General features: G+C 43.1%; 112 protein-coding genes, 1 tRNA gene, 1 pseudogene and 2 other annotated features (2 of these 116 running past the window's edge). Of the genes and pseudogenes, 29 read left to right on the forward strand and 85 right to left on the reverse strand.

From position 1 onward, the window contains the following. Positions 1-30, reverse strand: partial view of a dipeptidase PepV gene (gene pepV / locus IGJ74_RS12630; RefSeq protein WP_008378990.1) — the 5' portion only. 1395 nt of this gene lie to the left of the window's left edge; the window shows 30 of its 1425 coding nt (coding positions 1-30); it begins with the start codon at positions 28-30; its stop codon lies off the left edge, out of view. A gap of 159 nt (positions 31-189) precedes the next feature. Here pepV and IGJ74_RS12635 point away from each other — a divergent pair, with 159 nt between their 5' ends. Then, positions 190-1026: an NAD(P)H-hydrate dehydratase gene (locus IGJ74_RS12635; RefSeq protein ID WP_008378992.1), complete on the forward strand. Its 837-nt coding sequence runs from the start codon at positions 190-192 to the stop codon at positions 1024-1026. Between the two features lie 74 nt (positions 1027-1100). Here the strand turns inward: IGJ74_RS12635 and IGJ74_RS12640 are convergent, their stop codons facing one another. From IGJ74_RS12640 to IGJ74_RS12680, 9 genes are all read right to left on the reverse strand, one after another. After that, entirely contained in the window at positions 1101-3155 is a 2055-nt protein-coding gene (locus IGJ74_RS12640; protein ID WP_087664959.1) for a beta-galactosidase, read from the reverse strand. After that, positions 3152-5389 (reverse strand): alpha-galactosidase, encoded by a 2238-nt coding sequence (locus IGJ74_RS12645; protein WP_087664960.1) that lies wholly within the window; start codon positions 5387-5389, stop codon positions 3152-3154. Before IGJ74_RS12645 ends, IGJ74_RS12640 begins: the two co-directional genes overlap by 4 nt. Before the next feature lie 8 nt (positions 5390-5397). After that, positions 5398-5865 (reverse strand): hypothetical protein, encoded by a 468-nt coding sequence (locus IGJ74_RS12650; RefSeq protein ID WP_087664961.1) that lies wholly within the window; start codon positions 5863-5865, stop codon positions 5398-5400. A gap of 53 nt (positions 5866-5918) precedes the next feature. Beyond that, entirely contained in the window at positions 5919-7253 is a 1335-nt protein-coding gene (locus IGJ74_RS12655; RefSeq protein ID WP_008379001.1) for a PTS sugar transporter subunit IIC, read from the reverse strand. 100 nt (positions 7254-7353) lie between these two features. Next, on the reverse strand, positions 7354-8388 hold the full coding sequence (locus IGJ74_RS12660) for a LacI family DNA-binding transcriptional regulator (RefSeq protein ID WP_087664962.1): 1035 nt from the start codon (positions 8386-8388) through the stop codon (positions 7354-7356). A 140-nt stretch (positions 8389-8528) separates the two neighbouring features. Continuing rightward, positions 8529-9131: a DUF624 domain-containing protein gene (locus IGJ74_RS12665; protein WP_086316398.1), complete on the reverse strand. Its 603-nt coding sequence runs from the start codon at positions 9129-9131 to the stop codon at positions 8529-8531. After that, a complete protein-coding gene (locus IGJ74_RS12670) occupies positions 9128-9988 on the reverse strand; it encodes a carbohydrate ABC transporter permease (RefSeq protein WP_005225484.1) in 861 nt (286 codons plus the stop codon). The genes IGJ74_RS12665 and IGJ74_RS12670 overlap by 4 nt, the downstream gene beginning before the upstream one ends. Then, a complete protein-coding gene (locus IGJ74_RS12675; protein WP_008379008.1) occupies positions 9988-10899 on the reverse strand; it encodes a carbohydrate ABC transporter permease in 912 nt (303 codons plus the stop codon). Before IGJ74_RS12675 ends, IGJ74_RS12670 begins: the two co-directional genes overlap by 1 nt. A 132-nt stretch (positions 10900-11031) precedes the next feature. Further along, positions 11032-12348, reverse strand: coding sequence for an ABC transporter substrate-binding protein (locus IGJ74_RS12680; RefSeq protein ID WP_008379010.1), 1317 nt, complete (start codon positions 12346-12348; stop codon positions 11032-11034). Positions 12349-12590: 242 nt separating this feature from the next. On the opposite strand from IGJ74_RS12680, the gene IGJ74_RS12685 reads away from it, so the two are divergent. Then, positions 12591-13094: an isochorismatase family cysteine hydrolase gene (locus IGJ74_RS12685; RefSeq protein ID WP_086297248.1), complete on the forward strand. Its 504-nt coding sequence runs from the start codon at positions 12591-12593 to the stop codon at positions 13092-13094. Positions 13095-13164: 70 nt separating this feature from the next. Here the strand turns inward: IGJ74_RS12685 and IGJ74_RS12690 are convergent, their stop codons facing one another. Then, entirely contained in the window at positions 13165-13449 is a 285-nt protein-coding gene (locus tag IGJ74_RS12690) for a hypothetical protein (RefSeq protein ID WP_005234711.1), read from the reverse strand. Between the two features lie 288 nt (positions 13450-13737). Between IGJ74_RS12690 and IGJ74_RS12695 the strand changes: the two genes are divergently transcribed. From IGJ74_RS12695 to IGJ74_RS12710, 4 genes are all read left to right on the forward strand, one after another. Beyond that, positions 13738-14871, forward strand: coding sequence for an alcohol dehydrogenase catalytic domain-containing protein (locus tag IGJ74_RS12695; protein ID WP_086299276.1), 1134 nt, complete (start codon positions 13738-13740; stop codon positions 14869-14871). A 19-nt stretch (positions 14872-14890) separates the two neighbouring features. Next, a complete protein-coding gene (locus IGJ74_RS12700) occupies positions 14891-15235 on the forward strand; it encodes a YrhK family protein (protein WP_008379018.1) in 345 nt (114 codons plus the stop codon). A gap of 28 nt (positions 15236-15263) precedes the next feature. After that, positions 15264-15479, forward strand: coding sequence for a DUF378 domain-containing protein (locus IGJ74_RS12705; RefSeq protein WP_008379021.1), 216 nt, complete (start codon positions 15264-15266; stop codon positions 15477-15479). 181 nt (positions 15480-15660) lie between these two features. Beyond that, positions 15661-16503, forward strand: coding sequence for a hypothetical protein (locus IGJ74_RS12710; protein WP_087664964.1), 843 nt, complete (start codon positions 15661-15663; stop codon positions 16501-16503). 51 nt (positions 16504-16554) lie between these two features. Here IGJ74_RS12710 and IGJ74_RS12715 read toward each other — a convergent pair whose 3' ends face one another. The 10 genes from IGJ74_RS12715 to IGJ74_RS12760 form a co-directional block, all read right to left on the reverse strand. Next, positions 16555-17418, reverse strand: a complete 864-nt coding sequence (locus tag IGJ74_RS12715; RefSeq protein WP_087664965.1) for a formylglycine-generating enzyme family protein — start codon at positions 17416-17418, stop codon at positions 16555-16557. A gap of 15 nt (positions 17419-17433) precedes the next feature. Beyond that, entirely contained in the window at positions 17434-18210 is a 777-nt protein-coding gene (locus IGJ74_RS12720; RefSeq protein ID WP_008379028.1) for a sulfite exporter TauE/SafE family protein, read from the reverse strand. After that, the gene (locus IGJ74_RS12725; RefSeq protein ID WP_087664967.1) at positions 18207-19319 is read right to left on the reverse strand and encodes a radical SAM/SPASM domain-containing protein; all 1113 of its coding nucleotides are present in this window, start codon (positions 19317-19319) and stop codon (positions 18207-18209) included. Before IGJ74_RS12725 ends, IGJ74_RS12720 begins: the two co-directional genes overlap by 4 nt. A 29-nt stretch (positions 19320-19348) precedes the next feature. Then, positions 19349-20836, reverse strand: coding sequence for a sulfatase-like hydrolase/transferase (locus IGJ74_RS12730; protein ID WP_086332578.1), 1488 nt, complete (start codon positions 20834-20836; stop codon positions 19349-19351). A gap of 13 nt (positions 20837-20849) precedes the next feature. Then, complete coding sequence (locus IGJ74_RS12735) at positions 20850-22784, reverse strand: beta-glucoside-specific PTS transporter subunit IIABC (protein ID WP_218193425.1); 1935 nt, start codon at positions 22782-22784, stop codon at positions 20850-20852. Positions 22785-22895: 111 nt separating this feature from the next. After that, the gene (locus IGJ74_RS12740) at positions 22896-23717 is read right to left on the reverse strand and encodes a PRD domain-containing protein (RefSeq protein WP_010747748.1); all 822 of its coding nucleotides are present in this window, start codon (positions 23715-23717) and stop codon (positions 22896-22898) included. 215 nt (positions 23718-23932) lie between these two features. Then, positions 23933-25246 (reverse strand): DUF438 domain-containing protein, encoded by a 1314-nt coding sequence (locus tag IGJ74_RS12745; protein WP_087664969.1) that lies wholly within the window; start codon positions 25244-25246, stop codon positions 23933-23935. Then, positions 25243-25476 carry a DUF1858 domain-containing protein gene (locus IGJ74_RS12750; protein ID WP_008379040.1) on the reverse strand — a complete coding sequence of 78 codons (234 nt, stop codon included), beginning with the start codon at positions 25474-25476 and terminating at the stop codon, positions 25243-25245. The genes IGJ74_RS12745 and IGJ74_RS12750 overlap by 4 nt, the downstream gene beginning before the upstream one ends. A gap of 113 nt (positions 25477-25589) precedes the next feature. Then, positions 25590-26324, reverse strand: coding sequence for an ABC transporter permease (locus IGJ74_RS12755; RefSeq protein ID WP_087664970.1), 735 nt, complete (start codon positions 26322-26324; stop codon positions 25590-25592). Further along, positions 26321-27040 (reverse strand): ABC transporter ATP-binding protein, encoded by a 720-nt coding sequence (locus tag IGJ74_RS12760; protein ID WP_228100732.1) that lies wholly within the window; start codon positions 27038-27040, stop codon positions 26321-26323. Before IGJ74_RS12760 ends, IGJ74_RS12755 begins: the two co-directional genes overlap by 4 nt. A 96-nt stretch (positions 27041-27136) precedes the next feature. Here IGJ74_RS12760 and IGJ74_RS12765 point away from each other — a divergent pair, with 96 nt between their 5' ends. The 3 genes from IGJ74_RS12765 to IGJ74_RS12775 are packed head-to-tail and all read left to right on the forward strand — an operon-like array spanning position 27137 to position 29318. Further along, positions 27137-27889 carry a polysaccharide deacetylase family protein gene (locus tag IGJ74_RS12765; RefSeq protein ID WP_218193384.1) on the forward strand — a complete coding sequence of 251 codons (753 nt, stop codon included), beginning with the start codon at positions 27137-27139 and terminating at the stop codon, positions 27887-27889. Further along, positions 27886-28863, forward strand: coding sequence for a MetQ/NlpA family ABC transporter substrate-binding protein (locus IGJ74_RS12770; RefSeq protein ID WP_218193383.1), 978 nt, complete (start codon positions 27886-27888; stop codon positions 28861-28863). Before IGJ74_RS12765 ends, IGJ74_RS12770 begins: the two co-directional genes overlap by 4 nt. 50 nt (positions 28864-28913) lie before the next feature. Next, on the forward strand, positions 28914-29318 hold the full coding sequence (locus IGJ74_RS12775) for an arsenic metallochaperone ArsD family protein (RefSeq protein ID WP_087665086.1): 405 nt from the start codon (positions 28914-28916) through the stop codon (positions 29316-29318). A gap of 21 nt (positions 29319-29339) precedes the next feature. Here the strand turns inward: IGJ74_RS12775 and IGJ74_RS12780 are convergent, their stop codons facing one another. Continuing rightward, entirely contained in the window at positions 29340-29999 is a 660-nt protein-coding gene (locus IGJ74_RS12780; protein WP_008379053.1) for a YczE/YyaS/YitT family protein, read from the reverse strand. 92 nt (positions 30000-30091) lie between these two features. Between IGJ74_RS12780 and IGJ74_RS12785 the strand changes: the two genes are divergently transcribed. Beyond that, positions 30092-30763, forward strand: coding sequence for a cyclic nucleotide-binding domain-containing protein (locus tag IGJ74_RS12785; RefSeq protein WP_008379055.1), 672 nt, complete (start codon positions 30092-30094; stop codon positions 30761-30763). Positions 30764-30884: 121 nt separating this feature from the next. Here the strand turns inward: IGJ74_RS12785 and IGJ74_RS12790 are convergent, their stop codons facing one another. The 3 genes from IGJ74_RS12790 to IGJ74_RS12800 all read right to left on the reverse strand — a co-directional run bounded on the left by IGJ74_RS12790 (position 30885) and on the right by IGJ74_RS12800 (position 34889). Further along, positions 30885-32327, reverse strand: a complete 1443-nt coding sequence (locus IGJ74_RS12790) for a glycoside hydrolase family 32 protein (protein ID WP_061054416.1) — start codon at positions 32325-32327, stop codon at positions 30885-30887. 43 nt (positions 32328-32370) lie between these two features. Continuing rightward, on the reverse strand, positions 32371-33747 hold the full coding sequence (locus IGJ74_RS12795; RefSeq protein ID WP_005234670.1) for a PTS transporter subunit EIIC: 1377 nt from the start codon (positions 33745-33747) through the stop codon (positions 32371-32373). Between the two features lie 146 nt (positions 33748-33893). Next, positions 33894-34889, reverse strand: coding sequence for a LacI family DNA-binding transcriptional regulator (locus IGJ74_RS12800; protein WP_087664973.1), 996 nt, complete (start codon positions 34887-34889; stop codon positions 33894-33896). A gap of 363 nt (positions 34890-35252) precedes the next feature. Between IGJ74_RS12800 and mazE the strand changes: the two genes are divergently transcribed. After that, entirely contained in the window at positions 35253-35483 is a 231-nt protein-coding gene (gene mazE / locus IGJ74_RS12805) for a type II toxin-antitoxin system PemI/MazE family antitoxin (protein ID WP_087664974.1), read from the forward strand. Positions 35484-35715: 232 nt separating this feature from the next. On the opposite strand, the gene IGJ74_RS12810 is transcribed toward mazE, so the two are convergent. From IGJ74_RS12810 to IGJ74_RS12925, 24 genes and pseudogenes are all read right to left on the reverse strand, one after another. After that, a complete protein-coding gene (locus tag IGJ74_RS12810; RefSeq protein WP_016621395.1) occupies positions 35716-37026 on the reverse strand; it encodes an NCS2 family permease in 1311 nt (436 codons plus the stop codon). A gap of 161 nt (positions 37027-37187) precedes the next feature. Beyond that, positions 37188-37787 (reverse strand): NUDIX hydrolase N-terminal domain-containing protein, encoded by a 600-nt coding sequence (locus IGJ74_RS12815; RefSeq protein WP_086316410.1) that lies wholly within the window; start codon positions 37785-37787, stop codon positions 37188-37190. A 206-nt stretch (positions 37788-37993) separates the two neighbouring features. After that, positions 37994-38614, reverse strand: a complete 621-nt coding sequence (locus tag IGJ74_RS12820; protein ID WP_016613624.1) for a zeta toxin family protein — start codon at positions 38612-38614, stop codon at positions 37994-37996. After that, complete coding sequence (locus IGJ74_RS12825; protein WP_005234664.1) at positions 38615-39481, reverse strand: class II fructose-bisphosphate aldolase; 867 nt, start codon at positions 39479-39481, stop codon at positions 38615-38617. 22 nt (positions 39482-39503) lie between these two features. After that, complete coding sequence (locus IGJ74_RS12830) at positions 39504-39896, reverse strand: hypothetical protein (RefSeq protein ID WP_005225457.1); 393 nt, start codon at positions 39894-39896, stop codon at positions 39504-39506. 18 nt (positions 39897-39914) lie between these two features. Then, on the reverse strand, positions 39915-41204 hold the full coding sequence (locus tag IGJ74_RS12835; protein ID WP_008379073.1) for a PTS sugar transporter subunit IIC: 1290 nt from the start codon (positions 41202-41204) through the stop codon (positions 39915-39917). A gap of 31 nt (positions 41205-41235) precedes the next feature. Continuing rightward, on the reverse strand, positions 41236-41538 hold the full coding sequence (locus tag IGJ74_RS12840; RefSeq protein WP_087664975.1) for a PTS sugar transporter subunit IIB: 303 nt from the start codon (positions 41536-41538) through the stop codon (positions 41236-41238). Positions 41539-41562: 24 nt separating this feature from the next. Beyond that, complete coding sequence (locus IGJ74_RS12845; RefSeq protein WP_087664976.1) at positions 41563-43632, reverse strand: BglG family transcription antiterminator; 2070 nt, start codon at positions 43630-43632, stop codon at positions 41563-41565. A 235-nt stretch (positions 43633-43867) separates the two neighbouring features. Further along, entirely contained in the window at positions 43868-44917 is a 1050-nt protein-coding gene (locus tag IGJ74_RS12850; RefSeq protein ID WP_087664977.1) for an FUSC family protein, read from the reverse strand. Positions 44918-45564: 647 nt separating this feature from the next. Then, positions 45565-46269: a deoxynucleoside kinase gene (locus tag IGJ74_RS12855; RefSeq protein WP_082741596.1), complete on the reverse strand. Its 705-nt coding sequence runs from the start codon at positions 46267-46269 to the stop codon at positions 45565-45567. A 16-nt stretch (positions 46270-46285) separates the two neighbouring features. Then, positions 46286-46726, reverse strand: coding sequence for a nucleoside 2-deoxyribosyltransferase (locus IGJ74_RS12860; RefSeq protein WP_016621407.1), 441 nt, complete (start codon positions 46724-46726; stop codon positions 46286-46288). Next, on the reverse strand, positions 46723-47301 hold the full coding sequence (locus tag IGJ74_RS12865) for an LOG family protein (RefSeq protein ID WP_087664978.1): 579 nt from the start codon (positions 47299-47301) through the stop codon (positions 46723-46725). Before IGJ74_RS12865 ends, IGJ74_RS12860 begins: the two co-directional genes overlap by 4 nt. Positions 47302-47624: 323 nt before the next feature. Next, positions 47625-48032 carry a helix-turn-helix domain-containing protein gene (locus tag IGJ74_RS12870; RefSeq protein WP_008379091.1) on the reverse strand — a complete coding sequence of 136 codons (408 nt, stop codon included), beginning with the start codon at positions 48030-48032 and terminating at the stop codon, positions 47625-47627. Between the two features lie 246 nt (positions 48033-48278). Continuing rightward, positions 48279-49502 (reverse strand): amidohydrolase family protein, encoded by a 1224-nt coding sequence (locus IGJ74_RS12875; RefSeq protein WP_005234642.1) that lies wholly within the window; start codon positions 49500-49502, stop codon positions 48279-48281. A 16-nt stretch (positions 49503-49518) separates the two neighbouring features. After that, entirely contained in the window at positions 49519-50880 is a 1362-nt protein-coding gene (locus IGJ74_RS12880) for a hypothetical protein (protein ID WP_005225442.1), read from the reverse strand. A 348-nt stretch (positions 50881-51228) separates the two neighbouring features. Further along, a complete protein-coding gene (gene msrA / locus IGJ74_RS12885) occupies positions 51229-52152 on the reverse strand; it encodes a peptide-methionine (S)-S-oxide reductase MsrA (RefSeq protein WP_087664979.1) in 924 nt (307 codons plus the stop codon). Positions 52153-52427: 275 nt separating this feature from the next. Continuing rightward, complete coding sequence (locus IGJ74_RS12890; protein WP_087664980.1) at positions 52428-52778, reverse strand: type II toxin-antitoxin system PemK/MazF family toxin; 351 nt, start codon at positions 52776-52778, stop codon at positions 52428-52430. Further along, positions 52772-53035, reverse strand: coding sequence for an AbrB/MazE/SpoVT family DNA-binding domain-containing protein (locus tag IGJ74_RS12895; RefSeq protein ID WP_087664981.1), 264 nt, complete (start codon positions 53033-53035; stop codon positions 52772-52774). Before IGJ74_RS12895 ends, IGJ74_RS12890 begins: the two co-directional genes overlap by 7 nt. Before the next feature lie 457 nt (positions 53036-53492). Next, positions 53493-53879, reverse strand: coding sequence for a hypothetical protein (locus tag IGJ74_RS12900; protein ID WP_087664983.1), 387 nt, complete (start codon positions 53877-53879; stop codon positions 53493-53495). 3 nt (positions 53880-53882) lie between these two features. Next, positions 53883-54047, reverse strand: a complete 165-nt coding sequence (locus tag IGJ74_RS12905) for a hypothetical protein (protein WP_176374317.1) — start codon at positions 54045-54047, stop codon at positions 53883-53885. A gap of 364 nt (positions 54048-54411) precedes the next feature. Beyond that, a pseudogene (locus IGJ74_RS12910) lies at positions 54412-55263 on the reverse strand (helix-turn-helix domain-containing protein). Positions 55264-55522: 259 nt separating this feature from the next. Beyond that, complete coding sequence (locus IGJ74_RS12915; RefSeq protein ID WP_218193631.1) at positions 55523-55729, reverse strand: DUF3955 domain-containing protein; 207 nt, start codon at positions 55727-55729, stop codon at positions 55523-55525. A gap of 87 nt (positions 55730-55816) precedes the next feature. Next, the gene (locus tag IGJ74_RS12920) at positions 55817-56668 is read right to left on the reverse strand and encodes a helix-turn-helix domain-containing protein (RefSeq protein WP_194188425.1); all 852 of its coding nucleotides are present in this window, start codon (positions 56666-56668) and stop codon (positions 55817-55819) included. A 249-nt stretch (positions 56669-56917) separates the two neighbouring features. Beyond that, complete coding sequence (locus IGJ74_RS12925; protein ID WP_194188426.1) at positions 56918-57535, reverse strand: CPBP family intramembrane glutamic endopeptidase; 618 nt, start codon at positions 57533-57535, stop codon at positions 56918-56920. Positions 57536-57922: 387 nt separating this feature from the next. On the opposite strand from IGJ74_RS12925, the gene IGJ74_RS12930 reads away from it, so the two are divergent. After that, on the forward strand, positions 57923-58504 hold the full coding sequence (locus tag IGJ74_RS12930) for a hypothetical protein (protein WP_207463048.1): 582 nt from the start codon (positions 57923-57925) through the stop codon (positions 58502-58504). A gap of 259 nt (positions 58505-58763) precedes the next feature. Here IGJ74_RS12930 and IGJ74_RS12935 read toward each other — a convergent pair whose 3' ends face one another. Continuing rightward, positions 58764-59108 carry a DUF7006 family protein gene (locus IGJ74_RS12935; protein WP_005234616.1) on the reverse strand — a complete coding sequence of 115 codons (345 nt, stop codon included), beginning with the start codon at positions 59106-59108 and terminating at the stop codon, positions 58764-58766. Positions 59109-59773: 665 nt separating this feature from the next. Here IGJ74_RS12935 and IGJ74_RS12940 point away from each other — a divergent pair. Further along, positions 59774-61756: a hypothetical protein gene (locus IGJ74_RS12940; RefSeq protein WP_430608487.1), complete on the forward strand. Its 1983-nt coding sequence runs from the start codon at positions 59774-59776 to the stop codon at positions 61754-61756. A gap of 490 nt (positions 61757-62246) precedes the next feature. On the opposite strand, the gene map is transcribed toward IGJ74_RS12940, so the two are convergent. The 3 genes from map to rlmH all read right to left on the reverse strand — a co-directional run bounded on the left by map (position 62247) and on the right by rlmH (position 64357). Continuing rightward, complete coding sequence (gene map, locus IGJ74_RS12945) at positions 62247-63032, reverse strand: type I methionyl aminopeptidase (RefSeq protein ID WP_087664984.1); 786 nt, start codon at positions 63030-63032, stop codon at positions 62247-62249. A gap of 42 nt (positions 63033-63074) precedes the next feature. After that, positions 63075-63812, reverse strand: coding sequence for a tRNA pseudouridine(38-40) synthase TruA (gene truA / locus IGJ74_RS12950; protein ID WP_005225435.1), 738 nt, complete (start codon positions 63810-63812; stop codon positions 63075-63077). Positions 63813-63877: 65 nt separating this feature from the next. Then, positions 63878-64357, reverse strand: coding sequence for a 23S rRNA (pseudouridine(1915)-N(3))-methyltransferase RlmH (rlmH, locus tag IGJ74_RS12955; protein ID WP_087664985.1), 480 nt, complete (start codon positions 64355-64357; stop codon positions 63878-63880). Positions 64358-64730: 373 nt separating this feature from the next. On the opposite strand from rlmH, the gene IGJ74_RS12960 reads away from it, so the two are divergent. After that, on the forward strand, positions 64731-66035 hold the full coding sequence (locus IGJ74_RS12960; protein WP_008379110.1) for a S1C family serine protease: 1305 nt from the start codon (positions 64731-64733) through the stop codon (positions 66033-66035). Between the two features lie 67 nt (positions 66036-66102). On the opposite strand, the gene ytpR is transcribed toward IGJ74_RS12960, so the two are convergent. From ytpR to pepA, 4 genes are all read right to left on the reverse strand, one after another. Next, positions 66103-66717 carry a YtpR family tRNA-binding protein gene (ytpR, locus tag IGJ74_RS12965; RefSeq protein ID WP_087664986.1) on the reverse strand — a complete coding sequence of 205 codons (615 nt, stop codon included), beginning with the start codon at positions 66715-66717 and terminating at the stop codon, positions 66103-66105. Positions 66718-66989: 272 nt separating this feature from the next. Continuing rightward, positions 66990-67451, reverse strand: coding sequence for a universal stress protein (locus IGJ74_RS12970; protein WP_086373191.1), 462 nt, complete (start codon positions 67449-67451; stop codon positions 66990-66992). Positions 67452-67463: 12 nt separating this feature from the next. Further along, entirely contained in the window at positions 67464-67784 is a 321-nt protein-coding gene (locus IGJ74_RS12975; protein ID WP_016613643.1) for a thioredoxin family protein, read from the reverse strand. A 134-nt stretch (positions 67785-67918) separates the two neighbouring features. Further along, positions 67919-68995, reverse strand: coding sequence for a glutamyl aminopeptidase (gene pepA, locus IGJ74_RS12980; RefSeq protein WP_087665087.1), 1077 nt, complete (start codon positions 68993-68995; stop codon positions 67919-67921). A gap of 292 nt (positions 68996-69287) precedes the next feature. On the opposite strand from pepA, the gene IGJ74_RS12985 reads away from it, so the two are divergent. Then, positions 69288-69632 (forward strand): peptidase, encoded by a 345-nt coding sequence (locus tag IGJ74_RS12985; protein ID WP_005234590.1) that lies wholly within the window; start codon positions 69288-69290, stop codon positions 69630-69632. 60 nt (positions 69633-69692) lie between these two features. On the opposite strand, the gene IGJ74_RS12990 is transcribed toward IGJ74_RS12985, so the two are convergent. The 3 genes from IGJ74_RS12990 to IGJ74_RS13000 all read right to left on the reverse strand — a co-directional run bounded on the left by IGJ74_RS12990 (position 69693) and on the right by IGJ74_RS13000 (position 71637). Further along, positions 69693-70727, reverse strand: coding sequence for a hypothetical protein (locus IGJ74_RS12990; RefSeq protein WP_087664988.1), 1035 nt, complete (start codon positions 70725-70727; stop codon positions 69693-69695). A 77-nt stretch (positions 70728-70804) separates the two neighbouring features. Continuing rightward, positions 70805-71206, reverse strand: a complete 402-nt coding sequence (locus IGJ74_RS12995; protein WP_005225423.1) for an Ohr family peroxiredoxin — start codon at positions 71204-71206, stop codon at positions 70805-70807. 182 nt (positions 71207-71388) lie between these two features. Beyond that, positions 71389-71637 carry a GlsB/YeaQ/YmgE family stress response membrane protein gene (locus IGJ74_RS13000; RefSeq protein WP_005225422.1) on the reverse strand — a complete coding sequence of 83 codons (249 nt, stop codon included), beginning with the start codon at positions 71635-71637 and terminating at the stop codon, positions 71389-71391. A gap of 425 nt (positions 71638-72062) precedes the next feature. On the opposite strand from IGJ74_RS13000, the gene IGJ74_RS13005 reads away from it, so the two are divergent. Together IGJ74_RS13005 and IGJ74_RS13010 are read left to right on the forward strand one after the other, a co-directional pair. Continuing rightward, on the forward strand, positions 72063-72284 hold the full coding sequence (locus IGJ74_RS13005) for a hypothetical protein (protein WP_225869361.1): 222 nt from the start codon (positions 72063-72065) through the stop codon (positions 72282-72284). 13 nt (positions 72285-72297) lie between these two features. Beyond that, positions 72298-72486, forward strand: a complete 189-nt coding sequence (locus IGJ74_RS13010) for a hypothetical protein (protein ID WP_061054430.1) — start codon at positions 72298-72300, stop codon at positions 72484-72486. 71 nt (positions 72487-72557) lie between these two features. Here the strand turns inward: IGJ74_RS13010 and IGJ74_RS13015 are convergent, their stop codons facing one another. Then, a complete protein-coding gene (locus IGJ74_RS13015) occupies positions 72558-73499 on the reverse strand; it encodes a magnesium transporter CorA family protein (protein WP_016621424.1) in 942 nt (313 codons plus the stop codon). Positions 73500-73685: 186 nt separating this feature from the next. On the opposite strand from IGJ74_RS13015, the gene IGJ74_RS13020 reads away from it, so the two are divergent. Continuing rightward, positions 73686-74513 (forward strand): manganese catalase family protein, encoded by an 828-nt coding sequence (locus IGJ74_RS13020; protein ID WP_034872349.1) that lies wholly within the window; start codon positions 73686-73688, stop codon positions 74511-74513. Positions 74514-74641: 128 nt separating this feature from the next. Beyond that, positions 74642-75481, forward strand: coding sequence for an aldo/keto reductase (locus IGJ74_RS13025; RefSeq protein ID WP_016621425.1), 840 nt, complete (start codon positions 74642-74644; stop codon positions 75479-75481). Between the two features lie 50 nt (positions 75482-75531). Here the strand turns inward: IGJ74_RS13025 and IGJ74_RS13030 are convergent, their stop codons facing one another. The 4 genes from IGJ74_RS13030 to IGJ74_RS13045 all read right to left on the reverse strand — a co-directional run bounded on the left by IGJ74_RS13030 (position 75532) and on the right by IGJ74_RS13045 (position 81806). Then, positions 75532-78621: an alpha-mannosidase gene (locus IGJ74_RS13030; RefSeq protein WP_218193350.1), complete on the reverse strand. Its 3090-nt coding sequence runs from the start codon at positions 78619-78621 to the stop codon at positions 75532-75534. Next, entirely contained in the window at positions 78618-79448 is an 831-nt protein-coding gene (locus IGJ74_RS13035) for a carbohydrate ABC transporter permease (RefSeq protein WP_218193351.1), read from the reverse strand. Before IGJ74_RS13035 ends, IGJ74_RS13030 begins: the two co-directional genes overlap by 4 nt. Positions 79449-79457: 9 nt before the next feature. Continuing rightward, entirely contained in the window at positions 79458-80351 is an 894-nt protein-coding gene (locus IGJ74_RS13040; protein ID WP_008379138.1) for a carbohydrate ABC transporter permease, read from the reverse strand. Positions 80352-80435: 84 nt separating this feature from the next. Next, the gene (locus IGJ74_RS13045) at positions 80436-81806 is read right to left on the reverse strand and encodes an extracellular solute-binding protein (protein WP_218193352.1); all 1371 of its coding nucleotides are present in this window, start codon (positions 81804-81806) and stop codon (positions 80436-80438) included. A 220-nt stretch (positions 81807-82026) separates the two neighbouring features. Here IGJ74_RS13045 and IGJ74_RS13050 point away from each other — a divergent pair, with 220 nt between their 5' ends. Then, positions 82027-84168: a helix-turn-helix transcriptional regulator gene (locus IGJ74_RS13050; protein WP_074534941.1), complete on the forward strand. Its 2142-nt coding sequence runs from the start codon at positions 82027-82029 to the stop codon at positions 84166-84168. A gap of 150 nt (positions 84169-84318) precedes the next feature. On the opposite strand, the gene IGJ74_RS13055 is transcribed toward IGJ74_RS13050, so the two are convergent. The 5 genes from IGJ74_RS13055 to IGJ74_RS13075 are packed head-to-tail and all read right to left on the reverse strand — an operon-like array spanning position 84319 to position 88669. After that, positions 84319-85056, reverse strand: coding sequence for an SIS domain-containing protein (locus IGJ74_RS13055; protein ID WP_005234557.1), 738 nt, complete (start codon positions 85054-85056; stop codon positions 84319-84321). Continuing rightward, the gene (locus tag IGJ74_RS13060) at positions 85057-86307 is read right to left on the reverse strand and encodes a PTS ascorbate transporter subunit IIC (protein WP_218193353.1); all 1251 of its coding nucleotides are present in this window, start codon (positions 86305-86307) and stop codon (positions 85057-85059) included. A 2-nt stretch (positions 86308-86309) separates the two neighbouring features. Further along, entirely contained in the window at positions 86310-86591 is a 282-nt protein-coding gene (locus IGJ74_RS13065) for a PTS sugar transporter subunit IIB (RefSeq protein WP_005225413.1), read from the reverse strand. A gap of 12 nt (positions 86592-86603) precedes the next feature. Further along, entirely contained in the window at positions 86604-87032 is a 429-nt protein-coding gene (locus IGJ74_RS13070) for a PTS sugar transporter subunit IIA (RefSeq protein WP_005234553.1), read from the reverse strand. Next, a complete protein-coding gene (locus IGJ74_RS13075; RefSeq protein ID WP_218193354.1) occupies positions 87029-88669 on the reverse strand; it encodes a PRD domain-containing protein in 1641 nt (546 codons plus the stop codon). The genes IGJ74_RS13070 and IGJ74_RS13075 overlap by 4 nt, the downstream gene beginning before the upstream one ends. A gap of 201 nt (positions 88670-88870) precedes the next feature. Here IGJ74_RS13075 and ypfJ point away from each other — a divergent pair, with 201 nt between their 5' ends. Further along, entirely contained in the window at positions 88871-89761 is an 891-nt protein-coding gene (ypfJ, locus tag IGJ74_RS13080) for a KPN_02809 family neutral zinc metallopeptidase (protein WP_016613658.1), read from the forward strand. Between the two features lie 284 nt (positions 89762-90045). On the opposite strand, the gene IGJ74_RS13085 is transcribed toward ypfJ, so the two are convergent. The 6 genes from IGJ74_RS13085 to IGJ74_RS13110 all read right to left on the reverse strand — a co-directional run bounded on the left by IGJ74_RS13085 (position 90046) and on the right by IGJ74_RS13110 (position 96143). Next, positions 90046-90861, reverse strand: a complete 816-nt coding sequence (locus IGJ74_RS13085; RefSeq protein WP_086297638.1) for an ABC transporter permease subunit — start codon at positions 90859-90861, stop codon at positions 90046-90048. After that, positions 90858-91742, reverse strand: a complete 885-nt coding sequence (locus tag IGJ74_RS13090) for an ABC transporter ATP-binding protein (protein ID WP_016613660.1) — start codon at positions 91740-91742, stop codon at positions 90858-90860. Before IGJ74_RS13090 ends, IGJ74_RS13085 begins: the two co-directional genes overlap by 4 nt. Before the next feature lie 445 nt (positions 91743-92187). Continuing rightward, positions 92188-93018 carry an energy-coupling factor transporter transmembrane component T family protein gene (locus IGJ74_RS13095; RefSeq protein WP_005234547.1) on the reverse strand — a complete coding sequence of 277 codons (831 nt, stop codon included), beginning with the start codon at positions 93016-93018 and terminating at the stop codon, positions 92188-92190. Then, positions 93008-94717, reverse strand: a complete 1710-nt coding sequence (locus IGJ74_RS13100) for an ABC transporter ATP-binding protein (protein ID WP_218193355.1) — start codon at positions 94715-94717, stop codon at positions 93008-93010. The genes IGJ74_RS13095 and IGJ74_RS13100 overlap by 11 nt, the downstream gene beginning before the upstream one ends. A 26-nt stretch (positions 94718-94743) precedes the next feature. After that, complete coding sequence (locus tag IGJ74_RS13105) at positions 94744-95298, reverse strand: ECF-type riboflavin transporter substrate-binding protein (protein WP_008379155.1); 555 nt, start codon at positions 95296-95298, stop codon at positions 94744-94746. Beyond that, positions 95295-96143: an SAM hydrolase/SAM-dependent halogenase family protein gene (locus IGJ74_RS13110; RefSeq protein WP_218193356.1), complete on the reverse strand. Its 849-nt coding sequence runs from the start codon at positions 96141-96143 to the stop codon at positions 95295-95297. Before IGJ74_RS13110 ends, IGJ74_RS13105 begins: the two co-directional genes overlap by 4 nt. 92 nt (positions 96144-96235) lie before the next feature. Beyond that, positions 96236-96475, reverse strand: a binding site (T-box leader). Between the two features lie 631 nt (positions 96476-97106). On the opposite strand from IGJ74_RS13110, the gene IGJ74_RS13115 reads away from it, so the two are divergent. Then, positions 97107-97188: transfer RNA gene (locus IGJ74_RS13115), tRNA-Leu, on the forward strand. A gap of 93 nt (positions 97189-97281) precedes the next feature. On the opposite strand, the gene IGJ74_RS13120 is transcribed toward IGJ74_RS13115, so the two are convergent. Continuing rightward, positions 97282-98934, reverse strand: coding sequence for a peptide ABC transporter substrate-binding protein (locus IGJ74_RS13120; RefSeq protein WP_218193357.1), 1653 nt, complete (start codon positions 98932-98934; stop codon positions 97282-97284). 562 nt (positions 98935-99496) lie between these two features. On the opposite strand from IGJ74_RS13120, the gene IGJ74_RS13125 reads away from it, so the two are divergent. Then, positions 99497-99949, forward strand: coding sequence for a DIP1984 family protein (locus tag IGJ74_RS13125; RefSeq protein ID WP_005234539.1), 453 nt, complete (start codon positions 99497-99499; stop codon positions 99947-99949). Between the two features lie 234 nt (positions 99950-100183). Here IGJ74_RS13125 and IGJ74_RS13130 read toward each other — a convergent pair whose 3' ends face one another. The 4 genes from IGJ74_RS13130 to IGJ74_RS13145 form a co-directional block, all read right to left on the reverse strand. Then, the gene (locus IGJ74_RS13130; RefSeq protein WP_086373197.1) at positions 100184-100900 is read right to left on the reverse strand and encodes an NADPH-dependent F420 reductase; all 717 of its coding nucleotides are present in this window, start codon (positions 100898-100900) and stop codon (positions 100184-100186) included. Further along, positions 100893-101954 (reverse strand): LLM class flavin-dependent oxidoreductase, encoded by a 1062-nt coding sequence (locus tag IGJ74_RS13135; protein ID WP_034878423.1) that lies wholly within the window; start codon positions 101952-101954, stop codon positions 100893-100895. The genes IGJ74_RS13130 and IGJ74_RS13135 overlap by 8 nt, the downstream gene beginning before the upstream one ends. A 153-nt stretch (positions 101955-102107) precedes the next feature. Further along, the gene (locus IGJ74_RS13140) at positions 102108-102470 is read right to left on the reverse strand and encodes a TIGR02328 family protein (RefSeq protein ID WP_218193358.1); all 363 of its coding nucleotides are present in this window, start codon (positions 102468-102470) and stop codon (positions 102108-102110) included. A gap of 14 nt (positions 102471-102484) precedes the next feature. Then, entirely contained in the window at positions 102485-103453 is a 969-nt protein-coding gene (locus IGJ74_RS13145; RefSeq protein ID WP_218193359.1) for an NADP-dependent oxidoreductase, read from the reverse strand. Between the two features lie 267 nt (positions 103454-103720). Here IGJ74_RS13145 and IGJ74_RS13150 point away from each other — a divergent pair, with 267 nt between their 5' ends. Together IGJ74_RS13150 and IGJ74_RS13155 are read left to right on the forward strand one after the other, a co-directional pair. Continuing rightward, on the forward strand, positions 103721-104800 hold the full coding sequence (locus IGJ74_RS13150) for an ABC transporter substrate-binding protein (protein ID WP_218193360.1): 1080 nt from the start codon (positions 103721-103723) through the stop codon (positions 104798-104800). Further along, entirely contained in the window at positions 104801-106405 is a 1605-nt protein-coding gene (locus tag IGJ74_RS13155; RefSeq protein ID WP_218193361.1) for an amidohydrolase, read from the forward strand. A gap of 117 nt (positions 106406-106522) precedes the next feature. Here IGJ74_RS13155 and IGJ74_RS13160 read toward each other — a convergent pair whose 3' ends face one another. The 3 genes from IGJ74_RS13160 to IGJ74_RS13170 are packed head-to-tail and all read right to left on the reverse strand — an operon-like array spanning position 106523 to position 110700. Further along, a complete protein-coding gene (locus tag IGJ74_RS13160) occupies positions 106523-107953 on the reverse strand; it encodes a family 1 glycosylhydrolase (RefSeq protein ID WP_218193362.1) in 1431 nt (476 codons plus the stop codon). A gap of 28 nt (positions 107954-107981) precedes the next feature. Further along, on the reverse strand, positions 107982-109853 hold the full coding sequence (locus IGJ74_RS13165) for a beta-glucoside-specific PTS transporter subunit IIABC (RefSeq protein ID WP_430608494.1): 1872 nt from the start codon (positions 109851-109853) through the stop codon (positions 107982-107984). Next, positions 109843-110700, reverse strand: a complete 858-nt coding sequence (locus IGJ74_RS13170; protein ID WP_218193364.1) for a PRD domain-containing protein — start codon at positions 110698-110700, stop codon at positions 109843-109845. The genes IGJ74_RS13165 and IGJ74_RS13170 overlap by 11 nt, the downstream gene beginning before the upstream one ends. A gap of 717 nt (positions 110701-111417) precedes the next feature. Between IGJ74_RS13170 and IGJ74_RS13175 the strand changes: the two genes are divergently transcribed. Then, positions 111418-111564 carry a hypothetical protein gene (locus tag IGJ74_RS13175; protein ID WP_005234527.1) on the forward strand — a complete coding sequence of 49 codons (147 nt, stop codon included), beginning with the start codon at positions 111418-111420 and terminating at the stop codon, positions 111562-111564. A gap of 219 nt (positions 111565-111783) precedes the next feature. Then, a complete protein-coding gene (locus IGJ74_RS13180) occupies positions 111784-112368 on the forward strand; it encodes an SOS response-associated peptidase (RefSeq protein WP_005234526.1) in 585 nt (194 codons plus the stop codon). A gap of 82 nt (positions 112369-112450) precedes the next feature. On the opposite strand, the gene IGJ74_RS13185 is transcribed toward IGJ74_RS13180, so the two are convergent. After that, positions 112451-113056 (reverse strand): short chain dehydrogenase, encoded by a 606-nt coding sequence (locus tag IGJ74_RS13185; RefSeq protein WP_016613677.1) that lies wholly within the window; start codon positions 113054-113056, stop codon positions 112451-112453. Between the two features lie 201 nt (positions 113057-113257). Then, positions 113258-113489: a binding site (T-box leader), on the forward strand. A gap of 49 nt (positions 113490-113538) precedes the next feature. On the opposite strand from IGJ74_RS13185, the gene IGJ74_RS13190 reads away from it, so the two are divergent. Further along, a complete protein-coding gene (locus IGJ74_RS13190) occupies positions 113539-114378 on the forward strand; it encodes a MetQ/NlpA family ABC transporter substrate-binding protein (RefSeq protein WP_218193365.1) in 840 nt (279 codons plus the stop codon). 138 nt (positions 114379-114516) lie between these two features. Further along, positions 114517-115343: the 5' portion of a LysR family transcriptional regulator gene (locus tag IGJ74_RS13195; protein WP_005234515.1), read on the forward strand. It continues 85 nt past the right edge of the window; the window shows 827 of its 912 coding nt (coding positions 1-827); the start codon lies at positions 114517-114519; the stop codon falls past the right edge of the window.

Raw genomic sequence — 115343 nt, forward strand, 5'->3', positions numbered from 1 at the left:
TTCGACCTCTTTTTTCCAATCGATTGTCATAGTGTTCCCTCCATTTCTGTTCTCGCTATTTATGATAACACTCTTAAACCAAAAAAGGAAAAAAAATTGCGCCTTTTTCCATGGGTCTTTTCTATGAAATTTCTAGGAAACAGGTATAATAAATATAACTCGATTTTGATTAACGAAAGGAGTCATTGCATGGAGCAACTTGATTCTGCGATTTTATCCAAAGTGATCCAACAGCGCCCGACAAAAAGCCACAAAGGTACCTTTGGCCGGGCCGTTTTAGTAGGGGGCAACCGCCAATTCGGTGGGGCGATCTTAATGGCGGCGCAAGCCTGTGTATATGGGGGAACTGGTTTGACCACTGTGATCTCCGATGGCGTCAACCGAACCGCCCTGCACGCCCGCTTGCCTGAAGCGATGTTTGTCGATTGGCAGCAAACAGAACTGATCGATACGGTCACCGAATCGGCGGACGTCCTACTGATTGGTCCCGGATTAGGAGAAGGAAAAAGCAATTTTGATCTGCTGCAGCGGATCGTTTCTGCCCAAAAAGAACACCAATGGTTGGTGATCGATGGTTCGGCGATCAATTTGGCTGCCAAATATCCGCTGATCATCCCCTTTCCTGAACAAGTCGTCTTCACGCCGCATCAGATGGAATGGCAACGGCTCAGCGGACTGGCAATTGCCGACCAGACCGAAGAAAACAATCAGCAAGCCCAACAAAAACTCGGAAGTCTGGTGGTCTTAAAAAGCCATCGCACGCAAATTTACGGTAGCAGCATCGCCCAAAATCCCCTAGGAACACCCGCAATGGCGACCGGCGGCATGGGGGATACGCTGGCAGGCATGATCACCAGCTTTTTGGCACAGTTTGAAAAAACAGAGGAAACGATCCAAGCGGCTGTCTATCTCCATAGCCTGATTGGCGAAGACTTGGCAAAAGAGCACTATGTCGTGTTGCCGACACAAATCAGTGCCGCATTGCCTCAATGGATGAAAAAGCACCAAGCATCTGATCCCGAATGATTTCTTATAAACCATTCACCAAAAAAACGTCCCTTTCTGCATTTGTCGAAAGGGACGTTTTTTCCAATGGTCAGTTAATTGTTAAAATAAACCACTCGCACTTCATACGGCGCCAAGGTTGCTGTTGGAGGAACTGCTTGATTGGTCTCTAAATCAACGACTTCTTTGATCAAGTGTAGTGTCTGCTCTTTCTCAGAAAAATTCATGATGAAAAAGTACGTTCGTTCTGGACTGATCCTGCCTTGGATCGAGACTGCAGGATTGGCATGCGCGATCCTTTCCTCTGCCAAGGACAGCTCACGGACCAAAGAGGCATAAAACTGTTCGAAAAAGTCATAGTTGGTGCGAGCCGCCAGATAGTAGGCGGTGCCTGCACCAAAGGTATGTTTGGTGATCGCAGGTGTTCCTTGGTAAAAATCCGCTTGATACACCCCTAGTACCTCCGCTGTTTCGGCTTCGATGATTGCAGAATAGTCCCGTGTTTCAAAGGGCTGTCCTTGAAAAACCACTTGATTGTGTTCAGTGTCAAAAAGAGTTTCCAGCTCCAGCACGTTGATGCCTAATAACCCTCGCAACGGCTGTGGCAAGCCCCCCATATACAACAGGTCGGTTTCATTGACCATGCCGCTAAAGTAACTGGAAATCAAGGTACCACCAGCTTCCGTGTACTGGCAAAGTTTTGCCATCGTCTCCGATGACATCAAGTAAAGCATCGGAGCGATCACCAACCGATAGTCAGAAAAATCTTGCTCTGGCGTCAAAATATCGACAGCGATGTCTTGTTCCCAGAAATAACGATAATGCTCCTGCAACGTTTGCGGATACCGTCTGGTTGGTCGACCAAACCCGCCGCCTCGCTTCAATGCCCAGTTGCTTTCCCAGTCAAAAAGGATCGCCACTGCTTTTTTTCTTGTGGTTCCTTGAATCTCTTTGATTTTTTCCAAGCGCTTGCCGTAAGCCGCAACTTCTTTGAAGACCCGATTCTCCGTGGAATCATCATGTCCCACGACTGCCCCATGGAATTTTTCTGAATTGCCGCGGGATTGGCGCCATTGAAAATACAAGGTACTATCTGAGCCGTGAGCGATCTGCTGCATGGCACTCAACTGATGGACACCAGGCTTTTTCGCTTTATTAAAGGAATGCCAGTTAACAAAACTCGGCGTGCATTCCATCACTAAAAAGGGCTGTTTCTTCAAAGACCAGTACTGGTCATGCACATAGGCAGATTTCATTGCTGTCGCTGCCAAAGATTCAAAGTTGTTGTTCCAATCAGGGTAACTATCCCAGCTAACGATGTCCACATGACGAGCAAACTTGCTGTAGTCAATGCCTTCTAAAGGAATAAAATCTTGGGTAGCATGTCCTTCCGCCATAAAATTCGTCGTCACAGGAATGTCCGGTGTCAGTTGGCGAATCGGCGTACATTCATGCAAATAAAAATCGATCGTCCTATCTGTAACAAATCGTTTCCAATCAAGATCCATGCCATGCACTTTGTGTTCTCCTAGAGGCGAAGGCGGTAAAACCTGCGACCAATCGGAGTACGTACCACTCCAAAAAGAAGTCCACCAGGCATGATTCAACGTGGCTAAATCACCATATTTCTTTTGCAGCCAACTGCGCCAGTTTTCTTGACAATAGGAACAAAAGCATTCACCAGAGTACTCATTGGAGATATGCCACATGGCTAATGCCGGATGCTTGCCGTAACGTTTTGCCAACTGCTGATTGATTTGCGTTACCTTTTCCCGATAGATCGGTGAAGAGTAACAGTGATTGTGGCGAAACCCATGGGTATGTTTTTGCCCTTGGGCGTTGGTCCGATTGACTTCGGGATACTTTTGGCTCAACCATTGCGGACGTCCACCGCTAGGAGTGGCCAAAATGACTTTGCCGCCGATGCCATGGATCTGATCAAACATACGATCCAACCAGTCAAACTGATAAACGCCTTCTTGCGGCTCTAAGGCACTCCAAGCAAACACCCCTAATGTGACGGTGTTGACATGGGCTTGCTGCATATAAGCAAGATCCTTTTGCAAGATTTCTGGATAAGCCAGCCATTGATCGGGGTTGTAATCCCCGCCATGCATAAACTGCTGATCAAAAAATTGATTGCTCATCATTCTGCTCCTTTTTTGGCATGTAAATGGTATACAAATGATTGAAAATCGCCAGTGACTTGCGCCGTTCCATGGTTGACGGCATTAAACTGATAGGGTTTACGCAACCCTAATTGTCTTAACAGCTGACCAGAGACGGGTTCGCCATTGACCTGGTACACCTGTTGGCCATCGAGAAAGGCTGCGGGCAAAAAGTCTTCCGCCGTCGGATTGGCTTGTGCCAACACGCGAAAGAAAGCAACCAATGCTTCTTCGTTTTGCGGATCATACACCGCCCAAGTTTTTTCATTGCCATGGTCCAACTGCTGCAGCTGGTAAAAAGTGCCAAAGGTCAGCAATTGCCGCTGCTTTTTATAAAAAACGATTTGGGATTTGATTGCCTGCTTTTCAGCGTCAGACAAGTGAAAGAGATCGAGTTCATACCCCAATGGCCCGAACATTGCGACGGTTTGCCGAAAGGCTAAAGAAGTTGTCCTGCCGACTTGGTGGTTTGGTGCCGCCGACACGTGATTGCTGAAGGAGGACAACGGATACCCTAACAACGTTCCGCTTTGGATGGCTAAACGTTCCACTGCATCACTATCATCACTAGGCCAAATCTGCGGACTGTAAAACAAGATCCCCAAATCGTATCTGCCCCCGCCGCCAGCACAGCCTTCGATCAAAAGGGTCGGAAACGCCGCTAAGATTTTTTCATATAAGCGATAAAGGCCTAAAATATAACGATGATAAAACTCCGTCTGAGAAATTCCCTGTTCCGCTAAGTAAGGAGAGTAAGCTTCCGTGATATTGCGGTTCATATCCCATTTGATGTAATCCAGCTTGGTTTCAAGGATCACTTTTTGCATCGCTTCGAAAATTGCCTCGACCACTGCTGGATTGGCAAAATCCAACACGTATTGTCCGCGCCCCACAGAGATCCGCTCATAAGGATGCTTGACTACCCACTCAGGATGCTCTTGGTACAACTGACTATCTGGCGAAACCATTTCTGGTTCAAACCAAATCCCCAGTTGCAGCTGCATGGCATGAATTTTCTCAGCAAAAGACCCGATTCCTTTTGGAAATTTGGCAGGGTCCGCCACCCAATCGCCTAATGAACTGCGGTCGTTATTGCGTTTTCCAAACCAACCATCATCCAGCACAAAGCACTCCATCCCTAACGCCTTGCTTTCTTGGGCTAAGGTCAACAGCTTCTCTTCATTAAAATCAAAATAAGTCGCTTCCCAGTTATTAAAGACGATCGGCCGCTGCCGCTTTTGCCAATAAGGGGCAATCACATGCTTTTCGATAAATTGGGCGGATTCTTGACTCAAACCATTCAGGCCAGCAGCGGTGAAGGTGAAGAGACATTCCGGCGCTTCAAAGGTTTCTCCTTGTGAAAGCTGCCAGCTGAAATGTTCAGGATGTATCCCCAACATCAATCGAACGTTGTCCCATTCATCCATTTCTGCTTGCGCCAAAAAGTTACCAGAATAAATCAGGTTGGCACCGTAGACGTGACCAGTGTCATTGGTGGCTTGCTGTTCTTTTAAGGCAACAAAAGGATTGTGCTGATGACCAGACGCTCCTTTTAACGAGCCGACACTGATCGTCCCTTGGGTCAAAGGAACCGTCTTGATATGTCGTTCTTTCAGCCATGCGCCTGAAAGATGCAGCAGTTCAAAATCACGATTTTTCAGCTCCAAGACACCACTCAAAAAGCGCTGGATGGTTCTAGGCTTGCTCCCCGTATTGGTCAGTGTTTGCTGCCGCGTGATGGTACCTGATCCTTTGAAGATCGTATAGGTGATCGCCAGTTCCAGCTGCCGCTCTTGATCTACCAATTCAAAGACGATGCTTTGGCTTTCATCGGCAGCCGCGAAGCTGGCTGGTTGCGCCAGCTTTCGTTCTTTGCCCTCAAAACAGTGAAAAGCCACAAGTTTAAAATCAACATAAAGTGGGGTTTCTTCCTCAAAAACCGACACTACCCCTTCTCGAAAATCAGAAGTCCCATACGTTGGCAATTCTTGAAAACGGTCTGCCAAGGTAAAAAGATTGTCTGCTTCAAAAAATTTGACGGTTCCTGCCGATTTATTCTCTTTTTTCTCAAGGTACGCTTGATCAAACGGCGCCAGTGTGCCTAGAGATGGCCCAAAATAGACATGACCCAGTTGCTGATTTGGTAACACATTTATGATATAACTGATTTTTTCATTGTATAAGTGAAAGAGTTGTTCGTTCTTTATTTCTATCATTGCTATCCTCAATTTTCCCCATTTTTTTCATTTGTCCCTGCTCGTTGACAAGCTGCTTCAAGATAACGCAAGCGTTTTTTGACACCACGATTGAAAAAGAATTTGTAAAACAGCGCCGCCAGCATAAAACTGTAGGTTGTTTTCTGCTGCTCAAAACGGCTTTGTTCCGAATACGTGACTTGCAGCTTCCCTTTTCGTCCTGGAGCAAAACTGTACCGTTGATCGATCGCTCCTTCTTCATGGGTCGTACAAAGCCACAGCGCATCCGCGGCAATTTTTTTGACCGTCATAACGGCTGGTACCATCCGCGGAGCGGTTTTGGTTTGAATCATCGTTTCAATACGGCAACCTTCCCCGAACGGTTCTTGGGCTTGTTTGGCTAGAAAGAATTTCTCTTGTTCCGCCAATAACACACGGGAAAAGTCCGTAGGTGTGGTATTCATTTGATAACTGCAAGACAATGTATCGGTTCTCATCACAAATTCCTTTCTAAAGGATGCGCTTATTGCATTCCTTTACGTTTCTGGGCTTATCTTTCTTCTACCCTTTGATTGATCGTCTCAGATGCCGCTTGTTCATTTAATGCCGCTTCTGCTTTTTCTTCTTTCAAGTACCCGCGATCCATTACGATCAAGAATGGCACCCAAATCAAGGTCATTACGGCAACCGTCACTAACTGTAAGATTGCGCCGGCAACAGAACCCGTGCCTAACCAACCAGATAAGAAAACAGGGGTCGTCCAAACCACCGTTGCTCCAATTGGTCGTGGCACCAAGCCTGCGGCGATCGCAAAGTAAGAGATCGTCGTACTGGCTAATGGCGCTAAGATCCATGGGACAAAAGCGATCGGGTTCAAGACGATCGGTAAACCAAAGGTCATCGGTTCAGATACGTTGAAAACAGATGGAGCGATCACCGTCTTCATTAATTTTTTCATCCGAATCGAACGAGCGATAAAGAAGGCCATTGTAATCGAGATCCCCAGCTGCATTCCTTGATTGACGAACACGCCCATAAACGTAGTGTTAATGATATGGGGCAATTGTTCAGCCCCTGCTTTGTAAGCTTCATAGTTTTCAATCGCTAACGCATTCATGATTGGATCGATCACCGCATTGACCACTAGTGTCCCGTGAATCCCAAACCACCAGAAGAATTGGGTGAACAAGACGGCGATCAGTACTGCTGGCAACGTACCGCCTAAGCCCATCAATGGTTTTTGCAAAATCTCATAAACGAAATCAACGGCATTGCCCCATGAAGTAAAGGTGAACAAGTAGCGGATCAAATTGAAAAGGAACAACGGTGCCGCACCAGGAATGATGGCGACAAATGATTCTGCGATCATTGGCGGAACCGAATCTGGCATTTTGATCGTCAGCCCAGCCGCACTGATTTTGCAATAGATCTGCGTAGCGATAATGGCCGTGATGATTCCAACAAACATTCCCTCAGCCCCTAATTTCGACAAGGGGATCACTGTACCTAACTCTTCGGATGAGCCAAAAGGCAGCAGCATCAAAAACGAAGACAGTGAGATGGCACCCGCAAATAATTTGGCTTGTCCATACTTGCCAGCCAACTGATAGCCGATCCCAAAAACAACGAAAATAGCGGTGATACTCATGGTTGCATTTCCGATAGGACCAAAAAAGTCGTTTAGAAACGTGATGAATCCCTCTGGAAGTTTTTCCGAGAGTCCGAAAGTAGCAGGCAGATTTTGAATAATAATCATAATTGACGCAAACATTGTCGCAGGAAAAGCGACCATAAACCCATCACGCAGACTTAACAAGTATTTGTTGTTGGCAATGATCTGAGCAAAAGGCACCATCTTTTCGGCTAATTTATCAATAAACTTCATTTCGTTTTCTCCTTTATTTTTAACTGTAAACGTTTACTACAATCAGTATAGTTGTTTAGTTAATGTTTACACAATCCCTAAAATAAAAAAAGATCAGACGTCACTGATCTTTTTCGGCAATCGATTCTCTAATGATCAATTCACTGCCACAAACGACGCGAACCGGCATCGTCCGCACCCCAAGGATTTTATTTTTCGCTAATTCGACACTCATCTGCCCCATCTCTTCAGCTTTCATCTTGACGGAAGACAGTGCGGGCGTCATAAATTGCGCCATTTCGATATCATCAAAACTAACGACTGACACATCTTTAGGAATCGATAGCCCCGCTTCAGTGAGTGCCTTGTAAACCCCGACAGCCATAGGATCGCTGGCAACGACGATCGCTGTGGGGCGAGGATTCATTTGCGCGATCTGCTGACCAAAATGCAAACCAGTCTCTGGTGACCATTTCCCCTGCAGCACGGTTGTGAACTTTTCCAATTTATTGAGCAGCATCCATTGGCGGTAGTTTTCTGCTCGAATCTCTTGTTCATCGTAAACGACTTCGCCAGAAATCGTCACTCGGCTGGCAACACCACCCACAAAGGCGATATGCTCATGACCCTTCTCTTTTAACATCGTGAGGATCTGGTGGGTCTTTTGGGCAAAATCGGTTTGGATGCAATCGTAGCTGGGTGCTTCACTATAATTATCCACCAGGATAATATTGGCATTTTGCTGACTGATCTCTGCCAAAGCATCGCTGGTCATCTCTCCAATAATAATGACTGCGCCATACTTCGCCAATTGCGCCAAATCTTTTTGAGGCTCCCGCATGGAAAAGGCCCGAATCGTTTTTAAGCGCCACTTCGCCGCTTCTTTTTCGATCCCATTGCGGATCATCATAAAGTACGGATCGTTTCTTTCCGACTCTCGATCGTGGCGGGTAATGATGGCAATCGTGTTTTGGTCGCCGACTTCACGGGAATGGGGTTGATTTTTTTCTTTTGAATAGTTCATTTGGTTGGCGATCTCAATGACTCGTTGCCGCGTGTGTTCATTGATACTGAAGGTTTCATCATTGTTAAGGATTCTAGAAACACTTGCTACCGACACCCCGGCTAATTTCGCGATATCTCTCATACTTGCCATAGCTGCACCTCATCTGTTTACTGTTTACTAAATTCACCTTCAGCATAGGCATAATTTTCGACCCTGTCAACCTTCTTTTCACAAAAAAACGGAACTCCCTAGCTTTTCACTAAAGAAGTTCCGGGATACCCGTTTGTTTTCTATTTGAACGCTTTGTCACAGAGCACGACATTGACCAAATACAAGGTGCTGATTCCTAAGACCAATAAGTAGACAGGACCAAACAGCAAAAAGGTCAAGACAAGTGTCACTGTTACTAAAAGATGCGCCAGTACTCTTTTTGGTGAACGCGCAAACTGATAAAAACTATAAAACAATGAGATGGGCTGCTGCGGATAGGTGTGAAGCAGCCTCGTTTGATAAAGTAAGACCAAGCAAAACAAGCCAAAGGTGAGCGCTAACGCGTAACTAGCGATCTGAAACAGCGGGTGCTGCAGACGGCGAAAGACAAAACTGTCCACTAAAAGCAGCAGAAAGAATAGACTGAGCAAACGATCTTGCCCTTTTCTCGTTGCCCACTGTTGATGAAACACCTGCTGAAAACGAGCTTTGCTACTTGCTTCCAAGCCATCGTTCCGCAGTTCCACCAAAGTCCCGATCAATGCTCGACTAGCAGTGGTACTGGTAATCAAAGGCAAGGAATACAACAGCCACATGCCTTGTAAAACCAGCAAATGCGGGAGCCAATTGATGCCAGTCAGCAGCCCTTGGTTCAAGCGTTGCGGCGTGACTTTTGTTCTCATCCTTTGGAACCTCCCGTCAGATCCATTCCTTCAATAAAGTAGCGTTGTGCGAGGAAGAACAGCAAGATCGTCGGCAATAACACAAGCGTTGCTCCTGCCATCAAGTAGTTCCACTGGGTCGTTGATTGGTTTTGGAAGACTTGCAAGCCAATCTGCAGCGTGTACTTTTCTTGGTTTTGAATATACAGTAACGGCCCTAAGAAATCATTCCACGCCCCATTGAAGGAGTTGATGGCGATGGTGATCAGTGCGGGTTTCGTCAATGGGATCATTAGATGGCTCCAAATATAAAGATGATTGGCGCCATCGATCTTAGCGGCTTCGATCAATTCATTGTTGACGGACAAGTAAAACTGCCGCATCAAGAAAATGTTAAAGGCGTTGCCGAAAAACGCTGGAACGATCAGCGGCAGATAGGTGCCGACCCAGCCGATTTTGGAAAACAAAACATACTGCGGGATCATCGTCACAAAGCCAGGAATCATCATGGTAGACAAGACGAGGGCAAAGATCAGATTTTTTCCTGGAAAGGCCAATTTTGCAAACCCATAAGCAATGAAGGAATTTGATAAGACATTCCCGAAGACCACTAAGACAGTAATGAATAACGTATTTTTTGCATACTGCCAAAAAGGAAAGGCGTTGATGGTCTCCAAATAATTGCCAAGATTGATTTCTTCTGGGAAAAAGGTCGGCGGGTAACGCACGATCTCCTCCATCGGTTTCAATGACGTAAAGACCATCCACAGCAACGGAATCAGCAGCACGATCCCGATGATCGACATCACCACATAGCTGATGATTTTCTTGACTCGCTGTTGGCTTGATTTGCTTCGCGTTTTTGTCGTCATTTCCATTAGCTGCCACCTCCGGTATAGTGAACCCAGCGTGGTGCCAGCTTGAGATTGATAAAGGTCAAGACTAGGACGATCAAGAACAAGATCATCGACATTGCCATCGCATAACCCATATCAAAGGCAACAAATGCTTTGTTCCACATATGCAAATTATAGAATAGCAACGAATTCGCCGGACCGCCGGTACCATTTTTGGTCATCACGTATGCTTCTTGGAAAATTTGAAAAGAACCGATCGTTGAAGTAATCACATCATAGAAGATGATCGGCGTGATCAAAGGAATCGTAATATTTTTGAATTTCGCCCAAACCCCCGCTCCATCGATCTCAGCCGATTCGTACAGCGTCGGCGAAATATTTTGCAAGGTAGCTAGATACAAGAGCATCGCGCCCCCTGAACTCCAAATCTTCATCAAAATCAACGCTGGTTTCGTCCATTCTGGATCAAACAGCCATGCCGGACCTTTGATATTGAACCAGCTCAAGAAGGTATTGATCAATCCTGCGGAAGGAGATAATAATTGCATCCATAAGACGTAGACGGCAACCCCTGAAAGGATCGCTGGTAAGTAAAAGGTCGTTCGGAAAAAACTGATTCCGCGGATTTTTTGATTCAGTAAAGTGGCTAGAAAAACACTGAATAACGTGGTTAAGGGAACATTGAAGAGTACAAAATACGCCGTGTTATAAAGAGATTTCCAAAACAGGGTATCTTGCGTGAACATGCGGGTAAAGTTCTTAAAGCCGATAAAATTCATTTTTGAAGTCAGATTGTAATCGGTAAAGCTTCCTACGAAGGAAAACAGCATGGGCCCTAACATAAAGATCACGAACCCAAGCAAAAATGGTGCTACGAAGAAGTAGCCCCAAAGAGCTTCTTGCCGTTTACTTTTTGAACGCTTCTTTGGCATTCCTTCCACTCCATTCTATTTTTACTCATTGTTTATTCAAGAAAACACGTCCGCTTCGCAAAGCAGAAAGCAAAGCCCAGTCCGCTAACCGACTGGACTTTCCTTCTTTTTTAAAAACGCTCGTTTTGAAATTTATTTGTTTTGCTCAACGAGATCTTCGACCGCTTTTTGCGCATCTGCCAACCCTTCAGCCGGTGTTTTGCTGCCCAGCATGATTTGGTCGATCTGTTCATTGACAAGACTGCTGAAATCAGGAGCTGTCAATGGTACAGGTGTGATCACCGTATTGGCAAAGTTTTCATCTGCCATTTGGTAGATCATTTGGCCGTTTTCATCTAGATTGTCGTTGTTGACCAAGTTTTCGTTGGCTGTTCGATTCGCCATGATATCAAAGCTTTTCTCACCAAATTTCTCTTGAACTTCTGGTGTCGACAAGTATTTGATAAACTCATAGGACGCTTCAGGATCTTTGGCTCCGTATGGCACTTCTAAGACGAACCCGCCACCCCATGACCAGTGACCAGAACCACTTTCTTTTTCAGGAATTTGAATGACCCCAAATTCAAAGTCATCCGGTGCATTTTCCGCTAAACTTGAGTAGTAGTTGATGTTTTGCGCACGCATCGCCACTAATCCAGAAATGAATGGATCGGCAACACCTGAACCAAATTCAGCTTCTAACCGATTGATGGTATCTTGACCATAATACTCTTGCCAGTCTAAGATCCATTCCAACGCTTCCACTTTGTTGTCTGTATCGATTTTGACGTTCTCATCCTTGTCAAACCAGCTGACGCCATCGTCGGCATTCAAGGCCCACACATCGGCGCCTAAATTCCACAATGGGTAAAAACCGATCCGCTCAAAGTCATCACCGTTTTTGACATCTAATTTACGAGCAACTGTTTCTAACTCCTCCCACGTTTGGGGCAGTTGCTCTTCACTGATACCTGCCTCTTTAAAGAGTGTCTTGTTGTAGAAAATCACTTGCGTATCTGTATTGAAAGGAACAGCATACGCATCCCCTTCATACTCCACCGTATCCCATAATTGCGGATAAAATTCATCAGAAAAGCCTTCTTCGATATACTCGCTTAAATTTGTTGCTTGCTGCGCTTCTGCCCGCTGAGCAACAGAATTAATATCTTGTACAATAACATCAGGCGGATTACCAGCAGTGATCGACGACAGTGATTTTGTCCAAATATCGCCCCAAGGCTGGTAGCTGTATTTGACCTCGATTTTATCTTGTGACGCATTAAAATCATCAATAATTTCTTCAATTACTTCTTGTCTTGCACCAGACCCCCAGAAGGACCAAAAATCCAACGTCGTTTTGCCATCTGCTGACTCATTCCCCGAGGAATCAGCGGTTTCGCTATTGCCACATCCTGCCGCCAGTACACCAACTGAAAAAAGCAAAGTCCCCATATAAAATAACTTTCTCATTTAACCTAACCTACTTTCATTTATTTTTAATGTACTATTTAAAAGCTATCACTACTTCTTCTTTTCAGCAAACAAAAAGCATCGTTATTCGAATAAAAAAATAACATTTTTACCGTTTCACGATAAGAAGAGCGTTTTCTTTGAAAATTTAAAAAAAGTGGGGCATCATAGAAATAGCACCTATTTTTCAACCTCTCGTTAGATCATTTGAAAAACGATGTTTATAGAAAGGGAGTAACCACATGCTAGTCATTGTCGATATGCAAAACCAAATTCTCGATGAAGAGAACGAAGCGTATGTGCCAGATAGCGCCGCTCTCGTCAAACGAATCGCCAAGCGCCTAGAACAAGCGCGGGCGAATGGGGAGTACATCTTACACACCCGCGACATCCCAATCGAAGTCAAAGGAACGTCTGATGAAGAAGCCGCTGCCCTGCAGCTTATCCCAGAACTTAAGCCTCTCGAAAATGAAAAAGTCGTCAAGAAATACTATTACAGTATTCCACCTGAAGTCTTGATCGACATCAAGAAAAATCTATTTAAGCCTGAAGAAGAAAAGAAAATCGAAATCACCGGTGTTGAAACCAACATCTGCGTCCTTTCCAATACGATCGAGATCCAAAGCGCCTTTCCTGACGCTGATTTCACCATCAATAAAACATTAGTCGCCGGTAAAAATCACGAGTCGCAAGGACTCGACATCTTACGAGACTTCAATGTCCAAATCATTGATGGAACAAAATAAACCAATGACCAATAAATAACGAAAGCTCCCTGTTCAAGGAACAGAGAGCTTTTTCAATTTAATTATTCATTCAATTCATTGAGCCATCTAATAGCTCGGTCGGAATTTCAATCCGAACCTCATTTTCTGTCTGACAGTTTGGACATACGAAGGTTCCTTCGATGGCTTCCTTCACTTCCCCGTAAGTATAATGAATAGCGATTTCATCTTCTGCCAATTCATTCGTTTCCAACGGTGGTACCATGGTTAATTGCCCCTCGCTGTCTTCTTGTAAATGAACGACTAGCTTCCCATCAAAGTTTTCATTGCAATTGGTGCAGGAAGCTTTTCCTCGAATCGTTAGATCCATGATCATCCCTCCTCATTTCTTGTCACTGGTTGATGCAGGTTCCAGTAGATACTCGTAACACATGCATGCTTCACTTTAATAGTGTCACGCTTTCACTTTTTTAGCAAATCATCTGTTTTTCTTTTTTTAAACCATTGATGAAGAAAAATCCTAATCAACCGTTTTGAGCGTTTTCGTTGTCAAATCGTTAAAATCCTTGCAGAATTAACTTATCTGTTACTGAAAAGTAAAAACATGTTGTTGGAAAAATTAGTGATTGTCCGAACTTATCTGAACAAACAAGGAGGAAAAATGATGCAAGCAGTAACCTGGCAAGGAAATCAAAAAATGGACGTTCGCCGTGTAGAAGATCCAACGATTTTAGAACCGACGGATGCGATCATCCGAATCACCGCAACTGCAATCTGCGGCTCTGATCTCCACCTTTACCACCATGGCGGCTCGGTTTTGGAAGAAGGCTATGTCGTTGGTCACGAACCAATGGGTATTGTCGAAGAAGTCGGCAGTCAAATACAGAAACTAAAAAAAGGCGACCGCGTCGTCATCCCTTTCAATATCGGTTGCGGTCACTGCCACTTTTGTCAAAATGAGATGGAAAGTCAATGCGACAATTCTTCAGAAGATACATTGTATGGCGGCTTATTCGGTTTTGGAAAAATGAACGGCAACCACTGGGGCGGTCAAGCCGAATTCTTGCGCGTACCGTTCGCAGATTTCACCTCGTTTATCGTACCTGAATCAACGATCCCTGATGAAAAAGTATTGTTTTTATCTGACATCTTACCTACAGCATATTGGAGCGTCCAAAATGCCGGCGTCAAAAAAGATGATACCGTGATCGTCTTAGGCTCAGGACCAGTTGGCTTGTTTGCGCAAAAATTTGCTGTGATGGCAGGCGCTAAGCGGGTGATTGCCGTGGACCCTGTTGCTCATCGCCTAGAAAAAGCCAGCAGCTACAATCAAGTCGAAACATTCCAATTGGATGATCTGGCTACTAGTGCCGATGAATTGTATGAGCTGACCAAAGGTGGCGCTGATGTGATCATCGACTGTGTTGGGATGGATGGTTTAGAACCCGTCAAAGAAAAAGCCAAAAATCTAGTCAGCTTGCAAAGTGGAACAATCTCACCGATCCAGATGGCCGCCAAGGCAGTCAAAAAATTTGGTACCGTCCAAATCACTGGCGTTTACATGACACCTGCTTCTTCTTATCCATTGCAAGAATTCTTTATGCGCAACATTGATGTCAAACACGGGCAAGCACCTGTGATCCATTTGATGCCAAAAATTTATGATATGATCGCGGACGGTTTGTTTGACCCGTCACAGATCATCACCCACACGATGCCTTTAGCAGATGCTGCCAAAGCGTATGAGATTTTTGACAAAAAAGAAGACAAGAACATCAAAGTTGTCTTGAAACCTTAGCACAAATAAAGGAGCAGTGATGGCACCTATGCCAAAAATCAAACGGAGTGAACATCAATTCGATCCTGGAAAAGAAGAAGATGTGATCATCAAGGCAAGTCGCTTTCGCATCTACTTTCAAAATCGCTACATGTTGATCTCACTTACGAATGATATTTTGACGGGCTTGTTTTATATTTTCGGGAGTATCGTTTCATTAACTAGCTTACCTGCGATTTACGGAACGATCGCCTATTTGATCGGCGGTGTCTTTTTGACCATTCGCCCGCTGATTAAAATCGTTCGCCATGTCTATATCTATAATGATCGCAATCAAGAAGGCGAGAAAGAAAAAGATGTCACCATCACCGACGATGAAAGTTGATGGGGCGACAACTAGAGAGGAGTTTCCTATGTTAAAAACATTTGATGGGATCGCACTGACACTATTGATCATCGGTGGGATCAATTGGCTGCTGGTCGGCGCCTTCGAGTTTGACCTTGTCGCAGCGATCACCGGCGGCAGCACGTCGATCATTGCCCGCGTCATTTATATTCTAGTTGGGATCAGCGCATTGTATAGCCTAAAATTCTTTCCAGCTATCGCCCGCCAACAAACACTCGACTAAATGAAAATAAAGCCTGCATCTGCGGTGTGCTGACCCCAAAAAAGTTAGATTTTTGGTCTAACTTTTTGAGGTCGCATCTGTGGATGTAGTTTTTTTGTCTACAATCATTGAAAAAAAACACCAGTTGTACTACTCTTGTATTTAACCTACTATTTTCGAAAATATAAAAAGGACGTGACTCATGACCCCACCTACTAGACCCTCGCTGATACGTCGGATACTCGGTCGGATGCTTTTGCTATTGATTTTCTTATTTATTCTAGGTATTATTGGCGGAATTATTGTTTTAAATAACCTCACCATCGCGGAAAATTGGTTTGGTCTGAATGAATACCAAGTCGTTGAAACCAGGCATCAGATCATTCGTTTGTTCCCCTACTTTTGGGTAGCAGGGATCCTGCTGGTCTTTTTGATCGGTCTGATCATCGGTCTCAAAAAACACAAAAAGTCGCCATTTTACTGGTTATTCTCATTGCTCTTGCTGCCAGCGATTCTCTTTTGTATTGGCGTAGTTTCCACCTTTTTACCTGTAGACCGCCAACTCTTTCGAGAAGAAACCAGTGCCAAAGAAATTATGGCGGCGCTGCCAAATCAATCTTCATTCAAGGACAAAGAGCTGCAACTGGTCAGCTATAGTTTTCACATCCGCAATGTCCCGCTAAAAAGCGGCATTTATGCAGTTGCGCGAGTGATCAATCCAAACACAGGCCTACAAGACGAGTATTGGTATTACCCAGAAAATCTGTTGACCAAATGGAAAAAAGACGACGATACGATCGAGCTTTCGATGGAAGATACCATTGCCTTTGATGCCATCGACTGGGGCGTCATTCCCAAGATCATCAAGGATTCTGAGGCGCGAGCAGCTCAGCTAAATCACTATGTTCCTGGCGTCAGCATCGTCATTTTAAACGGCTTCCAAGGCGAATGGACTTGGACCGTTGGTTTAAATGGGATTCGTAATCGAACCGAGATCAATTATGTCTATGATCTCAAAGGAAATTATCAATCCGAATGGCAATAAAACAAGCGGCACCTATCCCTGTGAATAGGTGCCACTTTTGCTTTTATCGGTTTACTGATCCAAGTCTTTGACACACCGAAACCCTAAATTATTGGCTGCCGACATCCCAGAATTACCATTTCTAGCGGCAATTCGGTATCGTTTGCAATAGGATTCATGGCACAAAAACGACCCGCCGCGAGTCGCATACATTTGATCATCTTGTGTTTGATTCCTTATCCAAAAGGTTTGTCCCGTCTGTTGTTGAAACTGCGTCAACGGGATGCGGGCAGGATTGACGCACCATTCCCAGACGTTGCCGATCACTTGATACAGACCAAAGCCGTTGGGCTCATACCATTTCGCTGGCGCTGTATTGGCAAAGCCATCTGCTCGCGTGTTGCTTTTTGGAAACTCGCCTTGCCAAATATTGCAATGATAGGTATTTTCTGCCAAAAATTCCCTTTCCCAAGGATATTTTTCAAAACTTGTCCCGCCTTTTGCAGCGATCTCCCACTCTGCTTCTGTCGGGAGGCGTTTTTTTGCCCATTGGCAATAGGCGATCGCATCGTTGCGAGACACCTGAACCACTGGGTGATCCATCCGCTGGGCAATCGTTGAATCAGGTCCTTCAGGATGACGCCAATCTGCGCCGCTAACCGCGTACCACCAAGCCATATTCGGTACCTTTTGACTGCGGTGTTTCGTTTGCTCACTTAAAAAATAGTGAAAAACGAACGACCAGCCAAAGCGCTCGGCTTCTGTGACATATCCTGTTGCTTCCACAAAAACTTGGAAAGCTTGGTTCGTCACCGTCGTGGCATCAATGGCAAATGCTGGGCTGTCGAGGCTGATTTGCGGTCCCTCAAGATCCTCGGCAAAGCCGTCCATCGTATTCGTGCCGATTCGATAAGTTCCTGCTGGAATCGTGGGCATCTGTTTGCCTCCTTTTTACAATAATTGATAGCCATTGTACAGATTGATCAGTAACACCAGCACGATCACGGTTTGGAATACCAGTGTCACTCGCTGCGGTGACAGGACGTTGCTGGCCTTGGCGCCTAATAGTCCTCCCACGATCGCGGCTGGAATAACAAACCACAAAATTTGCAGATCATACGCACCAAAACCTGTCGAAAAAGCGATCGTCAAAATTTTTGCCAGCTGCGAGAAAAAAATCGTACAAATTGAATAAATCGTCGCCTCTTTGATCGGCATGGCAAACAGCAACATCAATAAAGAAACATTGATGGGTCCGCCGCCGATCCCCAGCAAACTGGCTAGAAAACCGAGAATCAAACCGCAAGCTGCATACCAGCCGACTTTTTCCAACGCAAACCCGCGCCAGTTATATTTTGTATACAAAAAAGCAAACAATAGTGTCAGCACGGTCACAAGGATTTGGATCAGCTGAACCATCTTGTCGTCTCGAAAAACCAGCAATAGCTGTTCAAAGGCAACATTGCCTAAAACACCGCCTAACACAGCACCACCAGAAACCCACAAGGCAATCGACCAATTGATTTTCCGTCCACTGGCTAATTGTCTAGCTGTCGAAACGATAGACATCGTGAAGACAGCTGTCGCCGAGTAAAAAGAGATCGCAGCAACAGAATGGGCGCCGATAAAATCGAAAATCGGTTTGATCAGCACGCCGCCCCCCATGCCGGAAACTGCCCCTACGGCATTTGCTAAGACGATCACGAGAAAATAAATCAGTCCGATCATTGTCTCACCCCTTGCAACAGCCCCAATATCTCATTGATTCTGGGTGTGAAGTCTTTTAACAGCTCCTGATAGCCGCAAAACCCCTCACTATCCACGTACATTGCATCTTTCATTCGTTTACAGCCTCCTCGGCACATTTTTTGGAAAGGACATTGCGTACACTTCGAAGGCATGTCTTTTTTCTGGCACAAAAACTGCTGCGAACAGTCTTGAGAAAACAATTCCCGCAACGTTTGCTCTTGGATATAGCCCATGCGAAACTCATCTAATACATAGAAGTCACAAGGATAGACACTGCCGTCGGCTTCGATCACATACTGCACTTGGCAGTTGCCTAGAATCCCACAGGCAGTTACTTGCTGCCGCACCAATAGATTTAGTAAATCATCGAACAGCTTAATACTTAGGTAGCGCCCTTGTGTCAATTCCTGCAGCCAAAACGCCAACAGCTGCTGATAAAAGTGCGCAAAGCTTCTTGGTGTCAAGGCATAGTCGTTCGTTGACGTGGCATCCAAATCAGCCAAACAAGGAATGAACTGCACAAAGGCAATCTGCTCTTCCTTGAGAAAATCAAACACACGCTGGGCTTCCTTTGCTAATGGATTTGTCAACACGCACAAGACATTGTACTCGATCTGATAGGCGTCCAATAACCGCTTGGTCTGCAAAACCCGCGCAAAGGTCCCCCGCCCTTTGGCGTCTAATCGATGCCGATCGTGCGCAAGCGGATGCCCATCGATCGACAGCCCGACTAAAAAGCGATACTCTTTCAAAAAACGACACCATTTATCATTGATCACCATGCCGTTGGTCTGGATCGCATAGTGTACTGTCACTCGCTTTTTTTGCGCCGCAACATAAGCCGTTAGTTTTCTAAAATAACTCAGCCCTGCCATCGTCGGCTCTCCGCCTTGAAATGCCAACGTCAAATGATCGCCAGCTTCTAAGTCTGCATAGATGTTTGCAATCATCTTTTCCATTACATCCTCTTTCATTTTGCCAAAGGAACGCACTTCGCGCAAGGAACTGACGTTGGCATAAAAGCAATAGGTGCAGCGCAGATTGCAAAGAGAGGATGCTGGCTTGATCAATACGGAGATGTGTTTCATGTGGAGGCCTCGATTCTTTTTTTACTTTTTTAGCGTTTGTCGCGTTTCATCGGAACAAAATCAGTCGTTTCCATATAAAAACGAGTAACGCGTTGTTTCATTTTCTCGACAATTTCGGCGTATGCTTTTTCTAGCGCCAAATTCTTGATTTCCATCGGGTCTTTTTCCAAATCATATAGTTCGTCATGCTCATAAAGACGCATCACATATTTATAGTTTCCCATCTTGCACATAACTGCTTTTGTATGTTCCGGACCTTCGCTATACTGTGTCGCAAGCCGCGGCCAATACGGAGATTTCGGTCCATGCCCCAGCTCCATCGCTTGTGTCTCCCCATGAGTGCGTCCGCCTTCGCAAAAAACAGCATCTTTGTGCTCTTCGGCTCCTTTGATCACAGGAACCAAGGATTTTCCAAATTGTGTATAGGAAAGATCAAACTCAGCCATTTCGGCGATCGTTGCTGGTAAATCTAGCAGTTCCGCTTGTGCTTTGGTGATTCGCGGCACACTTTCAATCGTTTTAGCAGGTTTGATGACCAATGGGACATTCGTGATCGGCTCTTCAAAACAGTTTTGGACTTTTTCAGTGATCGTGTAGTCACCAGTATAGTCCCCATGATCACTGAAAACAATGAGGTTTGTCTCATCATAAAAGCCTGTTTCACGCAGCTTCTCTTTGATCATGCCCAGTTGATGATCAAAGCGCGAAACCATTGCTAAATAGGTGGCACGTAATTCATCAAAGCGCTCTTCTGTCCAACCGTTCAAATTCTGTTTCTCATTGATGCCATACAGCATTGAGGCTTTGTTAGGAATATCTTTGATGTTCGGTCGGCGTTTCGGCAGTTTCTGACGATCAATACTCGAATACCATGGATCTTCGCAAGCATAGGGTGGATGTGGGAATGAGATCGTACAATAAACGAAAAATGGTTTGTCTGTCTTTTCCTGACTGCGACGTTCAAGATAGTCCAACGCCTTTTTCACACAATTCCAATCCGTTTTGCCATAACCCTCACTATCTGGTAATTTTCCCATATAAAATGAATAATACGTATCTCCTGAAAGCATCTGGTCGTACAGCTGTTTACTGGCTTCGTTCATATCGGCGGAATGATTGACTTCACTGTTTTGTGCATCCCGAGTGTTTTCGTCTACCACACCGTCATAATATTCATCACAATAGTCTGTTTTTGGTTTATCTCCCGGAACCACATCATTTCTGCCGATCCAGATGACTTCATAGCCTTGATTCTTCATTTCTTTCAAAATATTGGGTTCATCTTCTCTTTGCAAATAGTGCATCGTTCGATGCCCATTGACATGTGGATAAAAACCCGTCAGAAAACTATTTCTAGAAGGCACACAGACGGGGTTTTGGCAGTAGGCATTTTCAAATGAAACCCCTTCTTCTGCCAGTTCATCAAAGTTAGGGGTGATTGATGCGGGATTCCCCATATGTGCGAGTGCGTCATTTCTCATCTGATCTGCTACGAATAAAAAGATATTTTTTTTCAACTTGTCTTTCCTCCTAACCGATGACCGTTAATAAGGTATCTTGTTTTTCAACATCTTGTTTGTCTGTTTCAACAATATCTAGGTAATCCGCCGTGTTTGAAATAATAATCGGTGTCACGATGGAATAGCCTTCTTTTTCCAATGCGTCTTTATCAAAACTTAAAAGTAATTGTCCCTTCGTTACTGAGTCTCCTTGGGCAACTGCTGGCTGGAAATACTGTCCTTTCAAATTCACTGTATCCATCCCTACATGAATCAGAACTTCAACGCCATCTGCGGTCGTGATTCCCACTGCATGATTTGTCGGAAAAAGTGTTGAAACGATTCCATCTGCTGGTGCGTAGACCTTTCCTTCTGACGGAATGACAGCTAATCCTTTCCCTAACAATCCGCTGGAAAACGCTTCGTCTTTCACTTCTTTTAGTGGGATGATCGTTCCTCTAACCGGTGTTGCCAAATCATAGAGAACAGTTTGTCCAAGTTCATGATTCAGTGTCGATGGCTCCACGTTTTTTTCCTCGGTGCTTTCACTAGCTGGTTCATCATCGCTTTTAGGATCATAGGCATAAAAGAACGTGATCAAAAATCCTAATGCAAAGGCAACGGCACTAGCTATGGCAAACCCGATAAAGCTATTATCAATGCCATTTTCTGGGTGAATAAATCGTGGTAAAGCGAAAATACCTGTCCCGCCGTTGATGTAGACTCTCGTTTTGAACAATCCCATGATTCCTCCGGCAACAGCGACTGCGATGGAGGTAGTATAAAATGCTTTTTTCCTAGGTAAGGTTACCCCATACAGTGCCGGCTCCGTGATACCAAAGATAGCCGAAAGAAAAGCAGGGAAGGCGATTTCTTTTAATTTTTTGTTTCTAGTTTTCAAAAAGATTGCGAGGGTGACTCCCGCCATCGCCACGGGAGTTGCCAGACCAGCCATCATCACGACATCGTACCCTAGTGTGGCATAGTTGTTCAAAGCGATCGGCACAAAACCCCAATGCAGGCCAAACATAATGAAGACTTGCCAAAATCCCCCAATAACAATACCAGCGATAATCGGACTAAACTCGTAAGCAGCTGACAATGCTTGCCCTAATAGTAATCCTGCCCAAGTAGTAATCGGTCCAACGATTAGAAAGACTAATGGAACTGTGATTATCAAGGTCAGAAAAGAAACAAAGAAACTCCGCACTGCTCGTGGAATCAATAAAGAAAAGAAAGCTTCTAGTTTTGATGCCAAATAAGTAGCTGCAATAATCGGAATCACACTTGAAGTATAGCTCATCAATATAACAGGGATTCCAAGAAAAGTAATATAGATTGGAGATTCTAAGACAGAACCTGCAAATAAGGTATACATCGCTTCGCTTCCGCCATTTGCTGCTATGATCGTCGGATAAACTAATGCTGCCCCGATCGCCATTCCGATAAAGGGTTTACCCCCAAATTTTTTCGAAGCAGTGTACCCTAGAAAGAGTGGGAAGAAATAAAACAATCCATCCCCTGTCGCATTTAAAATCAAATACGTTCCTGATGCTTTATCCAGCACTTCAAATGTTGTCAATAAAGCAAGTAACCCTTTGATCATCCCTGCTGCCATCAAGACATTGATGATCGGCGTAAAAATACCAGCGACAATATCGATAAACCGATTTAGAATCCCTTTGGGTTCTTCCTCTTGCCCAGAAGTTTCTTCCGTATTCATATCGATCATGTCCGTAAATTCTTTGTAAACTTCTGCTACGTGATTTCCGATAACTACTTGATATTGTCCCCCACTTTGGACGACGGTGACAACCCCCGGCAAGTTTTTGATCGTTTGGGTCTGGGCTTTTGATTCATCTTTAAGTTTAAACCGAAGACGGGTAATACAATGCGTCAATCCAGCAATGTTTTCTTTTCCGCCGATATTCTTTAAAATTTGTTCATTCAATTCTTGGTATTGCATCTCATTCATTCCTTTCTCTACTATACAACCAATAAAAAAGGCAAGACCAAACAACACTACATTTCTTGTAGCCTTGTCAAGTCTTGCCTGCTTTACCAGTAACACCTTGAATTATTGATCGATCAATTTTTGTACATGAAGCGTTAAATACAATTGTTCATCGTCATATAATGTTTTATTTAAATATTCGCCAATCAAACGGGTGGTTTCATAGGCTTTAGGATATTTATCAATCACGTGGACTAACAGAGGATTCCCGACGCCTTCAACGATTTCCTTGTTTTCAATCCGTTTAAAAAAGAATCTCAAATGGGTGACGAAGCGATCGAAAGCTAAACTATTCTCATCAATGTGCACACGATTGTGAATACGAATAAGTGAAATAATGTCTTTGATTTTTTGTGTCAGCAATTCGATATCTTCCATCTTCTCTGAATCGTCATTGATTTGCGCATTAATAAAATGCATGGCGATATTACTGATCTCTGCCTCATTTAGGGAGAATTGCGTTTTGCTTTCAATCAATCGAACCGCATGCTCTCCTACTGCATACTCGTTGGGATAGAAACGCTTGATTTCCCAAGTCAAGCGATTGTTGATGCTGATCCCTTCTTCTTTCAAGCGAATCAAATTATAGATGTGATCCGTCAAAGAGATGTAAATGGAATCACTTAATTGGTAGGAAATGACTTGCTTTCCATAACGGATAATATCATCCGCAAGAGACGCATATTGGATTGGAATGTTCTCTAGTAATTCCATCAAACGATCAGAGGATTTCTTATGAAGCACAAACACTTTTTCAATTTTTGATTCATCGGCGGTTTGTCCTGGTTTCATTTTGAAGCCAAGGCCGGTACCGATCCAGATAAAATCTTTGCCATCTTGTCCGACCAAAACTGCATTGTTGTTTAAGATTTTTTTGATCTTCAAGACGCTTCTCACCTCCTTAAAATGAAAAAAGGCGATACCTTAATACATGTGTAGGATCCATACACACGTAAAAAGGTATAGCCTGCATTATCAGTAACTACCCATTTGATTGCCTTTACTATACTATTTTTCTAGAAACGTTGCAAGCGTTTTATTGATTTTTCTTTTTTTCGCTTCGTTTCAAATAGACACGGATCAGCCTTTCTCCAAACTGCTCACTGGTCCAGCAAACGGCTTTGCCCTTCGATTTTTTGGATCTCCGTAATGTCTTGCGTGACTTCTAGACAACCTAAATAGATGCCTGCTTCATTTTTTAATGCAAAGTAGCGAATATAGATTTTACGGCCCCGCATATCGATCCAAAATTCAGCTGTCTCCCTTGTACCCGCTCGAAAATCATCCAAAATCTGTTGCACGAGATGCATGCTTTTCGGTGGATGGCAGTTGACGACTTCACGACCTAAAACCGAATTCGTTCGTGGAAAGACGCGACTCTTGCCTTCTGAATAAAAGCGCACCCGCTCTTCACTATCTACAAAGGTCAAGTCCACTGGCAGCATTTGAAAAATGGCCACCAATTGCTCAAATTGCAGATTACCAGTAGGCAATGAAACGGTCGGCTGTTCAGCAATTTGCGGCGAATTTTCCGTTTCTATGACTTGAAATTCATCGAATCCTAAACCGGCTGCGATGGCGGCGGTTGTTTCTTGGGCTTCTTTGATCGCCGCTTGCCTTGCAGGTTCTGCCGCCTGTTCCTTTTCAAGAGCTTCTTGGCTCGGTTTCCAAGGAAGCGGTTCTGGAATAAAGGCAAAGCCGATGTCAAAACTGTCAGCCGCAATTTGTTCCCAATCTTTAAGACTGAAGACATCCAGCGTCATGGGCACCATGATTTCTTCTTCTTTGAAAATCATCTCTTCGATCTCGTTTTTGACTGCTTCCCATTGGACAGCGATTGGATTATAGGCAGCTTTTTCGGATGCCAAAAGCTCTTTGAGCGCTTTGATCATAACCCGAATATCATCATCAACACCCCACATCACTTTTGGCGGTGCAGTGATGCCGTACTTCTCCATGTAAGAAAAAATCAACGTTTCTTTTCGCGCATAGTGTTTGTCGATCTGCATTAAATCATTGCAGGCAGCTTGTAGACGCTTTTTAGGCGTCCAATCACCGGTTTTGATTTTGGCTAAGAGGCTGTCGATCTCATCGGTCAACAGGGATTGCAGGACTTGGTTCTCCAATTTTAGGGTATGAACAGGATGGCCTGGTTGCCCATATTCTTCATTGGAGTGATGGATCTCATTGATCGATCCTTTAAAAACAGCAGCATGAATATTGCACAAACGCTGAATCTCAGAAGGGTCCAACCCCGTTTGGATCAAAGCTTTTTCAGCAGCAGTGATCTCCGTCACATCCACACCATCAAATTCTTCGTTAAACAAGCGTTTAGCTTCTTCAAAGGAACCGCCTTGGTGAAGCAAACTCAGTATTTCGACGATCCGTTCTTGTCTTTGACTGTTAGTTTTCATTTCGTCGCTCCTTTCACAAGAAACCCTTGTTTTTCGAAAGCGAGACAAACCCTTTCCAAGGGGATCTTCTTCATCTGAGCCCCTTTGGGAATCGTCATGTAACGTCCAGCAGTTTGTAGCATCCCTGGTTGATTGATCGCCGTAAACCCTATTTTACTCATGATTTCTTGTATTTCAGGGTATTGTGCCACAAGTTCATAGAGCGTTTTTGACAGATCGATTTCTTTCATAGTAAGGTCTTCCTTTCAGTGAGAATGATTCTCAATAAGATATCCTTAGTATAAATCATTTTGTTCAAAAATACACGAACTGCCGCAAACATTTATCAATCGATCATTCTTTTCTAAGATTGTCGGTAACGGCACACCACTTTTTCCAACCAATCGATACTGGCAAAAAGCAGATAGCCCATCAAAGCAATCAGGAGGATCCCGGAAAGCATTTGCGGGTAGTCCATTTTTGACCACGCACTTAAGATCAGATAGCCGACACCATACGTCGTGTTATAGTTTTCGGCAAAAAAGAGGGAAGCCAACGCGATCCCGATACTGACCCGCACACTGGCAAAAAGTGCTGGCATGAGCGCGGGCAAAATAACGAAGCGCAAGACATGGTGCCATTGGTTGGTATAATTTTTCATGACCTGAAAATACGCTGGTGGGATCTTCGTGACTGCATCACGAATCGAGACGATCACTTGAATGACGATCACCGCAAAAATCAAGAGAATTTTTGAGAGATTGCCTAAGCCAAAGAAAATCATAAAGACAGGTAAAAACGCAACTTTAGGAATCGGATATAAAAAGTAAAGCAGTGGACCAAGCAGCCGATCCACTCTTTGGGATCGCCCAATCAAGATTCCTAACGGCACCCCGACTAGCAACGCCCCACTCAACGCCGCAAATACCCGCAGCAAACTGGCACCTGCGTGGATCAGCAAGACTTCTCGCAATGCCCAAAAACGTTCAGCTGTTTCTAAAGGATTAGGCAGTGAGCGATTGTTGGTCACCCAGCTTACGCCCCACCAAACCACGACAAACGAACAGAAGCCCCAAGCAAAAGATTTGATGGGTTTCATTGCCTCGCCTCCCTCATTTGTTCTTTCAACTGCAAGACGACTTCATAAAAAGCCAACGAGTCTCGTTCCAGCTGGCTGCCGTAAAATGGATTACTGATCGGCGTAACGTCCTGATCTTTTAGCAACAAAATCGTCTGCCCCAAAAACACTGCCTCTTCTGGATCGTGGGTCACCACGATTAAGCTGTTTTGTCTACGCTGCTGTTGAGCAGCGATCATGGCTTGTGCGTTTGCTTTGGTTTCTTGGTCCAGTGAAGCAGTCGGCTCATCCAATAATAAAACATCGGGCTGTGTGATCAGTCCCCGCCCCATGGCAGCCCGCTGTTTTTGACCGCCGCTAAGCTGATGTGGATAGCGGTCCTGCACCTGCGTCAATCCCAACTCCGCCAAACAGCTTGTGACCCGTTTTTTACGGCTCTCACTGGGTGTTTGATTGATAAGCAGCGGCATTTCCAGTGCTTGGTAAACTGTTTGCCAAGGAAACAAATGCAGTTCTTGGAAAACGACCTCGATGTTGTCAGGGGAACAGCCTTGGTAAGTGATCGTGCCTGATTGCGGTCGCTGCAACCCTTTGATCAAGGATAAAAGCGTGCTTTTGCCAATCCCCGATTCTCCCAGCAGCACATAGGTCGTTCCTTGTTCAAAACAAAACGAAAGATCCTTAAAAATGACGGTTTCCCCATACGTAAAGGAAACGGAATCGAATCGAATACTCATCAGAGAATAAACTTCTTTCTTAAAATTATTTGTGTTGGTTTTCACATTTTATGCTATACTATTTTTTGCGTGATTGACAAGAAAGGATGGTTTATGATGTTTCAGACCCTCGTATTTCATGAAATACGTCCCGAAGCAGAACTTTATGATCAGGTGCGCCCGATCAAAGTCGCAGACGGCTATCAAGATGCCTTGCCTCTGCCCTTATTCAATAGCACTTCTCATTTTAAACAACAAATCGACTTTTTGAAAGCAGAAAATTACCATACGTTGACCCTTGCAGAAGTCAAAGATTTTTATTTCCGGCAGCAGCCGCTACCAGAAAAATCCGTGTTGCTGACCTTTGACGACTGTTATCAATCAATGAAAGAATATGCCTACCCACTGTTGAAGGAAGCTGGTTTCAAGGCCACTGCCTTTGTCGTGACCGGCTGGCTTTTTGATGCCCCTCAGCCTTACGAACCAGAAGTTTCGCGGACATTGAGCAGTGCCGAATTAGCCGAAATGAGCGATGTCTTCGAATATGCCAATCATACCGCTCATTTTCACGAACGCAAGAACCAGCAAGGGCGGTCAATGTGGGAAACACCGGCAGCCTTTGCGCAAGACTTACGAAGCTGCAATCAGCACGTGGCCATCAAGGATGTTTTTGCCTATCCCTTTGGCTTTTATGATCAGCAGACGATCGCAACACTAGAAAAGGAAGGCTTTGTTCTGGCATTTACAACCAAACCAGGCATCAATACGACAAAAACCAAGCCAATGGAACTCCATCGGGCAGTCATCCCGTTCTCACTACCAATGGCTGCTTTTGAACAACGATTTAGAAACGAGGAAATGAACCAATGAAAAAAACGATTTTAGCAAGTATCCTAGCACTATTCGCTGTTGGCGCTGCCGCATGCGGCAACACTGGCGAAACAGCAAGTACCAGCAATTCCAGCACTAGCAGTACAGAAGCTGCGGTAACGGATCAAACATTGACGATCGGGGTGTTACCAGCAGAATCAGCGATTCCGATCATTCTAGCAAAAGAAGAAGGCTTTTTCGAAAAGCAAGGATTGACTGTGGAACTCAAATCCTTCACTTCCCCGAATGACCGCAATGTGGCGGTGCAGGCAGGCGAGCTGGATGGTACCATCAGCGATGTCATGACAGAAGCGACCTTCAAGCAAAACGGCATCGATATGACGATCACTTCTGATATTTTGGAAAACTTCAAGATTCTCGCTTCACCGAATTCAGGGATTACTGAGATGAAAGGGTTAGCGGATAAAAAAATCACCCTTGTACCGAATTTCATTTTAGAATACATCATGGATCAATTTGCACAAGAAAATGATTTTACTTATGACATCGTGGATATCGCTTCTTTTTCTGCCCGTTCCGAAGCATTGCTCAATGACCAAGTCGATGGCGCTGTTTATACGGAACCGCAAGCCAGCATGTTGGCTGCCCAAGGGGCGATTGTTTTAGGCAGCTCTAAAGAAGCTGGCATCAAAGGCGGCACACTGCAATTTATGGACGAAGTCATCCAAAATCGCCCGCAAGACCTAACAGCATTTTATACTGCTTACAACGAAGCCATTGATTACATGAATGCTCATTCAGCAAAAGACTATGCCGACATCTTGGCAGACTATCAATTTCCAGATGCTATGAGTACTTACTTAGACAGCCAGGAAGACTATCCTTATGCCCAAGCTGTACCGCAAGAGCAATACGACGCGATCATTGCTTGGACGAAAGACAAAGGACAAATCGACAAAGCATATTCCTACAACGAGTTGACCAATTTCGATTTTTTACCCGCTGACGAATAAGAAACAACAAAAAAGACGCAAATGCGTCTTTTTTGTCTTTTCACTTCTTTTTGACACTCTTTTTTGCTCGTGGCAAGAAATTCAGGTATACTTTTGACAAATCAGCTGCCATGAAAGGATTTGATTTAATGCCAACGATCGCTGTTTATGCCGACCAGAAAGAAGATACTTGGGAAGCACACTTGACTCACCAGTTAAAAATAAATGAAGAAAGGACCCAGGCTCATCAAACATTCCATAACGAACCTTTAACGATCGACGAATACTTCTTTACAGAAGATCCTGCCCCTTTTCATACGAATCAAGCCGTCAAGCAGCAATTAGCAAGCAATGGCCGCAGCTGTCTGCCACTCGTTTATGTCGACGATCAGCTATTTTGCCAAGGTCGCTTGCCAACGATCCGTGAATGGGAACAATTGACGAAATCTGGGATCACTGTGCAATTTGATGCGTAAGATCAAAAGGCGTTGAAGGATTTACCCTTGACGCTTTTGCCGAGTCGGTATTCCCAAAGTCAAATCACGTTCCTTCGACCAAGCGATGGCACCTGACAGCAAAAAGAAACTAATGACCGTCCCTTCCCTCACCGCTAGCGGTAAGCCCAAACTGATTGCTAGCAAGAGCGCCCCCGAAATACAGACTGCATCAACGCCATAACGGTACTGCTTAAATGTCCAACGACTGCGTTGCGCCAGCAAATGACACCAGTGCTCGATTGGAAATTTCAAGACCTGCAACCGTAGGACTTGCCCCGTCGCCGTTCCAGAAATCAAGATCCCACCGATCAAAGCAGCTAGTTGGCTCCAATAATTCGTCAAGTGCAGCGATGCCAAGAAGTAGTAAACAAAGCCATTGATCAAATAGCCGAAAGCCAGCAAAGCGAAAAACATAATCAAGTACTCACTGCCTTTTTGTTTGAGGGGCGTCTGCCGCCGATCCAATAGCCAACAGGCAGCTAGAAAGCCCAAGTTGATGGCTGTTGTGATGGTGCCGACTTTGATTCCTGACATCGTTGCCAGCGTGACATTCAAGGCATTAAAACTACTGACCCCAACGCCTGCTTTAATGGTCAAGCTGATCCCGAATGCACTCAGCCCATAAAAAATCCCTGATCCTATCCATTGCTTTTTATTCATTTTTTCTCCCACACTTTCTTTTTTGCTTTTCTAAGTATGTGCTATACTGACTAAAAACAAATAGGAGATTTCTCCTAGTTCGGAGGAAAAAAGTGAAAAAAACCGCTTATGCCTTGGCAATAAAGCAGGTACCAATCAAAGAAAGCTGCCCTTTGCCGATTCCTGAGGAGATTTTACAACAAAGTGCCCTCTGGACCTTTGATCATCGAGAAGCGATCCAAAAAGAAACGGTGCCGATGTCGGTTTTTTTCGTCCTATTGACTGGCAAAGCCAAGATCATTCAAACGCAAGAAAACGGCAAACGTGCCTTGCTGCAGTTTCTCCATTCTGGTGATTGCATTGGCGATCTCACGTTGATTGGCGCCGAAACAGTACCGAAAACCGTGGTTGCGATCGGTGAAACAACATGTCTGGGCATTCCGATGCAAGCAGCAGCTCACGGGCTCATGCAAGACCTGGCTTTCGTACAAACACTAGGCAAAACTATCGGTGAAAAATTGCTGCTGCGTATGGATCATTTTTCCGTCAATCAAACCTATCCCTTAGCTTGGCGCCTTGCTCATCTACTGTTGGAAGCTTCGATCGATGATCTTTTTCAAGAAAAATTGACGGAGACCGCAGAATACTTAGGCGTGAGCTATCGCCATTTGACGTATACCTTAAAAGATTTCAAAACGCAAAAACTAGTCACAAAAACTGCTGACGGCTATCGGATCGATGCACCTGCACTGCAGACCTTTATCCAAAACCAACAAAAGCAGTAACAAGCAAATAACGACAGCGAAATAGTTGGTATGATGCCCCCCTAAAAGCCAGAGAAAAAGCTGACTCTTGGGGGTGCAACAAGAAAAACCAACTGTTTGCTGTCGTTTTCGGATCGTTGCTTTATTTTTTCGCCAATGCCCAAGCATTGACAGTAACCGTGCCGGTTCCGCTGAGAGCGATCGCCTCGGTCCGTTTTGGATACACGCGAGAGGTCAAACAATATTGCCCGCCATTTAGGAAGATCTCAATCGAAGACGTATCGACAAAAATCTGCAGCTGCGTCAGCTCATCGACCTTGACACTGCGCTGTTTACGGCCGTAGCCAGAAACGCCATGATGGATCGTGAAGACGCCAGCTTCATAAGCCAAAGTCGTATCTTGCAAAAGTCCAAGCTGGAACTGCTGCAATGGGGCTTCCGCCGTAACTTGCAACTCATATGCCAATTCATCGAAAGACAAGTGCTGCGGTTTCTCTGAAAGCACAATTTTTTGGCTGACTTGCTTGTCTCGCAATTTTTGGAATTCTGGCAAAGGTTCTTGATACAACTGGTCATTTTTGACCGAAAGCTGTCTTGGCAGCGTTGCGGCATGCTGCCAGCCGCGAGGGATCGTAGGATTGCTGTATTCAGGACTGGTATCCCCTAGCCCCATCCAGCCCCACAAGATCCGACGTTTCTGCTCATCTTCAAAGGTTTGCGGGGCATAGAAGTCAAACCCATAATCAAGTTCACGGAACGCAGAAGTTTCTTTAAACGTCAGGGTTTCCCAATCCACCTCACCGATCAGATACCCTGATTGATGAATATTTTGGTAGGCATGTTCTTTGGCTGCCAAGCCTTGCGGTGAGAAGACCAACACATCTTTGCCATCTAAATGGAAGTAGTCTGGGCATTCCCACATGTAGCCTAGAGCATAGTCCTCACCGAAAAAGATTCCTCGATAGGTCCATTCATTTAAATCCGTCGATTCATAAATCAAAATTTTGCCTTCGTTTTCCAACGTACGCGCGCCTAGCAGCATATAGTAGGTGTCTTCATGGGCAAAAACCTTTGGGTCACGAATATGATCGGTAAATCCTTCAGGGTAGTCCTCATGAGGAATCACGACTTCTTGCTTTTCGACGGTATAGCCGTCTTTGCTGATTACATGGACCGTGTTTTGTTCTCGTCCACTAAAGGTATAGTCATGATCACCAGGATGTTTGACATTCCCAGTATAGAAGAAATGGATCGCGTCATTCTCGATAAAGGCAGAGCCCGAGTAGACCCCGTCTTTGTCATAGTCGTGTTCGGGAGAAAGAAACAGCGCTTCTTCTTGAAACGTGACATAATCCGTCGACGTTTTGTGTCCCCAGTGAGGTGGTTCCCCGCCATGGGGCGTTTGCGGTACATATTGATGGTAAAAATGAACCACGCCTTTGAATTGGCAAAGACCATTCGGGTCGTTCATCCATCCTGTTTCTGGCATCAAATGATAGTTCAAGCGCCACGCATCAGCACTGATTTTTTCTGCTAATTCGTTTTGTGTTTGGGCAAGCTGTGCCCAGTATTCCTTCGTTAACAATGCGGTACCTCTTTTCTCTTGCCGATGAACAGCAAGGGATTATTTATTGATTCAACTCTTTGGCTAGCGGTTTGCGCTGCAATTGGACACCAGCAAAACCGACTGCAAAGGCAATCAAAATCACGACAACGTATTTCAGCATGGCACCGAAATCTCCAGTATACAACAACAGTCCTGGTATAAAAGTGATGCCCATCCCAGTGGCAGCTAATTGGAAGACATACGTCGCAAACCCGCCGACTGCGCCCCCCAGCATGCCTGCGCCAAAAATCCGCATCGAGCGTAAGTTGACCCCAAATAGTAAAGGTTCAGTGATCCCAAATAAGGTTGGAACCGCCGCACTGATGGCATTTGAGCGTTTGACTTTGTTTTTATAAATAAATGCCGCAGCGATCGCAGCCCCGAATTGTCCCGCCATACTTGCTGTACCTAAGACTTGTAGGACGTTTTCGCCTGTCGTATTCAATAACCCTAACTCAATAATACTTAACGAATGGTGCAATCCAGTGATCACGATCACTTGCTGAACCCCTCCGTAAATGATATAACCGATGCCCAATGGCGCTTGCACCAAGTAGACGATACTGTTGATGACTGCTCTTTCAGCTACTTGCAAGATTGGTCCTAAGGCAAACAAAATCAAACCTAAAGTAATGACGATCGTTAAGAATGGTGTCACGATCAAATCCATCATTTGTGGAACAAATTTACGGAACCATTTTTCTAGCTTAGAAACTAAGATCCCGACAATAATTGCTGGAAAAATCGACCCTTGATACCCAGAGATCGATAAACCGAATAAGTGCAATGGCTCTGCATCCCCGCTGGCAACTGCCCAAGCGTTCGGCAATTGCGGCGCCACCATCATTAATCCTACCACGATTCCGATGATCGGATTACCGCCGAATTTTTTCGTCGCACTATAGGCGATCAAAACAGGTAAAAAGGCAAACGCTGTATCCGTTAACATTTCAAACATAGCTAACCAGTCAGCACTATAGGTGACCCCCAACTCGGTCAATAATCCCCGAATCCCCATCAAAAGCCCCGTCGTTACCAAAGCTGGAATCAATGGCACCAAGACATCTGACAACGTGCGGACAACTTTTTGGACGGGTGACAGATTCGAATAGACATCGTCTTTGAAGCCAGCTTTATCAGCGGAGGCGTCATTGCCCATTTCTGCTGCGAAGGCTTGATACACTTCATTGACTTTTCCTGTTCCAAAAATGAACTGATGCTGTCCCGTGTTGAAAAAATAACCCTTGCTGCCCTCAACTGCTTCCGCTTTGTCTTTATCTACTAACTGATCGTCTTTCAAAATCAAGCGCAAACGTGTGGCACAGTGTTCAAAGTTTTTGACATTTTCTTTGCCGCCAACAGCTTCTAACACTTGGTCGATCGTTTTTTGTTCCTTCATTTTTCCCACTCCTTTGATCGTCGGTTCATTTGTGGAACCGGTTCTACATCTGTAGATTAACAGAAACCGTTTGCAATTGCAAGCAAAGAAAATAAAAAAACAGAACGCCGCAACTGGACGTCCTGTTTTCTCTAAAAATGTTTGCTTTATTGCTCCTGCTTGTCAAGCTTGGCAGTCGACTGTTTGACCACTAATCGATTCGGCAATTCGATCACTTCAGGAACCTTTTCCCCTTGCGTCAGTTTTTGGATCGTTAAGACGGCATCGATGCCTAACTGGACATAGGGATATTGGGTCGTTGTGATGGTCGGATAGACATAATCCGTCGAATCATAGCCGCCAAATCCGTTCAAGGAAAAGTCTTGCGGCACTTGATACCCTAGTTCATGGGCGGCTTTCAATACAGCAACAGCAATATTATCGGTAGCACAGGCGATGTACGTTGCCGGTTGATCTTTCAAGAACACAAGGGCTTTTTGGTACGTTTCTCTTCTTGAAAAAGACGTTTCGATAAAGTCGACTTTGACGTTGGGCGTTTGTGCCAAGACATCAAGAAATCCTTTTTTTCGCAAGACACCTACCGCATAATCATTCTCGCTGACCCCAACAAATAAATAACGTCGGTGGCCAGCGCTGACTGCATATTCTGCCATGGTTTTGCCCGCTTGATAATCTTCATGGACGATGGAATGAATGCCAGCTAACTGTTGGCCCAACAATAAAACCGGCATAGGAACCTCTGCCAGCACCGCTTGCAGCTGCGGCGTGATTTTGCGCGCAAAAAGGATCATCCCTGCTACTTTTTGTTTGACTAGCATTTCGATATTTTCTAGTTCCCGTTCATCGCTTTGATCAGAGTTGGTGATCAGCATTTGATAGCCGTTTTCCCGAGCCGTCGTATCGATCCCTTTCAACACATCATTTGTCGAGGGCGAATTCAATCGAGGAATGATCACGCCCAGCAATTTCGTATCTTGGGCTTTCAGCGATCGAGCAAATGTATTGGGGCGATAACCAGTTTCAGCAATGATCTGATCAATTTTTTTGCGCTTTTCTTCACTGATATAGCCATTGTTCAGATAGCGGGAAACCGTACTTTTCGCTACTCCCGCCTTTTCAGCAATGTCCTTGATCGTTGTCATGATTTCCCACCTTTGCATTTTCTTTTATTATAACAATAACTGAAAGAAAAGCGCAGGTTTTGCGTAAAAATTGTTGGGTTGGGCGGTTTTGGAATGAAGCTTCACTTTTTCGTCAGTTCAATACCCTGGTCATTGGTACACCATAAATGATCCATCTAAAAACTTCGTAATTCTGCTTAAAGGCTGAAATCAATTGTTCTGAGATATTCATCCATCTTTTCAAACAATACTTCATTGCGGTTTTTTATCTATCTTATGTAAAGTGAATTTTAAACTTTTGATGTGTTCAAAATACATTAAATCTCACTGTTGTCTTCTCCTTCCATAGTATTGCAAGGTATACTATCTCTAAGAGGTGATACTATGCTTATTACTAAATCAAGTCTACAAGGCAATTCCATCGTCGTTACGCTTCCTTCTGATAACGGAAAAAAACCGCCTGAAAACCAAGAATATGTTGTTGTCTACGCAGAGGATGGGACGATCATTCTTGTTCCTAAAATTGAAGATCCTTTTCATGGTGGAGAGGAATCAGAGTTTTATGAAAAAGATGCGTGGGAAGACCTTTCATCTGAAGGGAGAATGATTTTTTAATAACTAATTTTCAAACTTACATTTCCAAAAAGCGACTATCGCTTGGATCGACTTTTCCCCTTCGTCTGGAAAGGAAATTCAAAAAAAGACGTCCTGTATTAGATATTTACCATTATTCGATTCTGAACATCTTTATAGCAAGCGACATATAAGAAAAAAACCAGTTAAGCCACGCTTAGCTGGTTTTTCATTAGTAGAAATCCAATCCTAAGTTTACATTAAAACGCCTCTATCACACATTCAAAATCCACATAAACCCAAGAAAGACAAAGAACAAGCCGTACATGATCGGTGAGACTTCTTTGCCGCGTTTGGCTGCTAACATGGTGATTGGGTAAAAGATGAAGCCCAAGGCGATCCCATCGGAGATGCTGTAGGTCAACGGCATGCCTAGTAGAATCAAGAAGGCTGGGATTGCGATTTCCATTTCGTGCCATTTGATTTCTCGCAGTGATTGTGCCATCAACACGCCTACGACGATCAGTGCTGGTGCCGTCACTTGAGAAGTGACAACGGATAGCAATGGTGAAAAGAACAAGCCGAACAAGAAGAAAATTCCAGTCGTCACAGCAGTCAAGCCAGAACGACCGCCCACGGCGATCCCAGCGGAAGATTCCACATACGCCCCTACTGGTGAGGTCCCTAATAAAGAACCGGCGAGCATGGCGGTGGAGTCAGAAGCAAGTGCTTTGCCGACCCGCGGCATTTTGTTGTCTTTCATGAAGCCTGCTTGGTTGGCAAGCCCCACCAAGGTGCCTGCGGTATCAAAGAAAGTGACGAGTAAGAAAGTCAGTACTACGACCCACATTTGCAGGGAGTTGATGTCTCCTACATGGTTTAGCGCCACTAAGAATGTGGAAGAAATACTTGGTGCAGCAGAAACGATACTGGATGGTGCTTGGATCAAGCCAGTCAAAAGACCTAAAACAGTTGTTGCGGCCATCCCGATAAAAATTCCACCAGGAACTCGGCGAACCATCAAGACGGCAGTGATCACTAGACCAAAAATCGTCAGCCACGTCGTACCGACACTCAATGAGCCTAGTGCCACAAGGGTCGAATCGTCGGAAACGATGATCCCGCCTTCGCTCAGTCCCAAAAAGGCGATGAACAGACCGATCCCGCCAGAGATGGCGTATTTTAAATCAGCAGGGATCGCATCAATGATCAGCTCCCTTAATTTGAAGATCGTGATCACGATGAAAATCAGTGATGCCACAAACACACCCGCTAATGCTGTTTGCCATGGAACCCCCATTCCAATACAAACTGAATAAGAAAAGAAGGCGTTGATCCCTAATGCGGGTGCCGTAGCGATCGGGTATTTTGCTAAAACCCCCATCAAGATACAGCCCAATGCACTGGCTAGCGCCGTTGCTGTAAAGACGGCACCTTCGTCCATCCCAGATGCCCCAAGGACCGTTGGATTGACGAATAGAATATAGGCCATTGAGATAAAGGTGGTAAAACCAGCTAAGATTTCTCGTTTAACCGTTGTTTGTAAGACATCCAGCCCAAAAAAGGAATTGATTTGATTCTTCATTTTTACTCCTCCAGCAATCAAGCAAAGGTGTCGCCATTGCTTGATTTTTTTATAATGAAAACGACGAAATCAATCATAAACCAACTTTATCTGCAAGTAAATATTATCCGGTTAAAAAAACCAATAAAACGCTTTTTCCAATATCTTACCCTTAGCTGTTTTTAATCAACGTGTAACGACTTCTCATTCATCAATTGCTCCAGCTGTTCCTTGGTGGTGCGCTTGATGGAAAGCTTTGGCAACTCGTTCAACGCAAAGTAATCGCTGTTGGAGGTTTCACTGTTTTTGATAAAGTCCCCTGCCAGAACCTCACATTCAAAGACCAACTTATAGTATTGAAACACTTGCGGAATGTCTTGTCTTAGATTCGTATCAAAAATTGCTCGCAGCTCCTTCACCTCTACTAGCAAACCGGTTTCTTCCAGCACTTCTTTTTTGATGTTTTCCCGAGGCGTCAAGCCAATCTCTGCATAGCCACCCGGCAGTGACCATTCTTTCGTCAGGCTGTCTTCCACTAGCAAGATTTTTTCGTCTTTTTGGATCAATGCTCGTACGTCGACTTTAGGTGTAGGATACCCCTCATTTTTTTCTGTTAAGAGGGTCAACGCAGCTGCGTCTTGATCCACGACGGTACTCATCAAATGCAATGCCAACTCTTTGATTTCTTGGTATCGTTCCTTATCGTACACATCTTTGCCATAGTACAAACCTGCTTCAGCGATCGATAACAGGCGTTTGTATTGCGCAAAATAATCTTTCATCCATTCCCCGCCTTTTCCATTTCTCTGTTATGCTTCTTATTCTAGAGGAAATCGGCGGTTTTGCAAAAGAAAGTCTTCTGAGACATAAGAAACAATCCGTCTTGCTGTGACAGCTAAACTTCCCCAAAAGCTGAGTCATGAGAAATAGCTCATAAAAAAAAGCAGTTGGCATGTACCTAGAACAGGTATAACGCCCACTGCTTTGCTTATTTACTTAGCTCAATTGCGATTCTCTCGATCAACGGACGATAATCCACTTGCTTGTAATCTTCCACATTGACTTCGATAAGCTCCCCTAACTGAAAGTCATCGTAACGGCGATCGGTGATGATTTGCCGAAACGCTTCTTTGGTTATATGGTTGGTTGCAGCTTGTCTATCTTCCAGCACATCCCCGTAATGGTATCGTTCCATGATAAAACTCAAATGACGGTCATCCGCTCGATCACGTATGAAACGTCTTTCCCATAAGGTTTCAAACGAGGCAGTCAAACGTATGGTCAAGCAGTCGTAGCCATAACTTTGAGCGAGAAAAGTCAGCAAGGGCTTCTGCTTTTCACTAAAGGGGTATTCCGAGACCACCAAGCGTTTTCCTAGAGACATGTACAAGCCCAATGCCTGATAGTAAAAAGGCCAAACATACTGCTTTTCGATCTGGGCTTTTTCTGCCAATGAATCAAAGCCGAGGGATTCGGCATAGCATTCTTTGATTTCATCTGGCGTAAGAGCGAAAAGATCAGGAAAACGTGTCTTCAACAGATTCAATAAATAACTTTTTCCAGTTCCAGGGCTGCCTGCCAATAAAACAAGCATCTTTTTGCGTACCATCTATTTGCCGATTGCAGTCGGCGCTTTCGTATTCATGAAAAGGCCGATCTTGTGCTTGACGATTTCTTTGATGGCTTCATTGGATGGGATCACGTTGTGGCGCAAAGATTTGTTGACTTCCGTTGCCCCAAAATTTTCTTTCGCAATCTTCGTCCAGTTGACCAACAATTCAGTACCTACATTAAACTTGCGAATGCCGTTATTGATCAATTCAGGATAATCTTCTTCCTTGACGCCAGTTCCTCCATGAATGACTAGCGGCACGTCGACGACTGCATGGATCTCCTTCAATAACGCAACATTCACTTCGGTTTTGGAGCGGAATTGGCCATGATTGGTTCCGATAGCGATGGCTAGCGCATCGACGCCAGTAGCAGCGACAAATTCTACCGCATCTTCTGGGCGTGTGAAGACTTTATCGTCTTCTTCCACATGAATGCCTTCTTCTGTGCCGCCGATCGTTCCTAGTTCTCCTTCGACGGACACCCCATGGGCATGGGCGTATTCTACGACTGCGCGCGTTTTCAAAATATTCTCTTTGAAGGGCAAATGCGAACCATCATACATCACCGAGCTATAGCCGCTATCAATCGCCGCTTTGATCTCATCGAAATCTCTGGCATGGTCCAAATGCAAGACAGCGTCCACCAGCTCGTGATCGGCAATCGTTTTGACGACATTGACCAAGACATCATAGCCGATGTATTTCGCCGTATCGATACTTGTTTGAATGATGATAGGTGCCCCCATCTCTTTGGCTGCCCGCAGCATGCTTGGCAGCATTTCTAAATTATGGGTATTAAAAGCCCCCACTGTAAAATTCAATGCTTCTGCTGTTTTCGTTACTTCTTTTAATGTTGTATACATCCTTGATTCCACCTCGTCTAGTTTAATTGCCGCTGATCGTAAGTTGTTTGGCGATTTGCCGCATTTCTTCCATTTTATCCATGTAATAGTCGATCTTTGCATCGTCGCCATTTCGTGCGGCGGCGGCACGCTGAGCATTGTAAAGGGACATCAGTTTTTTGTAGCCGTCCCCGATCGATTTCTTCGCCTGCAAACTTTTTTCCAATGCGTCGATCGCTTCTTCTGTGCGAGAAAGTTTTGCCTGGGCTAAGCCTAACGCTTCATACAATTTTGCCTGTTCGTCGATGTCGGTTTCTGCTTGCAACTGACTTTCTAGATTTGCAATAAGCGCTTCTGCCTCTTGGCTTTCTTCAGCGGTCAAAGGAACCGCTGGTGTTTCTGTGGGCTTTTTTTCTTTTTTGAAAAAAGAGAACATGCGTCTTCCTCCTAGCGATTAAAAGTTTTTCAATAAGGGACTGATGATCCAAGCATATAGCAAGGCTGCCGTGACGGTATCCACATCAGTTGCCGTAGCGTTAACAAAGCCCATTTGATTGAAGATCGTTACAAGTAGGGCTGGCAATAACGTAATGAAGAAACCGTGAAAGATCCCTCCGATGATCGCCCCTCGACGTCCACCGACCGCATTGCCGAAGATCCCAGCGGTGCCGCCTGCAAAGAAGTTCGTCAGCATCCCTGGCAAGATCATCGCCAAGCCAAAGACTGGTAAAACGAACATGGCGATGACTGTCCCAATCGTTGTAGTAATGAAGCCTAAAATAACTGCATTGGGGCTATATGGGAAGAACACTGGGCAATCGAGTGCTGGTTTTGCATCAGGCACCAATTTCATGGCGATCCCACGAAACGCAGGGACGATCTCGCCTAAGAGCAACCGAACGCCAGCTAGCAAAACATAGACCCCAACCACGAATTGAATGGCTTGTAAGAAGGCATACATGATGTAATTTTGATCACCAGAGAGCGTAGAAGCAAAGGTTTCTCCAGCAAACAAGACCGTCACGATATACAGTGGAACCATCACGACCATGACAGAAAGATAGGTATCTTGTAAAAATTCAAAAGAACGTGGCAGTTTGATGTCTTCGATCGATTTTTTCTTCTCGCCTCTTTCTCCAAACAGATAGGCAACGCCTGCTTCAAAGAGGTAACCGATCGTACAGAAATGTCCGAGAGCAATGTCGTCTGAACCAGTGACTTTGCGGATGATGGGCTGAGCCATCGCTGGCATCGCTACGGCAAAGATCGCCCCAATCAACCCACCGACAAGAATCAAGACAACGCCCCGTAAACCAGCGAAATAGCCAAAGACCGTCGTCATGGTCGCCATCCATAAAATGGCTTGACCCGTCAAGAAAATATATTTCCATTTTGTAAAGCGTGCCAATAAAATATTAAAAACAAAGATGGCTAAAAATGTCAGCGCTATGTCCCGACCCAAGCCCAACTCATTCATCGCTTGCCCGTTGATGGCTTCGATGGAAGGAATTATGCCTTGCATGTCGAATCCTTCTGTGAAAATCTCGCCGAAATAGGTCAAACTACCGACGATGATGCTAGAACCAGCGCTTAAAACCTGGAAGCCCAATAGCGTCTTCAAACTTCCTGAAATGACTTGACCTGCTGACTTTTTCTGAAGCAACAGCCCTAACATCGCGATCAAAGCGATCGTGATCGATGCCTGCGTTAAAATATTATCAATGATAAAATTGATGATGCCCATTTTTTCAAACTCCCTTCGTCATGCCTCTTCCTTACAGTGCGCCTTTTTCCGTTAATACTGGGATGATTTTTCCTTCGATTTCTGGTTTTGAAACGATGTTGCGTAAATAAATGATTGCGGTTGTCGGGTCCAAAGCAAACTTTTCAAATTGCGTCCGAAAATTCTCTGCCGTAATGATGATGTCTGGTTTCATTGATACTGCTGATGAGATATCGACATGATCCAATTTCGCCTCCACTCCTAATTTCGTTAAGACATCTTCTGTTGACATCTGAGCCGCAAAACTGCTGCCAAGACCTGCACCGCATACGAATAAGATCGATAATTTGTTCATGATTTTTTCCCCTTTTCTTGTTTTTTATGAAAATAGCAATGATTGAAACGCTTCAATCGTAGAGCAAGCCAGCAACTGCGTGACTTTTTCTTCGTCATTGATCAGTTCGATCAATTCCTTCATGATGGCAAGATGAGAGTAAGAGTCCACCGCAGCCAAGCAAAAAATGATTTTGACAGGGTCCATTTCTGGGTTCCCAAATGCGACTGGCGGCGCCAAGGTGAGGACACTCACACCCAACTGCTGGGCGCCATCTTCTGGTCGGGCATGCGCCAGCGCCAAATGTTTACCAATGACGATATAAGGACCGTATTCCTCCACCGCAGCAACCATTGCCTCGATATAGCGTTTTTCGATGATCTGTTCTTTTACTAGCGGCTGCGCCGAGCGTTCAATGGCTTCTTCCCAATTTTGAACAGGAACGTTTAATTGAATATGACTAGCGGATAAAACATCTTTTAACATTGGCTGAATCTCCCTTGCATTAATGGCTAATTGATTTTGTTCAAACAAGTGTGTCAATTTGCGATAGGCGGCAGCATCGACCGTCCCGCCACTTTCTTCAATGACTGTAAGCAACTGATTGAAGAACAGCGTGGCATTTTTTTGGTCAAAGGCGATCCGTTTGAATTTTTCATTGTTGTTTAAGAAACGACGGATCACTTGGTGATTTTCTTCATTGATGATCGGTGGGATCAGTAATACTGGCTTTTCTCGATAATCGATCTCATAGGTTGAAAAAACTAGATCCACATCGAATTTCGTGATCAAATTGACTTCTTGTGAATTCAAGACTGCCGCAACTTCTACTTCTGGAAACTTCTCCTTGAGGCTGGCTGCCAGCAGATTGCCGGTTGCCATTCCATGGTTACAGACGACGACCGCCTTATAGATCGTAATAATCTCGTGGTTCAATGAACTTAGGGCTGTAGAAAAATGGATCACGAGAAATGTCAGTTCATCTTCCGATAGTGGTTGACCGACGATCTCTTCGATCGTAGGAGCGAACCCCTTGACGGCTTGGTAGATTTGTCCATAATTTTTGCGAACGGTCTCTTTGATCGGATTGGGTACTTGAATGCCGCTCTTGGCTCGAACGATCAGCGCTGCCATATGTTTATACAATCCCTCTAACAACTCTTCTTCCTTTTTACTAAAAGGGATCTTGGTTTGGCATTCCACAAATTGGATCAGCTGCAGCGACAAGAGTTGCGCATGCGCCCATTCGATGGAATTGGACAAATCTTTAAAATTCAGTGATTCGAGGATGAAAGAAAGATAGTTGACTTCGATTTCTGGTGGCTCAATCGAAAAGGTTTCAGCGATCGCCTGAATATAGGCTGACCCTTGGAGCGGATTGCTGGAAGTAGACCAATTCATGCGAGTGATAAATTCCTTCATTCTGATGCGCATCAGCCAAATGGCGGTAAACAATAAGATTTGGCTGCTGTACAGCTCATTTTGATTTGGCGGCAACACTGCTTGCATCACTTGTTGGATCTGCTTGATTTCTTTTTGCGGCAAATAGCGATAAAGCAATTTTGTAAAGACTAAATCTGGGGTCTGTTTATCAAGTGGCAGCCTACCGATCCGCTGATTGATGATGTCAAAAATCATCGTCCGAATCGCTCGTTCCGATCCATTCAACCGCAGTCCTTTTTTTCCTAGACTAATGATCTCAATGCCATATTTATTGATGTCCGCCCGCAAACGGCGCATGTCTTCATCCATGCTGCTTTTCGATATCTGGTACGCTTCTTCTTTTTTATTCAACACCAGGATCTCTTTTGAAAATGTCAGATGCAGTAGCAGATCAAAACTCCGCTCTTCACGGGTCATATATTCCGACTGTTGTGCCTGTAATGCCTGCCAAACGATGGCTTGCTGCTTTGAGGGCATTTTCAAAAGGATGCCCTTTCCTCGAAGGGTTTGGACCGGTCCGATGTGTAAGTCAGCGAGAAACGTGTTGATCTCATTCAAATCATTGCGGATCGTCCGCCCACTCGCTGCGGTCTCTTCTGCCAGTTGCTCGATGGATAGTGGATAATCAGTCACCAACAGGCGATGCAAAACATCTACGATTCGTTTTTTCACAACTTTCTCTCCTTCTCTGATTTGAGTATATGATTTCGCTTACAACAAAAAAAGTAGATGTTTCTGCCACTTTAGTTTGCAAAAATGTAAACGCTTCTATTTCGAAATAGGAATCTTTGCTCGATTATTTCATATTTTCCTTATTTTTCCTATCCGATGGAGAAAACGTTTAGATAGAGGATCAGATGCAAAAAAAGCAAGAGCAGCTGCTCTTGCTTTTCGATGATGGTGCATTCTATTGTGTTTGATCCGTCGTGTCTTCTGGCTTATTTCCCAGCGCTTGCTCCATTTGCTTTACTGCCCAATCCATTAGAAAGATCAACAGCATTGCCAGCACGCTGCCAATCAATGCCCCTGAAAAACGCAATGGGATCAATTTCAGTGGCGTAAAACTAGTACCGATCGTCATTAACAGCAGGACTTGTGGGTTGGTAAAGAAATTAGCAACGGTATAATTGACTGGCATAAAAAACTCCGTCAATATGTTTAGAATGATCAAGACAACTGTGATCGCTTCAAGGGGCATATGCAAGGACATCAATAAGAAACCCAGCAGCAGCCCTACGATTCCTCCCAGTACCCTGCCGATCGTGCGATTTTTGATTTTTTCCATATGTTCCCCTGCCAATACGGCAGCAGCGGAAATCAAGATCCAATACCCGTTGCTGTCCCGCAACAGATAGGCAATGTAGGTCGCAATAAACAATATCAAAGAAAAGTGCAGTGCTTTGATGACCATTTCTGGTTGCTGAGATAATGCCAGCGAATATTTCTCGTGCAAGCTCAGTTGTTGAAAGGCCGTTTTTTCTTCTTTCAACGGTAGCTGTTCAGCTAACGAAATCACCAGTCCAGCAAGCAATGAGCCTGCGATGCCGTAAAGCAAATAGGAACTGTGGTGCAAGATTTCTCCAAGATGAACGGCGTGAAAGTTAAAGCCGGTGGCATAAAGCATCAACACGAAGAAATAATCCGGCTTGGGGATCCGCATCACTTTTGACAACAAAAACGCAGAAAACGATAACGCACCGATGATAAAAGGCGCGCTCCAAGGAATCAGTGCTGTCCCAGCGCCTAAAATAAATGCCAGCAGCAGCGCAGCGCCGTGGGTCAAAATGGCGCGCAGATTATAAAAAAGGGACCGATGTTGAAAAGCCAAGTAGGAAAAAGCCCCCATCGCCCCCACAGAACTTATCAAAGGGTCCTGAACGAGGATCCCTATAAACAAAGGAACCGCCATCGCAAACCCTGATCCTAACGGACGCAAGACTTTTCGTTTGTCTTTCATGCAATTCCTCCTATCAAAAAATATGTACGATGATACAGCCGTTTTATAAGCAACGTCCTAAACTAGTATACGAAGCAAAAGATGAATATGCAAATTTTTTTCAGAAACTTTGTGAAATCCTCGCAACGATGCCCCTTGATCAAATCAAACGCTCACACTAAACAGCCCTTACCAATAAAAAAAGAGAAGCATTCGCTTGGCAATAGACTACAAGCGAATCTCTCTACTTTTCGGCAAAATATTCTTCAATGAAGTGCTGGTGATTGTATCAACTATTAGTATTTCGCAGCATTCACCCGTTTGAATAACACTTGATGCACTCAATCAGCTAGTAACTCACCCTAGTGACCACAATGGACAGACTCTTGATACACCAACACGAGTCATTGCCTTTGCTACTGGTGTCTGGCGCGAATATGTCTCTCAATAGATCATTGAAACACTAAAGCACCGAAAACGGCGTCTTCGGTGCTGACCAATTTCCTTTTGTTTACTGCAAACGCCATTGAATAATTGGTTTGACAACAAGGATTGCTCTTTAATCCTGTAAAATCGCCGTTTTCAAGCACTTCGATTAATCATAAAAAAGCTGACAGGGAAGACTGCTTTTCACCCAACTGGCAAGATTCATCGGTTGCTTCTCTGCTTTAATTTTTCTTGGAAAAATCACCTTTTGCGATGGCTTTGTCCGTACAATAGTGGCCTTTGCCATGGGTCTGACGGACTTCTGCCAATTTTTCTTGGATCATCTCGAGGATCACCATGAGGTTGTCTTCATTGGCAACAAAGTCCAATTGATCCCCATCAATTTGCATTTTCGGACAAACGTCAAAGTTTTCATACCATTCATCGTATCGCTGATTCAATTCTTTGTAATAGTCGTACAATGTCGGATCATTGGCAATTTGTTCATAGGAACGACCACGTTTATTGATCCGTTCGATCATCGTATTCAAGGAAACCTTGATATGAACCATTAAATCTGGATGTTTCAACGGCGCCGATTCTTCCAATTCCCGAAGCATCGTATTCAACAGGTTATCGTATTGTTCGACCTCCATCGGTGCGATTCGACCTAGATCCGCATTTAGATGAAACATCAAACTGTCCTCATAGATGGAGCGATCAATGACATTGTCATCATTCGACAAAGCTTCTCGCATCCCTAAAAAACTTTTGTTTAAGAAAAAAATCTGCAATAAAAAGGCGTATCGTTCTGGATTGGAATAAAACAATGGCAGAACATCGTTGTCCTCCACGTTTTCATAAAAAGGCTTCGACGCCATTTCCTTCGATAAAAAATCAGTCAAACTGCTTTTTCCTGCCCCGATCGTACCTGCGATTAATAACACATTCATCCATCCTTTATTAAATATAGTCACCGACAAATGCTCGGTGCGCCATCTCTTCAAAATCATACGCTCTTAGTGCCGTCAAATCAGTCAAATACGCTTGTACCGACTCCGTCAACATCAGATTGACCGCCGCGGCTTTTTCCTGAAAAGCGATCACTGGTTTATTTAGTACGTGTGCTGCGCCGATTTCAAAGGCTGTTCCCGGATCAGTGATTCCTTCATGGTAATCCAAAACGGCAACGACGACGTCGGCTCGTGTCAATTCCAGCACGTCTTTTTCAAAAATTTCTCTCGCCCATTCCGGTGTATTGGGTTCAGATGAACCTTCTTGATACAGGCGCGGCGAATAGACCGCCAAAGGCTGTGGGTTTTCAGCTAAACTGCGTTCTACCTGTTTGAGTCGTGCGACTTGTTCGTTTGAAAAAAACGGTCCAGCTAAATAGACATGCTTCATCCTGCCAAGCACTCCTTTCCTGACCCCTTCGCCGCCAATCGTTGGATCAACGACTCAACGTCAGATAGGAAAAAGAGCGTTTCCGGCAGTTCAGCCCAAGCAAAGCTGGAAGCTTCAAACATTTTTAGCAGTGGCTTCAGTCCATCCTTCAAGACTTCGTTCATCAACACACCGATTGGCTTGACTGGCAATTTCCCAAGAGTCATAAAAGAGCATATTGATGACAACTCCTCTAGTGTACCAAATCCACCAGGTAATACAAGGTAGGCATCGCTCATTTCCAGCAATTGTTGTGTTTGCTCCTCCCTCGTATCCGTATAGAACTCGGTGTATGTGCTTGATCCAGTGACGATTGACGGCAAATCTTCTGCAAAGGAACCTGATGGATAGATCCCCGTCACTGCGCCTTCTTTTTCAAAGACCCCATTAACGATCTCCCTCATCAAGCCAGCCAAAGGGGCGCAATAAATCAACTCGATGTGATTTTTTGCTAAGGCATTGCCGATGGCACGAGCGGTCTTTGCCAACTTTCCCTCATTTTCTAAACGGGTACCGCAAAATACAGTTACTCTCAAAAACAACAGCTCCTTCTTCACTACACCTGCTATTTTACACAATCTATTAAAAAAGTAAATACTACATATTGTGCTTTATTTAGATAAAAATCGATCTATTCACTATATATTGTATATATCCGTTTACATCTTTTCGCTTTCCCTTAAACGTTACAAACTTTGAAAATAGCAGATAAGAAAAAACAGAATCAGCTTCCATCGATTGCCTCAGTCCTCTTTCATCCCACATAAAAAAACACGATGCAGGTAGGCTCGTGTTTTTTTATCCATCACTTTTTTTCTCTTGCCCAAGCAAAATTTAGCAAAAAACTGTATAAAAAAAATTATTTTTCTTCAGTAGCTGCTTTCAGTTTTTCCAAATCCTCTTGCTCGACAAAAAAGGTCACTTCTCCTGTTTCTAAATCGACGGATGCTTTGACTTCAACCCCTCGTGGGAAAAACTTGCTGGCATCGGTCTCGATTTTCAAACGCATCGTTCCATCTTTCAATCCAGCACCATAGGTCATCGTACGAAAGTTCTTTTTCATTCCTGCTCGCTCCTTTTTTAATAGCTCATCGACACTGCACCCATAAAGGGTACTCAGTTTTAATAAATTCAAACTGTCTGGGACCGTCTTGCCGGTTTCCCAATTTGAGATCGATGTGCGGGTCACTAAAATTTTTGTTGCTACTTCTTCTTGGCTCATTTGTTGTGTGACTCGATGGTTCTTTAGTGCTTCCCCAATCGTCATCTTGGCCTCCTTCTTCTACCTTAACGCAGACCTGCTGTGATTGCTGCTCAAATCCATTGATATTACGGCATTGTCAAACAGTTTTGACAGGTTTTTCTTAAACGAACTCTCCGTGATAGCGGTTTTCTTTCTATCATAGATGAAAAAAGAACAAATGACTAGAAAATGATCTTGTTACTTCAACTATATTACGATAAAAAAAGTAGCACGAATAAATCGTACTACTTAAGAAAACATGACCTGTTGCTAACGGTGGATCGTCACTTCTTTTTTGACTTCCACGGTGATGCGGCCATTTTTGATGACCACTAAACGTTCAGGAATATCGATCAGCACATCGGCTTTTCTCTGGGTATCTAAAAGAATCAAATCTGCGCGGTTGCCAACAGCGATCCCATAGTCTTTGATATTTAATGCTTTGGCGGTATTGGTCGTAATCATTGGCAAGACTGTCGGCAGGTCATCGGCGCCGCCTAAATGCGCCACTGGCACAGCCAACATAGCGATTTGAATCAAATCACCGTTGCCATAGGGCGTAAAGGCGTTACGAATATTGTTGCTGCCTAAGCAAATATTCACACCGGCATCACGTAATTTGCGAATCGGCGTAACGGCACGACGAACGTTGTAGGCATCATTTCTAGCACCTAAGTGTAAGTCGGTCGCAGGCAACGGCATCACATTGATTTGGGCTTTGACCATCAAATCGATAACTTCTGCCAGCTGATCCGGTTCCATAGCGTGCAGCGCAGTCAAATGTCCTACAGATACCCGACCTTGGTAGCCTTCTGCGATGGTTTTTTCACACAGGTAGACGATCGATGTATCGTCTGCTTCGTCAGCAAAATCCTGATGCAAGTCAATGTCTTTGTCAAATTGTTTGGCGATCTCAAAGATCAAGTCGATGTGTTCATTGGCTGGCGCATCATTGTAAGGAATGCCGCCCACGACATCGGCGCCTTTTTCCATCGCTTCAATCATCATTTTATCCGTTCCGGGTGCTTTAAAAATTCCTTCTTGCGGAAAGGCAACGACCTGAATGTCGATCAGGTCTCGGTATTCTTCTTTTAAGCGCATGATGGTGTCAAACCCAGTGAAGCCTTGCGCCGGATCAAATTCGGCATGGGTGCGAACAGCAGTCGTACCATGTACGATCAGCATTTCTAATGCACGTTTCGCTCGATCATAAATATCTTCTTCGGTAAAAGTCGGTTTGAGCTTTGCCGTAACTTGGATCGCTTCTTGTAATGTACCTGAATTATTAGGTTCACGATCGGCAATCAAGGCTTTGTCTAAGTGGATATGGCTTTCGATCAATCCGGGGATCACCACTTTGCCTTTCGCCTCAATCGTTTTTGCTGCTGATTCTTCAATGTTGGGTGCAACTGCGGTGATTTTTCCTCCTGAAATGGCAATGTCTACTAATTCTGCATCGTCTTCAAGACGTGCTTGCTTGATCAATAAATCCATGTTTTCCTCCTATCCATCAGCCAAACACTAAGCCGATGACTAATAATAATACGGCTGCTAAACTCAACCACTTCACGTTTCCTTTGACCACATCTAGAATCGGAATTTGGAAACCAGAAGATAAAGCTTGCATCGTAATGTTGACGAAACTCATTTGACTGCCGAGTCCAACCCCCATCGTTACAAAACCAAGAGCTAACACTGGGAAGCCTAATGAAACGGCAACTGGTAACACTAATGTTAATACGGAGCCGACATAGGCACCTGCGGGAATCCCAATCAAGACACCCGTCAAGATCGCCACGGGAACGACGATCGCTGCGGGGGCATTTTGTGCCGCACCAGCAATAACAGCAAATGTCCCAGTTTCAGCGATCACGTTGATGAAGGCTAAAAAGATCCCCACTTGGAACAAGCGGGTCAAAATATACGTGGATCCGTCCACCATCGCTTCCACCGATTGATTCATCGAAAAGTCGGTACAAACAAAAATCAACGCCAACGTGACCACCATATAAACTAGCGGCGTAAAGAGGACAAAGCCGATCAGGTCATTGATCAACGGGCCAAAGATGACCGCAAAAAGCAAGAAGATCGCAGGCAGTGTCGTTTTGAATAACTCGCCATTGCTTTTGTTTTCGTACTCTTGGTTGGCTGATTCTTTGAAGCCCAGATGACGACGCTTGGTCCCGAAGAATGCCAATAAAATCGCCAAACCAACGAATAACAACCAAAATGGGCGCATTTGATCGACATAAGAAGCGACACTAAAGCCGCCCAGTTCAGACACGATACTAGATTCCAAAGAGGCAGGAGAGGTCGTAAAGGAGACAGCTGCCGCTAACGACATCGCTGCGATCAATTCGGGTACCACCCCAACTGCCGCAAATGCTAATGGTGCGATCACCATTGCACTCCCGCCGCCGATCCCAGACATATAAGTCGCTGCTGCCAATAAGATGACAATAAAACCAGCCACATATTCCACTTTTCCTTTGGTCCCTCTTTTGGCTAAAGTTAAGGCTGCCGTATAACTACCGGCTTTGAAGACCGCCATCGCTACAGCGGAATTGATGATTGGCACCGTAATACTTAACATCGTCGGAATAGCTTCCAACAGTTGCGAATTGGCTTCAGCTAAACTGATCCCGCCAATAATCATCGCCAATATCCCAGCAATCAAGCCAGCAATGATCATATCTACTTTTTTAAAGAGTAAAACCAGTACTAACACTAACGGAATCAGTACTAAAAATGCTTTGACTCCAGTTGGTGCAACGATCTCATTGATCGCTTCTGCCGCAAACACTGTTCTTTCTGAAAAGATAAAAAGAATGAGAGCCATAAACAGTGAGACGAACGTTCCCTTTTTTTTCATCACATTTCTCCTAACTTATATGAATCTTCATATAATAAATGTTGTGTTGCTATGGGGTGTTGCTGATTGATTTTTCCGCTGATTTTTCTCTGGTGTTTCCCACCTTCTTTCCTCGAAGAAAGGAACCAAGCAAAAGGAACCTGCTTTTTCGACCTTTTTCGCCACTTTTTCTTTCTCTATTATAATTCTTGTTGTTAACGCTTTCTTTGGACATTATTCTAAAATAAATCTTCGTTTTTTATCCAATTGGCTAAACGCGCAGAAAAAAGCGCGGCCTGTGGAGAAAAGAGCCTTCATTTGATCCTCTGGCCTTTTCTCGGAGCCCCGCTTTTTTGATGTATCTTCTGACTATGATCGTTTTTCCCCTCGGTTTGTCCAGCGTTTCAGTTTATAAAAAAGCATCAGTTGCTTGCGCGCTCGCTTGATCCGCTGGTAGCGCTTGGGCTGCTTCTTGTAAAATGCTTGATGGTAGTTTTCCGCTGGCCAAAACTGCGTGGCCTTGCGGATCTCAGTCACGATGGGTTGCTGATAATAACCAGATTGGGCTAGTTCCTTTTTGGCTCCTTGCGCAAACACTTCCTGTTCAGCAGTCGTATAGAAAATGATTGGGCGATAAAAATTGCCGCGATCTTGAAATTGTCCGAAAGCATCTGTCGGGTCTGTCACTTGCCAGTACAACTGCAACAAGTCCTGATAGGTGATGATTTTGGGATCAAAAATGATCTCTACTGCTTCGACATGCCCTGTTGTTCCACTTAGTACTTGATCATACGTCGGATTCGGGACTGTTCCCCCAGTATACCCCGACAAAACGGAAAGAATGCCCGGCTGGTCTTCAAAAGGCTCTACCATACACCAAAAGCAGCCGCCAGCAAAAATAGCCACTTCTTGTGCTTTTCCACCTGTTTCGGTCGGCTCCACGGAAACTTCTGCTGGTTGGGCTTTGCTTGTTTCTTCATTCATTGCCTTTTTCGGTGCTGGCTGGCTGATTGTTTGATAAAACTCGGCGACATTCGGGGTCAGATTGTTTCTCAGTGCCAAAGGACGCAACGACGCTTCTAATTTTTCCAAAACCCGCCTGGTCTGTTGGTCTTCAAGACTTTTTGACGATTCCTTTTCGTGTTTGCCTGCTTTTTGTTTGGTCGCCAGCTGGGTTTCCAAGGTATTTTTCGCTTGCACCAGTTGTTCTCGTTCCCACTGTCTCGTGCCAGGATGCAAGATCAAATTATAGATTTCTGACAGCCACGCCATCGTTGTTTGCTTCATCACCATTGCCCCTTTGCCTCATGAACGAGCCGCTTTCACTCCTTGTTTGGTTGCACTGTACCATAGTTTCGACGATTCGCCCAATTTGATGCCCAAAAAACGTTCGAGAGAATGTCTCGAACGTTTTTGGCTTTTGTATAGGTTAGCGTATAAATCGTTCAGGATTTTGAGAATGGCGTTGCTATCTCAAAGATTACAAAGGAGTATAAGTTTACGGACACACTGTCTATAGAATAAAAGAAAACAGCATGGTCAACATAGATAAGATGACCATGTTGTTTTTATTTACTTACTTTTTGAAATATTGTTCTAACTTTCATCAATAACTCCTCAACCAATCTCTCATGCGCTTTTTCCAAAAAAACACACGCTCTGGCCTCATAATCAATTGTCGTTAATTGATCTAGCAATACTTTTCCTGTTGTTTTCATGCCATAATCTGGATCAATACTTACATATAACGGATAGTTTCTACTTGTACTAGAAATCGGAGCAATGGTGGCAACGTTACTATAATCTGCAATCATGTCATGACTTAAAACAATATAGGGCCTTTTTTCCGTTTGTTCATGTCCAGAACGAGGAGCTGTATCCAACAACAAAATATCACCTTGTCTAGTTTTTTTTACCACCTTTCATTCCCTACGGCTTCACCTAAACGTTGAATTTCCACCTGATTTCTCTCAGCAGTGTAATTTTCAAATAACTTTTCAATCGTTAACTCGTTTTCTGAATTTGCCGCTTCGATGATTAGTCGCTTATGCCCGTTTACTTCTTCTTGTATTATCTTCACTTTGTCATCAGTATGAATGCCAAGATACTCCATAATGTACTTTGGCAATCTAAGACCGTTACTATTGCCCCATTTTTTTATAGGTAACATTTCCATGCGCGACACCTCTTTCTATATATACATAGTATAAGATATATCACGACGGAGTATATACATAATTATCCTTTTGTCGAAGCACCTAAATTCATTTAAAAAGAATTGTTCTTAAAAGTTTACTCTGCTGTCCTAAATTAGGATCTTTCTATCCTAACTAATTGAGCTACTAAAGGAATTTTGAAATGAAGAATAGAAAAAGGATCAAAAATTATTAAGTTTCTGATCCTCAATAATATTGTACCAATATTATCTCACAACAAGAACAAAATACATAAATTAGACTCTGTCGCATTCTTAAAAATCAAAATTGTATAATATCATACTATGATTAGTTGCTTGATTCGGTGAAACCTTCTTCATTAGGCGCAACTTGCCACCCAGCACTATGAAATGCTCTTGTTATTAAGTCTTCAACAAAATTTGGATTATCTGTAGGGTAGCCGTGGTCATATAATATTTACCTAGAATAGATTAATAACATGCCACTATCTTGATTAGACCGTGCCATCAGTTGAATAGCATGTTCTAACTCGTCGACAGTGGCGCCAATATTGAAAGTAGTGTTTTGGTTTTGTGCCAAAGTCATCCGTTCATGAAAATCCGATATCAAACTTTCTGCTTGGTTATACCATTGCGGCTCCGATGTAGATGGCGCCATAGTTTCGCTTGTGCTCCTTCCTGATTGTTCGGTACTCCCAATAGACTCCATAAACGTTGGTTCCTTCATCGCCTCGACAAACCGATTTATTGGGTGCTCCGATTTTGCCAAGACATAGCCAAATAAAATTACCAATGCGCAAGTTATACCAGATACAATCACAGATGAAAGAGTTGATTTTTTCATAGATTAATTTCCTATTAATAAAAACTCTTGCTTCAAGAGTATCTGTGCTAACTTTTGAACCTCTTGTCGATTACATTTTCTCTCAATTTCTTTCTGACGTTTCTGATCGATTGGGCTTTTGAACTTAAGGGATCCGCATCGGTATGTTTTATATGTTAATTCTTCCATTTGATTTCCTCTTTCCTTACAATGTAAATCTTATAATAAGGCTATTTAAGAAGAAAATAAAAAAAGTCCGATATAATGGACTTCCCAACAATTTCTATATAAATATTCATTCCCCAAATAAGTTATTGACAACTATGTTTATAGTTATTATCCCTTTAATTAATATAAATCATAATTCTCTTTAAATACCTTCAGCTTCCTATTTGGGCAAATTCATCTAATTTGACCTTCTAATTCAAATTAGTAAACATATTTAGAATGAAAAATAAACCATAGTATTTTAAAACTTAAATAGCTTTCTAATTTAAGTCTTAATATCTACTTTTAAATAGATGCACAATCGAAAACTACATGCCCTATATAATTATGAAACTAATTGTGAATAAAGCTCAGCTAAAGAGTCTTGATTTAAATCTCTCATTATCTGAAGCATTTTTTGTGTAAGATCTCTTCCCTCTTGCTCAGGCCCTCTTTTTATTAATAGTAACCCGCTAAAAAACTTATATACCGTTCGGTGAAAAAATTCTTTATAATCGGTTGATAGTAAATCTAGCTGTGTTAATAATACTTCTGTATAGTCATACTGCTGCCTTTTAAATGTATATTCAATTAGGTTGATCAACAAAACACAATATATTTCTCTTCCTTTTTCAAGTTTCACATAACGTTCCATCAATTTTGAAACTCTTTTAAAAAAAACTAGAATAATTTCACTATCTAAAAATTCGAGTGTATTCGTAAATAGTTGAATTTCTTGCAGAGACCAACTTTCCACATCGATCAGATAGGTTAAAATGGTATGTCTATCAGCTTCTAAAACTACTTTGGTATTATATTCCCCATACTCTTCAAAATATTCTAAGAGGCGTATCCGAGATCAGACCTCAGCAATTCTAATTCCATTTAACTTGCCGGATTTTACTTGCAGATCTTCTAAAAGATGTTTGAGTCCTTTGATATCTTGATTGTTCGCCAGTTTATTATAAATATAATTATAGTTATTCTGTTCATTTAATTGGTATCCATTAGAAATAAACATAAATTCATCAATGTCCATAGAAATATTGTCTAATATTTGCATCAGTATATTGGCTGATATTTGATGTTTTCCTTTTTCAAATTCAATAGCATATGATTTAGATATAATATTTCCATATACATCTTTCTGGCTAAATCCTTTTTTTAATCTTATTTCCCTTATAGTTTCTCCGTACATATAGTACTCCTCTCACATTCAAGATTCTCTCATCCATATCAACAAAGAAATATGTATGCTAGCATATTATTCATTAAATTTCTTTGAAAGGATATTTGATCTTATTATACAATTTGTTTTCTGATCATTATAGTGACTTAACCTATAAGATGAAAGAAAAAGAGGAGTGAATGACTTGGATACATCTCATTCGCTCCTCTTTTTCTTTCGTTTAGATTAAAAACAAGAAGTCCTAATCGTGAAAAACATCTCATCTGTATCATTTAGTCTTTAATTTATTTCTTAATAGCTTAGTAGTACTTATAGAAATTGAAATAAAGATTGATAAATATCCTAGTGGTATACAAAAGAATGCTGGCTCTACAACAAATCCTCTTGAGTCCAGATGCGACCCTACCAAGTTACTAACCATAAAGAGCACTACTGCTAATAAAAAAAAGAAAATTGAACTGCCAAATTGTTTCATTTTATATTCCTCCTGCTTTTTACTTTATTTAAATGATTGGTTCAGTTTAACAAGTAATGGATTTATTATCATCTATGAAAAAATCCGTTAAATCAATAAAAGGGCGTACAACTTGGCTAGTGGTTCTTGGTTTAATTTTTTCATAATATCTAACATATTTTCTGCAATAGCTCTTCCCTTTTCTTGATCAAGTTTTTTCATTACCAAGAGTCCCTCAAAAAAATTATAAACGGTTCTATAAAAAAACTCTTTATAGTTGGATGATAAAAGATCCAATTGGATAAGTAATACTTCTGTATAGTCGTATTGCTTTTTCTTAAATGTATATTCCAATAAATTTATAATCAATGCGCAATATATTTCTTTCCCCTTCTCTAGATCGGCATAATATTCAAGCACACGAGAAACTCTTTTAAAAAGAATAAATATTGATTCATTGTCTAACAAATCTAGCGTATTAGCGAAAAGCTTAATTTCTTGAAGTGTCCAACTTTCCCTCTCAATTAGGTAGGTTAAAATAGTCTGTCTATCTTCTTGTAAAATCACATTTGTATCATAAACACCATTGTCTCTGAAATTTCGTAAAATTCGGAGACGAGACCTTACTTCAGCTATTCTAATATCATTTAATCTACCTTCCCTACTTTTTAATGTTTTTAATAAATCTTCTAGACCTTCAATATCATGCTTGTTGGCTAGCTTACTGTACGTACAATCATAATACGTTTTTTCGTTCATATTATAGTTATTAGCAATAAATAAAAATTCGTCTATTTCTATAGATAGATTCTGTAAAATTTCAAGCAATATATAAGTAGAAATTTGATGCTTTCCTTTTTCGAATTCTACTGCATATGATTTTGATATGATGTTTTCATACACTTCTTTTTGAGTTAACCCTTTTTTCAGACGAATTTTCCTTAACGTTTCTCCATACATTTATTATCCTCCTATCATAAGATTGTATTAAAAAACTTCTTATATTTCTTATTATAGTAATCTTTCTTTTTTTGGATCATCAGGTATTAAATATGAGACCGAAAAATTCGAAACAATAATTTTTTTATAACTATTACGAGTCATGTATTGAACAATAAGGTTCTTTATATAAATAGAAAAAAAGAGAACTAGCAAGTTCTTGCTAATTCTCTTATTCGTCTATATATCAATATAGGAATTAAAAAAACACTATTTGAGAAAAAAGATAATAAAGCCTAGCGAGTCATAGATAAAATGACAGATCCAACTCACCCAAACACTAGATGATTTCTTCCATACATAGTTTAGTGCTAACCTAGCCGGTGCTAGGGTGAATATTAATTGTATAGGGTGAAATCCATACGCAGGAATGTGCCAGCATGCAAAAAGAATGCTGCAGATAATTGTTGACCAGAAAAAAGAAAGGCCTTTTTTCTGAAGAGCGATTAGGATATTTGTACTTAATAGTTCTTCTCCCATCAGCATAAAGGGCACTTGAAACAAAATCATTTTTACTGAAAGTGTATCATTAATCGCATTCGGCGTAGGTTGCCCAAAAATTAATGAATAGAGGAATGAAAAAAGCATTCCAGAAAACAAAACAAGAGGTAATCCCCAGGCGAATGATTTAAAGTTGAAGTGCTTGAACTGATTTAGAAAGTCCTTTCTTAATAAATAATACCCGGCAATAAAGGCAAATACTAAATTCCAAACCGTTCCAAAAACGACATGAAGTAGCTCGGGAAAATTTATAAAAGATAAAATTTGATAAATCAAAGCAATTCCTATAGTAGTCAATAACAAGAAATTAGCTGATTGTTTTTTCATATTTACCCAACCTCCTTATTTTTATCTGATTATTATTTTAAAACTATTCAAACATGGTAGCCTTCTCGGGAAAAATAAATATACATACTAATTTTCTGTTTCATACAAAATTTTGTAAAGTTTTGTATTTTAATTATACCATATTCATATTGAATACCAGGAAGATTGAGAAAGACTGATACTATACCAAGGACAACTAATTTTCCCAGCATTATCGTGCTTGCTAAAAATGAAACATACGATCATATAGATAAATCATTATTTATATTATATGTACCTATATTTTACTTTTTTGAAGTATGAAATATCTGTCTTTTTAGGTTATTTGAACCTAAAATAACCTAAAATAGATTTTGCAACAAAATAAATAAATGGAGAATTTAGAACATGAAAAAAAAGCAATTATCAAAATCTTTAATAGCCACTGGCTTACTTTGTACAATATTCGGGAGTGTTACAACATTTGCAGCCAGCACTGCACTTTATCGTGACTCCACGGCAACTACAGAAGCTATCTACCAAGGTGTTCATGCCTTATCCCGAACTTTAAGCGGCACTAAGACAGACTTGGCAACAGCGTTAGTAGATAAAGCAAAAGCAGAAGCTGATAAAATAAAAGCTGAGAATGAGAAGAAAGCTGTCGAAAATAATCTCGAAACGGCAAATAACACAATTACTGATTTAAGAACACAAATTACAAATGCCAATAACGCTGTCACAGAAGCGCAAGCCAGTGCAGCTCTTGATAAAAAAACTGCTGAAGATAAAGGAAGTGCCGTAGCAGCTGCAAAAGATGAACAACTAGGCGCCCTTAAAACTGCAGTTGATAGTATCCTGTCTGAGCACAATGTGCTTCCTGACAGTAATAAAGATAGTGTAGAAGCATTAAAAGGTAGCGATGATGCAGCAAAAGCTGTCGATGACGCCAATAAGAATCAAACAGAAAAAGTGAATCAAGGTAATTCATAAATTTGTTTAGTTCTTCTAATATCAAACTGTAAATCATGAACCCTAACATTAAATAGGTTTATTCAAAGTATTATGCTCAATAGATAATAAACTTTGAGGTAAATAATAAAAAAGCAACCCGTCATAAATAAAAATGTCAGGTCAGGAGAGTAAAGTTCTGTCCTGTCTTTTTATTGTAAATATATATTTAAATCGCATATTAAATTTTTATATTATCTGAATAAAATTCACTTTGAACAGTCTCCTGAAGTCATTTATTTTATAGAAGTATAAGTGAGTGAATCTTACTAATATTTGTCATTCCATCCATCCTGAATATTTCTTCATAGTAAGTTCCGCTATCTATTTCTGCCAATCTTATTATTTCAGTTTCAGATAATTTGAAAATATTGTCATCAATTAAACTAGATAAAATTTGCAACTTAGCATCGATTCGTACCAATTCTTTGATGGTTGCAAACGCATTTTTGGTAGAAATATTCTGAATCAATTTAATGAAATTTTCTTTTGTCGTTATATAGTACTCGTTAATTAATGGATAGTTATATTTTTCGAAAAAATCATCGAAAAATAAGAAATATTCGTTAGCTGATTTTATTGTCACTTGTTATCTCCTTTCAAATTTATTCTAAGAGATCCGCACAATACCTATTCGTTTATTCAAAATGTTTCCTCTTCTACTTGTCATTTTAAAAGCAGTCTGCGAATTTCCATTTATTTTACCTCTTGAATTTGGTCAAAGAAAAAAAAGTCTTTAATTTAGGACTTATAAAAGAACATATGACTTTGGAAGTTTATTGTTATTCATGGAATTGAGTTACAAAAGAGATATTAATCATCTTTATGTACACACATATTCAGAAAAATTAATTAACCATTTTGTCCTTATTATCTTTGAATACAAGTAAGAATATGATTACTAGAAACAAAAGAAGAAACAATGGGCTGTTTTAGAACAAGAATTTCAATAAATAATATAATAGCACTCACCATAATTATCATTGAGGTACTAAATTTAAGACCTTCTATGTAGAATAAGCCAAAACCTTATATGATAAGTTTTGTCAGACAGAATCAAGAAATTTTCATGAAATAATTCATTGAATTTAAATACCATTCAGTATTTACTTCCATTTTCACTGGTGTTCATGGAGATTTGTCTTTTATTTTGCCGTGGATTGACTATCTTATTCTAAGTTCTTAGACAAGATACTTGTATTTCTACGAGAAAAACCAATCACAAATCGAATTTGAGGAGAAATTTTAATCATGAAAAAACAAATCATTGCCACATCAATCATATTAGCTAGCATAACTACCGTAATCGCGACTGAGGCTCAAGCCAATGCAGACTCCATCAATGGCGTTGATGTAACAACTGATCAAACACAAAAAAAAGCCACCAGTGAAAATGGTGAAACTTGGGTTAATGATAATAATGTATGGTATAACCAAACTTCAGGGGATAACGGTATCATTACACCACCGAATACTCCCGGTCAGCAAAAACCTGAGCAGTCTTTAACGCCTGCTGAACCTAATCAAACACCGCCGATTATTAAGCAAGAAACCCCATCTGCACCATCGGTACCTACAAAAGCCGAGTATATCGCACCGGCTAAACCTATCTCTGAGCAAAAAGTACCGAATACGCCAGCTGTTCCTGCTACTCCTGTGATAAATGTGCCTGATTTGCAGCCGAACACGCCTGTGCAATTGGTTCCTGCTACTCCTGCTGTTCCTACAAAAGCCGAGTATATCGCACCAGTTAAACCTGTCTCTGAGCAAAAACTACCGAATACGCCAGCTGTTCCTGCTACTCCTGTGATAAACGTCCCTGATTTGCAGCCGAATACGCCTGTGCAATTGGTTCCTGCTACTCCTGCTGTTCCTACAAAAGCCGAGTATATCGCACCAGTTAAACCTGTCTCTGAGCAAAAAGTACCAAATACGCCCTTTGTACCTGCAACTCCTGTGATAATCGTCCCTGATTTGCAGCCGAATGCATCGGTTCAATTGGTTCCTGCTACTCCTGCTGTTCCTACAAAAGCCGAGTATATCGCACCAGTTAAACCTGTCTCTGAGCAAAAAGTACCAAATACGCCCTTTGTACCTGCAACTCCTGTGATAAACGTCCCTGATTTGCAGCCGAATGCATCGGTTCAATTGGTTCCTGCTACTCCTGCTGTTCCTACAAAAGCCGAGTATATCGCACCAGTTAAACCTGTCTCTGAGCAAAAAGTACCAAATACGCCCTTTGTACCTGCAACTCCTGTGATAAACGTCCCTGATTTGCAGCCGAATGCATCGGTTCAATTGGTTCCTGCTACTCCTGCTGTTCCTACAAAAGCCGAGTATATCGCACCAGTTAAACCTGTCTCTGAGCAAAAAGTACCAAATACGCCCTTTGTACCTGCAACTCCTGTGATAAACGTCCCTGATTTGCAGCCGAATACACCGGTTCAATTGGTTCCTGCTACTCCTGCTGTTCCTACAAAAGCCGAGTATATCGCACCAGTTAAACCTGTCTCTGAGCAAAAAGTACCGAATAAAAAATACGAGGATCCAATAAATAAACAGCTAAAAGAAGTACCTAGTATGATACCTAGCCAACCAGCAGAAATGACAATAAATGTTCCTATTAAAAAATTTCCACAAATGAATACTTTTAATTTTTCTATGCAAGAAATCAATACTTTTGCGACTACTATAATTGATAATACATTCTCTACAAATACAGAAAAGATTACTCCTGCAACTAATGTGCTAGTCGAAAAACAGCCATCACTTATCGATGGAGATATCCCTAAAAATTTAAACCCTTTTGATCATAAACAGTTTATTCAAGCTAGTAGAGTACCAATTATTGAAAAACCAGTAATTATGAAATTGGAACAACTAAGTGAACAGAAAACAAGCCGACCTGTCCCTAAGACTTCTGAAGAAAAGCAAACAATTAAAACAATCCAATTCAAAACAGCGCTCATGAAATCTGAAAGTAAACAAACAGCGCAATCTTTAACAAAAAAAGAAAATCAGGTAAATAGAGAGACGATTCCCCTGCCTACTAGGTCTTCAAGGCATGACGTGAAATCCACACTCTTAAAATCTTCAAGCCTAGCAATGATGCCTAAAACAGGAGACGCCGACTCTTTTACTTTTCAAGAAAGTTTACGAATCATTGGTTTTGTTTTGGCTAGTCTAAGTCTGTTAGGTTTATCATTTAAAAGTAGAAAAGGTTACAAGAAATAAGATATAAAAAGACTAGCTCTATATGGCTAGTCTTTTTATGCTTTATTGAAATTTGACATATAAAGTATTATTATTTGTAAACTTAAGTTAATATATTTTCATAGATCGCTAGTACTAATGATCTATGAAAATATTAATAAAATAGAGATCAAAATTTTAAGTTTCTGCCCCTCTTTTCTTAATCTATAAAAAAGGCGCTATAATTTATGGGACTGATGAATCAGAATTGACTCTCCAATCTCATTTTCATTTTAAGTAGAAAAAAGATCATTCTCTAGTTTGTTTAAATCACCCCAAAACAACTAAGGACACGATATACTATATGAACGACTCCATCAAAAATACCAATATGAATAGACAAGCACTCGTTGATTACTGAGTTCTTTTACGATCTTTTTGAAAAAAGCACAGATCGAAAGGGCGTACCATCAGTTAGGTACGCCCTTTTAAGAGATGTGGAAAATCTACATGATACAGAAGTTCCGCACAGTTATTTTTCAAAGACATTAAGTGATGATGACGTTTCTTCCTTTTGCAACGTCGTGATGACTGGACCTTCTTTGGTGATGGCGATCGAGTGTTCATATTGGGCACAATAACTGCCGTCAATCGTGCGTGCTGTCCAGCCGTTTGGGTCCATCTTCATGCGCCAAGTGCCGGTCGTGATCATCGGTTCGATGGTGATCGTCATGCCCTCTTTCAAACGAATTCCTTTGCCAGGTAACCCGAAATGAGGAAAGAAGGGTTCTTCATGAATGGTTGGGCCAATGCCGTGAGCAATAAAGTCCCGCACGACACCATACCCTTTTTCTTCAGCAAAGCTTTGGATCGCATAGCCAATATCGCCGACGCGGTTGCCGACTTGTGCTTGCTCGATGCCTTTCATTAAGGCTTCTTTCGTTACTTCCATCAGCGCTTGATGTTCTGGCGAAATCTCTCCTACAGCATATGTCCAACAGCTGTCAGAGATTGCTCCTTTGTAATCGACACAAAAATCGACTTTGACGACATCGCCTGATTTTAAAACATATTCTGAAGGGAAACCATGACAAATCTCTTCATTGACACTGATACACGTCGCAAATTCATAGCCTTCAAACCCAATTTGCGCGGCTGTTGCCCCTGCAGCTTCTATCTGTTGATGGACAAAGGCGTTGATTTGGTTCGTGGTGATACCGGGAACGATTTTTTCCCGTAGTTGCTCGTGAATACTTGCCAAGATACGACCGGAAGTTTTCATTTGTTCGATTTCTCGTGGGGATTTTAATGTGATCAATAGATGATCTCCTTTCCTTAAATAGCCATTACCATGTTTCTTTTAATAATACACCTCATCTAGAAATAAGCCATGAGAAGGCACTGTTTCACCAGCTGCTTGTCGTACTTTATCGGCTAACACTTGATCGATCACTTCTGGCGGCAGTGTGCCATCGCCAATGGCAATCAGTGTGCCTGTCAAGATTCGGACCATTTTATGCAAAAAACCGTTGCCTTTGAAGGTAAACCGCAGTAGGTCGCCTTCTGGTGTGATGGTGATTTCATCGATCGTCCGCACCGTTGATTTTTTTGATTTTTTCAACGCAGAAAAGCCAATAAAATCATGGGTGCCGATCAACTTCTCAGCTGCTTGCTGCATTTTTTCCAAATCAAGGGGCTGCGGGCAATGAAAACTGGTATTGCGAGCAAAGACCGATGGGATCGCGTTGTTCCAAACATAATAGCTGTATTGCTTGCCTTTGGCGTGATAGCGTGCATGGAATCGTTCAGGCACTTCTTCAATCTTGTTGACAACGATGTCTTGCGGCAAATAGCGGTTAAAGAACTGCTGCATCTCTGGCAAACTCATTTGATGGGTCGTCTTGAAATTTGCCACTTGTCCTCGAGCATGCGTGCCCGCATCGGTTCTACCAGAACCCACGATCTCAATTTCTTCTCCCGTCAATAATTTGATGACCCCTTCAACTTTTTCTTGGATCGTTTTTTCAGAATCTCCTAGTCGTTGCCACCCTAAGTAGCGCTTGCCGTCGTATTCAATCGTTAGTTTGATATTTCGCATGGTTGTTGCTCCTTTTTACCGGTAGTACCGGTGGATAATTTTTTCTATTATACTGCTTAAGATATTTACTTATGATACGGCGCTCCCGTATTGATTCGATACGCGCGATAGATTTGCTCCAATAAGATCAACTTCATGAGTTGATGCGGATAGGTCATTTTGCCAAAGGAGATTTTGGCATCACTGCGGCTCATGACTTCTTGGCTTAAGCCTAGGGAGCCGCCGATGACGAAGGTCAGTTGGCTTTTTCCTTGGATGCCGAGTTGATCGATTTGTTTGGCGAAGGCTTCGCTGGTGGGATTGGTGCCTTCGATTGCTAAGGCAAAGACATATTCGGTGTCTTTGATTTTGGCTAAAATGCGCTGGCCTTCTTTTTCTTTGATTTGCAGCATTTGGGCTTCACTCAAGGTTTCTGGTGCTTTTTCATCTGGTACTTCGATAAACTCAAGCTTTGCGTATGCCCCCAATCGTTTGGCGTACTCGTTGATTCCTTGAACGAGGTACTTTTCTTTTAGTTTTCCTACCGTGATGATTTTGATTTTCATAGATTTCTCCTCGTTATCCCCTTATTTTATGAAAATGTGGACATTGCTATCCACAACCTTTTACACACTTTGACTTTCTTTGAAATCCTTCTATCTTATCTATAAAACTGCGACACTTCAACGATTTCTTCATCCACCCAACCAACCCCATCAAGATTGTCCACACACTGTGGATAAAAAGACCTTTACTTCTCCCCAGATTTCTCTGCTATTTTTATTCAAAAATGAACGGGTCTTACGAAGAAAATTTCATCGTTTGAAACAGATTCTTACGCAACTTCTTCATATTTTTTTCAAAATCTCTTAGTAGACTAATCTCAGATAGAAGGAATATACTGATTATAACGAATTATTCATTAAGGGGGAAATAGTAATGGCAAGAAAATATGTCACACCAGGTAAGAAAACTTCTCCTGGTTTATTAAAACGATTAGGTATTGGGATTTTAGGCGGTATGGTCGGCGGATTATTGACCTTCGGCGGTCTGTATCTGGCAATGGGTTCATCCTTGACTTCAACACCAGAAACCACGACCAACAGCGGGGTCCAAGATTCTAACGGACAAACCCAAGTATCCAATGTAAAACTTGATGTGACTAGCGATGTCACTGAGGCAGTTGAAAAAGTACAAGATTCGGTGGTTTCCATCATTAATCTACAACAAAGTCAAAGCAACGACTGGAACAGCCTCTTTGGTCAGCAAGGTGGACAAAGTGAAGGCGATAGCCAAAGCGAAGACGACAGCGCCTTAGAAGCTTCTTCTGAAGGGAGTGGTGTCATCTACAAAATCGATGGCGACGATGCCTATGTCGTAACCAACAACCACGTAGTTGAAGGTCAAGATGGTTTGGAAGTTGTCTTAGCAGATGGTACAAAAGTCAAAGCTGAATTGGTAGGTACCGATTCTTACACAGACTTAGCCGTCTTAAAAATCTCTTCTGAAAAAGTTACAACTGCCGCAACATTTGGCGATTCAAGTGCCTTGAAAGTCGGCGAACCAGCAATCGCGATCGGTTCTCCTCTAGGCTCTGACTATGCAAACTCTGTGACACAAGGGATCGTGTCTTCCTTGAATCGTCAAGTAACAAGCCAAAACGAATCTGGTGGTACGATCAGTATCAATGCGATCCAAACGGATGCTGCAATCAACCCAGGGAACTCAGGTGGTCCACTGATCAACGTTGATGGTCAAGTGATTGGGATCAACTCAAGTAAAATCGCCAGCACCTCGGGCTCTGCTTCAGGCGTTAGTGTCGAAGGGATGGGCTTTGCGATCCCAAGTAACGATGTCGTTGAAATCATCAATCAACTAGAAGCAGACGGCAAAGTGGTTCGCCCTGCACTAGGGATCCAAACGATTGATTTAGGTTCAATCACATCACAACAACAAGAACAAATCTTGAAAGTTCCTTCATCTGTAACTTCAGGCGTTGTGATCTACTCAGTCAACAATGCAACACCAGCAGAACAAGCAGGATTGCAACAATATGACGTTATCACGAAAATCGATGATACAGAAGTCAGCACCACAACGGATCTGCAATCTGCGTTGTACAAACACAAAGTCGGTGACACGATCACTGTAACCTTCTATCGTGGCGATGAAGAAAAAACAGCAGAAGTAAAACTTTCCGTTGATACATCGATCAACGAACAATCAACAGACAGCAGCAACTAATTACCAAAACCAATCGAAACAATCAAAAAATGAACTGCCGCAAAAACAGGAAGCGGCAGTTCATTTTTTAGGCTTTACCGACTGGAAAAGCTTCACCTACAACGGCATCTTGAGGCAGCTCAAGGATGCCTTTTTTCATTGGGGCACCTTCTAAATGTAGTTCTTTAGCAGAACAGATCATTCCGAAGCTTTCTACGCCACGAAGTGTCCCCGGCCAAATCATCAAGCCATCCGGCATCATTGCGCCAGGTTTTGCGACAACGACTTTCAATCCTTTACGAATATTGGCAGCGCCACAGACGATTTGCAAGACTTTCCCATCTCCAACTTCTGTTTCCGTGATAGAAAGATGGTCGCTGTCTGGATGTTCTACACAAGATTTCACATAGCCAACGACGATTTTTGGTTCCGTATCTGCAGGCAGTTCTTCGCTGAATCCTGCTTCTTTGATCATGGTGTTCAATTGTTGGATTTGTTCTTTCGTCAACGTCACTTGACCACGGTCTTCGATCGTCATCACTTCTGAGATCGCAAAAAAGTTCCAGCCAACGATCGTGCCTTCTTCATTTTTGATTTGGGCAACATTGCCTTTGCGTTCGACGGTTTGTTCTAATCCTTTATCATCTGCTGTGATCGCAAGCAGTGTATCACTGACATATTCTTTGTTATAAGCAAAAATCACGTTTTCTCCTCCTTAGGTACTTACACATTCCGCCCATAATCTTATCAAATTTTTCGGCATCCGTCATGGAATTTCTTTGTTTTCCTTGAAATTCTAGTTATTTTCAAAGACAAAAAAGCCTGAAAACCAGCTACTGCTCATTTGCTAAAGACAATGCTTCACTAGCGAGCAAAACCGCTGGTTCTCAGGAACTTCCTTTTGTCACTTGTTACTACCATGCAAACTATGGAAAAGAACACGGCAACGACAAGCTTATTTTTTCCAAAATGACCTTACGCTTTGTTTTCTTCAGGTGATACGATCAGCACGTCGCACCGGGCTTCACGGATAACGAAGCTGGCGACACTCCCCATCATGAAGCGTTCCACGGCGTTCAGCCCGGATTGCCCCACCATGATCAAATCGATGTCGTATTGATCCGGTAATTGGGTGGCAAGGGCGTCTTTGATGGAGCCGTAAGCGACGATGCCTTCTACTAGATCAAAATCCACTGATTTTGCGTAGGCTTTGCAGTCGTCGATCAGATTTTTCGCCGTGTCTTTTTCTTGTTCTAAGATGGAACTATCCAAAGGTGCATAACCCATCATTGTCGGCACTTGCTGATCGATGATCGTTGCGGCATAAACCTTCCCTTGGTTTCGACGAGCGACTTCCACTGCTTTTTTGAAGGCTGACATCGCTTGATCTGAACCGTCGATCCCTACTAAAATATTTTGATATCTTTGTGCTTCCATCTTTTTCCCCTCCTATGCTGATTGTACGCTGGTTAAAAAGGCTTCGATCTCTTCTTTGGTTTTGCGATCCTTGTTAACTAACCGTCCCAGCTCCTTGCCGTCTTCGATAACGACGAGGCTAGGAATACCAAAAATGTTCCATTCAACCGCTACATCCATGTATTCATCACGGTCGACTTCGACAAATTGAAGATCTGGAAAGTCCGCTTCGATCTCAGGCAATTGCGGTTTGATGTAGCGGCAATCGCCACACCAATCGGCGGTGAAAAAGAAGACATTTTTGCCTTTCTCCACATATGTTGCTAACTCTGCTAAATCTTTTGGAATAATCAAATACTCACCACTTTCTTTTCTTTAAGTATACACCTTTCTTTCAGGGACTACCAACTGACATGCTGATCTTGCAAAGCCCTGCAGAAAAAAAAGAGACAACGGGTGGCTGTCTCTTTGCTTTCGTTCGTTCTCGCTTATTGTCCTGCCAAAATCGTATCAACGGTTGAACGATCCAAACCTTTCAAGACTTGAATCACCATTTCCCGTGCCGCTTCATAATCAGCGATACTGAATAGGGTTTGGTGGGTATGGATGTACCGTCCAGGAACACCGATAACTGAACTTGGGATCCCTTCATTTGCCATGTGTGCCGCACCAGCGTCGGTACCACCTTTTGAAACAAAGTATTGATAAGGAATGTTGTTGCTTTCTGCTGTATCCAACAAGAATTCTTTCATCCGTGGCAACATGATCATGCCTGGATCATAGATTCGCATCAAAGTCCCGGCTCCTAGATGACCAAAGGTGCCATTTTTCGTGACTGTGTCATCCGCTGGCGAGCAATCGACCGCAAAGAACAAGTCTGGTTTGAATTTTGTCACAGACGGACGAGAACCCCGTAAGCCGACTTCTTCCTGAACGTTGGCACCAGCAATCAACGTATGGCCTAATGTTTCCTCTTTCAAGGCTTCAAGTGCTTCTAATACGACCGCACAGCCGTAACGGTTGTCCCAAGCTTTCGAGATGATGTTTTTCCCATTGGCTGTTTTGATGGTTTCCACTTGTGGGACGATCGTATCGCCAGGACGTACGCCAAAGCTTTCTGCTTCTTCTTTTGATTCAAACCCCGCATCAAACAAAATATCTGTCACTTCGACATTTTTTTGACCGCTGCTTCCTCGCAACAAATGTGGCGGTACTGAAGAAGAAACGCATGGGTAATCGCCCTTCGCTGTTTTCAATGTAAACCGTTGAGCAGATACCACATAAGGGTTCCATCCACCTAAAGGAGTGACTTTGAATAAGCCGCGATCGGAGATCGTCGTCAATAAGAAACCAACTTCGTCCATGTGAGCAGCTAACATCACTCGTGGTGCATCTGCTTCTTGGTGGTGACGCAAACCGAAGATGCCGCCTAAGCCATCTTGTTGGATTTCATCCACCAATGGAGTCATCGCTTCACGCATATACGCTCGCACGTCGTGTTCAAACCCGCTGGTTCCTTGTAACTCCGTTAGTTCTTTGATGCGTTGAAATGTTTTTTCTTCCATGATCATTCGAGAAACACGTATCGGTTGTTTGCTGCCCCAAAGAAACAAAGCTGCTTTTTTTGAAAAAGCAAGGCTTGCTGTGGCTGTGTTTTCCAGCAATTTTTGGGCGAAACAACGGATGTGCTCTCTTCCTCCTTATTCCTACTGATATTCTTTATTATAGCGCAAATTTCTATTGTTGGTTATTTTTCTTATAGAATATTTCTAAACTATGGTAAACTATTGTTAAGAGAACCTGTGCTTTCACCGAGTTCACAACATTCGGGAAAACTTACTTTAGGAGGGACATTAGATGGAGAATGAGCATCCATTGCATTATTTTAAAAATGGACTGACCATCGGTTTAGGTCTTGGCTTTGCAGGAGGGATTTTTTCAACGATCTGGTTGAAGAAAAGGCAAGCCATGAATGCCGATGATGTCTTAGACAATATAAAAGCGGCGTTTATCAAAGAAGGACCGATCGAAGGTTCTTGGATCAATTTCGAAAAACAACCTTTGCGCAAATTTGCGATCACTTCCCAAGGATATACTGGCGGCATCACCCGCACCGAAGACGGACAGCTTGTCACCTATGAATTTTTGGCAGATGCTCATACCGGCACCGTCTTAGATATCCAACGAGCAATCGTGGAATAATTACTGCACTTACGACCAGCTTCTTAAGAGGCTGGTCTTTTTTCTTTTTAAGCAGTGATTTTACTGAAGTAAGGTCGCAAGGTCCAATACCACGACTTCATCGATGCTGCCGCCTTTTTGCCGATACGCCCATGCCCCACTTTCAAACAAGCAGTACAGCTGCCCTTTTTCTACCACGATCTGTTCAAGGTAATGGGGAAACTTGATGCGCCGCAACGCATGTTTGCGGGTCAGCACCGTTGCATCCTTTGAAAAGACCCATAACTCAGCCGACCCTGGTCCAAAGGAACGTGCCAGCAACAAGTATTCAGTGGTAAAGGCGACACTTTGGACTTTCGTGGTGGTGACCCTTCTCTTACGCGGCTTGATGCGAGGAGATGCATTGCGACCGCTGTCTGAAAGAACAGGCAGCGGATAATTCGCCACCACGCCACCGTTTTTCAAGGCAAAGGTCCCTGAGACAAGTTCACCGCTATCGGCTGCCAAATAGGAGCTGTGAGTGATGCCTGCCAATTCGATGACTTGCTGATAAGCGATCGGCTGACTGGTTGCCAAGGAATCATCTTCCAGCAGTGTCTGCAAAGAAACACACGCCACTCGTCCCATTCCTTTCCCAGTGATGGTTAGCCACAGCACTTGCGTTGCTCGATCAAAGACTAATCCGCCGACATGGGGGCGTTTTGGCAGAACCACCGTTTTCAGATGCCGTCCGCTCGTTCTTTCTATTATATAAAGCTGTGAGTGATGTTCCTGCTGCGAACAGTACGCAGAGAGGAACAAATAGTCCTCCGAAACGGCCAACCCTTGTGGAGTCATTGCCTGACACTGATCCGCATGCTTGTACAGCCTCGTTTCTGCTTTCGCCGTTGCCGTCGTTGCAACTGCGGCAGTGGCTTTTTTTAAACCGGGAACCAAAAGGACTGCTTCCCTTTTTGCCCCGGCTGCCAGCCACGCTTTCCGCACGCTGGGATAACGCTTCAGCTGAGCTGCCAGTGCTTGATTGTGGCGCGCATGTCGGTGCTTTTTCAGCCAGTACACCACAAAAAGGCCAACCACAAACACGCCCAAAAGCAGCAAGATCTCTGTTTGTCTCATTGATTGGCCTCCTTGATGAATTCCCTCTTGTCGGCTGATTCATCAGCCGCTTATTGTTTGTCTAGCTGCAATAACGCTTAGACTACTTGTACTTCGACATCAATGTTGCCACGAGTTGCCCGAGAATACGGACAAAAATCATGGGCTTCTTCTGCGATTTTCTCTGCCTCGGCTTTTTCAACGCCTGGTAACGACACTTCTAAAATCACGCCGATTTGGTAACTGCCGTCCTCATGCTGATACAAAGACACTCTTGCTTTAACTTCGGATTCGGATTCGATGTTATGCTCTTTCAGCATATGCTGTACGGCACCGTTGAAACAAGAAGCATAGCCAGCGGCAAATAATTGTTCTGGGTTTGTGCCCTCACTGTGAAGACCCGGTTTGTCGATTTTCAGGTGAAAACTGCCATTTGGTGCTTCGACCTCTCCGACACGTCCGCCTCGATTGATCATCGCTGTTTCATATTGCTTTTTCATTGAACCTCTTCCTTTCTTTTTTTGACCTACTTCAAGTGTAACGACAATTTACCGATATGACAAAAGGATTGCTTATGCTTCCTTAAAAACAAAAAAGGCAAACCCAGAAAAATCTGGATTTGCCTGTCTATTCGAGGTAATTACTACCCGAAATAAATGAATGGAAACAATTGCTGAATGGACTAGCCGTTTGAACGTCCTAAGAAGAATGAAACAACAGCAACTACAATAACCGCACCAATAATTGATGGGACGATTGCCATTCCAGCAAGTGATGGACCCCAAGAACCTAAGATTGCTTGTCCAATAGCTGAACCTACTAAACCTGCAACGATGTTGGCGATCCAACCCATTGATCCACCTTTATTTGTGATAGCTCCGGCGATCAAACCGATAATAGCTCCTACGATTAATACCCATAACCAATGCATATTTTTCTCCTTCTTTCTTTTAAGTAGTTATTACACATATTATGTTACGCTTAATCCCCGTTTTAGACAAAAGATTTGCACTCAATTTGCAAAAAAAAATTTCAAACCTTGTTATATTAACGTTTACCAGTACTTCTTAATTATCGTTGTAAGAGCTTTAATTCGTTTTTTTTAATATTCGTGCATTTTTTGAAATCGCTTTATTTTTTATTTTGCATCTTCTTCGCTAAACTGAGGGAGAGCCACTCTCATTTTGTCAGATAATTGGCACTTTTTACTCCTCAGTGCGTTTTAGGACAGCTATCTTTTCAGCACTTCAGCTATTTTTCATTAGTGAACGTTTCGATCGTTTCAGATTGGAAATGTCTTCGCAGATTCCCATGTTTGCTTCTAGAGCTCCCAGCGAAAGCGGTACTTATTTGAAAATGACGGGAAAATACTCAGAAAAAAACGGTGTGACTGTAGAAGTTCCTGATTTGCCTTACGCGGATTTATTGAGGATTCTAGTCAGTGCCGACTGCAGCTATGCGCTTACAAAATACGATGCCATTTTTTTCTTCCTCTATCATCGCCATCACCATGCTGCCGATTGCCCGACCAATCATTATGACACTGGAGATCTTCTCCTTCCAGTAGCGATGGAATGATTATATCTGGCCCTTGATCGTCTTGAATAATCCGAAAAAATACACCTTGCAAGTGGCGAACCGCAGCTTGGTGGGCGCGGAAAATATCCATTGGACGATTTTGATTGCTGCCTTGGTAATTTACATCTTGCCTTTGCTGCTGGTCTTCCTCGCCTTTCAGCGCTGGATTCTCGACAGCAATTTGGACAGCGGGTTAAAATAAAAAAATGCCAACTGCTTCGTCGCACCATTCTCCTTTTATGGATGAACGGTGCCACAGAGCAGCGGCGCTTTTTATTTTGAAAAGTCTTTCCGTGACAAGTAAATGGCGGTTAATATCCCAACTAAAATAGCCAAACCAAAGACAATGATCGTACCGATGGCATTGTCTTTTCCTGGCAGTCCCCCGGTGTTGATCCCCCATAGCCCCGCGATCAAGGACGGCACAGCCACCACCAATGCCGCAGAATCTAAGTATTTCATCAGATGGTTTAGATTGTTGTCCATCATATCGGAGAACAAGCCACCAATGGTTTCTAACAAGTCGCGATAGATAGTGACCATTTTCATGGCAAACTTCTGTCGTAGCTTAATGTCATAAACGAGTGCTTCATTATCCAAACGATCCAAAAATTCTTTGCGATCCATCAAACGATCGACAGTATGGTTCTGATCCCGTAAGGTGTGATCCAGATAGACCATGTCTCGTTCGGTATCGGCTAAATTAAACAATTCGTTGTTTTCCGTCGTTTTACGGGCTGCTTCATCTAGTGCATCGATCTGTTTCTTCATTTCCTGCAGACCTTTGATGTAATGGGTGTAGATCATCAGCGTCGAGTAGGCAACAATATCTTCATACCGTTGAATATCTTGCTCATGCTTTTCAATCAGGCGTTTAATCAGTGTAGATTGATGAGAGACATACGTGATTAAAAGATCTTTGGTATAAATAAACGTCACCGGTTCTAAACGATCTTCGATGCGGTCTTGTGTCACTTCTGACAAATCGATCAAGGTATAAAGAATCGGATGATTTAACTTAGTGTTACGTAAGTATTCCAAACGTGAGACTTCTTCCGGTTCATTGGCGCCAATAAAAATATCTTCGGGCAGTTGATACTTATCTAACAAGTGGCGTTGTTCCTCTGGATCTGTCCCAGAAACCACCAGCCAATTGTAATCTTCCTCCGAGGATTCCCTTATTTTTCGGTCGTCCATTTTGTAATACTGAAACATGGTGACTCGCTCCTTTTCTAATTCTCTCTTAATTTAACTATCTAACGCTTCTCGCTTTTTGTCAAAGTAAATGGCTTTTCTTTTTGGAGCTTTTTTCATTTTGAACTAAGTGCATTTTATTAGACGAACCTTTCGATTCATGAGAAACTTTTTATGGGCCCAATAAAAAATTTTAGGAGGAATAGTATGTTTCGTCATCAAAAAGAACTACAGTTTGAAGCTAAACCAGAAAAACCAAATCCGTTAGTTGCGAAATACCTTCAAGAATTAATCGGTGGACAATATGGAGAGATGAGTGTTGCCATGCAATACTTATTCCAAGGATGGAGCTGCCGTGGGGAAGAAAAATACAAAGACATGTTAATGGATATCGCTACTGAAGAGCTTGGACACGTTGAAATGTTGGCAACGATGGTTGCACGTCTGCTGGAAGGTGCACCTGTGGAAGATCAGGAAGCTGCCATGAAAAAAGACCCAACGATCGGTGCGATCATTTCCGGAATGAATCCGCAACATGCCATCGTTGCCGGCTTAGGACCACGTCCTGCTGATAGCGTCGGCAATCCATGGTCAGGTGCGTATATCATTGCTAGTGGCAACTTGCTTGCTGATTTCCGTGCCAACTTAAATGCAGAATCACAAGGTCGTCTGCAAGTAGCACGCATCTATGAAATGATCGATGACCGTGGGGTCAAAGACTTACTTTCGGTCTTATTAGCGCGTGATAGCTACCACCAAAATCTTTGGGCAGCTGCCGTGAAAGAATTGGAAGAAAACGAAGGCTCGATTTTAGTGCCGACTACCTTTGACCGCAAAAACGAACGCTTAGATATCGCTTATGATTTCTATAACTTCTCAGAAGGCGACCAAAGTAAAGAAGGCTCTTGGGCGAAAGGCAAAGCCCTTGATGGTGAAGGCGAATACCAATGGCTAGACGAACCAAAGATCGAAGGAAAAGCGCCAAAACTCGATCAAGTCACACCAAAAATGTATGGCACACCGCCTGAAAAATAATTTAATCAAAAAGAGCAATTGTTTCTGAAACAGAAACCGTTGCTCTTTTTTCTTTGTCTGAGCAAGTTGGTTACGTTCCTGGCAAAAAAGCGTTAGAGTAGAATGTAAAGAAAAGGAGGAATCATTTTATGAAAGCACCTTTACTGACATTAAACGACGGCAATTTACGCCCCGCCGTGGGCATCGGTACCTATCAGATCCGCGGTGGCGAAGGGTTGAGCCAGCTGCAAGCAGCGATCGCTGACGGGTATCGATTGATCGATTCTTCAACCAATTATGACAATGAAGGCATTGTCGGCAAAGCGATCCGTCGCTCTGGTATCCCACGTTCAGAATTTTATATCACCTCAAAATTACCGGGAAAATACCATGGCTATGATGATGCCTTAACCAGCATTCAAGAATCCCTTGCTCGCATGGGACTCGACTACTTCGATGCCTTTTTGATCCACTGGCCATTACCAAAACGCGGCAAATATGTCGAAGCTTGGCAAGCCTTAGTGACCGCCCAGAAATTAGGTTTGATCCGTTCCATCGGCGTTTCCAATTTCGAGCCAGAACATTTGGATGCCATCATTGAAGCAACTGGTGTGACCCCTGCGCTAAATCAAATTGAGATCCATCCTTACTGGGTCCAAGAACGAATGGTTACAGAGAACAAAAAACGCGGCATCGTAACGGAAGCTTGGAGCCCATTAGGCCGCGGCAGCGATGCCCTGAAAGAACCACTGATCACTGAATTAGCTGAGAAATACCAAAAATCAGCTGGTCAAATCATCTTGCGCTGGCATGTGGAACGTGGCATTTTGCCCCTACCTAAATCAAGAAACCTCGCCCATCAACGAGAAAATCTTGCGATCTTCGACTTTGAACTGACTGAAGATGAAATCAATCAAATCAATCAGTTAAACAAAGCAGACGGCCGCATCGATGGTCAAGACCCAAATGAGTATGAAGAATTTGAATAAACACAACCAGCAGATTCTCCGCTATAAATGGAGAATCTGCTGGTTTTAGTTTATCTCAACTCAAAATGAAATGTTTTTATTTCGAAGGGTGACAAGGTAAATGAGACTTCATCTTTCCACTGCTCATTATTTAAAGGTATCTCCATTAAATCTGTTTCTTGCCAAAAACTGCTTGGCAACTGCAATGTAACCTTTCTAGTTCCTCCCGTGTGATCATGTAAGCGTAAAATCCACCCTTTGCCGGTTTCTGCTTGCTTGATGGCGTCGATGGTAACTGAGGTTTCACAGTCTATTTGCAACGGAAGCAACCAAGAATGTTCTCCGTTAATAACCGTTAATGGCGAGTTGAGGGACCATGCTTCTTCCATTGTTCCCCCATCGATGGCATCGTGCTCGTGGGCATAAAAACTGTAAGTAAATTTGTGATCGCCATCGTCAGCCAGTGGATCAGGATAGATAGCGCCTTTAAGCAAGGTCAAGCTTAATTGATTTTCCTTAACAGCATAACCATATTTACAGTCATTCAATAAACTTACCCCACAATATTTTTCTGAAAGATCTGCCCATTGGTGGCCTACTGTTTCAAACTGAGCCAATTGCCAACTGGTATTAGCATGGGTAGCTCGTTTTACATTTCCGTACTGAATATCAAATACTGCTTCAGTTGATCGAATTGCTGCATCAAAGTTTACCTTCAACAGTTGTTGGCGTTCATGCCATGACACGTTTGTTAAAAAATCGATTCGTTGTGTATGAGCATAGACCCGCATTTCCTGATGTATCTGCGAATTACCAAACGTATACTCAAATACTACGGAAGCGTAAAGCGCATTATTTGAGCGTAATCGTATTTGATCGGCTTGAAGCACTGTTGCTTTTTCTTGATAAAAACTATCGATATCCCATGCATCGTAATTTAAAGGTTTGTCTTCAAATAGCTGAAAAACATTCCCTTTTCCTTCCAACATTTCTCTACCTAGTTTCTTATCAAAAATGCTGATCAAATTTCCCGATGTTTCCCATAAAATTCGCAAACGATCGGTCTCAAGCGCTCCCTCTGTGAACTCAGCGAGCGGTTTGATGTCTTTATTTTCTGCTATCGGTTGAAACTCTATCATCACCTGACTCATTGGCGGAACATTTGTCACAAGAACAGACTGTTTTTCTCCATCAAAATAAGCCGGAAGTTCTTTTCCTTGTGAATCAATAAAGCGACCTTCTTGTAAAAGTGGAAGTTCAATCAGTTCATTCCTTGACCAGCTAGCTGTATTGTTGACTGTATACTTTTGATTAGCAGGTCCATCTAATTGTTCAAATAACTGTTGAATGGTCTGAGTCACGACGGCAAACTCTGCTCTATGGTCTTGATAAACTTCTTTGATCGAAGAACCAGGAATAATATCGTGGAATTGATTACGAAGAACCGTCTCCCATGTTTCAAAAAGCGGATCCTTAGGATACTCGTCTTCTTTGCTGGCTGCTAAACATGTATAGAGAATCTCAAGTTCCCGTAGAGCAATTTCAGCTTTTCGATTCATTTTTTTGACAAACGCTTGCGAGGTATAGGTTCCTCGATGATATTCCAAGTACAATTCGCCATCCCAACGAGAGACCAGCGACTTATTTCGTTCTACTGTCTGATGCAGTCGTTCAAAAAAGGCTTTCGCTATTCCTGTTTTGACTTGCGGCAATCCTGGAATCTGGTCAAGGCGTCGTCGATTTTCCAGCATCTCTCTAGTGACACCGCCTCCGCCGTCCCCATGACCGTAAGACAGCAGAAATTCTTGATTCAAACGCTTGTCTTGATATCCGTCGTAAATTCCTTGAACGGTCCCCGGAGAGAGCGTTCCATTGTAGGTATAAAACCATTCTTCTGCCCATTCATCCGTTTTACCATCAACTGGCGTGGTGATAAAATGCGTCAAAATATCTGTCCCATCGATTCCCCGCCAATAAAAGGTATCATGGGGCATCCGGTTGTATTGGTTCCAGCTGATTTTGGTCGTCATAAACGTCTCAATGCCAGATTTTCTTAAAATTTGGGGCAACGCCCAAGAATAACCGAATACATCTGGAAGCCACAAGAAATGCATCTCTTTGTCAAATTCTTCCTTCACAAATTTTTTCCCATGGAGTATCTGACGGACCAATGATTCGCCTGACGGTATATTGCAATCGGCTTCCAGCCACATGGCTCCGTCCACTTCCCAACGGCCTTCTTTGATTCTCTTTTTGATTTTCTCATAAAGAGCTGGATAGCTTTCTTTGACATATTTGTATAGCTGAGGTTGGGTTTGCAAGAAAATATATTCTGGGTATTGTTCCATCAAACGTAAAACCGTTGAAAAACTGCGGACAGCTTTTTCCCCTGTATGCTTCAGCCGCCACAGCCAAGCAACATCGATATGTGTATGACCGATAGTTGTCACAGTGATCTCCGAAAGTTTAGGTATTTTTTGCAGTTCTTGGTTTAAATAATGATCCGCTTCCTCAACGCTGTAGTAAAAAGAGATAGATCCGGGTACCTGCCACTGAATCAAACGAAAGGCATCATCTAAAAGATTCAACAGCTTGTATCGTATCGGTTCATTTTCCGGTAACCCATCGATAGTTTTCGCCATCATGTCAGCGAGAAAGAAACAGTCATCAGCAGCTAAGTGTCGCTTTGCCAAACAAGCTTGCCGAAACTCATGCCGTTGAATGACTTCAGCCCCACCGCCTTCCAAGCCAGACCATAGTTTTAAATCAAGTCGGATGGTTGTCCCCCGGTAATGATCCGCCAGAAAAATCTCTGTATGATTCGAATCGACACCCTGATAAGGTTCACCATCGATCAATAGCAAGGACTCAAAGCCTGAATTATAGCCACCACCTGTACGACCAAAATCGATCAGTAACCATAAGTCTTCCTCCTCTGGAACTGTCAATTCATGATGAGCCCAAATATAACGGTCTCTCCCTTGCCAGAAATCGCTAACTGAAAGTGTAAAGTCCCACTCTTCTGGTGGGTGTTTTTCCGTTTTTGACTTATCTTCTTTTGCCGACCACATTGTAAGGTCTTGTACTTTTTGAAAACGATACGCTTTTAGTTCAGCGATTCGTTTCGTTAATTTTTTTGTCGTATGAAATGGATCTTTCATCCTTTCGTCGCTCCTCCCATGCTAAATCCTTTAGACATATACGTTTGTGACAAAGCATATAAAATGACGACTGGTAAGGTATATAGCACCGAAAAAGCGGCTAAACGGCCATAATTGACCATACCAAAGTTGCCGAAAAACTGAAAGATCGAGACTGATGCCGGCATTTTTTCGGGTGACTGAATCAAAATATAAGGAACAAAGAAGTTGCCCCAGCTTCCAGTAAAAGTAAAAATACCAACCGTACAAATACCTGGAACCATCAGCGGTGCTACGACTTTTCGCACCCCTTGCCATGTTGAAGCCCCATCGACCCAAGCGGACTCTTCTAAGTCGATTGGTACCGAATCCATAAAGTTCTTCATCATCCAAATCCCATAAGGCAGTGAGGACGCCGTCAAGAAGAACGTCACCGCCAGTAACGAATCTTGAAACTTCAAAAAGATAAACAGTTGATAGACCGGCACGATGACAGCAGTCATCGGTAATGAGGTCATGAACAGCACCGCCATCAAAAAACTTTTTTTATATCTTAGCTGATACCTCGACAAGGGATATGCTGCCAAAACACATATGACAACAACTAAAATCGATTGACAGCCGGACAAAAGCAAGCCGATTCCGAATGACCGAATGATAGTTTGATCAGAAAGGATCGAAGCAAAATTTTCAAATGATACTGCTTCAGGTAATTTCAAAGTTTGAATAGCGCCCGGATCAATAGAGGCGATCAGCATCCACAACAATGGGAGCAAAAACAATAAGGCTAATACTGCCAAAAGCAGATAATGAATCATGGTCTCCAATTTTTCACTGCGTTTTACCATTTTTTTCACCTACACTTTCACTTTCAGCATTTTCATATAAATCAAGCTTGCGGCAGCACCAATCAGTAGCAAGACCAGCGAAATCGCTGTTCCGTATCCTAGCTGATAGCTCACAAAAGCTTGTTTGTACATGAAGACCGGCAGGGTTGCAGTCTGATTGCCGGGACCACCACCAGTCATAGTATAAATCAACGTAAAGACACCCAATGTCTGCAAAGTGACGAGCATCAAATTCGTTGCAATGGTACCTTTGACCATCGGTATCGTAATTTTTCGAATCACTTGCCAGCGGCTGGCGCCATCCATAACTGCAGCTTCCTCTACTTCCTTAGGGATCTCATCTAAAGCGGATTGAAACACCATCATTGAAAAAGCGGTTCCTCGCCAAATATTGGCAACCACAACGCTTATCATAGGAAACGCAAACAGCCAAGCAACCGGCTCAAATCCCATCAGTCCCATCAACCAATTAGCTGTTCCGCTATCTCCTAAAAAAGCGACCCAGCAAAAGGAAACAACGACTTCCGGCGTAACCCATGCAGCAATGATGATCAGACCAACGACTCGCCGAAAGGCTCGATTTTTCTCCCGCATCATAAATGCAATCAAAAAACCTAAGAAACATTGACCGATCACTGCAGAAAAAATGACAAAAATCAAGGTTCGTACGACACTAGTTTGAAAAGCCGGATCATTGAACATGCGCACAAAATTTTCAAAGCCGATGAACCGCAATTGACTTGCTTCAGCACCGGTCAGAGCCAAGTTCGTGAAGGAAAAGATAAAAGTTAAGATAACTGGACCAACAAAAAATATCAGCAGCAAGAGCCAACTGGGAAATAAAAAGATCAACGCTTTTTTACTATTGGACATTTGCTGCTCTCGTTTTAGCGAATTTTCCATTCTTTTCTCCTTTCTTTTTTAAAGAGAAGAAACGTTAGCCTCCATTCGGATTGTTTGCTGCAATTCCTTCTCTTTATTAATGATTTAGTTAACGGCATCGTCTCCAACGATCCTTGTTACATTGGCGGCATAATCACTAGCTGCTTCTTCTGGTGTCTTGCTGCCAGTGGCAACTGCTTCAACCATTGTTTGAATCTCTACTGAAACATTAGGATATTTGTCATCTGCAGGACGGAAATGAGCGTATTGTAAGAAAGAGGTTGCTTGTTCAATAAAAGGCTGCTCCTTATATTCAGCTATTTCTGCTGAATCGTCTCGGACGGTTAAATTCCCTTCAGCGATTGCGCGTGCAGCTTGCTGTTCTTTTCCACCGAGTGCTTGAACCACTCGCCAAGACGCTTCTTTGTTTTGTGCTTTTTCAGGAATGGCCCATGTCCAGCCTCCTGACATGGTCGTAAATGGCGGTTCACCACCATTTTGTGTAGGCATGGCTGCAAAACCAAAGCGTTCTGTCATATTCTCAACAGGAGTTGCCCCATTTTCGGCCCAGTTACCGGCACTCCAAAATCCATCTAAAAGCATGCCGACTTCATCATTAGGAAATTTATCTTGGAACATCAAAGATCCATAATTACTGTTAATAGCGATGGATAAAGAAGGACCTAATTGTTTCTGGTTATACACTTCATCAATAAAAGCCAGAGAGTCAATAATCCCTTGTGTATTCACTTGCCATTTACGCGTTTCACTATCAAATAATGTATCTTGAGTACCATATAAGAGCATCTGGAAAGTCTGCATGGAAACCGACTCACCATTGGCTTTAGCCACACCTAATCCTAAGGGGATCACATTCTCATCGGAAGCTTTGATTGCTTCAGCTGCCTCAATAATCTCCCCCCAAGTTGTTGGCTGCCAGTCTTCAGGCAGACCGGCTTTCTTAAAGACATTTTTGTTGTACCAAATCCCGCGAGAATCAGAAGTTCCTGGAATGGCATACGTACTACCATCTTCAGCAATGACACCAGCTTTTAAGTTTTCTGTATATTTATCCCATTGATCCCAGTCAGCAACATATTCATCAAGATTGGTTAAGTAACCGGCATTTGCATCAGAATTCAACATAAAGGAATCTTCTGCCACTACATCGGGTGCTGTGCTCTCCGATTGCATAGAAAGAGCAACTTTTGAAAAATAGTCTCCCTCACTTGCGGTAATCGGAGAAAGTACGATTTTAATGTCCTCATTTTCTTTCTCAAATTGTGGAATAAATGTTTCTTCCAAATATTGGGTCATTTTATCGTTTTCACCGGTATTGCGCCAAGTAACCTTTATCTCGGTTTTCCCCTCTGCCCCGTCCCCATTTGACGAGCCGTCGCTGTTCCCACAAGCAGCTAAAACCATTGGTAGTGTCAGTAGAGACAGTAATGATACAGCTTTTCTTTTCATCGACATAATCGTTCCTCCTAAATTTTTTCATTTTCTATCGCTTAAAGTAAGCGCTTTAAATATAGCCTGTTTAGCCATTGTTGAATATCATTATTATTCGTTGAAATATACACTTTTTACTCTTAATATCAAGTTTTGTAGACAACTACAAATAATGATGATTTGACTCAAGCTAATTTATCTCTATAATCAATGTAAACGTTACCAAAAAAAGAAAGGAGCACTTATGAAATCAAAAACATATCGAAAAATATTCTTAACCTTTTTAACGGTAATCATTGCATATACTATTTTTATTATGGTGATTGTCATCAATAATGAAGTTAATCAGCGGAAAACTGAACAAACTACCCAAAGTATTATGACGCTAGAAAACAGTGCTTTTCGCATTGATCAGCAACTTCGATTTGCCCTCAATTCAATGAAATCTTTAGCAACAAAAGAAAGTATTATACTGTTTTCCCAAAGTACTGAATCTGATTATGCGCTGTTTTCAGCGATGTATGATGAAATTCGTGAAAACTATTTATTAATGAATCAGTTTGAATACTCTATCGGAATCTTGAATCCAGAAAATCATATCATCGTAAGTTCTGACGGCTATTTTGTTTACAATGATTTCTTTTCCTTCTTGAATATAGAAACAAAATCCGGGCTTCTTTCCGAAATGCTGGCAGATGCCAGCTTCAGTTCCTCCATCTTCGAAACCTTTGATCAACGGCTGATCATGCTTCATAAAGAGCAAGTAGGGAATCAGACCCTCTACTTCTTTGCCTACTGGAAAAAAAATGAACTACTGTCTCCAATGAATCAAGGACTACAAGTTATCGATCAACAATATCCTTCTAGTAAGACTAGTTCACCGATACTTACTGATTTTACACAAAATACCATTCAGCAAGAGATCCAATCAGATACTATCGTTTTTATAAAAAATTCAGAGGTGCTCCCTTTTGCCAATTATGAATTGACAACCGCGATTCAAAGCAGTTTTCCACTCTCTACAATTTCGTCCTTTCTCCTTCCATTAATGGTTTTGATCGTACTGGGTGCTTTGATCGTCATTTTCTTGAGTAAGCGGATGTACAAACCTTATCTAGAAATATTAGATGAAATCAAAAAGAGTAATGTTGATATTTTAACAGTTGATGATATCAACTTAGCTTTGCACCAGATAATCGAGTCGTCTAGTTCGATCAACCAGCTCCAATCCCCTGTCTCAGAAGAAGTAAAGGAACTATTCTTGAAGAATCTGCTTTACGGAAAATATACGTACAATATGAGCAAGAGTTTACTGCCCACTTTCCATCTTGAAGGCATAGAAAAACGTGGGAGTTTTGCTTTTCTGACCTTCTCAGGCGAGATGGCGGAAGAAGCCACTTTTAATGAAACAGAGATCATTCATGTGCGAAAACAGTTGATCAAGAAAAATCTTCATATCAAGTGTTATGATATCATCAGTTTTTCCGAAAAACACCTTGCCATTCTTTTTTATGATCAGGAATTTTCACAAATCATGAAAGAGATCGATCAATTGAAACTAACAATCGAAGACAGTTTGAACTTAAGAATGACTTACTTGCTATCAAAACCTTTTCATTCTCTTGAACATTTTATCGAAGTCTTTCATGAAACCTGTCAGTGGTCAGATGAATGCAATGGCGAAGATCAGTTCCATCAAATACCGGTTCCAACATCCAATGCTCTTCATAAAATCAATTATACCGTTGATGAGGAACAGTTATTGATCCAATATTTCAAAGTAGATGATTTTGTCCATGCCAGAGAATTATTGCAACAAATCGTGGAGATCAATATTTCCAGCAACCATTCCCTAGGCTTCCTTCAGGAATTTTCAACCGCTCTGATCTTAACAATAAAACGAATTGCTGTGATCAAAGAGATTTCCTATCCTGAATTCTACAATCAAAATAAGAAACAATTTCTTTATTTAAGAAAAGGGTTTTCAGATCCCGATGTGAAAAAAACGATTTTTTCCCTTTTTGACACGCTGATCACTCAGATCGAAACCATGGAAAAAAATAATGGATCCAAAATAGATGAAATCATTCAATATATTAATAGCAACTATTGCAGCGACCTCAGTTTAACAGATATTGCCCAGCAGTTTCATCTAAGTGAAGCCTATTTAAGCCGGTTGATTAAAGAACGACTGTCCATGTCCTTCAAACCATACGTCAATCAACTACGTGTCGAAAAAGCCAAACGTCTGATGAGCGAACAAGAAAGTTCAATCAATGAAATTGCTAGTAAAGTCGGCTTTAAAAATACCAATTCCTTTATTCGGGTATTCAAACAATTTGAAGGGTCGACACCTGGTACTTATCGTACCAATAAAATTCATTAAGCTCTAAAATTCTAATACAAAAAAAAACGATCTGAACGAGATTTGACCACTACATTTACGAATTGATTCCCCCAAGAAAATTCGTTCTATTAGTAGTTTTCAAATTTTTCGTTCTGATCGTTCTAATAAAAAGATAAGTTACTTATACAGTCACAGCTGATAATGGATCGCTTCTTGGTACTTTTCAAACAGGGACTGGTTCAATTCATCCCCGCCGTCTAGGTTCGCTGAGTAAAAAATCGGCGGATAGTCGACACCGGCTTCTTTTAGTTTTTGGCAAACTTCAACGATAATCGCATTTAAGATCGTTGCGCCGACTACGGTGGATGTAGGTCCGACTTTTTGTTCTACGTCTGGAATCGTACACGCAGCATCGCCAATCTCCCCATGATTGTCGATGACGATATCCGCCGTTTCAAACAAACGCAAGCCTGATGTATGACGGCTGCTGACTGTTTTCGAATAGGTAAGGTTCGTTAATGCGATGATCTTGACCCCTTTTTCTTTGGCATGAAGCGCCATATCGATGATAACTGGATTTCGCCCAGACACCGAATGCAAGATCAGCACATCGCCTGCTGTAAAGGGCTGGGTCGCCGCCAAGGCACTACCGTAGCCTTCTAAGCGCTCCATTTTACTAGTGAAGGTGATTGGGCTGCGATCAAGCATCAGTTCTCTTCCAAAGATCGCGTTGATCGTCATCATGCCGCCTGCTCGATAATACATCTCTTCGGCTAAGATCCCAGCGTGACTAGCGCCAAAAATGTAGATGGCTTTTTTGGTCAAGTTGGCTTGCGTCAGCAATTCAATGGCTTGCTCAATCGCTGGTGCTTCTTTTTCTTCTACAATAGACAATAGTTCTTTTGCTTTTTCAAAGTATTGAAACATTTAAAACCCTCCAAACAGCTTGCCGATCAATTCACCAAGGATGCCCCATAGAGATAAATCGTTCCCACCGAAAATCAAGATCCAGTTTTGAATCGTCGTTGAGAATAACGCTGCAGAGATCCCAACGAGTGCTACCATAACGACAGAAGCTGTGATCGTACCAATAATGGCCCCTCGCAAGCCCCCTTGTCCTTCACCGATCACCGCAGCACCGCCACATTCAAAGAAGCTGGTGATGACTAAAGGAACGATCAAAATGCCAAAGACGTTGGTGGTATTGGCAATCACCACTAAAATCGTTGAGGTGATCATCGCCACGATAAAGCCGATGATTACAGCATTTGGACGGTAGTTGAACAAGATTGGCACATCAAAAGCTGGTTTTGCTCCAGGAACGACTTTTTCTGCGATCCCTTGAAAGGCGGGAATGATTTGGTTGATCAATAGACGTACCCCATACAACATGATCAATAATCCTGCACCGAAGTTCAAGCCAGCATTAACCGCAAACATCACCAAGTTGCCCCCTTCAGGAACTAATACGGGCGCAATCAGACCGATAACGATATTCATCAAAAACATCACTAACGCGCCAGTAATCGATATTTCACGGAAAAACGATAGATTTTCTGGCACTTTCAAATCTTCCGTCGATTTTTCTTTGTTTCCGACCCGTTTTGCAACAAAGCCTGAAACCAATGACAAGATCCCCGTTGGATGACCGATCAAGAATGAATCATCGCCTGTGGCATCCCACACATATTTACGCATGATCCATGGCATGAAGGACCAGTAACAAGCAGATAGAACCGCCCCTAAGATCAACAGTGGGATTCCGGTAAGTCCGCCTTCAACGCCCCCAGCGACGATGACGAATGGGAACCACCACAACATGTGACCGGTGAGGAAAATCGTCTTCACAGGTGTAAAGCGAGCAATCAATAAATGAATGATCAGGCCGAAAAACATCGCTAAACCAACTGTTCCGCCGTATTCTGCCGTAAAGGTGATGTCAGAGAGTCCATCTGACACAGCAACGCCTAATTGGGTTTGAACCGCAGCATTGATCGGTGCGATCGTTCCCACCAACATGTTTACCCCAGCCGTCAATGCCACCATCCCGAAGGAAGCTGTTAAGGTTCCTTTGACGACTTCTGCGAAGGGCTTTCTTTGTACCAATAACCCAATCATGGCAATGATCCCCAGTAGGACTGGCGGATTTTTTAAAATATAATCCGTAACAAAATTCATGATTATCCCTCTCTTTCAGCTAAAAATTTTTCCATTTGCTGTTTGACTTCTTCTTTATCCATATACTTTTTGATTGGATAAACGGGTGCTTTCACGGATGCTTTTAACTCATTCAATAATTCATTACTCGTAAAATAAACATCTGCTGGTGTCGCTTTTGCCGTTGATAAATCAGTATTCTCGGCAGTTGCCGTCAACCCTAACTCTTTGATCACCTTATCGATCGTCATCTTCAATACCATTGAGCTTCCTACACCAAATCCACATACTGCTAAAATTTTCATATCCTTTTCCTCCTAATGGAATAATTGACAAATTTGTTCCCGATCGCCGTTTAATATCACGTTGTATTTTTCTTCATCCATAAAGATCGCCATGATCTCTTTCAAGCTTTCTAGATGGCTTTCACTATCTGCGGCGGCTAAGACAAGAAATATCCGCACCGGTTTGCCCTCAAGATCGATGGGCTGTTTCGTTACTAAAAGGCTCATACTTTGCTCCAAAACCCCTTCTCCAGGACGGGCATGCATCAGCGCAAAGTAATCCGCCAACACCATGTAAGGACCATTTTCTTCCACGCTTTGAATCATCGCTTCGATGTATTCTGACGTGATCAGCGCTTCATCGAGCAAGGGCTGACTGGCTAATTTTACGGCTGAGCGCCAATCTGCCACTGTCTCATCCGTCTGTATATGCTTCTCAGGCAAATAATCCTTCACTTTCATTCTGATTTAACCTCCAACATTTTTGATAGGAACCATTCTTTGTTTTCGATTCCTTGCATGATCAATTTCATCATTGGTTCCACCTTTTGCGTCTCATCCTCTCGGATCATCAATAAAATAATGATGTCCGCTTTTTGGTTGCCCCATTCTACTGGCTGATCCAAAAGCAGGATCGAGATCGCTGTTTTTTCGACATAATTCGGATTGCCATGAGGGATGGCAAAGCCATTATCTAAATAGGTTGATTGTAGCTGCTCTCTTTCAATGACGGATTGCCGAAACTGCGCTTTTCGTTTTTCATCACTAAAAGGGGTTTGTTCGATCAAAAAATTGATGGCTTCTGTTTTGCTGGCAAATCGCTCGAAAAAGACGGTTGGCTGGATCATCGATTGGGCTTGAAGAAGTAAACCATTTTGATCGACCACCGCCTCATTATCGATGACTAAATCGATGTAGTGATTCATGATCCGCTTCATGTCGCGATTGGTCACCATAGGCGAGATCCGCACCACAGGTTTTTGAATCCCTACGAGATCGATAGTTGAAATAATAAAATCGATCGCCGAAATGTCCATCTGCTTTAATTTTTCTACTGAAACGGTTTCGATACTGTCGATCTCTGGCAGAATGCGACGGATTTTCGCAGAGACAAATGAGCTAGTGCCGACGCCATTGGGGCAGACAAAAATGATTTTGTTCATGCGGCGCATTCGCTCGATTGCTGCTTGAAAATGGATCGTGACAAATCCGATCTCATCATCAGAGATCCCCACTTGATACGCTTTCAAGAAATCATGAAGCGAGAACCAGACCACGCCATACAAGGCAGGATAGTTTTGTTTGATTTCTTCTAACAAAGGGTTGATGACTGTGGTTTGCGCTTCGATCCGCAGCAGTAGTTGATACAGATGGATCGTCACATCTTCTTCCAAACGATTGTCTTGGGTCAAGTCGGTGCCTAAGCCTTCGCTGATCTTTTGAATCAAGTTACGCACTTTTCCCCGAAATACGAAAGGAACTTTTTCACTTTTCATAAAAAATTTCAAGCCGCTACCTACAATTAGGTAGGTTAGATATTGCACTTCTTTTGGTGAAAATTGATAAATGTGTTGTTCTTCGATTTCTTTCAGTAGCTCATAGACTAACGGATATTTGTCGAACTCCAAAAACAGCTTCCCCACTTGGCGGTTTTCTTCAATCACTAAGCTTTCCGCATGTCTCGCCCGCTCGATCAGCAGCACGATGGAAAGGACAATACTTTGGATATAGCTGTCGGGCATTTCCACTTGTTTTTCCATTAACGCTCGACGAAAGGCCTGATTTACTTCCTGGTATTTCGCAGGTTCCACCAACAAGGAAAACGCCGCTGGTTGATCCAGCATCATTAAGCAAAAGCGTTTGAGCACTCGATGGATCTGGGATTCACTTCCTTCAAAAAATGTACCTGAATTATCAAATCTCAGACGTAAGCTTTCTTTTTGAAACAGCTCTTTTAAATAAGAAATATCTTTTGCAATACTGCTGCGGGAAACGAAATAATCCTCTGCTAACTGCTGATAGCTGAGGTGCTCGCCAGCAATCAACCGTTTAAAAATCAAAATCCTTCGTTCCGATGTCCCCGAATAATTCATTTTCATACGCTCACCCTCTACATCTATTTTATTGCTACTGTACCAAATTAGAAGGCTAATTGTTAGATTAAAGAATGATTAAAAGGAGTGTACACTTTGATTTTTAAGGCTCCTGAAGGCATTTTATAACAATTTCAAGGCGCTTTTTTTCACAATCTGCCGCCTTTCTCTTATAATTAAGCTAGGATTTATATAGGAGGAGATAACATGAAATGGCGTGGGGGTAGACAAAGCAGCAATGTCGATGATCGAACGGGGCGATCATCTGGCTCAGGTGGGATGTTGGCTGCTGGTGGCGGGATCGGTACGGTGATCATCGCTGTTTTATTTTTCCTGTTTAGCGGTGGTGATTTAAATTCGCTGCCGGATGTCTTGGGTGGCAGCGGACAAGCAGCCAATTACCAGACAGAAAATGTGGGCACCAGTGAGTACACGGAAGAAAAAGAGTTTTCCGCAGTCGTGTTCGGCTATTTAGAAGATTACTGGCAAGACGTTTTTCAAGAGCGGCAAGAAACCTATCAAGACCCAACACTCGTATTATTTACGGGAAGTGTCCAGTCGGCATGCGGCTATGCCACGTCACAGGTTGGTCCGTTTTATTGCCCAGCAGATGAGAATGTGTACCTTGATCTGAGTTTTGCCAATGAGCTTTCTGATAAATATGGCGCAAGCGGCGACTTTGCAATGGCCTATGTCATCGCCCATGAAGTCGGTCATCATGTGCAAAATGAGCTGGGGATCACCCAACAATTGGAAAAAATCCGCCAGCAAGTTTCAGAGAAGGAGTACAACCAGTACAGCGTTCGCTTGGAGTTGCAAGCTGACTACTTAGCTGGTACCTTTGCGAAATATTTGCAAGGCGAAACCTATCAAGGACAGCCGATTTTAGAAGCTGGCGATATTCAAGAAGCGATCACGGCTGCCAATGCCATCGGGGATGATACGCTGCAAAAAGAATACCAAGGCTATGTTGTTCCAGATAGTTTTACGCACGGCACATCGCAGCAGCGCGTGGACTGGTTTAACCGTGGCTATCGTTATGGTGACTTAGCACATGGCGACACCTTTAATGTCGATAGCCTTGATTTGAGCAAGTAGCTTCAACTAAAAAAACACTCCGTAACAGCATGAACCGCCTGCTGCTTCGGAGTGTTTTTAGGTTCTGGGTGTCCCTTCAAGCCTTTTGGTGAAGGGACACTTTAGGCTTTCTTAACTTTCGCAACGATTTTTTCGCAAAAACGTGCCTGCTTCGTCATACTTTTTTCACATTTCGAGACTATTATATAAGCATACCAACAAACAACCCTAACACTTTTTCATTTTTACTCCTTTGCCTGTCAGTCCCCGCTGACAGGCTCTTTTTCGTCTTTTGATTGTAGTGCTCAGACCTGCAAGTCTTTGCGCTCGTAACGGTAAAAGGTGCCAAAGAAACACAATACACCGATCAGCAGTACCCATAGGATTGATGTGGCGCCGTTATCCATGAGTTGGACGGGTAATGCCATCCGCACAGGCGAAAGTCCTGCCAGCCATTCCAATTTATCGTAGAGTTCCCCCACGATGCCGAGCAAATACAGACCAAACACGCAGCCTAAGCCGACACTTGCGGTTTGTTTGCTGGAACGCAAGATCGTGGATAAAAAGAAACCTAGACAGAGGAAGAAGACTAAGACACCATACTCGGCAACGAATATTTTGCTGATTTCTTCTATAAAAGAGGACAGGTCGTCTCCTGGTAGTTTGAATAGAGCAAACGAGGCCAGACTACTGCCATAGGCAATCAGCCAAAAGCCAGTCAGCAGCAACAATCGGGCGAGGAACTTCCACCCAGCGATTTCTCTGCGGCTAATAGGCTGAGCATATAAATACTCGATCGTTCCTTCTGATTCTTCAGTGATCAGACTGTTCAAGCCTAAAAGCATCCCATAAATACACGCGGCGATAAATAAGTATTGAAAGTAGTACCCGAAAAAGCCTGTCGGTGAAACCAAGCTTGAGGGTCCTGTCAGTTGGATGTTAAAGATGCCTAGTAATTCTGGGCTGAAAGAGCCCAACATCTGGTCTAAGGACGTTTTCATTTCTGGCGTGATCATTTGAGGATAGATAGCCGTAAATGCAAAAATGATTGCTGCAAAAAGGATCGTCCAGACCAGCCAGCCTTTGAAGGTATTTTTAAGGTCGATTTTCATTAAAGTCATTTTTGAGAACCTCCTTCATAGAGCAGCATAAATTGCTGTTCAAGGGTTGGGTGTTCGATCGTGAACTCTTTAATGGCAGGATTGGTTAAAAAATGTGCCAGCTGATTCATGTCCCCTTGATAGAAAAAACGCAAGCTGTGTGATTCCTGAGCAAGAACTTGCACGTTTTCCAAGCCGGCTAATGAGAGACTCCCCTCATTCGTGAGCGTTACAACTTTGCCGAAATTTTCTTCCTCACTCAGTTCTTTCACGGTGATGATCTGTCCTTCACGAATAAAGGCGGTCCGATGGGCATAGGTCTGAATTTCATGCAAATCATGGCTAGATAGAAAAATCGTCATCCCCTGTTTGTTTCTTCTAAGGAGCTCTTCAAACAGCCGTTTTTGAATCAAGGGATCTAAGCCATTGGTCGGTTCATCTAAAATCAACATTCTCGGTTGTGCAATCAAGGCGCTCGCAAGCCCGACTTTTTTCTTGTTGCCCAAAGAAAGTTCTGCGATCGATTTGTTTGGATCAATTTGAAAAAGCTCCATCAAATTCTGAATCTCTTTTTTTGGCTGCTTGACTTGATGAAAATCTGCCGTAAATGCCAGCAATTCTGCTGTCGTCATTTTTGAATAAAACCGTACATCACTGGAAACATATCCAGTAAACGTCTTGATTTCTTTGGCTGCTTGTTGGCAATCTCGTCCAAAAATCGCCGCATGCCCTGCATCCGGTTTAATAAAATTCAACAATACTTTGATGGTCGTTGATTTTCCCGCACCATTTGGTCCGATAAAGCCAAAAATCTCTCCTTCTGCCACTTGCAATGATACATTCTCGATGGCGTACTTCTTGTTGTATTGTTTGCTTAATCCGTTGATCGTAATGGCATCCATCCTGTCCCCTCCTTGTACTGCTTTGATGCCATCAGTGTAGCCTTATTTCGTGTTTCCGTCAATCAAAGACCTAAAAGGGTTCCGCTGGAATGTTTTACGAAAATCATCAAAAGATTGACACACTTCTATTACTTTCTCTTCCGATATTTTTCACATTTTCCCGCTATTATCAATACATACCAACAAACAACCCTAACACTTTTTCATTTTTACTCCTATCCCGCCAGTCCCCGCTGGCGGGCTCCTTTTTTTTATCGGCAAAAAAACGCAGACCTAGCAGCAACTGGCTTTAGCAAATGTAGCACTCGCTAAAGTCAATTGACTGACTGTCCTGCGTTTTTTGTCTCGATCATTTATGGGACCGGATGAATCAGAGTTGATTCATCCGTCCCACTTTCATTATTGACAATGAGTCCGTTTTTTTAAGTTTTCATGTGTTGATTTGTTAACGAAACGGATTGTAGAAGCGTCCGCCATTAAGGACCATCAAGAACAATCCAAGCGCCACGATCAAACAAACGACAGCAATCGCCAAGAGATCTTTGCCTTGGATCGGCTTAGCTTTCAGCCAGGTACGCTGCTTATGCTTGCCAAACCTTCTTAGCTCCATGGCAGCAGAAATATGGTCGATCCGTTCCAAGCTGGAAAAAATCAAAGGAATCGCGATCGCGACATTGCCTGCCACTCGTTTGCGCAAAGGTGCTTTTTTAGAAAGCTCCACGCCCCGTGCTTGCTGCGCTTTGGCAATGGTTCGAAAATCCTCTTGAATATCAGGGATGTAACGCAAAGCCAGTGCGACTGCATAGGCGATCTTGTAGGAAATCCCGATGCGGTTGATACTGGACGCCAACTCGCTTGGATTAGTGGTAAACAGGAAAATCAACCCTGGTGGAATCGTGACAAAATATTTGATCAACAGATTCAACTCATAAAACACTTGCTCTTGGGTCAATGTATACCGACCGATCCCTTCGAAAATCACGTGGCGCGTCCCGTAGATCTCCACCCCGTATTCTGGAGCGAAAAGATAGACCGCCACCAAATTCAAAATCGAAAAGAAGATGATAAATTTTAATACAAAAGCGATATCTCGGTAGCGAATTCCAGCACTGGCAAATAGAAAGACCGAAAACAATGCCAGTCCAATAAGAAAACGCGTATCATAAGAGATCATCCCGATAACGGATAGCAGCAAAAAACAAATCAGTTTTGCGGCACCGCTTAATTGGTGGATCCACGTTTTGCGGTCAAGATAGCCGATTAGATTACTCTCCATCGTGTCCCTCCTTCTCGCTGGCAATGAAGGCGGCAGTAAAAGCGGCGGTATCTGTCAACTGGTTAAGGGTCGCCAGTATATACAAGCTAGTTTCTTTAAGGTTCGCGGCACTCACCACTTGTTTGTCTGCTAAAACAACTTCTGGCGGTGCGTCCAGCAAAATCGTTCCTTGCGTCAAAACGATCGTCCGCTGTGTATACTCCAACATCAGGTGCATATCGTGGGTGATCATAACAATCGTTAATCCCCGCAGGTTCAACTCCTGTAAAAATTGCATCATTTCGGTGTAATGGCGATAGTCTTGTCCCGCTGTCGGCTCATCCAATAAAATGAGTTCAGGATCTAAGACGAGGATCGCTGCAATGGCGGCTCGGCGTTTTTGCCCATGACTTAGTGCCGACAATGGCCATGAGCGAAACGGATAAAGACCACAAATTTTCAAGGTCTGATGAACTTTTTCTGTGATTTCAGCCTCTGGGACATTTCGGTTGCGCAAGCCTAAGGCAACTTCGTCAAACAGGAAGTTTTTTGACAGCATTTGATTGCTGTTTTGCAAAACATACCCGATTTTTTGCGCTCGTTCTTTGATGGAATCATTGCCCATGTCTGTTCCTTGCCAAAGCAACTTGCCAGAAGTCGGTGTCAAAAAGCCGGTAATCAAATGGGACAAGGTCGATTTTCCTGCGCCATTATGCCCAACCAAACTAATCATTTCTCCTTGATGGATGGTAAAATCCAGTGCCTGCAAGATTGGTTTGCCCACTTGGTAAGAAAACGATAAATTCTTCGCTTCCAACAACGGCGGCTGTTGGCTAGGAAGTGCCGATTTCGGATATTCCTTTTGAAACCTAGTCAGTTTTTCGGCAATCTCAGGTGATGCAAATGCTTCTACCGCGACCAAATCAGCAGCATCGGTCACAGGAACCCCCGCTTTTTTTAAGGCGGCTAAATACAGTGGTTCACGAATGCCGACTTGCTGCAGCATGTCCGTTTTTAATAGTTCATTCGGTGTACTGTCGGCAATGATGCGGCCTTCTTCCATCACGATGATGCGATCGACAGCGGCGGCTAACACTTCTTCTAAGCGATGTTCGATGATGATGGTGGTAAAACGCTTCTCTTGATACAGCTGGTCGATCATTTTGATGGCTTCCACACCTGTTTGCGGATCTAAGTTGGCTAGCGGCTCATCAAACAGTAGAATCGGTGTTTCATCGATCAAAACACCTGCCATTGAAACACGCTGCTTTTGGCCACCCGATAATTCCTGCGGTTTTTTTGCCAAATGATCCATTAAGTCGGTCTTTTCTGCCCAAACGCGCAGCGCCTCCTGCATCACAGCTTGACTACGCTGATCGTTTTCCAAGGAAAACACGATATCTTCTGCTACGGTCAAGCCTACAAATTGGCTATCGGTGTCTTGCAGCACCGTGCCGACGGTCAAAGACAGCTCGTAGATGGAAGCTTGCCCAAAGGCATTGGTACCGATCGTCAATGCTCCGGTACTACTACCTTCGTCATTTTGCGGGATCAAACCGTTCAAACATTTTCCTAATGTACTTTTGCCAGAACCGCTAGCACCGACGATCAGGACTTTTTCTCCTTCATAGATCGTTAGATCGATGTTTTTCAAGGTCGGTTCCGCTTGTGCATCATATTGGAAAGAAAAATTCGTAAATTGAATGATTTTTTGTTTCATTTTTTAGCCTTCACACATTTCTTTGTTTAGGATTCCTTGCTCAAGCTGCCTTTTTTGGTTTTGGTTTGGGCATAGGCTTTTAGCAGGATCACTCCGATTATCCCAGTTACGACTGTGTTGGTCAATCCCGCAATGACTCCTTGCGCAAAGACTTTGTTCGCTGGTTCGCCATAGATCAAAATATCACCGATTGGGGCAATGATCACCCAGACGACCAAATTTGCGATCGATTCACCAATCAAGAAGGTCCGAATTTCTTTAGCGCCAAAGGTTCCTTGCTGGATTGGAATCCAACGAGTCAAAAGTCCGAAGAACACCCCTAAGATCCCAGAGGCGGCGATCCAAGACCACCACGGACCATAAGTCGTCAAATCTCCTAGGGCATGGCCGATAAAGCCCGCTAAACCAGCAACGATTGGACCGTAGACAACGCCTAATAATGCCAAGAAAGGATAGGCTGTGGCGATATCTGTATTTGGAAAACCAGTCGGAATCGTGACGAAACGTTTTAAGACGAAAAAGACGGCAGCACCGATTCCGATAGCAACAATGTGTTTTACTGTAAATTTTGATTGATTCATTTTTCATTTCTCCTTTTTTTGAGGGTAATTTTCCAATTCGTGCCAGTCCCGATTTTATAGGTTTCAGCAAATGAAGCCAAGTTGAGCCCTAAACCAATATTCAATAGGGAATTGACATATAAGACAGGTTCATTTTCCGACACTTGCGCAAAAGAGCGTCCGAAACGCACTTCTTCTTGATAACGCAGCGTATCTTGGTAATAAATACTGACGAGCAGCGGCTCATTGTACTGTACCTGCCATTGCTTAAAGAACGTATGGGGAATATTCGTCCACAACGAACCAAAACGAATATCAAGAATATCGATCGTGCCAGTGATCGTTTCTGCTGTTTGGCTTGGCTTTTCAATGGCAAAGACTTGGATCGCTTCTTTAGGTTCGGGTGTTCCTAGCTCATCAAAGCTGATGGCGCCACTGGCGAGACGCGCGGCGTTATACATATAAACATCCCGACCATGAAATGTATGGCTTTCGGCTGATCCTGCCAACCGCTCAGTTGCCTCATTGATCACCCGTAGTTCAGTGATTCCGATATAAGTCGCTAAATAGGTCAGTGTGCCATTATCTGGTGTCAAAACCAACTGTCCGGTCGCCAACTTGGCAACCACACTTCGTCGATCAGACCCTACGCCAGGATCGACCACTGAAACAAAGACCGTTCCTGCCGGCCAATAGGTGACGCTTTGCAGCAGACGATAGCTGGCATCATGAATGTTGTATGGCTCGATCTCATGAGTCAAATCAGCAATGACCAGCTCTGGTGTCACTTGATAAGCTACCCCGTACATCGCATTAACCGCTCCATCTTGCAAACCAAAATCGGTTTGAACCACTAATTTGTGCATTTTTCTCTCCTCCCAACAACCTTTCTCCTTTTTAACAAAACCTGCGCTTGAAACAGCTGACCGTGCAGACACAAAAAAAGCCCTTAGCCAAAGCTAAGGGCATCACCTGCGGTACCACCTTAATCTGCAAAACCTTCACAGGCTTCACCTCATTCAGTACCCGAAAACACTCGGAGACTGTCGCTTGTTAACGGGGCAACCGTATTTTCCTAATTAGTCAGAAAATCCGCTCCAAAGTCATTTTCAAATCATTCGTTGTCGTTCCTTCCCACCTACCGGAACTCTCTGCTAGACAACTTCCTTGATTCTACTTTCTTTTTCATCGCGTTTGCATTTTGTTTCATTTAAATTATCAAAGCTTGTGCCTTTTGTCAATTCTCTTTTAAGAAAAAATTCAAACAGAAGGCATAATTTGTCAAAAGATTCACGCAATTCCTAAATTTCGCTCGAAAATTCTTCATATTTTCTCGGTATGATACTTGTATACCAACAAACAACCCTAACACTTTTTCATTTTTACTCCTTCCCGCCAGTCCCCGCTGGCGGGCTCCTTTTTGTCTTCTGACTGTTTTACATGGTTTCACTTTTTCTTGGCGATTTCTTCTCAGAATTCTGTTTGATTCGTCAACTTTTTTTCACATTTTCACGCTATTATAAATGCATACCAACAAACAACCCTAACACTTTTTCATTTTTACTCCTATCCCGTCAGTCCCCGCTGGCGGGCTCCTTTTTGTCTTCTGATTGTTTTATCTAGTTTCACTTTTTCTTGGCGATTTCTTCTCAGAATTCTGTTTGATTCGTCAATTTTTTTTCACATTTTCACGCTATTATAAATGCATACCAACAAACAACCCTAACACTTTTTCATTTTTACTCCTATCCCGCCAGTCCCCGCTGGCGGGCTCCTTTTTGTGAGAATGGACTTGCATTTCTTCCTAGAAAGGATTATCTTTATCTTATGCGGAAGTGGCGGAATGGCAGACGCGCACGCTTCAGGCGCGTGTGAGTTTATCTCGTGTGGGTTCAACTCCCATCTTCCGCATTTAGCAGTTCAGCTTTCTGAACTGCTTTTTTTGTTGCAAAAAGCGCATGTTCATCGAATAAACATGCGCTCTTCATTCAGCTATTTTTCTCCTTATTCACTGACATAGGCGGTGCGGAAAAAGAAATGCGCGCCATAGGCTGGGAATTGGATGTCTTTTACATTTGATTTGATCAGATAATTTGAAGCACCCTGGTATAGAGGGACTTGCGCAGCATCTTGTTCCAACAAAATTTCTTCTGCCGCTTTGTAATCTTCAAAATATTGATCGGGGTCATTGGCATGAACGGTGCGAGCATCTTCCGTCAATGCCGTATATTCTTCGTTGACATAGCCGCCGTAGTTAAAGGAAGCGCCATTTTTGTATAAGATAAAGAACATATCCATGTCACTACTTCCAGCGATCCAGCCAGAAACGGAAAGCTCGTAATCACTATTTGCTCTTGATTGATTCAAGCTGGCACGTGGCTGTTTGTTGATGGAGATCGACAAGCCTGGCAAGTTTTCTTGCAGTTGGCTTTGCAAGTACTCCCCGATTTTTTGACCATTGTCATCATCTGTCACTAATAAACGCAACGTCGTACTTTCGCCAATTTCCGCTTGGGCTTTTTCCCACTCTTCCTTGGCCGCCTCTAAATCATACAAGTTGTAATCACCGCTATATGCTCGAAAATCTTCGCCAGTATTTGGATTCGTAGCTAAGCCGGTGGGGACCAGCCCGTTTAAAACTTTCGCTCCATCGTTCAACACATTATCCACGAGACTTTCTTTGTCGATCGCCAACGCGATCGCTTTACGCACATGAACATTTGCCAAGGCATCGTTGGCCGTTTTGTTAAAGTCTAAGAAAAAGTTCGCAACATCATTTTGCGTAACTAGCTCTTCATTGTCTCCATATTGTTGAACGTAGATCCCACTGATTTTTTGCAGATCCAGGTCGCCGCTTTCAAACAATTGGATCCCAGTATTTTCTTCTTTGATGGTGGAGCCTTTGATCTCCTCCAATTGAACGACATCAGCATCATAGTATTGGTCATTTTTCACCAATGTCCACTCATCCCCAGTCTGTTGCCAATCGGTCAAGGTAAAGGGACCAGAATACAGCAAATCTTCACTTGTACGAGCATAGGTATCACCTTTTTCTTCAACAAAGGCTTGGTTTTGCGGTGCCAACCAGCCGATGGAAATCAAGGATAAAAAGGATGGCTGTGGCTGCTCCAACTGCACGATAAAGGTCGCGTCATCTGGGGTCTCCAGACCAATCGTTTCTATATCAGCATTGCCTTCACGAATGTCTTTACTATTAACTACATTATCTAACAAATAGGCGTTAGGTCCCATCGTTGCTGGATCGACTAACTTTTTCCACGCATAAGCAAAGTCAGCTGAAGTGATCGCTTCGCCATTGCTCCACTTCGCATCCTCTCGCAAGGTAAAGGTATAGGTTTTGCCATCTTCACTGATTTCGACTCCTTCTGCCAAGCCCGGAACTGGTTCACTGTTTTCATCGAAACGGTAAAGCCCTTCGAATAAATGTTGAACGATGGTAAATGTTGCTTTATCCGTCGTTTGAGTCGTATCGAGAGTCGTCAGCTCAGCCGGTAGACTCACCGCAATCGCTTGATTCGGCGCTCCGTTAGTTTCAGCCTCTGATCCCTCGGTATTTCCTGTTGTCGTGCAGCCGGAAAGGGTCAACCCAATCACTCCTGCTGCAACCAATAAACGCTTCTTCCAGATCATTTCCATTCTTCCTCCTATGTGATTGCGCAACCAACGCAAGTGTTTTTCATGACGGCAAAAAACGCATTCATCGATAAAAAGAAAAAACCTCATCCCTTTGCTTATCAATTTTGACAAACAAAGGGACGAGATTTTCGTGTTACCACCCTTTTTCGCACCATTCTCACAAATGGCACCTCAACAGTACGCTAAGATACTTGGCACGATAACGGCTGCTTTCCGTCTGATTTGCGTGAACAAATCAGATCACTCAGAGCTCATCTTCACTTTTTTTCTGCTGCCCTTTCTCACCATCCGGGTTCTCTTCTAACAGATTCCAAAGCTACTCTTCTCTTCATCGTCTTTCTTTTTATCTAAAAAACAGGTAAATGACGTTTTTTTGTCTATTTCATGATTGTTATAAAGTATACTATTGGTGTTTTTGGAAGTCAACAAGAATTGCGAATATTCAGTTTTTTATGATTTTTCTGGCAGACCTTTTTTTGCATCTTGCTTGCCTTTCATCACGTTCTTCTCTAGGATAAGAACTAGATAAGCTGTTCTCATTTGTAAAAAGGAGTGTGCCAAAATGAAATTAGCAGAAGCGTTACTTTTAAGACGGGATTTGAACAATCGTCTGTTTCAATTACGTAACGAGATCTCTAGCAGTGTGTTAGTCCAAGAAGGCGATACCTTGGATCGTAGTATCACAGAATTGTTCAAGGAATACGATGAGATCAATCAACAATATTCAGAATTAGTCGTTGCCATCAATCGGAAAAATGCGACTGCCTCTTTAGCAGATAGTGCGTTATTGCTGATGGAAGCACTAGAACAGCGAGAACAGCTGCGCCGCAAGCATGCACTGCTAACGCAAGCACTGGATGAAACCAAAGCAGCTCCCCGAATAGGTCGCAACGAAATTCGACTGGTGCGTACGATCGATACAAAAACGCTAACGGAGCAATTGAATGCGACCGCCAAGCAGCTGCGAGAATTAGATGGAAAGATCCAACAAACCAACTGGCTGGTCGATCTTTAATCAATATGGGTGGGTGTCAAAGGCGAGCACAAAGCAGGTACAGGCTGATATGTACACTATGGAACGTCTGGCAGAGACGTAAACGTAACAACCACTGCTTACGAATCACAATCGTAGCAATCACATTGTATTTTTTAGCGACCACGTGCTGATTTGACTGGATGGGAAAACCCTCTTCTTTTTTGAGAAGAGGGTTGTTTTTATCGTATCCAGTCGTACATGGAGGCGGCTCTTTTACTGCGAAGCCTGCTGCTTGTTACTCACAGCGGAAGGACGCGCCAGAAACGCTTGCCCTTTCTCACTGCTCCAAAACTCCTTCATCAATGCCGTCAATCCCTCTTTGTTTTGATTGGCTCCGAAGAAAGGGCTGCCGGGTTCTAACATGATGCCATTAGCTAAAGCACCGATAGGAAAGGGATCAAAACCGAAAGCGGCAACGATTTCGTCTGTCTGATCGAGGGCGGTTTGGTCATCACCAGCAATGGCGATGGCTTTTTTGGTAGTTCCTTGAGCAGCCGTTCTCGTCAGCAAGGATTCCTCTTGGATGTCGTGGTACCCCATATGATTGAATCCTTTGACTACTTTACTTTGGGAAAAATAGCGTTGCACACGTTCCGAAGAAGTCTGCTCGATGGATGAGTATTCTGTTTCTTTGCCATCGACTTCCCACCAATAATTCATGGCATCGATCACTAGCTTGCCAGCCAATGCTTCTGCCGGCAGCTGTTGGTACTTACTCAATGGGATTGCCAAAATGATCGTTTGAGCTTCCGCCATCACTTCAGCGGCATTTTTTGCGATCGCTCCCGGAGCCAACACAGAAACGGACAAGGCGATTTTTTCTGCTGGCTTCGTACTGGCGATCAAGACCCGATAGCCCGCCTGGGCACCAAGATTTGCGAGCGCTAAGCCTAACTTGCCTGCGCCTAAAATACCGATGGTTTTAGGCATTGCCATCACCTGCTGCCAACAATTCTTTCACCCGTGGAATCACTTTGGTTCCATACAATTCAATCGTTTTGAAACGGTCTTTTTGCAGCTGGCCGCCAGTACCGTATACCAGATCAAAGCGTTGTACTCCGACTTGCGGCATCATACGAGCGATTTTTTGCGCCACGGTTTCTGGACTGCCTACATAATAAGACCCATGTTCGACTTCAAAGTCAAAGCGCTCTTTGCTCATGGCTGGCCAGCCGCGATCAAGACCGATTTTGTCCATGCTCTTTTTGATGTAGTTCCAGCCGATTTCATAGGCTTCTTCATCGGTGTCGGCGATCACACCATGGGAGTGCATGCCGATTGGTAAAATCGGTTGCCCTAGTTGCTGCGCTGCCTTTTTATATAGGTCAACATAGGGCGCAAAACGAGCGGGTTCGCCACCGATGATCGCTAACATAACAGGAAACCCATAACGGACGGCACGAATGATCGATTCAGGGGTTCCACCGACACCCACATAGGTATCTAGTTGATGCCCCTCAATTTTTGGAAAAACGTCGGCATTTTTTAAGGATTGCGTAAACTTGCCTTCCCAAGTTAATGGTTTGCCTTTTCTCAATTCACTGAACATTGCTGTTTTTTCTTCAAATAGTTCTTCATAATCTTGCAAGTCATAGCCGAATAGAGGGAATGATTCAGTAAAAGATCCTCGTCCCAGCATGATTTGTGCGCGACCGTTCGACAACGCATCAACGGTCGCGAACCGTTCGTAGACCCGCACAGGATCATCCGAACTCAAGACGGTTACACCGGTACCTAATTTGATGGTTTTGGTAACCATTGCTAAAGCCGCTAGTACCGTATCAGGACTTGAGATCGAATATTCTTCCCGATGGTGCTCCCCTAAGGCAATGACATCGATGCCGACTTCATCGGCTAATTTTCCTTCTGCTACGATATTGCGCAACGATTCGCTGTAACTGATTCGTTCTTTCGTTGTATCATCAAAGGCTAGATCGCCAAAAGTATCTAACCCAAATTCAAGATTTCTGTGATTGATGGTCATTTTCTTTTCCTCATTTCTCATTACTGATTCTCTGTTCTCACTATAACAAGGAACAAAAAAAGTTGCGAACAATATGCTTACTTTTTGTAAGTTAACGATTTTAAAGCGAAAAAAACACTTTCCCGAACAAAAATTCAGGAAAGTGTTTGGTCTTTAAAGATAGATCCCCTTACGATGGAGATTCACTAAGCATTCTTCCAAGTATGCTTCATCATGTTCTGGATAGATCGGCGTAGTCAAAGGGACGGCTTGAACGGATGATTCCAGCGGCAGATTTTTGCCACGATACGCCGGATCGTACCATTCAGGTGCTGGCCGATAGCCTCGACGGGTCATTTCATCCAGCACTAACTGATGGTATTGAAACAATTTATAGGGTGGATGAGTAAAAACGTAATCGACGGTTGCGTGCTTCTTGCCCCAGCCTAACCCCCGTAAGGCTGCTGTTTCACGATGCTGGCCTAACAGCTGCTGCCGAGGCAAAGCAGGTATCAGTGCTTCATGCCATAAGCGCATCGGTTCAGCCTCCTTTATTCTGCGTCTTGGCTGATGAAATTGTCTTGATTTTCAATAACGATCTTGCCGACCGCATGATGTGTCTCACTCAATGCGTGGGCATCGTAAATTCCTTGTGCCGTCAATGGGAAGGTTGCACCGATGACACTGTTGACTTTTTCTGCTTCGATCAGCTCTGTCAATTCTGCCAATTGTTTACCGTTGGTTCGTAACCAAACCGCTTTGGCGAAGATGTCTTTTTCTTTTGCCAAGTCTTCGTCTTCAATACTCAAAATCGAGATCAGACGGCCCTTAGGTTTTAAGACAGTGAAACTTTTCTTCTGGGTGTCGCCCCCCATCGTATCAAAGACCAAATCGATGTCTTGCAAGACTTCTTCAAAATCTGTCGTGTGGTAATCGATGATCTCATCGGCACCAAGTTTTTGCAATAACTCATGGTTACGTGGACTAGCCGTCGTGATGACGTAAGCGCCAACTGCTTTGGCCAGTTGGATCGCATAGGTACCAACTCCGCCTGCTCCGGCATGGATCAAGACTTTTTCCCCTTCTTTTAAACGACCGTGTTCAAACAACGCTTGGTAAGCAGTCAAACCAGCTAATGGCACTGCAGCTGCTTCTGCGTAGTTTTGGTTTTCTGGTTTAATCGCTGCTAACTCAGCATCCACGATGGCATAATCAGCATACGTCCCAAAACGAGTCGTTTCAGGGCGGGCATAGATCGCATCACCAACTTTGAAATCTGTCACGTCAGCACCTATTTCTACGATATCCCCTGCGACATCCCAGCCTAAAATAATTGGGAAGTCCCACGGAAACATTTGTTTCAAATAGCCTTCTCTTAATTTCCAATCGATCGGGTTGATGGACGTTGCGGCAACTTTGACTAATAATTGATTTGCTTTTAATTCTGGTAATTGGACCGTTGCTTCTTTTAATTGGTCTTTTCCACCATAGGCTTCAATAACGACAGCACGTGTTTCCATTGATGCTTCACTCCTTACATTCATTCTTCATCAAAGAGAGGTTCCTGTTTTTCCATCCCTTGATTTCTCACTTCCCTAGCTTAGGCAAAAGGAGGGAATTTGACAAATGATATGTTTGGAAACTGCCGCAGCCACCTGGCCATTCCTCCTGCTAAGCCTTGAAAGAAACGGGTTTATTTTTTCTTCATTTTTTTATTGCCTTTTCTTTAAAAATCAATTACGCTACTCAAGAAATACGAAATTGTAAAGAAAGAAGGAATTGATGAATTGAAAAGGTTATGGGTATTTTTTGGCGGTGTGATCGGCATCACCGCATTGCTGTTTTTCGGTGCTTCGGTGTTAACGAAAGAATCGGGGGCAGCAACGTCGTCCGACAAAAATACAGTGATTATTTACAATTGGGGCGAATATATTGACCCCGAATTGATCAAAACATTCGAAACTGAGACTGGTTACTCAGTGATTTATAATACATTTGACTCCAACGAAGCGATGGAAACAAAAATCAAACAAGGCGGCTCACGCTATGATTTGGTTTTCCCTAGCGAATCGATCATTCCGAAAATGATCGAAGAAGGACTGTTAGTGCCTTTAGATCATCAGAAATTGACGGGAACGGAAGATCTGTCGCCTTTTTTGATGGATCAAGCCTTTGATCCAAACAATACCTATTCGATCCCCTATTTTTGGGGCACGATCGGGATCATGGCAAATACTGAAGAAGTCGATGTTTCTTCGATCCATGGCTGGGGGGATTTATGGAACCCTGCATTTAAAAATGATTTATTGATGGTGGATGGTGCTCGCGAAACCTTAGGAATCGCGTTACAGACGCTCGGTCTTTCCCAAAATGAAAAAGACCTGACCAAAGTCGCCAAAGCCTTGAAGAAGCTGGAAAGTATCCGCCCCAACGTCAAAGCAGTTTTGACCGACGAGATCAAAACCTTGATGATCAATAATGATGCCCCTTTAGGAATCGGGTATTCGGGCGATGCCGCTTATGTGATGGCGGAAAATCCTGCCGTCACCTATATCGTTCCCAATGATGGCGGTGCGATTTGGACAGACAATTTTGCGATCCCGAAAACCGTTGGCAATCTTGAGGGAGCCTACGCCTTCATCAATTTTATGCTCCGCCCAGAAAATGCCGCACAAAATGCCGAATACGTGGGCTATGCCACGCCGAGTGAAACGGCCAAAGCCATGCTGCCGGCTGAACTGACTGCTGACAAAGCTTTCTACCCTGAGCCAAGTGCGATGGAACAAATGGAACATTATGAATACTTAGGAAAAGAAGCGGTTGAGCTTTACAACGACCTTTTCCTTGAATGGAAGTTGGGATTATAATTGTCACTATTACTAAAATCTGAACACATCTTTGATACCAAAACGAAAACGACTTTTGCGGGCTTTCTCCTGATAGAAGACCAGAAAATCACGGCTGTGGGTCCTCTTTCAGCGCTGCCAACACTTGCTGAAGACACCCAGGTCATTGATCTCAAAGAACAAATGATCATCCCGGGCTTTATTGATGCTCATGTTCATTTTTATCTTTCCGCATTACTCCATCAAGGGGCACTGACCCATCTTACGGGAGTGACAGAAGAAGCCGTTGCCCAGCAAGTGCCCGCGCTGCCCATCACACATGGATGGAAAATCGGCATCGGCTGGTTCAGCAGTGATTTCGGTCAGCAAGTCTACCCAACGAAAGATTCGATCGACAACTATTGTGCCGACACGCCTGTCATGCTGATTTCCGGTGATGCCCACAGCATTTGGTTGAATAGCCAAGGGATCGCTGCTTTAGGGATCACACCTGAGAACTTGCCAACGGGGATCAGCGGGGAGGCATTGCTTGACGAAAACAGCGGACAATTAAGCGGCTGCTTTTTAGAAGCGATCGCCATTCATTATTTAGCAAAGGTCTTACAGTCGTTCCAAGCGCAAAGCCCTGCTGCTTTTCTGACCTATATGAAACAGCTCAATCAATACGGCATCACGACGATCGGCGATGTTGCCTTGACAGGAGAAAGCTGGGACGATCTAGTCTATCCCACTCTTTATCGACAAACGGAAGCAGAAGCGACCTTGCGCGCTGTCTTTTATCCAGCCATGCGAGAAGACATCACACAACTAACAGAAACTTACCGTACGTATCGCTCCGAAAAAGTACAAATGGGCGGCGTCAAACAATTTTTTGACGGCGTGACGAGTACGCACACCGCTTTTTTAAAAGCGGAATATGAAACACCGTATTTTGCTGGTGATGTCGGGATGCCGTTGATCGATGTTCAACGGATGCGCCGCTTTATATTACAAGCTAACCAGCAAGACTGGCCGATGCGCATCCATACCATCGGTGATGAAGCGATTCGACAGGCACTCCTCTTTTATCAAGAAAGTGCTGCTGCTCACCCGCTTTCTAAAGGAAAAGCCAATACCTTGGAACACTTGGAAGTGATGGATGCCGCCGATTTGCCACTAGTTCGCCAAGAACAACTGGTACTCTCCGTACAGCCTAGCCATTTATTAGTCGGTTATGAGACCCTCGATGAAGAAGTAGGACCTCAGCGTGCCAGTCAAATGTTTCCTTTTCAATCCTTTCTAGAGCAAGGTGCCACCTTGGCTTTTGGGACTGATACGCCGGTCGTGATCGACGTGCCCCCTTTAGACTCGCTGTATTATGCGGTTGCTCGGCAAGAAAAAAATGGCCAGCCAGCAGGCGGATTGATGCCACAGGAAAAAATCACCATCGCCGATGCCCTCTATGCCCACACCGCAGGCGCCGCCAAAGCCTTGAGTCGGCAAGATATCGGTCAATTAGAAGTTGGCTGTTTAGCCGATCTTTGTATTTTGTCACAAAACATCTTGCCTTTAACTGCCGAAGAATTGCTTCAAACGACCGTTGAAGCCACCGTATTTGATGGACGATTTGTTTATCGGGGCAACTAACATGAACCCCTGATATGGACCACGCGTGTTTTACGCGTGGTTTTTGTTTTGTACGCGCTGAAATTGATACGCAAAAAAACTCCAGCACTTGTACACCGCAAGTACTGGAGTATTTAATCATAAGCCGTTTCGTTCAATCACTTTTTGATACCAATAGAAACTGTCTTTTTTCTTTCTATCTAAAGTCCCTGTCCCGTCGTCATATTTATCCACAAAAATGATGCCATACCTTTTTTTCATTTCTCCTGTAGAAGCACTGACAATATCAACGGCACTCCAAATCGTGTAACCAATCAACTCGACACCATCATCGATGGCTTTCTCCATTTCAGCAATATGCTTTTCTAAATAATCGATGCGATAATCATCATGAATCTGTCCATCTTCAGCAACAGTTTCTGAAACCCCGATCCCATTTTCCACGATCATCAATGGCAGCTGGTAGCGATCATAAATATCATTCAACGCAATTCTCAATCCTACTGGATCAATCATCGCATTCCATTCCGTCTGCTCTAGATAAGGATTATTTACGCCAGAGCCGCCAATCATACTGTGTCCATTTTTGGTAACTTTCTCATCTGCAGAGACACAAAGTGTTAGATAGTAACTAAACGTGTAGTAATCCACTGTTCCCTTAGCTAGGATCGCTTGATCTTCTGGTGCAAACTCGATTGCAAAGCCATGATCAGCAAAATATTTCTTTGCATAATAAGGATATTTCCCTTTGACCTGCACATCGCCACAAAATTTCGAATGCATATTTTCTTCTTGTTTGGCTAGTAATACATCATTTGGATGGCTAGTATAAGGATAGCGTGGCATATAAGAAATCATACAGCCGATTTTCAAATCTGGATAGTGTTTATGTCCGTAAGCGACAACCTTTGCACTGGCAACAAATTGATGATGCAGGGCTTGGTAGCGTTGCTGTAGATTATCCGGCTGATTGATAAATTCAGATTCACCAACTTGCAGTCCCAGTGATAAAAAGTTTCCGATACTTAAGGTGGCCGTGTTGATTTCATTAAAAGTGATCCAATAGTTTACTTTTTCGTGATAGCGTTCAAACAACACCGCCGCATATCTCGCATAAAAGTCGATCACTTCACGACTCGCCCAACCATTGTATTCTTGGCTCAAATATGCGGGAACATCAAAATGAGCAATGGTTACAATTGGTTCAATCCCGTACTTCCGACACTCGTCAAACACACGATCATAAAAGGCCAGGCCTTCTTCATTCGGTTCAGTGTCGTTGCCCTTGGGAAAAATCCGGGTCCAGTTGATAGACATGCGGAAAGCTTTAAATCCAGCTTCTGCAAACAATGCAATATCTTCTTGATAATGATGATAAAAATCAGTTGCTTCGTGGCTTGGATACAACAACTCTTCTTCAATTTTTGCTGTGATTTTCCGAGAAGTCGTATGGCTGCCACCGCTGATCAAGTCAGCACAAGCGAGCCCTTTTCCGCCCTCATTATAGCCGCCTTCATATTGGTTTGCCGCCGAAGCGCCGCCCCATAAAAATTGTTTTGGGAAACTCATTGCTGTCATCCTTTCTTCTTTCTAATGGTTAAAAAATGGCTAATAACTGATCGCCAGCTTTAATTTCTTGATGTTGGGCAAGTGCCACAACATCTAAGAAGTCTGCCGTATTGGTAACAGTGATCATAACGGTATCTTCATACCCTGCCTGAGCGATTTTTTCTGAATCAAAGTGCAATAACGTTTCTCCCATAGTGATTTGATCACCTTCATTGACTAGTCGTTCAAAGGCACTTCCTTGCATATTCACCGTATCAATACCGATGTGGATCAGAAGTTCAATCCCCTCGGTACTGGTAAGTCCAATCGCATGATTTCCTGGAAAAACGGCAGAAACCTGTCCCGTAAATGGGGCAATCACCTGTTGATCTTGTGGCTTAACAGCAATTCCTTTACCTAATGCCAATGAAGCAAACGCCTGATCATTGGTTTCTGTCAATGGAACGGCAGTTCCATTTAAAGGTGATAATACAATTTTTTCAATCGCTGATTGTTCTTTCTTCGTTTCAGAAGAAACATCAGTTGCTTTGGGTGTCACATCTTGCGCTCCAGATTTGACTGCTTGCGGCTGATTATTATTAGGAAAATCTGCATCTTTGACCATGACCCAGGTGTAAGCAAAGGCAATCGCAAAAGTAATCAACGAGCCGATCAGCGCATGAAACACACTGCTGTATGAAGGAAGCGCCACAAATGAAGCAATGACTACTGGCGTATTGATTTTCATCAAACCAAAATAAAGTCCCCCAGCAGCACCCCCCAGGATCATTCCGACAATCGGTTTTTTCAGACGTAAGGTTACTCCGTAAAAAGCAGGTTCAGACACACCCATCAAGGCAGTAATTGCCGATGAAAAACTCACTTGTTTAAATTCCGTATCCTTAGCTTTGATTCCAGCCGCTAAACAAATCGCTGCTTCGGCAGCCAATCCAAGCAGCATACCAGGGACGATCAAATCATCATACCCGTAGGTCGCCAGAGAAGTTAATAAAATAGGGGTCAGCGTCGTGTGCATGCCCGTCATTACTAGCAATTGAGCAAAGGCACCCATAAACAAGACGGCTAACGGACCAAAATTATTTGTTAAGTAGTTCAAAAACTGTGACACATAGTTGCCGATCGTCACACCTAATGGTCCGATTAGCAATAGAGCCAGCGGTGTGATCACGATGATGGCGATCAATGGACGTAGAATAAATTTGACACTGTTCGGTAAAATCCGATCGGCGAACCGATAGACATAAGACATAACCCAGACACTTAATAAAACTGGCAAAACGGAGGCATTGTAGCTCACATTCGGTACGAGCAATCCAAATAATGTGATTCCTCCTTCTTGGCTAAGAAGGGCCGTCAATCCTGGCATCACAAAAATCGCTCCGACGTAGCTTCCTAAGAAAGGATCAATTTTCAATCGTTTGGCCACAGAATTTCCTAAATAAACGGGAATGAAAAAGAAGGCTGCTTGCGATACTTGATACAATACGAGATACGTATCGTCAGTTGCAGCTAAAATTCCTGATAACTCCAATAGTGAAAGGACCACTTGCAGCATTCCTCCAGCTGCTATGATTGCAATCATCGGTGTAAAACAGCCTGCGATAAAGTCAAGGAGTCGTGAGATGATCGATTGATGGCTACTGCTTTGATCAGCCGTCGTTTCTGTCGTCGGTAGTTGAGCGTATACACTCGATACATCTGGCCCAATAATCACTTGGTATTGACCATTTCCCTGAACGAGTCCAGTCACTCCTTTTAACTGTTTGATTGCTTCACTGTCAGCTTTTTTGTCGTCGGCCAGCGTGAAACGCAGTCTTGTTGCACAGTGGGTCACGTGCTGGATATTTTTACCACCGCCGACATTTTCATAAATTTCATTGGCTAGTTGTTTATAGTCCATTGTTTTTCTCCCTTTCTCCTTGTTCCGTCAATTTCTGGATATGGAGTGATAGATAAATTTCTTCATTTTCTGAGATGCTGATATCATACGTATTTTTGATATAAACCTTGATTTTTTCCACACAGTGAAACGCTTGCGGATACATCTTCTCAATTTGTGCATAGAGCGTCGACGCTTCATAGCTGGGAAGTGTATGATTGATCACATTTTGTGCAAAATAGTGCAGATGCGTGACAAAGCGAGAATAATGGAAACTATTCTCATCAAAATTTTGTTTGTACTCATACTTTACGATCGTCAGTACGTCTTCTATAAATTTCGCGATTTGATTGGTAACCGCCATATCCTTCTTTTGTGATTGGACATTTACAAAATGCAATGCGATGGAGATCGCTTCTTCTGTTGGTACATCGATCGTTAGTTCTTGCTCCATAAGTTGGACAGCATACACCCCAATGGCATATTCATCGGGATAAAATCGCCGAATATCCCATTGCAAAGGACTATGAAAAGTCATTTCCTGCTTGATACGATGAACAGTGAAATCAATATGATCCAGCAAAGTCAAATAAATATAGTCGCTGACTGCTAAGCGATAATTCTGTTTGGCATAAGCCACGATTTTAGCAACGATCGCTACGTATTTCGGATCGCACTTTCCTAATTGATAGCTAAAATGTTCCAACATTGCGTGAGTATCCAATACAAAAATCTTTTCAAAATCTTGTTCTTCTACATCATCTCCTACCTTCTTATTGAAGCTGATGCCTGTAGAAAATCCGATAATTTCATTGCTGCCTTTCTTTAGTAAGACAACATTATTATTTAAAAACTTCTTTATTTTCATGATTTCCTCCACCTTAAAAACACTAAAAAACCTCATACTCCACCCTTGGTGGAATATGAGGTTTGCCTTCTTACAGTAACACGCCTCTTGGTCACAGCACTTCTGTAACCGTTATCTAATTACATCGGTATCATAGCACTTCAAAAAAAACTTGTCAATCGCTTCCTTAAATTTTTTCACACGATCGTTAAGCCCCGTTGAGCTTCTCACAAAAGCTGCCTTTGTCAGACGGACATTTTAAGAATAACTTTTGCTTTTTAATCCCCTAAAACCAGCAACTTGCCAACACAATAAACAACAAGCTTCGTGCTTATATAATGCTTGAATCATCGTTTCTTTCTACAAATCATTTTTTGAGGGGAAAATGTATCAATAACACGCAAAAAACGAAAATAGCTTCTATTCTCAACTTTTGACACTATCTTAGCTATTCCTCGATTGGTCTATTTGTTTAAATTTCAAAAAAACGCTTTCATTTTCTGTCCTTCTATGCTGGAAAGCAAGTAGCAGTAACTTTATACATCTAGGTTCCTTCGCCTTTCCTTTCAAATGCGCATTGGTCTATTCCACACCTCCTCCCTTTATCCCTCAATCTTTTCTTAAGCGTTTGAACAATTTCTTAATAAAATAACTAACAAAAAATAAAGTTTTACTATATCTCTTGAATGTAAGCGGTAAATTTGTTATTATTACGAAGGATAAGGAGGTGTTTATCGATTGTATGCGATTAAAATCTTTCATGGTTATCTAACCGCCGAAGGAAAAAGAACACGGGACAAAACAATTGCATTGACCTATACTTGCAGAGAAGATGCTGAACGTTTCGCAAATAAAATCGGCGGGAGAGTTAAAAAAATTGGCTAACCAACTAGAATAAAAAAGGCTGTCAACCTCAGTAGGTGACTGCCTTTTTTTGTTATCTGATTTCTTTCAACTCTTTTCGCGGTACTAACTTTTTACATAACCGTCCCTATCCTTTCCTTGTCGAATCACGCTGTGAAGCAAGTTAGTTGGTTTTGACGCCTTGAGTCTTTATACTGAAACAAAGGCACCAGCCAATCCAAAAAAAGGAGTGACCTGTCCATGTGCGGCCGATACTTATTTGATCCATCAACTGGCGAATTGTCAGAATATTATCAAGAAGCCGCGGCGAAAGCCCGCAAGCGCCAACAGACTGTCGCTATCAATGATGTTTTCCCCTCCAATCACGTCGTAACCATCGGTGCAAATCAACAACAACAAGTTGTAGCCGGTGTGACAAGATGGGGCTTTACCGGCTTTAAAAAAGGGCATTTGATGATCAATGCGCGTTCTGAGACTGTTGAAGAAAAACCGACTTTTCGCCAGCCTTTCCAAGAGCATCGCTGTGTCTTTCCGATGTCTGGTTTCTATGAATGGAATCATGAAAAGGAAAAGTTCCTCTTTTCGCAAGATCACGTGATTTATGCTGCTGGTTTTTATCGCATCCTTCAAAAAGAGGATCAGATCGAAACCGAATCAATCATTCTAACGACTGCCGCGAACGATTCTGTTGAACCAGTCCATGATCGAATGCCTCTGTTCTTAGAAAAAGAAGCGATTGCTTCTTGGATCAATGACTTGGCTTTTGCTCGCCAACAACTCAAAGCAGAAATGCCCAAGCTGAAAACCCAATTGCTCTCTTCTTAACTGCTTGCTACTTCTTTTTCAGCAGAACAAAAACCGCCAAGTCAGCTTTGATTTGGCGGTTTTTTTCTACTTCTGCTTTTTCTTAATAAACGGTGAAGGTCTTGCCAGTCATGATTCCAAAGACTGCTTTTTGATACGCTGCAAAAACGGGTGCGTCACCAACGGGAATAAAGCCTTTGAAAGAATCGGCGAAGGTTTCCCAAGAGCCCACAAGCGCATTGGGACTGACTGCATTGATTCGTATCCCCTGACCGATCTCAAAAGCTGCCGATGCCACGAAGGCTTCTAAACCGCCGTTGACCAGTGCTGAAGGCGTGCCCATTGGGATAAATTCGTCTTTGATAATTCCAGAAGTCAGCGTGATACTGCCACCTTCATTGAGAAAATGCTGGCCAATCAACGCAAGGTTGACTTGTCCTTGCAGCTTTGAAGCCACCGACTGTTGAATATCTGCTGGCGTCAATTCCTCAAAGGGTTTAAACACTGTGCTTCCCGCAGCGGAAACAATGGCATCCACTTTCCCAGTGGCTGCAAATAGCTGGCTGACACTGTCTGCATCCGCAATTTCGACTTGATGATCGCCGCTGCTACGGCTAGCCGTGATCAGCTCCACCTCTGGTAGCTGCTGAAAGCCTTCAACTAAAAGCTGCCCAAGTGTGCCGGTATGACCAATCAAAAGTAATTTCATTTGCTCGCCTCTTTTTCTGTTTTGTGTTTCGATTCTAACCCAACCAAGCGATTTCGACCATTCATCTGCTTTTCCTGCCTTTTAGGTCTATTCTTGCCCTTGTCCATTTGTTCCCCTACTACCTGCGTAGTGATTGGAATCACCTATCACGAAAGCAATTGACAACTTTCTCATCTTGTTCTAAGATACTACTAATTTCATACACATGCAGTGAGAAGAAGAGTACGATCCCCCCTTTCTTTCAAGAGAGCTCGGAACTGGTGAAAACGAGTAAGGAAGACGATCCGAAGATGACCTTTGAGCATTCGTGGACGAACAATCCCCGACGGAGAAAGCCCGATAGCGCAATGCAGTTTATTTGATGAACTGACTGAGGTTTTTTGTTTCAGCAAAAAACAAACGAAGGTGGTACCGCGAAATGATCGTCCTTCCCAAAGACTATTCTTTGGGAAGGCTTTTTTTATAAAAAAGGAGGAAAAGTTATGAAACGAAAGATTCGATTGGGTGTGGGCTTTGGTTTATTGTCCTTAGTTTTATTTGCCGGTTGTGGCAATCAAGAAGAAGTGACCGGAAATGCCGAAGAGCAGCAGACAGAAATCAGAGTTGGTACGACACCAGGGCCTTACAGCGAGCTGTTTCTTCAAGGAATCAAACCAATTTTAGAAGAAGCAGGCTATACTGTGACGGATATTGGCTTTACTGGGGTCTTGGAAGCGGACATTGCATTGAACGATGGCGAGATCGACTTAAACGTCGATCAGCACACCGCCTATTTAGAAAACTTCAATGAAAACACGGATGCCGATTTAGTGGGTATCACACCGATTCCTACCGTTCCAGCCGGCTTGTATCCTGGCAGAAAGGACAATTTAGCAGCGATTGAAGCAAACGATACCATCGGGATCCCCAATGATCCGTCAAATAGTGCCCGTGCCCTGTTGCTGCTGCAAAAAGCCGGCTGGATCGAACTTGACCCCGAAGTGGCGCCCATTGACGCGACTTTGAGAAACATTACTAACAATCCTTATGACCTGGACATCGTCGAGATGGATTCTGCCCAAATCCCCCGCAGCTTAGCAGATTTAGACTATGCGGTGATTCCCGGCAGCATCGTTTACAGTGCTGGAATCGCTGCAGAGGAAAGCTTATTAAGTGAAGACATTTTGCAAGAGTATGAACTGGTGGCAACGGTAAAAAAAGCCAACAAAGATAGTGACTGGGCACAGGCAGTGGTGGCAGCTTATCATTCTGAAGCCTTTAAAGAACTGCTGGCAGAAGAAAATCAAACGGGTTATTGGTTTATTCCTGAAGAATTGCAATGACCGCTTCACAAGTAGCAATAGGCAGCAACTGTCGTCGTATTTTTTAAAGAAGCTTCTATTACTATAGAAGGAAAAGACATGACTACTATTGATTAGTGGACCATTCCCCGTCTGAATCTTTGTAAAGGAGGTCAAAAATTGAATATTCAACAAATGCGCATCGTGCAAGCGATCGCTGACCATGGAAGTTTTCGTGAAGCAGCCAAACGGCTGTATCTTTCGCAGCCAAGTCTTTCCCAAGCCGTGAAAGAGTTGGAAACAGAATTGGAGGTCCAGCTTTTCGAGCGTACGAATCAAGGCGCCCGCTTGACTGCCGAAGGCTCGGAATTTCTAGACCATGCCCAGCCAATCTTGAGTCAAGTGGCGCAGCTGCAAACGCGTTTTTCCAGCAAGCAAGCAGCGAGTCAAACCTTCGCTATCGCAAGCCAGCACTATGATTTCACGGCTGGAATTTTCAGTGAGCTGCTGCAGGAATTTCCCGACTGCCGCCAGTTTCGCTTATTAGAAACCACGACCTTAAAGGTGATCACGGACGTGCAACAATATCGAAGTGAATTTGGGATCCTTTATTTGAATGAGCAAAACCAAGCAGGATTGGAACGACTGCTGCAAGGCGCCCAATTGTCCTTCGAGGCGTTGGGACGGTTTCGCCCCCATGTCTTTTTGCGAGCAGCTCATCCCTTGACAGAAAAAAGGCAGCTTTCCTTAAGAGATCTCGCCCCTTATCCACAAGTACGCTTTTTGCAAGAAGATGAACGCTATTCGTTCTTCTCAGAAGATTTGATCGATTTCGCTCAAAGCCCTCAAGTGGTGCATGTCAGCGATCGAGGCACGATGGTCCAGCTATTACAACAGACGGATCTTTATGGAACCGGCTCGGGGATCGTTGCCCAACCAGAACGCCAAGGCTTGGCTTTTCTTCCTTTGATCGACGCGTCCGAGGGTGAGATCATCCTCATTAAAAA

The sequence above is a fragment of the Enterococcus sp. AZ009 genome (assembly GCF_050548785.1).
GTDB classification, from domain to species: domain Bacteria; phylum Bacillota; class Bacilli; order Lactobacillales; family Enterococcaceae; genus Enterococcus_D; species Enterococcus_D entomosocium.

Excerpts from the sequence above, each read along its gene's own strand:
- IGJ74_RS12635 (WP_008378992.1), top strand. The coding sequence starts at position 190 with ATGGAGCAACTTGATTCTGCGATTTTATCCAAAGTGATCCAACAGCGC.
- IGJ74_RS12640 (WP_087664959.1), bottom strand. The coding sequence starts at position 3,155 with ATGATGAGCAATCAATTTTTTGATCAGCAGTTTATGCATGGCGGGGAT.
- IGJ74_RS12645 (WP_087664960.1), bottom strand. The coding sequence starts at position 5,389 with ATGATAGAAATAAAGAACGAACAACTCTTTCACTTATACAATGAAAAA.
- IGJ74_RS12650 (WP_087664961.1), bottom strand. The coding sequence starts at position 5,865 with ATGAGAACCGATACATTGTCTTGCAGTTATCAAATGAATACCACACCT.
- IGJ74_RS12655 (WP_008379001.1), bottom strand. The coding sequence starts at position 7,253 with ATGAAGTTTATTGATAAATTAGCCGAAAAGATGGTGCCTTTTGCTCAG.
- IGJ74_RS12660 (WP_087664962.1), bottom strand. The coding sequence starts at position 8,388 with ATGGCAAGTATGAGAGATATCGCGAAATTAGCCGGGGTGTCGGTAGCA.
- IGJ74_RS12665 (WP_086316398.1), bottom strand. The coding sequence starts at position 9,131 with ATGAGAACAAAAGTCACGCCGCAACGCTTGAACCAAGGGCTGCTGACT.
- IGJ74_RS12670 (WP_005225484.1), bottom strand. The coding sequence starts at position 9,988 with ATGGAAATGACGACAAAAACGCGAAGCAAATCAAGCCAACAGCGAGTC.
- IGJ74_RS12675 (WP_008379008.1), bottom strand. The coding sequence starts at position 10,899 with ATGCCAAAGAAGCGTTCAAAAAGTAAACGGCAAGAAGCTCTTTGGGGC.
- IGJ74_RS12680 (WP_008379010.1), bottom strand. The coding sequence starts at position 12,348 with ATGAGAAAGTTATTTTATATGGGGACTTTGCTTTTTTCAGTTGGTGTA.
- IGJ74_RS12685 (WP_086297248.1), top strand. The coding sequence starts at position 12,591 with ATGCTAGTCATTGTCGATATGCAAAACCAAATTCTCGATGAAGAGAAC.
- IGJ74_RS12690 (WP_005234711.1), bottom strand. The coding sequence starts at position 13,449 with ATGATCATGGATCTAACGATTCGAGGAAAAGCTTCCTGCACCAATTGC.
- IGJ74_RS12695 (WP_086299276.1), top strand. The coding sequence starts at position 13,738 with ATGCAAGCAGTAACCTGGCAAGGAAATCAAAAAATGGACGTTCGCCGT.
- IGJ74_RS12700 (WP_008379018.1), top strand. The coding sequence starts at position 14,891 with ATGGCACCTATGCCAAAAATCAAACGGAGTGAACATCAATTCGATCCT.
- IGJ74_RS12705 (WP_008379021.1), top strand. The coding sequence starts at position 15,264 with ATGTTAAAAACATTTGATGGGATCGCACTGACACTATTGATCATCGGT.
- IGJ74_RS12710 (WP_087664964.1), top strand. The coding sequence starts at position 15,661 with ATGACCCCACCTACTAGACCCTCGCTGATACGTCGGATACTCGGTCGG.
- IGJ74_RS12715 (WP_087664965.1), bottom strand. The coding sequence starts at position 17,418 with ATGCCCACGATTCCAGCAGGAACTTATCGAATCGGCACGAATACGATG.
- IGJ74_RS12720 (WP_008379028.1), bottom strand. The coding sequence starts at position 18,210 with ATGATCGGACTGATTTATTTTCTCGTGATCGTCTTAGCAAATGCCGTA.
- IGJ74_RS12725 (WP_087664967.1), bottom strand. The coding sequence starts at position 19,319 with ATGAAACACATCTCCGTATTGATCAAGCCAGCATCCTCTCTTTGCAAT.
- IGJ74_RS12735 (WP_218193425.1), bottom strand. The coding sequence starts at position 22,784 with ATGCAATACCAAGAATTGAATGAACAAATTTTAAAGAATATCGGCGGA.
- IGJ74_RS12745 (WP_087664969.1), bottom strand. The coding sequence starts at position 25,246 with ATGAAAACTAACAGTCAAAGACAAGAACGGATCGTCGAAATACTGAGT.
- IGJ74_RS12750 (WP_008379040.1), bottom strand. The coding sequence starts at position 25,476 with ATGAAAGAAATCGATCTGTCAAAAACGCTCTATGAACTTGTGGCACAA.
- IGJ74_RS12755 (WP_087664970.1), bottom strand. The coding sequence starts at position 26,324 with ATGAAACCCATCAAATCTTTTGCTTGGGGCTTCTGTTCGTTTGTCGTG.
- IGJ74_RS12760 (WP_228100732.1), bottom strand. The coding sequence starts at position 27,040 with ATGAGTATTCGATTCGATTCCGTTTCCTTTACGTATGGGGAAACCGTC.
- IGJ74_RS12765 (WP_218193384.1), top strand. The coding sequence starts at position 27,137 with ATGTTTCAGACCCTCGTATTTCATGAAATACGTCCCGAAGCAGAACTT.
- IGJ74_RS12770 (WP_218193383.1), top strand. The coding sequence starts at position 27,886 with ATGAAAAAAACGATTTTAGCAAGTATCCTAGCACTATTCGCTGTTGGC.
- IGJ74_RS12780 (WP_008379053.1), bottom strand. The coding sequence starts at position 29,999 with ATGAATAAAAAGCAATGGATAGGATCAGGGATTTTTTATGGGCTGAGT.
- IGJ74_RS12795 (WP_005234670.1), bottom strand. The coding sequence starts at position 33,747 with ATGAAGGAACAAAAAACGATCGACCAAGTGTTAGAAGCTGTTGGCGGC.
- IGJ74_RS12800 (WP_087664973.1), bottom strand. The coding sequence starts at position 34,889 with ATGACAACGATCAAGGACATTGCTGAAAAGGCGGGAGTAGCGAAAAGT.
- mazE (WP_087664974.1), top strand. The coding sequence starts at position 35,253 with ATGCTTATTACTAAATCAAGTCTACAAGGCAATTCCATCGTCGTTACG.
- IGJ74_RS12810 (WP_016621395.1), bottom strand. The coding sequence starts at position 37,026 with ATGAAGAATCAAATCAATTCCTTTTTTGGGCTGGATGTCTTACAAACA.
- IGJ74_RS12815 (WP_086316410.1), bottom strand. The coding sequence starts at position 37,787 with ATGAAAGATTATTTTGCGCAATACAAACGCCTGTTATCGATCGCTGAA.
- IGJ74_RS12820 (WP_016613624.1), bottom strand. The coding sequence starts at position 38,614 with ATGGTACGCAAAAAGATGCTTGTTTTATTGGCAGGCAGCCCTGGAACT.
- IGJ74_RS12825 (WP_005234664.1), bottom strand. The coding sequence starts at position 39,481 with ATGTATACAACATTAAAAGAAGTAACGAAAACAGCAGAAGCATTGAAT.
- IGJ74_RS12830 (WP_005225457.1), bottom strand. The coding sequence starts at position 39,896 with ATGTTCTCTTTTTTCAAAAAAGAAAAAAAGCCCACAGAAACACCAGCG.
- IGJ74_RS12835 (WP_008379073.1), bottom strand. The coding sequence starts at position 41,204 with ATGGGCATCATCAATTTTATCATTGATAATATTTTAACGCAGGCATCG.
- IGJ74_RS12840 (WP_087664975.1), bottom strand. The coding sequence starts at position 41,538 with ATGAACAAATTATCGATCTTATTCGTATGCGGTGCAGGTCTTGGCAGC.
- IGJ74_RS12850 (WP_087664977.1), bottom strand. The coding sequence starts at position 44,917 with ATGAAAGACAAACGAAAAGTCTTGCGTCCGTTAGGATCAGGGTTTGCG.
- IGJ74_RS12860 (WP_016621407.1), bottom strand. The coding sequence starts at position 46,726 with ATGAAGCATGTCTATTTAGCTGGACCGTTTTTTTCAAACGAACAAGTC.
- IGJ74_RS12870 (WP_008379091.1), bottom strand. The coding sequence starts at position 48,032 with ATGACGATTGGGGAAGCACTAAAGAACCATCGAGTCACACAACAAATG.
- IGJ74_RS12875 (WP_005234642.1), bottom strand. The coding sequence starts at position 49,502 with ATGGATTTATTGATCAAGCAAGCACGTCTTGAAGACGATGCAGAATTA.
- IGJ74_RS12880 (WP_005225442.1), bottom strand. The coding sequence starts at position 50,880 with ATGAAAAAAAAGGGAACGTTCGTCTCACTGTTTATGGCTCTCATTCTT.
- msrA (WP_087664979.1), bottom strand. The coding sequence starts at position 52,152 with ATGGTGATGAAGCAAACAACGATGGCGTGGCTGTCAGAAATCTATAAT.
- IGJ74_RS12895 (WP_087664981.1), bottom strand. The coding sequence starts at position 53,035 with ATGGAAATGTTACCTATAAAAAAATGGGGCAATAGTAACGGTCTTAGA.
- IGJ74_RS12900 (WP_087664983.1), bottom strand. The coding sequence starts at position 53,879 with ATGAAAAAATCAACTCTTTCATCTGTGATTGTATCTGGTATAACTTGC.
- IGJ74_RS12905 (WP_176374317.1), bottom strand. The coding sequence starts at position 54,047 with ATGGAAGAATTAACATATAAAACATACCGATGCGGATCCCTTAAGTTC.
- IGJ74_RS12915 (WP_218193631.1), bottom strand. The coding sequence starts at position 55,729 with ATGAAACAATTTGGCAGTTCAATTTTCTTTTTTTTATTAGCAGTAGTG.
- IGJ74_RS12920 (WP_194188425.1), bottom strand. The coding sequence starts at position 56,668 with ATGTATGGAGAAACGTTAAGGAAAATTCGTCTGAAAAAAGGGTTAACT.
- IGJ74_RS12925 (WP_194188426.1), bottom strand. The coding sequence starts at position 57,535 with ATGAAAAAACAATCAGCTAATTTCTTGTTATTGACTACTATAGGAATT.
- IGJ74_RS12930 (WP_207463048.1), top strand. The coding sequence starts at position 57,923 with ATGAAAAAAAAGCAATTATCAAAATCTTTAATAGCCACTGGCTTACTT.
- IGJ74_RS12940 (WP_430608487.1), top strand. The coding sequence starts at position 59,774 with ATGAAAAAACAAATCATTGCCACATCAATCATATTAGCTAGCATAACT.
- truA (WP_005225435.1), bottom strand. The coding sequence starts at position 63,812 with ATGCGAAATATCAAACTAACGATTGAATACGACGGCAAGCGCTACTTA.
- rlmH (WP_087664985.1), bottom strand. The coding sequence starts at position 64,357 with ATGAAAATCAAAATCATCACGGTAGGAAAACTAAAAGAAAAGTACCTC.
- IGJ74_RS12960 (WP_008379110.1), top strand. The coding sequence starts at position 64,731 with ATGGCAAGAAAATATGTCACACCAGGTAAGAAAACTTCTCCTGGTTTA.
- IGJ74_RS12970 (WP_086373191.1), bottom strand. The coding sequence starts at position 67,451 with ATGGAAGCACAAAGATATCAAAATATTTTAGTAGGGATCGACGGTTCA.
- pepA (WP_087665087.1), bottom strand. The coding sequence starts at position 68,995 with ATGGAAGAAAAAACATTTCAACGCATCAAAGAACTAACGGAGTTACAA.
- IGJ74_RS12985 (WP_005234590.1), top strand. The coding sequence starts at position 69,288 with ATGGAGAATGAGCATCCATTGCATTATTTTAAAAATGGACTGACCATC.
- IGJ74_RS12990 (WP_087664988.1), bottom strand. The coding sequence starts at position 70,727 with ATGAGACAAACAGAGATCTTGCTGCTTTTGGGCGTGTTTGTGGTTGGC.
- IGJ74_RS12995 (WP_005225423.1), bottom strand. The coding sequence starts at position 71,206 with ATGAAAAAGCAATATGAAACAGCGATGATCAATCGAGGCGGACGTGTC.
- IGJ74_RS13000 (WP_005225422.1), bottom strand. The coding sequence starts at position 71,637 with ATGCATTGGTTATGGGTATTAATCGTAGGAGCTATTATCGGTTTGATC.
- IGJ74_RS13005 (WP_225869361.1), top strand. The coding sequence starts at position 72,063 with ATGACGGGAAAATACTCAGAAAAAAACGGTGTGACTGTAGAAGTTCCT.
- IGJ74_RS13015 (WP_016621424.1), bottom strand. The coding sequence starts at position 73,499 with ATGTTTCAGTATTACAAAATGGACGACCGAAAAATAAGGGAATCCTCG.
- IGJ74_RS13020 (WP_034872349.1), top strand. The coding sequence starts at position 73,686 with ATGTTTCGTCATCAAAAAGAACTACAGTTTGAAGCTAAACCAGAAAAA.
- IGJ74_RS13025 (WP_016621425.1), top strand. The coding sequence starts at position 74,642 with ATGAAAGCACCTTTACTGACATTAAACGACGGCAATTTACGCCCCGCC.
- IGJ74_RS13030 (WP_218193350.1), bottom strand. The coding sequence starts at position 78,621 with ATGAAAGATCCATTTCATACGACAAAAAAATTAACGAAACGAATCGCT.
- IGJ74_RS13035 (WP_218193351.1), bottom strand. The coding sequence starts at position 79,448 with ATGGTAAAACGCAGTGAAAAATTGGAGACCATGATTCATTATCTGCTT.
- IGJ74_RS13040 (WP_008379138.1), bottom strand. The coding sequence starts at position 80,351 with ATGGAAAATTCGCTAAAACGAGAGCAGCAAATGTCCAATAGTAAAAAA.
- IGJ74_RS13045 (WP_218193352.1), bottom strand. The coding sequence starts at position 81,806 with ATGTCGATGAAAAGAAAAGCTGTATCATTACTGTCTCTACTGACACTA.
- IGJ74_RS13050 (WP_074534941.1), top strand. The coding sequence starts at position 82,027 with ATGAAATCAAAAACATATCGAAAAATATTCTTAACCTTTTTAACGGTA.
- IGJ74_RS13055 (WP_005234557.1), bottom strand. The coding sequence starts at position 85,056 with ATGTTTCAATACTTTGAAAAAGCAAAAGAACTATTGTCTATTGTAGAA.
- IGJ74_RS13060 (WP_218193353.1), bottom strand. The coding sequence starts at position 86,307 with ATGAATTTTGTTACGGATTATATTTTAAAAAATCCGCCAGTCCTACTG.
- IGJ74_RS13065 (WP_005225413.1), bottom strand. The coding sequence starts at position 86,591 with ATGAAAATTTTAGCAGTATGTGGATTTGGTGTAGGAAGCTCAATGGTA.
- IGJ74_RS13070 (WP_005234553.1), bottom strand. The coding sequence starts at position 87,032 with ATGAAAGTGAAGGATTATTTGCCTGAGAAGCATATACAGACGGATGAG.
- IGJ74_RS13075 (WP_218193354.1), bottom strand. The coding sequence starts at position 88,669 with ATGAAAATGAATTATTCGGGGACATCGGAACGAAGGATTTTGATTTTT.
- ypfJ (WP_016613658.1), top strand. The coding sequence starts at position 88,871 with ATGAAATGGCGTGGGGGTAGACAAAGCAGCAATGTCGATGATCGAACG.
- IGJ74_RS13085 (WP_086297638.1), bottom strand. The coding sequence starts at position 90,861 with ATGACTTTAATGAAAATCGACCTTAAAAATACCTTCAAAGGCTGGCTG.
- IGJ74_RS13090 (WP_016613660.1), bottom strand. The coding sequence starts at position 91,742 with ATGGATGCCATTACGATCAACGGATTAAGCAAACAATACAACAAGAAG.
- IGJ74_RS13095 (WP_005234547.1), bottom strand. The coding sequence starts at position 93,018 with ATGGAGAGTAATCTAATCGGCTATCTTGACCGCAAAACGTGGATCCAC.
- IGJ74_RS13100 (WP_218193355.1), bottom strand. The coding sequence starts at position 94,717 with ATGAAACAAAAAATCATTCAATTTACGAATTTTTCTTTCCAATATGAT.
- IGJ74_RS13105 (WP_008379155.1), bottom strand. The coding sequence starts at position 95,298 with ATGAATCAATCAAAATTTACAGTAAAACACATTGTTGCTATCGGAATC.
- IGJ74_RS13110 (WP_218193356.1), bottom strand. The coding sequence starts at position 96,143 with ATGCACAAATTAGTGGTTCAAACCGATTTTGGTTTGCAAGATGGAGCG.
- IGJ74_RS13120 (WP_218193357.1), bottom strand. The coding sequence starts at position 98,934 with ATGGAAATGATCTGGAAGAAGCGTTTATTGGTTGCAGCAGGAGTGATT.
- IGJ74_RS13125 (WP_005234539.1), top strand. The coding sequence starts at position 99,497 with ATGAAATTAGCAGAAGCGTTACTTTTAAGACGGGATTTGAACAATCGT.
- IGJ74_RS13130 (WP_086373197.1), bottom strand. The coding sequence starts at position 100,900 with ATGCCTAAAACCATCGGTATTTTAGGCGCAGGCAAGTTAGGCTTAGCG.
- IGJ74_RS13135 (WP_034878423.1), bottom strand. The coding sequence starts at position 101,954 with ATGACCATCAATCACAGAAATCTTGAATTTGGGTTAGATACTTTTGGC.
- IGJ74_RS13140 (WP_218193358.1), bottom strand. The coding sequence starts at position 102,470 with ATGCGCTTATGGCATGAAGCACTGATACCTGCTTTGCCTCGGCAGCAG.
- IGJ74_RS13145 (WP_218193359.1), bottom strand. The coding sequence starts at position 103,453 with ATGGAAACACGTGCTGTCGTTATTGAAGCCTATGGTGGAAAAGACCAA.
- IGJ74_RS13160 (WP_218193362.1), bottom strand. The coding sequence starts at position 107,953 with ATGAGTTTCCCAAAACAATTTTTATGGGGCGGCGCTTCGGCGGCAAAC.
- IGJ74_RS13165 (WP_430608494.1), bottom strand. The coding sequence starts at position 109,853 with ATGGACTATAAACAACTAGCCAATGAAATTTATGAAAATGTCGGCGGT.
- IGJ74_RS13170 (WP_218193364.1), bottom strand. The coding sequence starts at position 110,700 with ATGAAAATAAAGAAGTTTTTAAATAATAATGTTGTCTTACTAAAGAAA.
- IGJ74_RS13180 (WP_005234526.1), top strand. The coding sequence starts at position 111,784 with ATGTGCGGCCGATACTTATTTGATCCATCAACTGGCGAATTGTCAGAA.
- IGJ74_RS13185 (WP_016613677.1), bottom strand. The coding sequence starts at position 113,056 with ATGAAATTACTTTTGATTGGTCATACCGGCACACTTGGGCAGCTTTTA.
- IGJ74_RS13190 (WP_218193365.1), top strand. The coding sequence starts at position 113,539 with ATGAAACGAAAGATTCGATTGGGTGTGGGCTTTGGTTTATTGTCCTTA.